The sequence below is a fragment of the Pseudomonas sp. PP3 genome, from assembly GCF_905336995.1.
Lineage (GTDB): Bacteria > Pseudomonadota > Gammaproteobacteria > Pseudomonadales > Pseudomonadaceae > Aquipseudomonas > Aquipseudomonas reinekei.
The window spans coordinates 1,140,288-1,253,593 of record NZ_HG995459.1 but is presented as its reverse complement, the minus strand read 5'-3'; the positions used below and the strand labels follow the sequence as shown (position 1 = coordinate 1,253,593).

The window sequence follows — 113,306 nt, the reverse complement described above, 5'->3', positions numbered from 1 at the left end:
GCCACGCTCGGCACCGGTGGTTTTCGACCAGTCGGCGAAAGCCTGGGTCGCCGCACTGACGGCGTGATCGACGGCACGTTCGTCACCACCATTTACGGTGGTCAGCAGTGCTTCGGTCGCCGGGTTGATCACCCGCAGGTGTTCGTGACCGGCCGACCATTGGCCATCGATGTACAGGCCATCCAGGGTCGTCGGAAACGTCATTTCGACACCGCCTTCATCCACTCGGCCTGATCGATTTCAATCAGGGTCGGGCCTTGGCGATCGGTCGCGGTACGCAGCGCAGCACGCAGTTGTTCAACACCGCTGACGGCCTGCGCCGCGCACCCCAGGGCCTTGGCCACGCCGATGAAATCCGGGGTATAGATGTCGACGCCAACCGGCTCGATGGCGCGATTGACCATGTATTTCTTGATCTCTTCGTAGCCCTGGTTATTCCACAGCAGGACGATCACCGGCGTGCGCGCTTCCACGGCACTGGCCAGTTCCGGCAGGGTGAATTGCAGGCCGCCGTCACCGATCAGGCACACCACCGGAGGACGCGTGCCGCTTTCAACGCTGCCACCGAGCCAGGCGCCAATCGCTGCCGGCAAGGCATAGCCGAGGGTGCCGTAGCCGGTGGACGAGTTGAACCAGCGACGCGGGCGTTCCGGGTTGAATGTCAGGTTGCCGGTGTACACCGGTTGGGTCGAATCGCCGACGAATACCGCGTTCGGCAATTCATGCAAAACGGTTTCGAGGAAGCGGGTCTGGGCCAGGGTCGGTGCATCCCAGGACGCGGCCAGCTCTTCACGCAAACGGGCGGCGCGTACCTGACCCCAATCGTTGCGGCGCTCGGCCAGGGACTTGTGGGACAACGCGCTGAGCAACGCCTGGGCGGCGTTGCGCGAGTCGGACACCAGCGCCACGTGCGGCGGATAATTGCGCACGGTCTGGTCCGGGTCGATGTCGATACGCAGCAGCTTGCCGGGAATCTCGAACCCACCGGCGAAGGTCACGTCGTAGTCGGTTTCGGCCAGTTCAGTGCCGATGGCCAACACCACGTCAGCCTCGGCAACCAGCGCGCGAGTGGCGACCAGGCTCTGGGTCGAACCGATCAGCAGCGGGTGAGCGGACTCGAGCATGCCTTTGGCGTTGATGGTCAGGGCCACCGGTGCATCCAGCAACTCGGCCAGCTCAGTCAGCTCGGCAGCGGCATCGATGGCACCGCCACCGGCCAGGATCAGCGGACGCTGGGCGCCGGCCAGCAGGTCGGTCATGCGCGACACGGCGCTCGGCGAAGCACCGGCGCGGTCGATATTGACCGGCAGGCTGCTGAGCAAGTCGTCGGCCTCTTCAACCAATACATCCAACGGAATTTCAATGTGCACCGGGCGCGGACGACCCGCCTGGAACAGCGAGAACGCACGAGCCAAAACGCCCGGCAACTCCGACGCCGACATCAGGGTGTGGGAGAACGCCGCGACGCCGGCGCACAACGCGCCCTGGTTCGGCAGTTCGTGCAGCTTGCCGCGACCGCCGCCCAACTGGCTGCGGGACTGCACGCTGGAAATCACCAGCATCGGGATCGAGTCGGCATACGCCTGGCCCATCGCCGTGGTGATGTTGGTCATGCCGGGGCCGGTGATGATGAAGCACACACCCGGTTTGCCGCTGGTGCGCGCGTAGCCGTCGGCCATGAAACCGGCGCCCTGTTCGTGACGTGGCGTGACGTGGTTGATGCTCGAACGGGCCAGCCCGCGATACAGCTCCACGGTATGAACGCCGGGAATGCCGAACACCTGCTCAACACCATAATTCTCGAGTAACTTGACCAATACTTCGCCGCACGTCGCCATGTGAATTGCCCTTCTTGTTCGATTTGAGACGCCGGGCCTGCGCAGTGTTTATGATGGATTCGCAGGTCCAGGGATGGCCTCATTGGAACGGGCGACACGTAGCCGCAACAATGGATAAAAAGTCATACTAGCCATGTCCTCACGTCATACCTTGGATCCCAATGAAACGACTGCCTCCCCTGCCGGCGCTGCACACTTTTCTGATTACCGCGCAGTGCTGCAACTTCACCCGGGCCGCCGAGCAACTGCACATCACCCAGGGCGCAGTGAGCCGACAAATCGCCGGGCTGGAAGATCATCTGGGTTATGAACTGTTCATTCGTCAGGCCCGGGGTCTCGATCTGACGGCCGAGGGACGGGAATGGCTGCCACGGGTGCAGCAGATTTTCGGCTTGATCGACGAGGCCGTTGAACAGATCGGCGAGAAGCGCGAAACCCTTCAACTCAAAGCGCCGACCTGTGTCATGCGCTGGCTGTTGCCGCGCCTGTTGCAATGGCAAAAGGAGCGCCCGGACGTGCCGGTGGAACTGACCACCACGGTCAAGCACGGGGTGGATTTTCATCGCGAGCAATTCGATGCGGCGGTGATGTATGGCGCACCGCCGGACACTGCACTGGTGTCACAAAAACTGTTCGACGAGCAGCTGACACCGGTCTGTTCCCGGCCGATGCTCGAAGGGCCGATCACCCTGCAAACACCGACCGATCTGCAACAGCATCTACTCCTGCACCCCACCCGCGATGAGCGCGACTGGAAGGCCTGGTTGAAAGCGGCGGATGTGCAGTTGAGCAATGTCAGCAAGGGTCAGCATTTCGAAACGCTCGATCTGGCAATGTCGATGGCATCGCAAGGCACGGGGGTGGCGATTGGTGACTGGTCGTTGATCGGCGATGACCTGGATGCCGGGCGGCTGGTCATGCCATTCGAATTGAAAGTGAAAACCGGGCTGGCGTACTACCTGGTATCCCCGGAAAAACCCGGGGCTTCACCGAAGTTGCGCGAGTTGATGGGGTGGTTGGTGGAGCAGGCGCAGAGTCGCTGAAACCTGGGGGACATTACTCCCCCAAATCCATTACCACTTCATCTCACCCTTGGCGACCTTGGCGCTCAACTCCAGGGAGCTTTCTTCACCCAGTGCCGGGTAGCGTTTTTTCATCGCTGCAATCAGGGCCGCCGAATCCTTGGCCTTGGCGGTTTCCTCGTCGAAGGCCTTGATGTAATCGGCAGTGAACTGCACGGCGGCCAATGACCGGGCAGTGTCGCCGAGGTAATGCCCCGGAATCACGGTTTTCGGTTTCAGGGTTTCAATGGCATGCAGCGTAGCCAGCCAATCGGCATGGGACTGTGGCGTCTGGGTATCGGCCATCCACACATGGATGTTCTCTGCCACGACCACCCCACCGACCACGGCCTTGATCGACGGAATCCACACGAAGCTGCGATCCGGTTGTTTGCCATCCAGGCCCACCACCTGCAGTTTCTGCCCTTCGAGCATCAGGCTGTCGCCCTTGAGTACGTCCGGCACGATGGTTTTGGCCGGTACGTCGGCGCCCATTTTCGGCCCCCAGAATGCCAGTTTGCCGTCCACGGTTTGCTTGATGTGCTCGACCGTCGGCTGCGAAGCAAGCACCTTGGCGTTGGGGAATGCAGCGGTCAGCGTATCGAGGCCGAAGTAGTAATCCGGGTCACCGTGACTGATATAAATGGTGGTCAAGCGCTTGCCGCTGGTGCGAATTTTTTCCACCACCTGTTCGGCCTGGGACTTGCCGAATTGCGCGTCTACCAGGATCGCGTCTCTCTCACCGCTGACCAGCACCGAGGTCACCGGGAAAATCGCTTTTTCGCCGGGGTTGTAGACATCCAGGGTCAGAGTCGATGCGCTGGCCTGGGCGGCGAAGCCGAGGGTAGTGGCCAGCAAAACCCGCTTAATTGAGGTGAAACCGATCATCTGTTGCTCCTTGGTTGAAATACGCTTTTGTAGGAGCCGGCTTGCTGGCGATGATCTTTAACGAACACCCATGCTTACCGGTGAAAACTCGGCGCCTGTGTCACCATCGCCAGCAAGCCGGCTCCTACACAGAAGATCGACAGAGCTTAGTTGTCTCGATCAGTGCAAAAAATGCGATGCTTGAACATAGTTTGTTTCTGAAATCGGGCAAATCATGGATCGTCTACAAGCAATGCGGGTGTTCGTCACGGTGGTTGACCTCGGTAGCCAGTCGGCGGCCGCCGATCATCTGGAGCTATCAAGGCCAGTGGTTTCGCGCTATCTGGCGGAGCTGGAAGACTGGGTCGGCGCGCGCCTGATGCATCGCACCACGCGCAAGTTGAGCCTGACCGCTGCCGGCAGCGAAGTGCTGCCCCGCTGTCGGCAGATGCTCGACTTGTCTTGCGACATGCAAGCCGCTGTCAGCGTCCCGGAGGATGCCCCGCGCGGCCTTCTGCGAATCAGCGTCAGCACCTCGTTCGGCCAGGCACAACTGGCCGATGCCATGGCGGCCTACGTCAAACGCTATCCCGGCGTCAGCATCGACCTGCAGATGCTCGACCGCACGGTGAACCTGGTGGATGAGCGCATCGACCTGGCGATCCGCACCAGCAACGACCTGGACCCGAACCTGATCGCCCGTCGGCTGACGGTCTGCCGTTCGGTGATCTGCGCCTCCCCCGCCTACCTGCGCGAGCATCCGACACCGCAGCGGGTCGAGGATTTGAGCCAGCACAATTGCCTGACCCATTCCTACTTCGGCAAGAGCCTGTGGCATTTCGAGCAGGAGGGTGAGCAGGTATCGGTGCCGGTGCAGGGCAACATCAGCGCCAATGAGACCAGCACTCTGCTACGCGCGGCGATGGCCGGTGCCGGGGTGGCGATGCTGCCTACTTATCAGGCCGGCGTGCATATCCACAGCGGTGAACTGGTGCGCCTTTTACCCACAGCCGAGCCACGGCAAATGAGCGTGTACGCGGTGTATGCCTCACGCAAACACATGCCGGCTGCGCTGCGCAGCGTGCTGGATTTTCTGGTACTGAGGTTTCCGGAGGAACCGGCGTGGGATATCGGCCTGTAACCCGATTAAAACAATGGCTTATCAGTGTTTTGAATACCGCGTTATTGCTGGCAACTCACCCGCGCTGACCTATGCTCAAATTAATACCGAAGGGTATTCGTTCAGAGGTCAACACCATGAACATCAAAACAAGAAGGTACCTCGCCATTTTCGTCACCTGTGCGGTCACGCTCGGGTTGTATGGCGCAGCAGCCTGGCGGGTGGAACAGCTGCGCAATCTGCCCCGTGATTACGCCAGCTGCAATTTCGAGCGTTGCATTCCCCACAACGCGACCCTCAACGCCCTGCGCTAGCGAAGGTGTCAGGCCTCGTTGTCCTGATCGGCCTTCAAGCGGTCGCGGAAAGCTTTTGGCGAGATGCCCACCCGGCGTCGGAACAGGCGCGTAAAGTTGGTCGGATCCGAGAACCCCAACACGTCGGACATTTCATAGATGGTCATGCTGGTGTAGGTCAGCAAGCGCTTGGCCTCCAGCAATTGCCGCTCGTGCATGATCTGCAGTGCCGGCTGCCCCGCCAACTCACGGCAGGTGCCGTTGAGGTGGGAAACGGAAATCCCCAGGCGATGGGCCAAATCCTCGACCTTGACGTGCTGACGATAGGTCTCTTCCACCAGCTGAATGTAACCGTTGAGGTATTCCCGGGCACGCTGCGGTCGTTGGTTGGCCGAGTGGCGCTGGATCACCTGCCGGCTGACCCACACCATGATCACACTGACCAGCGAATGCATGAGCATTTCCCGCGCCGGTTGATGGCTGGTGTATTCATTCTGCAACGCGCTGAACAGGCTGTTGAGGTACTCGCCGTCCTCACCCGCCGGGTAGCTTTCGGCTTGGGCCAGGGCATTCACCGAATGCCCCAGTTGCTGCTGCAAATGGGCGATCAATGGCGCGGCGAGGGTCACGACAAACCCTTGGACATCCTCGGAAAAACGAAACCCGTGCACCGACAGCGGCGGCAGGACCTGGATCGCCGGTTGCGTCAGTTGCGTACGTTTGCCTTCGATTTCAAGCTCTGCCTGACCTTTGAATACGAAGAGCAACTGGCATAAATCGGCATGGCGATGCGGTTTGATTTCCCATTGGTGTTCGCGGCTGCGTTTGGAAATGGTTTCACAGTGCAGCAAGTCCGGGGTCGGCCAATCCAGGCTTTCACCATAGAGCTTGAACACCGGAATCGACGGCAGGTCAGGCTTGTTCATCACTTCAATCCAGGCCTCGGAATAGATGACGGGCGATAATCGCACCGATTGGCAAAATGTACAGGTATCGGCTCAGTTTTCACCTTCAATTGACAGACTCGCGGGGGAAAAATGCAAGCACTCGATCCATAAAAATCATTCACCGGCTCTGGTCGCGTGAAGCTTGCGAGTTATAAAAACAATGAAAACGCTGAAAACCCAAGTTGCCATTATCGGTGCTGGCCCTTCCGGCCTGCTGCTCGGCCAGTTGCTGCACAACGCCGGGATCGACACCCTTATCCTCGAACGCCAGACCCCGGATTATGTACTCAGTCGCATCCGCGCCGGTGTCCTCGAACAAGGCATGGTAGAGCTGTTGCGCCAGGCCGGCGTAAGCCAGCGCATGGATGCCGAAGGGTTGATCCATGGCGGCTTCGAACTGGCCCTCGACGGGCGTCAGGTACACATTGACCTGCAAGGCCTTACTGGCGGGAACACCGTGATGATCTACGGTCAGACCGAGGTCACCCGCGACCTGATGGCCGCTCGTCAGGTCGCCGGTGCGCAGACAATCTACGAGGCGAGTCACGTCGTTCCCTACGGCATGAAAACCGATGAACCGTTCGTGACCTTCGAAAAGGATGGCGAGCAGTATCGTCTCGATTGCGATTACATCGCCGGGTGCGATGGTTTCCATGGCGTCGCCCGACAATCGATTCCCGCCGATTGCCTGAAAATCTTCGAACGGGTTTATCCGTTTGGCTGGTTGGGAATACTGGCTGACACCCCACCCGTCCACGAAGAATTGGTCTATGCCCGCCATGAACGGGGTTTTGCCCTGTGCAGCATGCGTTCAGAAACCCGCACCCGCTATTACGTGCAGGTGCCGGCTGACGAAAAGGTCGAAAACTGGTCCGATCAACGCTTCTGGGATGAACTCAAATCCCGACTGCCAGAGGCGCTGGCGCAGAAGCTGGTAACCGGACCGTCCATCGAAAAAAGCATCGCGCCGCTGCGCAGCTTTGTGGTCGAACCGATGCAGTACGGCCGGATGTTTCTGGTCGGCGATGCCGCACACATCGTCCCGCCCACCGGCGCCAAGGGGCTGAACCTGGCGGCCAGCGACGTCAGTACGCTGTTCAACATCCTGCTCAAGGTGTACCGCGAAGACCGCCTCGATTTGCTGGAAAAATACTCGGAGATCTGCCTGCGCAGGGTGTGGAAAGCCGAACGGTTTTCCTGGTGGATGACCTCGATGCTGCACCGTTTCGACGATCACGATGCCTTTAGCCAGCGCATCGCCGAGTCGGAGCTGGACTACTTTGTCGATTCAGAGGCCGGTCGCAAAACCATCGCAGAAAACTATGTCGGTCTTCCGTACGAGGCTATCGAATAGCCTGCTACCGTTTTACACTGGCGAGCACTTACCCGCTCGCCATGCCTCTGCGGGTCAAACACTGCCCGCAGGTTTTCCCGTGACCAATCTTCACCAGCCTGAAACGCCCAAACCGGCCATCCGCAGCGTGCTGATCGCGCTGATGCTGGCGATTTTCCTCGGTGCGCTGGACCAGACCATCGTTGCCGTGTCGATGCCGGCCATTTCCGCGCAATTCAAGGATGTCAGCCTGCTGGCCTGGGTGATTTCCGGCTACATGGTGGCGATGACCGTGGCGGTGCCGATCTACGGCAAACTCGGAGATCTATACGGGCGGCGCAAACTGATGCTGTTCGGCATGGGCCTGTTCACCCTGGCATCGTTGTTCTGCGGCATGGCCCAGAGCATGGAGCAACTGGTGCTGGCGCGAATTGTCCAGGGCATCGGCGCCGGCGGCATGATCTCGGTAAGCCAGGCGATCATCGGCGACATCGTGCCGCCGCGCGAACGCGGTCGCTACCAGGGTTACTTCAGCAGCATGTACGCGGTGGCCAGCGTCGCCGGCCCCGTGCTCGGCGGTTACATGACCGAATACCTGTCCTGGCGCTGGGTGTTCCTGATCAATCTGCCTTTGGGCCTCGGCGCCTGGCTGGTGGCCAATCGCACACTGGTCGGCCTGCCTATTCCGCAACGCAAACCCATCATCGACTACCTCGGCACCCTGTTGATGATCATCGGTCTGACGGCGTTGTTGCTGGGCATCACCCAGGTCGGCCAGGGTCATTCGTGGCGTAGCGCTGAAGTCTTGGCGTTGCTTGCTTGCGCGGTGGCAGTACTGGGGTTGTTTGTGATGCATGAGCGACGGACGCGAGAGCCGTTGCTGCCCATGCACCTGTTCGTCAATCGCAATGCGCTCCTGTGCTGGTGCACGATTTTCTTCACCAGTTTCCAGGCAATCTCGTTGATCGTGCTGATGCCGCTGCGCTTTCAGAGCGTCACTGGCGCAGGGGCCGACAGTGCCGCGCTGCACTTGCTGCCACTGGCCATGGGCTTGCCGATTGGTGCGTATTTCGCCGGGCGCCTGACGTCGGTGACCGGGCGCTACAAACCGATGATTCTCACCGGTGCCGTGTTGATGCCGATCTCGATCCTGGGCATGGCATTCAGTCCGCCCCAGGCGTTTGTCCTGAGCAGCCTGTTCATGCTGCTGAGCGGGATCGCCTCGGGCATGCAGTTCCCGACCTCGCTGGTGGGCACGCAAAACTCGGTGGAACAACGGGACATCGGCGTGGCGACCAGCACCACTAACCTGTTTCGCTCGTTGGGGGGGGCCGTGGGCGTGGCATTGATGTCAGCACTGCTGCTGGCGTTGCTGCAGGATTCAAGCTTCGCGCACCTGGCTGGCTCGACGCTGATTGCCGAAGGTCATTCCGGCAACGTACTGCTGGATGGGTTGAACGCTGCACCGGGAGATGCAAAGGACGCCTTGCGCGCAGAACTGCTGCTGACCTTCCGCCATTTGCTGATGGTCAGCGCGGCGGTGTCGCTGCTGGGGCTGGCGGCGGCGATTGCCATGCCGAACATGTTGTTGCGTGGGCGGGAAGACAAGGTTCGTTAAGGAGGCCGGGGCGCCTTCAATCGCGAGCAGGCTCGCTCTCACAATGATCTCTGGTGTACACAAAATCTTCACCCGTTGGAGATCCAGTGCAGGAGCGAGCTTGCTCGCGATAGCGGTTCAACAGTCAAAAAGATTCAGGGGCTGTAATACCCCACCGCCACCAGAAAATGCCCAACCTTTTTCAGATAGGCATGCTTGTCCTCAATTTTGCTGGTCACCGGATTCTTCCAGCGATACTCGTATTCGCCATAATCCTGTTTAGCGATCAGCGCCAGGATCGGCTCGCCCACCGGTTTGCCTTCCGGGTCGTTGACCTTGCTGAAATCGGTGTTGATCAAGCGCAGGTTAGTGCCGTGGGCGACATACCGCTTGGTATCCAGATCGACGACAAACACATACAGGTCATCCTGCAGATAACCGCCCTTGAGGGAATTGATCGCCGTCAGCGTGCCCTTCTCGTCCTTGGTCAGGTCGGTCGCCGCTTTGTTCAGCAAGGCCATGGCCTGCTCGGCTGACGCCCGTGGCAAGTAGTAACCCACCGCGAGAATCCGCTCGCCGACACGCTGGTAGTACACGTGCTTGCGCTCGACCTTGCCGTCGGACCAGTTCTGCCAGCGATATTCCGCCTGTTGAATGCCATTGCCTTCCGGCACCTTGAGCGCGTCCTTGAACGCTTTCTGCAATTGCGGCCCGAGGGTTTCCGAAACATCACGGCCAATCAAGGCCGAAGACGGCCCACCGCTGGCGAGCATCACGCCCTTGGTGTCGACGACGAAGACATAGCGGTCTTTATCAACGAATTCGCCCTGACGGCTGAAGGCCGCAAAGGCCTTGTCACCATTGTCGTGGTAATAGGCCAAGGCTTTTTCCAGCAAGGCGATGGCGGCCTTGCTGTCGTCCTTTTCCGTTCCGGCCGCTTGCGCCTGGGTGAGGCCCAGCACAAGCATGAAGCAGAGCACAGCGAACCTTTGCACAAACCCCATTGCGCGTCCCTCGTTCTTGTTGATGTTTCAAGAGCGTAGACGGCAATGGGGCATGTACGAATATTCAGCGGATCGCAGTGTGTAAGGAAATCATTCCCCGCCGGTCAGGGAATGAATCAGCGCTTACTGCCGCGCGCGCAATTGCTGTTGCAGGTTCTGGATCTGCGCTTGCAGGGTGTTGATGTTGCGGGTGACCTGACTGCGGAAAGCATCGAACTCTGCGGTATTGGTCGAGCCTTGAGCCGCCGCGGGGCGATTATCCTGCTCGCTTTTGAGCACGACGATATCCTGCTCCAGGCGCTCGATGGCGGCGCTGGGGTTGCCTTGTTTCTTCAACGCCACGATGTCGGCGCCAAGGCTTTTCAGCTGGGCGTCGAATTTTTCCGTGTCTGGCGGAGCACTCTTCAGCGCGGCCACGTCGCCAATCAAGACTTTGACCTGAGCCTGCAACTGCGTGTTGACGGTTTGATGCTCAGTGCTTTGAGTGGTGACCTGCGCCAGGCGCTTGTCCAGATCCGTGGTTTGCGCGGTCATCTGCGCCAGACGTTTATCCAGTTCAGATGTCTGGCCGACCACGCCTTGTTGCTGTTTGCTCTGATCCTGCAGCTTGCTTTCCAGCTGTTTGATTTGCAGCTTCAAGGCTTCGCTGTCGCTGGTGACGTTGGTCTGGCTGGCGACCACCTTGCCGGAAATGTCCTGCAGGCGCCCCGCCGCTTCCTCACTGATTCGCGCGAAACTTTCCTGGGTCGCCACCAATTGCTGTTCCATCAGCGAAATCTGCTGAAAGCTCCACCAGGCCAGGCCCGCGAAGGCAAAGAACAAGGCGCCCACCAGTGCCCACAACGGGCCGGTGCTCGCCGACTTGACCTTGACCACCGGCGGCGTGCGCGAATGCACGGCGGTGCGAGTGGTCGGCGGAAAATCGTCGTCGAGGACGTCAGCACGCAGGCTCGGTACATCATCGAAGTCGTCGTTGGCATCGTTACGCATGGACATTGAGTCAACCTTTGTGAAACGCGGTGATGGCTTGATGCGGCGAGTATAACCCCCGTCGCCGCACCGATTGACCCTCAACCCGGGACCGGGTTCAGTGCGCAGCTTTTCAGCGAATGTCCTGGGCCTTCCACCAGCCGCAGAACTCATCGAGGGCCGTCCACAGACTGACCTTCGGGTCGTAATCCAGATAATGCCGTGCGCGACTGATGTCCAGGGTGAAATTTTTCTTCATCACTTGCATGCCCAGGCGCGACAGGGTCGGCTCGGGACGGCCGGGCCACAACTTGCACACGCCTTCGTTCAGGGCCGCCACGCTGTAGGCCAAGCCGTAGGAACGGTAGCGCGTAACCTGTGGGACTTCCATTTTGCGCATGACGTAATTGACCACGTCCCACAATGGTACCGGCGCACCATTACTGATGTTATAGACCTTGCCCAAGGCCGAGCCCCCGGCCAGCAAACTGCTGAGCAACGCTTCGTTGAGGTTCTGCACGCTGGTGAAGTCGGCCACGTTGAGACCATTGCCAATAATCGCCAGACGTCCCTTGCGTTGCATTTTCAGCAGGCGCGGGAAGATGCTCATGTCCCCGGCACCGGTCACGAAACGCGGGCGCAGGGCCACGGTTTCGAGGCCGAATTCCTGAGCGCCGAAAACCTTTTGTTCAGCCAGGTATTTGGTGGCGGCATAAGGATGCTTGAAGCGCTTGGGCACCTGTTCTTCGGTCAGGCCCAGGTGATCACGGCCATCAAAGTAGATCGACGGTGACGACAAATGCACCAGACGTCGCACTCGTTGTTTCAGGCAGGCTTCGACCACATTCTCGGTGACCTGGACATTGCCTTGGTGAAAGTCCTGATAGCGTCCCCATACACCGACGGCGCCGGCGCAATGGACCACGGCTTCAACGTCGGAGCACAACTCCCGGGTCAGTTCCGGGTCGCTCAAATCACCCTGGATGAACTCGGCGCCACGGCGCACCAGATGCTCCACACCTTCGGCCCGGCGACCGTTGACCCGCACGTCCAGGCCCTGCTCCAGAGCGAAACGCGCAAAGCGCCCGCCAATGAAGCCGCTTGCGCCGGTAACCAGAATCTTCATGTATTGCTCCAGCAAATGCAGTTGCGAGCTTCAAGCTGCGAGCTGCAAGTTAAAAACGGTCCGCAAGCCTTTTACTGGCGGCTTGCAGCTTGACGCTTACGGCTGCTCCAAGGGCACCAACCATCGCTTCGATGCCAGCACCAACTGATCAGTCAGCAATCCCAACAACTGACCGCCATTACGCCAATGATGCCAGTACAGCGGCACATCGATCGGCTTATCTGGCAACAGCTCGAGCAAAATGCCACGCGCGAGCTGTTCGCGGACCTGCAGTTCCGGCACCAGCCCCCAACCGAGCCCGGCTTCGGTCAGGCGGAGAAAACCTTCAGACGACGGGCATAAATGGTGTTCGAATCCGCCATCGACGCCGAGGGACGCCAGATACCGGTGCTGCAGGAAGTCATCAGGACCAAATACCAGGGCCGGGGTGCGAGCCAACTGATCGGCACGTACCCCCTGCGGGAAATGCCGGGCAATGAACGCAGGGCTGGCCAGGGCGCGGTAACGCATCGCCCCCAGCAAAACACTGCGCGCGCCGGCCACCGGCCGCTCGCTGGCACACAGACAACCCGCCACTTCACCGGCACGCATGCGCTTGAGGCCGACGGTCTGGTCTTCGACGATCAGGTCCAGCAACACGTGTTGTTGCGCGCAAAAATCCCCCACTGCCTGCGCCCACCAGGTGGCCAGACTGTCGGCATTGAGGGCAATGCGCAAACGCTCCGGCAAACCTTCTTCGTCCAGCGCCGGCACCAGGCTTTGCAAATCCCGCTCAAGCAGACGCACCTGTTGCACATGGTTGAGCAAGCGCCGACCGATCTCGGTCGGGGACGGCGGCGTGGCCCGAACCAGCACCGGTTGGCCGACTCGAGCCTCGAGCAGTTTGATGCGCTGGGAAATGGCCGATTGCGACAAACCCAGGACCTGCGCAGCCCGTTCAAAACCGGCCTGCTCGACCACCGCTGCCAAAGCGGAAAGCAATTTGTAGTCGAACATCAGTTCTCCTAATGAGCAATCAGCAATATTGGTTTTTCTTATACAGCGTCAAGCCCGAGAATGACCAGCAAGAACTCTCTAACAGGAACCCTCACATGGCTGGCGAAACTTCATTGGCAACCCTGCTGCGCAGCATGAGCCCGCAACTCAACGCCGGCGACTACGTGTTCTGCACCTTGCGCCACGGGCAATTGCCTACAGGACTGGAGATCATCGGCAGCTTCCGTGAACAGGAAGGTCTGACCGTCATTCTCGAACGTTCCCACGCCGAGCAGGCCGGTTTCAGCTTCGACTATGTCGCGGCCTGGATCACCCTGAACGTGCACTCGGCCCTCGAAGCCGTCGGCCTGACGGCCGCGTTTGCCACCGCGTTGGGCAAGGCCGGCATCAGTTGCAACGTCATCGCCGGTTATTACCACGACCACTTGTTCGTCGGCCAGGCCGACGCCGACCGCGCCATGCAAGTGCTGCGGGATCTGGCTGCCAGCGGGGAGTAATCGATATGTGGCAAAGCTATATGAATGGTTTGTTGGTGGCCTTCGGGCTGATCATGGCGATCGGTACGCAGAATGCGTTTGTCCTGGCGCAAAGCCTGCGCCGGGAACATCACTTGCCGGTCGCTGCACTCTGTGTGGCCTGCGACGCGTTACTGGTCGCGGCCGGGGTTTTCGGACTGGCGACGGTACTGGCGCAGAACCCGACACTGCTGGCGATAGCCCGTTGGGGCGGCGCGGCGTTTTTGTTGTGGTACGGCAGTCAGGCGCTGCGTCGGGCCTTTTCGAAGCAGAGCCTGCAACAAGGCGAAAACCAGACCGTGCGCTCGCTGCGCGCGGTAATGCTCAGCGCCCTGGCGGTCACGTTGCTCAACCCGCACGTTTATCTGGACACCGTCTTGCTGATCGGCTCCCTTGGCGCGCAACAGACCGAGCCCGGCGCCTATGTGGTGGGCGCGGCGAATGCTTCATTGCTGTGGTTTTTCACATTGGCACTGGGTGCCGCGTGGCTCGCTCCGTGGCTGGCAAGACCGAGCACCTGGCGAATCCTGGATCTGTTGGTGGCGGTGATGATGTTCGCGGTAGCGCTGCAACTGATCATGGCCGGCTGATTTATTCCAAACTGCTCTGGAACCTCTATTCCACACAGTTGTTGCGTGGTTATGCCGCACCCCCGGTGCTATGATCCGACACCTGCGCCGCAAAGAGTACAAACTCCCCGGCGCTTGTCTGGCCGCCCGTGATCGGCCTTGCGCTCACCGCACCTGACCTGATTAGGAGATTCACCATGGCTTTCGAATTGCCGCCACTGCCGTACGCACACGATGCCCTGCAGCCGCACATTTCCAAGGAAACTCTGGAATATCACCACGACAAGCACCACAACACCTACGTCGTGAACCTGAACAACCTGGTGCCAGGCACCGAGTTCGAAGGCAAGACTCTGGAAGAAATCGTCAAGACTTCTTCGGGCGGTATCTTCAACAACGCCGCTCAAGTGTGGAACCACACGTTCTACTGGAACTGCCTGGCGCCAAACGCCGGCGGCCAACCAACCGGCGCCCTGGCTGAAGCCATCAACGCAGCGTTCGGTTCGTTCGACAAGTTCAAGGAAGAGTTCAGCAAGACGTCCATCGGCACCTTCGGTTCCGGTTGGGGCTGGCTGGTGAAAAAAGCTGACGGCTCCCTGGCCCTGGCCAGCACCATCGGCGCCGGCAACCCGCTGACCAGCGGCGACACCCCGCTGCTGACCTGCGACGTTTGGGAACACGCTTACTACATCGACTACCGCAACGTTCGTCCTAAGTATGTCGAAGCGTTCTGGAACCTGGTCAACTGGAAATTCGTGGCTGAGCAGTTCGAAGGCAAAACCTTCACCGCTTAAGCTCGATGCCAGACAAAAAAACCCGGCTTATGCCGGGTTTTTTTATGGGTGAGTCGGTGGTCGGGCGAGGTGTCGGCCAAAAATGGGCAGGCACACTGACAACATCAGCTAATGCCCCAGATGAAACCAGCCCCAACGCCTTGCCCCAGAGCTACAGCCGTCTAACATCAAACAAAAGGAAAAAATCCCCATATCCCCTCAAGTTGAAGGACCCGACAACCGACACAGTACCCATCGGATAAATAATCCAGGCACAGCATATCGGCCAAGCTGCAGGCAAAATCCCACACGGATGATTGTCCCTTTGACTGCCATCACGGGATTGCCAATACTCATGGCAACTTGATGCTACCCGCACGGAACAAGGAATAACCCTTTGAAGCTGGAACTCAAGAACAGCTTGTCGGTGAAGTTGCTCCGGGTCGTGCTCCTGTCGGCATTGATCGTCGGTGTGGTCTTGAGCTGCGCGCAGATCGTGTTCGATGCCTATAAGACCCGCCAGGCCGTTGCCAGTGATGCCGAACGCATCCTCGACATGTTCCGCGACCCTTCGACCCAGGCCGTCTACAGCCTGGACCGGGAGATGGGCATGCAGGTCATCGAAGGCCTGTTTCAGGACGATGCTGTACGCCAGGCGTCCATCGGTCATCCCAACGAAGCCATGCTCGCGCAAAAATCCCGCGAACTGCAGCATTCCAACAGCCGCTGGCTGACCGACCTGATCCTCGGCAAGGAACGCACCTTCACCACCCAACTGGTCGGTCGTGGTCCTTATAGCGAGTACTACGGTGACCTGAGCATCACCCTCGACACGGCCACTTATGGCCAGGGCTTTATCGTCAGCTCGGTGATCATTTTCATTTCCGGCGTATTGCGCGCCCTGGCGCTGGGGCTGGTGCTGTACCTGGTTTATCACTGGCTGCTGACCAAACCTCTGTCGCGGATCATCGAGCACCTGACCGAAATCAATCCCGATCGCCCCAGCGAACACAAGATTCCGCAGCTCAAGGGCCACGAGAAAAACGAATTGGGGATGTGGATCAACACCGCCAATCAGTTGCTGGAGTCCATCGAGCGCAACACCCACCTGCGCCATGAAGCGGAAAACAGCTTGCTGCGCATGGCCCAATACGACTTCCTCACCGGCCTGCCGAACCGCCAGCAGTTGCAAACGCAACTGGACAAGATCCTCGTCGACGCGGGCAAGCTGCAGCGACGGGTCGCAGTGCTGTGTGTCGGGCTGGATGACTTCAAAGGCATCAACGAACAATTCAGCTACCAGACCGGCGACCAGTTGTTGCTGGCCCTGGCCGACCGCCTGCGGGCGCACAGCGGACGCCTCGGCGCCCTCGCTCGCCTTGGTGGCGACCAGTTCGCCCTGGTGCAGGCCGATATCGAACAACCCTACGAAGCTGCCGAGCTGGCGCAAAGCATTCTCGATGACCTGGAGGCGGCGTTTGCCCTCGATCATCAGGAGATTCGCCTACGCGCCACCATCGGCATCACGCTGTTCCCCGAGGACGGCGACAGCACCGAGAAGCTGCTGCAAAAAGCCGAGCAGACCATGACCCTGGCCAAGACCCGCTCGCGCAATCGCTATCAGTTCTATATCGCCAGCGTCGACACCGAGATGCGTCGCCGTCGCGAGCTGGAAAAAGACCTGCGCGATGCCTTGGCCCGCGAACAGTTCTACCTGGTCTACCAACCGCAAATCAGCTACCGGGATCATCGCGTGGTGGGCGTCGAAGCGCTGATTCGCTGGCAGCACCCGGAACACGGGCTGGTTCCACCCGACCTGTTCATTCCGCTAGCCGAGCAAAACGGCACCATCATCGCTATCGGCGAATGGGTGCTGGACCAGGCCTGCAAGCAGCTGCGTGACTGGCACGATCAGGGTTTCAGCGACCTGCGCATGGCCGTCAACCTGTCCACCGTGCAGTTGCACCACGCCGAGTTGCCAAGGGTGGTGAACAATTTGCTGCAAATGTATCGCCTGCCACCGCGCAGCCTGGAGCTGGAAGTCACCGAAACCGGCCTGATGGAAGACATCAGCACCGCCGCCCAGCATTTGCTCAGCCTGCGCCGCTCCGGTGCACTGATCGCCATCGACGACTTCGGTACCGGCTACTCATCGCTGAGCTATCTGAAAAGCCTGCCGCTGGACAAGATCAAGATCGACAAGAGCTTCGTCCAGGACCTGCTCGATGACGATGACGACGCGACCATCGTTCGCGCCATCATCCAGCTCGGCAAAAGCCTGGGCATGCAGGTGATTGCCGAAGGCGTGGAAACCGCCGAGCAAGAGGCTTACATCATTTCCGAAGGCTGCCATGAAGGTCAGGGTTACCACTACAGCAAACCGCTGCCGGCACGGGAACTGGGTGCCTACCTGAAGCAGGCCCAGCGCAGTAACGCCGCCATTATGTAATCCCTGCAGGAGCAGGCTCGCTCCTGCAGGGTGAAGCGCCCCCCCTCAGTGAATAAGAAATATTTCCAAGCGCAACCCTTTACAGATAATGCGAAAGATTTGCATTATGTGGCAGTTTTGCGCGCTGGACGCGTTATACCACCCCCTCTCGAAGCAGGATGTTCGCCATGATTCGTATGCCTCTGGCTACCGCCAGTTTGTTGGCCATCGCAATTTCCCTCGCCGGTTGCGGTGAAGGCAAAGACAAAGAGAAAGCTGCCGCTCCTGCGCCGGCTGCCAGCACCGCTGCTGCCCCGGCTGCCCCGGCTGCTCCAGCCGCTGCACCTGCTGCTGCCGGTAAAGTCGACGAAGCTGCCGCCAAAGCCGTTGTCGCGCATTACGCCGACATCGTTTTCGCCGTTTACAGCGATGCCGAATCCACCGCGAAGACCCTGCAAACCGCCATCGACGCCTTCCTCGCCAAGCCGAACGCCGACACCCTGAAAGCCGCCAAGGCTGCCTGGGTCGCTGCTCGTGTTCCTTACCTGCAGAGCGAAGTGTTCCGTTTCGGCAACACCATCATCGACGACTGGGAAGGACAGGTGAACGCCTGGCCACTGGACGAAGGCCTGATCGACTACGTCGACAAATCCTACGAACACGCGCTGGGTAACCCGGGTGCCACGGCCAACATCATCGCCAACACTCAGGTTCAGGTCGGCGAAGACAAGATCGACGTGAAGGACATCACTGCGGAAAAACTGGCCAGCCTGAACGAGCTGGGCGGTTCCGAGGCCAACGTCGCCACCGGCTACCACGCCATCGAATTCCTGCTCTGGGGCCAGGACCTGAACGGCACCGGCCCTGGCGCCGGCAACCGTCCGGCTTCGGACTACCTGGAAGGTACCGGCGCGACTGGCGGTCACAACGATCGTCGCCGCGCTTACCTGAAAGCCGTGACCCAACTGCTGGTCAGCGACCTCGAGGAAATGGTCGGCAACTGGAAGCCGAACGTGGCTGACAACTACCGCGCCACCCTGGAAGCGGAACCTGCTGAAAGCGGCCTGCGCAAAATGCTGTTCGGCATGGGCAGCCTGTCCCTTGGCGAACTGGCGGGCGAGCGCATGAAGGTGTCCCTGGAAGCCAACTCTCCGGAAGACGAACACGACTGCTTCAGCGACAACACCCACAATTCGCAGTTCTACGATGCCAAAGGCATTCGCAACGTGTACCTGGGCGAATACACCCGCGTCGATGGCACCAAAATGACCGGCGCCAGCCTGTCGTCGCTGGTCGCCAAAGCTGACCCGGCTGCCGACACCGCGCTGAAAGCCGACCTCGCTGCCACCGAAGCCAAGATGCAGGTCATCGTTGACCACGCCAACAAGGGTGAGCACTACGACCAGTTGATCGCCGCCGGCAACGCCGCTGGCAACCAGATCGTCCGCGACGCCATCGCTTCGCTGGTCAAGCAGACCGGTTCGATCGAAGCGGCTGCCGGCAAACTGGGCATCAGCGACCTGAACCCGGACAACGCTGATCACGAATTCTGATCAACGCTGGCTGAGTGAACACAAGGCGACCTTCGGGTCGCCTTTTTTCATATCGGTCGTTTGCGGTGATGCTCATGGCCTCATCGCTGGCAAGCCAGCTCCCACAGGTTAGGTAATTCTTGTGCGAGCTGGCTTGCCAGCGATGGCGGCGCCGCGGTCTCAGTGAAAACCCTGCCCCGCATCAAAGTAAACGATAATTCCTCTTATTCAAAATCCCCTGCCCTGTTAGACTTTGCGCCTTTATTTTGCTCGTCTTGCAGGATGTCTGATGCCCTCGCTGCCTCTTCGCTTGTCCGCACTGTTTCTGGCCCTGGGCCTGAGTGCCTGCGATGACGCCCCGCGGTTTACCGAAGCCGAACCCGGTGAGGCCCGCTCCGGCGGTAGCACAACTGTGCGCAAGACCGATCAAAACGCATTTTCCCTGCCCTCCGCCAACCTGCCGCCTTCACGGCGCGTGGACTTCAGCGTTGGCAACAGTTTCTTCCGCAATCCCTGGGTGATCGCGCCGTCGACGACCACGGCCCGCGATGGCCTCGGCCCACTGTTCAACACCAATGCCTGCCAGGGCTGCCACATCAAGGACGGTCGCGGCCACCCGCCCGAGCCCGACGACGCCAATGCCGTATCGATGCTGGTGCGCCTGTCGATTCCCGATGCCCCGGCTTATGCCAAGGTCATCGAGCAACTGGGCGTCGTACCGGAACCCGTCTACGGCGGGCAGTTTCAGGACATGGCCGTGCCCGGCGTCGCCCCCGAGGGCAAGGTGCGGGTCGATTACACACCGGTGAAGGTGAGTTTCAAGGACGGCACCGAAGTCGAACTGCGCAAGCCGAGCCTGAACATCACCCAACTGAATTACGGCCCGATGCACCCCGACACCCGCTTCTCGGCACGGGTCGCGCCGCCGATGATCGGTTTGGGCCTGCTCGAAGCGATTCCCGAAGAGGCGATCCTGGCCAATGCCGAGGCCCAGGCCAAAGCAAAGGAGGGTATCGCCGGACGCCCGAACCGGGTCTGGGATGACGTTCAGCAAAAAACCGTTCTCGGGCGATTTGGCTGGAAGGCCGGGCAGCCGAATCTGAATCAACAAAATGTTCACGCGTTTTCCGGCGATATGGGCCTCACCACCCGCCTGAGACCGTTTGATGACTGCACAGACGCACAAACCGACTGCAAACAGGCGCCCAATGGCAACGGCCCCGACGGCGAACCGGAAGTCAGCGACAACATCCTGCGCCTGGTGCTGTTCTACTCACGCAACCTCGCCGTACCGGCGCGGCGCGACGTCAGCGCGCCTGAAGTGCTGGCCGGCAAGAATTTGTTCTATCAGGCGGGTTGTCAGTCCTGCCACACACCGAAGTACACCACCGCCGCCAACGCCGCTGAACCTGAACTGGCCAATCAAGTGATTCGCCCGTACAGCGATCTGCTGCTGCATGACATGGGCGACGGCTTGGCCGACAACCGCAGCGAATTCCAGGCCGGTGGCCGCGACTGGCGCACGCCGCCGTTGTGGGGCATCGGCTTGACTCAAGCGGTCAGTGGCCACACCCAGTTCCTGCACGACGGCCGCGCACGCAATCTGCTCGAAGCCGTGCTCTGGCACGGCGGCGAAGCGTCCGCCGCGCGGCAACAGGTTCTGTCTTTCAATGCCGAGCAGCGCGCTGCGTTGCTGGCGTTTTTGAATTCCCTTTAATACGCATTCCACCCGCGGGAGCCCGACATGTTTCGTCCCAAATTGTTGTTCACCAGCCTTGCCGCGCTAGCGTTGGGCGCCTGTTCGCCTCAAGACCCGCAAGCGGTCACGTCGGCAGCCATCGCCAAAACGGTGATCCTGCCGACCTACAGCCGCTGGGTAGAAGCCGACCGCCAACTGGCCGTCAGCGCGCTGGCCTACTGCGAAGGCAAGGAGACACTGGACACCGCCCGTGCCGACTTCCTGCACGCACAAAAGGCCTGGGCCGAGCTGCAACCCCTGCTGATCGGGCCGCTGGCCGAAGGCAATCGCGCATGGCAGGTGCAGTTCTGGCCGGACAAGAAAAACCTGGTCGGCCGCCAGGTCGAGCAACTGATCACCGCACAACCGCAAATCGATGCGGCGGCACTGGCCAAGTCCAGCGTCGTGGTGCAAGGCCTGTCGGCCTACGAATACATCCTGTTCGACAGCAAGCCTGACGTGGCCAACGCCGAACAGAAGGCCAAGTATTGCCCGCTGCTGATCGCCATCGGCGAGCGTCAGAAACAACTGGCCGAAGAGATTCTGAAAAGCTGGAACAACACCGACGGCATGCTCGCGCAAATGAGCAAGTTCCCGAACCAGCGTTACGCCGACTCCCACGAAGCCATTGCCGATCTGCTGCGCGTGCAAGTCACCGCGCTTGATAGCCTGAAGAAAAAGCTCGGCACGCCGATGGGCCGTCAGAGCAAGGGCGTTCCGCAGCCGTTCCAGGCCGATGCATGGCGCAGCCAGTCTTCCCTGGTCGGCCTTGAAGCAAGCCTCGCGGCGGCGAAAACGGTTTGGGAAGGTGTCGACAACAAAGGCCTGCGCAACCTGCTGCCAAGCGATCAGAAGCCATTGGCCGACAAGATCGACGCCGCCTATGCCGCTTCGTTGAAACTGTTCGCCAGCAACCAACGCTCGTTGACCGAAATGCTCAACGACGACGCCGGTCGCCAGCAACTCAACGATATCTACGACAGCCTCAACGTCGTCCATCGCCTGCACGAAGGCGAACTGGCCAAGGCGCTGGGCATCCAACTGGGCTTCAACGCCAACGACGGTGACTGATGAGGGCGAGTGCCATGCTGCGACGCCAGGCTCTGACATTAGGGAGTTTGCTGCTGGGTGCGGTGACGCTGGGCGGCTGGAAGCTGTTCAAGCAAAAGGACGCCAGCCCGCTGCTGCTCTCGGCGCGGGACGATACCGACGGCAAGCATTACGCCGTCGGTTATCGGCTGGACGGCACCCGGGTGTTTGCCACCCAGGTTGGCCAGCGCTGCCACGACATCATCAACCACCCGACGTTGGCGATCGCGCTGTTTGTCGCCCGTCGCCCGGGCACGGAGAGCTACCTGATCGATCTGCGCGACGGTACGTTGCTGCAAACGGTGACCTCGCAACCGAACCGGCATTTCTACGGTCACGCGGTGATTCACCAAAGCGGTGACTGGCTTTACGCCACCGAAAACGACACCACCGACCCGGGTCGCGGCCTGCTGGGTGTGTATAAGTTCGAAGGCGAGCGGCTGGTGCACAGCGGCGAGATCTCCACCCATGGCATCGGCCCGCATCAAGTGTCGTGGATGCCCGATGGCGAAACCCTGGTGGTGGCCAACGGCGGGATTCGCACCGAAGCGGAAAGCCGTGTCGAGATGAACCTCGACGCGATGGAGCCGAGCCTGGTCCTGATGCAACGCGACGGCACCCTGCTGAGCAAGGAAACGCTTCCCCAGCAAATGAACAGCGTGCGCCACCTCGGCATTGCCAGCGACGGCACCATCGTTGCCGGTCAGCAGTTCATGGGGGCTTCGCATGAAAAATCCGAACTGCTGGCGATCAAGCGTCCGGGCCAACCATTCGTGGCGTTCCCTGTGCCGGAACATCAGTTGCAGGCCATGGGGCATTACACCGCCAGTGTCGCCGTGCACAGTGACCTGCGCCTGGTGGCCTTGACCGCCCCACGGGGCAATCGCTTTTTCATCTGGGACCTGGACAGCGGCGAAGTGCGCCTGGATGCGCCACTTCCCGATTGTGCCGGCGTTGGCGCGGTCGCCGACGGGTTTGTCGTGACCTCGGGCCAAGGCCGCTGCCGCTACTACGATTGCCGCCAGACAAATCTGGTTGCCAAACCGTTGGAGCTGCCTGCGGGTCTCTGGGACAACCATCTGCATTTGATCTGAAAACGCTCGCCCTCTTGTAGGAGCGAGCTTGCTCGCGAAAAACCTGAGAGCACCGCGGGGTGTCAGACTCCCCGTGTCATCGTCGACCTCCATCGCGAGCAAGCTCGCACACAGTGGATCGGGCCCTGCCTGTAAACATTGCGAGTTGGATTCACCCTCCCACTCGCGGTAATGTGCCCCACTGTCTCACCTGATTTTCTCCAAGGAACTGGAATATGCTGCGTCGCCGCATGCTGATCATGTTGGGTGTTGTGTTGCTGATCGTGCTGGTCCTGGCCGGGTACAAAGCCTTCTCCGTCTACACGATGATTCAAGGTTTCTCCGCGCCGAAACCACCCATCAGCGTCGCCGTGGCCACGGCCACCGAACGGCCGTGGCAAGTTCGCCTGCCTACGGTTGGCACGCTCACGGCACTACAAGGCGTGGACCTGAGCCTTGAGAGCGACGGCACCGTCATCGATTTACAGTTCGAGTCAGGACAGAAGGTCAAGGCCGGCCAACCGCTCCTGCGCCTCGACAGCGCCGTGGAATCGGCTTTGCTCGAAACCGCCCTCGCCGACCTCGGGTTGGCCCAGCTGGATTATGGTCGTGGTAGCCAACTCGTCGGCAGCCAGGCCATTTCCAAAGGCGAGTTCGACCGACTGTCGGCGGTGCTGAAAAAGAGCAAGGCGACGGTCAATCAACTCAAGGCTGCACTGGGCAAAAAAAGCATTGTGGCGCCCTTCAGCGGCACCATCGGCATACGTCAGGTGGACATTGGCGACTATCTGGCCACCGGGACCATGATTGCCACGCTGCAGGACCTCAGCAGTCTGTACGTCGACTTTTTCGTACCCGAGCAATCGGTGCCGAAAATCGCCCTTGGTCAGCCGGTTGAAATCATTGTCGCCGCCTACCCGACCCTGACCTTTCCCGGCACCATCAGCGCAATCAATCCGAAACTCGAGAACAGCACGCGCAACATGCAGGTCCGTGCCACCCTGGCCAATCCCGATGGCAAGCTGCTGCCGGGGATGTTCGCCAGCCTGCAGGTCATGCTGCCGAACCCGCAGCCACGCATCGTCGTGCCGGAAAGCGCGATCACCTACACGCTCTATGGCAACTCGGTCTATGTCGCCACACAGAAAAAGGCCGAAGACGGCAGCGTGGAAAAGGACGACAAGGGCCAGCCGGTCCTGATCGCCGAGCGCCGTTTTGTCGAAACCGGCGAGCGGCGCGAAGGCATGGTGATCATCACCAAAGGCTTACAGAACGGTGAAACAGTTGTCACGGCTGGCCAGATCAAACTGGACAATGGCGCCCACATCGCCATCAGCGACGACAAGACCCTGGTCGAAAAGAACAGTCAGCCTCGCGCTGACTGATCAAGGAACCCCCAATGGCTTTTACTGATCCGTTCATCCGCCGCCCGGTGCTCGCCACCGTGGTCAGCCTGCTGATCGTGCTGCTGGGCTTCCAGGCCTGGAGCAAGTTGCCGCTGCGCCAGTACCCGCAAATGGAAAACGCCCTGATCACCGTCACCACGGCGTACCCCGGGGCCAACGCCGAAACCATCCAGGGCTATATCACGCAGCCGATGCAGCAAAGCCTGGCCAGCGCCGAGGGTATCGACTACATGACCTCGGTCAGTCGCCAGAACTTTTCGGTGATCTCGATCTATGCGCGTATTGGCGCCAACAGCGACCGGCTGTTCACCGAACTGCTGGCCAAGGCCAACGAGGTGAAGAACCAATTGCCCCAGGACGCCGAAGACCCGGTCCTGAGCAAGGAAGCCGCTGACGCCTCGGCGCTGATGTACATCAGTTTTTTCAGCAAGGAATTGAGCAACCCACAGATCACCGACTACCTGTCACGGGTGATCCAGCCGAAACTCGCGACCCTGCCCGGCATGGCCGAAGCCGAGATTCTCGGCAACCAGGTGTTCGCCATGCGCCTGTGGCTCGATCCGGTAAAACTCGCCGGTTTCGGTCTCACTGCCAGCGACGTGACCAACGCCGTGCGCCAGTACAACTTCCTCTCCGCCGCCGGCGAGGTGAAGGGCGAGTACGTGGTCACCAGCATCAACGCCAGCACCGAACTCAAGTCCGCCGAAGCCTTTGCCGCGATTCCGCTCAAGGTCGAGGGTGACAGTCGCGTTTTGCTAAGTGATGTCGCCCGGGTCGAGATGGGCGCAGAGAACTACGACACCATCAGCTCCTTCGGCGGTACGCCCTCGGTGTATATCGGCATCAAGGCCACGCCCGGAGCCAACCCGCTGGACGTGATCAAGGAAGTGCGCAAGATCATGCCGGACCTTGAGGCCCAACTGCCGCCGAACCTCAAGGGAGAAATCGCCTACGACGCCACCCTGTTCATCCAGGCCTCGATCGACGAAGTGGTGAAGACGCTGTTCGAAGCGGTGCTGATCGTGATCGTCGTGGTGTTCCTGTTTCTCGGTGCCTTGCGTTCGGTGGTGATCCCGGTGGTCACCATCCCACTGTCCATGATCGGCGTGATGTTCTTCATGCAAATGATGGGTTACTCGATCAACCTGCTGACCCTGTTGGCCATGGTGTTGGCCATCGGCCTGGTGGTGGATGACGCCATCGTCGTGGTGGAAAACATCCACCGCCACATCGAGGAAGGCAAGACACCGCTGGACGCCGCCATCGAGGGCGCCCGGGAAATCGCCATGCCGGTGGTCTCGATGACCATCACCCTGGCGGCAGTGTATGCGCCGATCGGCTTCCTGACGGGGCTTACGGGTGCACTGTTCAAGGAATTTGCCCTGACCCTGGCCGGTGCCGTGGTGATCTCCGGCGTCGTCGCCCTGACCCTGTCACCGATGATGTGTGCCTTTTTACTGCGTCACGATGAAAACCCCACCGGATTGGCCCACCGCCTCGACCGGATCTTCGAAAGCCTCAAGCGCCGGTACCAGCGCATGCTCCACGGCACGCTCAACACTCGGCCGGTGGTGCTGGTGTTTGCGGTCATTGTGTTATGCCTGATCCCGGTGCTGCTCAAGTTCACCAAGTCGGAACTGGCACCGGACGAGGACCAGGGCATCATTTTCATGATCGCCAACGCCCCGCAACCAACCAACCTCGATTACCTGAACACCTACACCGACGAATTCATCTCGATCTTCAAGGCGTTCCCCGAGTACTACTCGTCGTTCCAGATCAACGGTTTCAATGGCGTGCAATCGGGTATCGGCGGCTTCCTGCTCAAACCGTGGAACGAGCGTAGCCGGACCCAGATGCAGATCCTGCCCGACGTTCAGGCAAAACTCGAAAGCATCCCGGGACTGCAAATTTTTGGCTTCAACCTGCCCTCGCTGCCGGGCACTGGCGAGGGGCTGCCCTTCCAGTTCGTGATTAACACGGCCAACGACTACGAGTTGCTGCTGCAAGTGATGGACCGGGTGAAAAAGCGCGCCATGGAATCCGGCAAGTTCGCGTTCGTCGATGTCGACCTGGCCTTCGACAAACCGGAAGTCGTGGTAGATATCGATCGTGCAAAGGCGGCCCAGATGGGTGTGTCGATGCAGGATCTGGGCGGAACACTGGCGACCCTGCTCGGTGAAGCGGAGATCAACCGGTTCACCATCGAGGGACGCAGCTACAAAGTCATCGCTCAGGTTGAGCGACCGTTTCGGGACAACCCCGACTGGCTGAACAACTATTACGTGAGAAACACCCAGGGCGAGTTGCTGGCCCTGTCGACCCTGATCACCGTAACCGACCGCGCGCGACCGCGGCAGTTGAACCAGTTTCAGCAACTCAACTCGGCCATTCTGTCCGGGGTGCCGCTGGTCAGCATGGGCGAGGCTATCGAGGTCGTTCGGCAGATCGCCCGCGAAGAGGCGCCAGCGGGGTTCGCCATCGACTATGCCGGCGCATCGCGGCAATACGTGCAAGAAGGCAGTGCATTGTGGGTGACCTTTGCCCTGGCACTGGCGATCATTTTCCTGGTGCTGGCCGCACAATTCGAAAGCTTCCGCGACCCGCTGGTGATTCTGGTGACCGTGCCCCTGTCGATCTGCGGTGCGTTGATTCCGCTGTTCCTCGGCTGGTCGAGCATGAACATCTACACCCAGGTCGGACTGGTGACGCTGATCGGGCTGATCAGCAAGCACGGGATCCTGATCGTCGAATTCGCCAACCAGTTGCGCAAGGACAAAGGCCTGTCCGCGCGCGAGGCCGTGGAGGAAGCAGCGTCCATTCGCCTGCGCCCGGTGTTGATGACCACGGCCGCGATGGTGTTCGGCATGGTGCCGTTGATCATTGCCACCGGCGCGGGTGCGGTGAGCCGGTTCGACATCGGGACGGTGATTGCCACGGGCATGTCGATCGGGACGTTATTTACCCTGTTTGTGCTGCCGTGCGTCTACACACTGTTGGCCAAACCCGATGAACCAAACACCAACCCTGGGTAGGAGCCGGCTTGCTGGCGATCCAGGCAGCGCGGTTATCCCGACGAACCGCGTCGTATTCCATCGCCAGCAAGCCGGCTCCTACAAGGGGAAACGCGTACACCAGAAAGTAACGCAAGATCTAATTTGCAGGTGCGATATCGGGACAAGCGGGAATAAAAGGCCCCGCATCTGCGAGGCCTTTTATTTGGATTTCAGACTTTTCAACTTTGCGGCCTCAATCCTTGAGAAAGGCCGAACATGAACAGCAACAAATCATGGTCGGGCCGGGTGGCCACGGAGGTCTTGGCGACTCGTGGCAAGGGGCAATATTCGCCGTTCGCTGAGCTGAGAACTTGAGTACGTGGCTGCTCCCACGCAGCCACCGCGAGCGAAGCGACTGCCAAGGCTCCTATCAAAAACAAACCTCGCGCAACTTCGAGCTTCATTGCTATAAACCCTTGATAGCGCTGCCAAACGCCGTCTCATAAAAATAGACCAGTTTCTTCCAGTCCGTAGGGTTGAACGACGAGTGGCGGCGCAATTGCTTCATGTCGTGGGCAGCCGCCTGATGGGCAGTGAGGCGCTGTCGGCACTTCTCCAGATCAATCAACGCCACCTCGACCTTGGACGACTCGCCTTCGCCAGTCACTCGCACGAAAACGTGCTTGATATAGAGGCAACTGTGCTGCCAACGCCCCTTGTGCATGCGCGCGAGGTTTTCTGCCAAGGCCTGCAGCACGCGGTCATGCACGGCTTCACCATGACGCTCGCGGCCGCCCCCGGCGTACCAATGTTCTATTTCCTCGAACCCATCCAGTGACTTGGTCACCAGCAAGGCGCGCCATTTGTGCACGGGGTCGCGTTGTGCGCCGCAGAACACGATTTGCGGAACATGGACGCCGAGCTGGCTCACACCGATAAGTGCGTCACGCTCGCGCAGCACGGTCGGCCGTCCAAAGGGGTGCAGCAGGCTGCGATAGATATGCCCGGTCTGGCGTTTGAAGTAGAGCAGTTGATCATCACTGCCCATGACGCGCTGCACACCACTTTCTCCACCACGGCGAACATTGGGCTCTTCTACCCATTCACCGTGTTGGTTCCAGAAATAGTCGAAACGGTCTTGGGAGACAACATCCGATCCTGCTGCACACTGCACTGCCATCCTGTTACCTCTTGCGTAATACGTAAACTCGCCACATGGCATAGAGCGGTAAAAAGTCCAGACGTTCCTGAATTCTGAACCCCGCTTGTTCAAATTCTTTTTCTACCGTAGCCGCCGGTAACACAAATCGGTTCTGGTAACTTTCCTGCTCACGGGTCCGCTCCAGGCGCTTGCGTTTCCAGGCCTTGAAATTACCGTCCACCCACAGTGAGAGGATGACGCTGTCACGGGTGACGCGTTCGAATTCGCGCAAAATTGCCAGTCGATGCTCGGCCTCACCGATGTGATGGAGCAAACGCATGCAGAAAATGCTGTCGACGGCGTTATCAGGCAAGGCGATGTCGAACGCAGAAGTGTGCAAGGGTTGTACCCGTTTCACCACATCGGCCGGTTGCGCCTGTGTGGCGATCTTCAACATTGACTCAGAGTTGTCGGCGCCGATGATGACGCGGTTGGGCTTCTCCGCCAGCAATGGCCAGAAACGCCCCGCGCCACAAGGCAAATCGAGGACCAGGCCGGGTTCACCGACCGCAGCCAGGGCCTTGCGCGCCAATTGTTCATCCCGCCAGTGGGATAATTTACGACTCAGGCCGTCCTGATGTTTAAGCAGGTATTGTTGCGCGTGCTGGTCGTCGTATTTTTCGGAAAAATCCAGTTTGATCGGGCCGGCCATAATCGAGGTCTCCTGTACTTCTGATGGCTCCTACATTAGGTAGCGTCGTGTCAGCGTCAGGTCATACCTTTGTGAAAAAATTGTCATGTAAAACCCATAATCGTTTCCAGGTTTTACAAGACAATCAGGGCGCTCCCATTGCTCATGGCCGGTTCGATCAGCTTGCAGCCGAGGTCTGCAGTTCCACCTGAAAACGACAGCCATTGGGTTCCATGGTTGCCAGGCTGACGCTCCAGCCCTGGTTTTCACATATCCGCTGAACCAAAGACAACCCAAGGCCCAGGCCTTCCCCGCGTTTTTCGCTGCCGCGCACAAACGGTTCGAACATCGCTTCACGTTTTTCTTCGGGAATGCCCACGCCACTGTCCTCGACGACAAAACCGCTGGTCGTCAGGGTCAAACGGATAAACCCTTGTTCAGTGTAGTGCAGCGCGTTACGCAAGAGGTTGCCCATCACCGCATTAAGCAATATGGCGTTGTAGCGAGTGCTCTGTGGCTCACCCGGTTCAAAAATCAGCGTCAGGCCTTTGGCCTCGATGGGCGCGCGCCACTGGCCAATCAAGCCTTCGGCCACGCCAGTCAGGGTCTGCTGCGGTGACATGCTCGCGTCTTCGCGCTGGGCGCGGGCCAGCATCAGAAAGGTCTGCACCAGCTCACGCATTTCTTCACAGGCGCGGGAGATGCGCTCGACCTGAGCGCGACCGCGTTGATCAATGCCCGGGTTTTCCAGTAACAACTCGCAGGAACTGGCCAGAACCATCAACGGTGTACGCAACTCATGGCTGACGTCACTGGTGAACAGCCGCTCCCGTGTCAGTGCCTGGCGCAGGCGGCCGAGGGTCGCATCGAACGCCACGGCCAGCTCACCGACTTCATCGGCCGCGTAGTCCGGTGCCAGCGGCGGCGCCAGACCGAGTAGTTGGTCGCGGTGGCGGACTTGCCGGGCCAGGCGGACAACCGGAGCCATCACTTTGCGCGCCAGGACCCAGCCGAGGAAAACCGCCAGCGCCAGGCTGAGCACGAAGCCAACCAGTACGACGGCAAACAGCACCCGCTCGCGTTCTTCGAAATCACTTTGATCCTGCAGCAGCACGTAACGCCGTCCGTCGACGATTTCGACCATCGCGTGATAGGACAGCTGCTCGCGAAACACCTCATGAAAACCGGAATCCAGATGCCGCAGATCCTTGGGCAACTCGAAATCACCCGGCCCGCCACTGAAATAGAACAATTGGTCCGGTTCGGGCCGATGGCTCCAGTCCGAGACACTGTCCATGAGCAACAGGCGCTGTAAATCGCCGCCCAAACCGGCAGAAATCAACTTCTCTTCCACCAGATGCACGGTGGCGACGATGCCCATGGCGAAGGCACCCGCCACCAACGCACTCATCAGTGCAAAGGCGATGATGATCCGCTGGGCAAGGCTTTGCTTAAACTCCATCACGGCCCTCGGCCAGGCGATAACCCACACCGTGCACGGTATGCAGCAACGGTTTGGCGAACGGCTTGTCGATCACCTGACGCAATTGATGGACGTGGCTGCGCAGGCTGTCACTGTCCGGGCAGTCATCCCCCCACAACGCTTCTTCGAGAATTTCCCGGCGCAATACGTGCGGGCTTTTCTGCATCAAAACCGCGAGCAGCTTGAGGCCGACCGGGTTGAGCTTGAGCAGACGCCCTTCGCGGGTAACTTCCAGCGTGTCCAGGTCGTAGTTCAAGTCGCCGACTTGCAAGGTGCGACGTCCTCCGCCCTGGGTACGCCGCATCACCGCTTCGATCCGCGCTGCCAGCTCGGACAGGGCAAAGGGTTTGATCAGGTAATCGTCGGCACCGGACTTGAAGCCTTGCAGTCGGTCATCGAGTTGGTCGCGCGCAGTCAACATGATGACCGGGGTGTCGCGCCGGGCATCTTCGCGCAGGCGTTTGCACAGGGTGTAGCCGTCGATGCCAGGCAGCATGATGTCGAGCACGATCAGATCGTAATGCTCGGTGGCCGCCAGGTGCAGGCCCGACAAACCGTCCTGTGCACAATCCACGGTATAGCCTTTGAGCCCCAGATAATCGGCCAGATTGGCCAGGATATCGCGGTTGTCTTCAACCAATAAAATTCGCATGGGCACCTTCTCCGTACACAGTAACGGCCGTCGTGGCCCGCGCAGCTTAAGGCCAAGTGTGGCTCACGGCTAGGACTGTGTGCAGTTCTCTTCCGGGCAAAACCGCCGCTTCTGGCCCCAACGTTTTTTTCACTATCGGTTCACGGACTGACGACAGAATCGGGTTCAAACTCCGCGCGGCTGCGCACTCAAGAACATTTCACTGACCCGGGAATTTTCATGGTTTCGATCTCTGCACGCCCCGCTTCTCGCCCGCTCAACCTCTGGGTGTGCCTGGGCATTCCCGCTGTTGCGGCAATCACGTTGGTTTTACTCGAACTGACCGACCTGGACATGGACTTGGCCAAACTGTTTTACGATCCGGTCGCCGGGAATTTCATCGGCCGGCACAGTTACTTCCTCGAAACCGTACTGCATGACCGCGCCAAGCAAGTGGTCATCGCGTTTTCGGTACTGGCCATAGTTGGTTTCATTGGCTCGTTTTTCATCGACAGGCTTAAACCTTACAAACGGGAACTGGCCTGCCTGGTGCTGTCTCTGGGTTTGGCGACTTCGTTTGTCACGCCGATGAAAGCGGTGACGGCGGTGCAATGCCCGTGGAGCCTGGAGCAGTTTGGTGGGCACGAAACTTACAGCGAATTATTGAGCCCGCGTCCGGCTACCGAGAAACCGGGGCGTTGCTGGCCGGGCGGACATGCGGCCACGGGCTTTACGCTGTTTGCGCTGTTTTTCGTGTTGCGCGACCGTCGCCCACGCTTAGCGCGTACAGCGTTTGTGTTTGCCTTTGCGCTGGGCAGCGTGTTTTCCATCGGGCGGATGATGCAGGGCGCACACTTTTTCTCCCACAACGTGTGGACGGCGGTGTTCTGTTGGCTGATTTGCCTGGGGGCTTATTACTGGGTGCTTTATCAGCCTGCGGCGAAGGCTGGTCACATAAGCCAAGCCGTGCCCGCCGGCACCTGAACCGGTCTATCGCGGCCAACCTCGCTCCTCCAGTGGATTGATCTGCGCTCAAAGTCCGGTCAATAAAAAACCCCGCCTGCTTTCGCAGGCGGGGTTTTTAGTACAGGGGTAAGGCTGGCTTACATCATGCCGCCCATGCCGCCCATACCGCCCATGTCTGGCATACCGCCGCCAGCAGCGCCGTCTTTCTTCGGTGCATCAGCGATTGCTGCTTCGGTAGTCAGGATCAGGCTGCCGATGGAGGCCGCAGCTTGCAGAGCCGAACGGGTAACCTTGGTTGGGTCCAGGATGCCCATTTCGATCATGTCGCCGTATTCGCCAGTCGCAGCGTTGTAGCCGAAGCTGCCCGCGCCGTTCTTGACTTTGTCGACCACTACGCTTGGCTCGTCGCCGGAGTTGGCAACGATCTGACGCAGAGGTGCTTCGATAGCGCGACGCAGAACAGCGATGCCCACGTCCTGATCGGCGTTGTCGCCTTTCAGATCGGACAGTGCTTGCAGAGCACGGATCAGGGCTACGCCACCGCCAGGTACCACGCCTTCTTCAACGGCTGCACGGGTAGCGTGCAGGGCGTCTTCAACGCGGGCTTTCTTCTCTTTCATTTCTACTTCGGAACCAGCGCCAACCTTGATCACTGCAACGCCGCCGGACAGCTTGGCCAGACGCTCTTGCAGTTTTTCACGGTCGTAGTCCGAGGAAGTCTCGGCAACCTGGGCACGGATCTGGTTGATGCGTGCTTCGATGTCGCCTTGTACGCCAGCACCGTCAACGATGATGGTGTTTTCCTTGGACAGGGTCACGCGCTTGGCGTTACCCAGGTGCTCCAGGGTGGTGCTTTCCAGGCTCAGGCCGATCTCTTCGGAGATAACGGTACCGCCGGTCAGAACAGCGATGTCCTGCAGCATGGCCTTGCGACGGTCGCCGAAGCCTGGCGCCTTGACGGCTGCGACTTTGACGATGCCACGCATGTTGTTCACAACCAGAGTCGCCAGGGCTTCGCCTTCAACGTCTTCGGCCACGATCAGCAGCGGACGGCCGGCTTTGGCAACGGCTTCCAGCACTGGCAGCATTTCGCGGATGTTCGAGATCTTCTTGTCGACCAGCAGGATCAGCGGGCCATCCAGCTCAGCGACCATGGTCTCTGGCTTGTTGACGAAGTACGGGGACAGGTAACCACGGTCGAACTGCATGCCTTCAACAACCGACAGTTCGTTTTCCAGGCCCGAGCCTTCTTCAACGGTGATCACGCCTTCTTTACCGACTTTTTCCATGGCTTCGGCAATGATGTCGCCGATGGAGTTGTCGGAGTTGGCGGAGATGGTGCCTACCTGAGCGATAGCCTTGGTGTCAGCGCATGGCTTGGACAGGGCTTTGAGCTCTTTGACGATCGCGATGGTCGCTTTGTCGATACCGCGCTTGAGGTCCATCGGGTTCATGCCGGCAGCGACGGCTTTCAGGCCTTCGTTGACGATCGATTGAGCCAGAACGGTAGCGGTAGTGGTGCCGTCGCCTGCGTCATCGTTGGCACGGGAGGCAACGTCTTTGACCAGCTGCGCGCCCATGTTTTCGAAACGGTCTTCCAGTTCGATTTCTTTGGCTACGGAAACGCCGTCCTTGGTGATGGTCGGAGCGCCGAAGCTCTTCTCGATGATCACGTTACGGCCTTTCGGGCCCAGGGTCGCTTTTACTGCGTCAGCCAGGACGTTGACACCGGTGAGCATTTTCTTGCGGGCGGAATCGCCGAATTTAACTTCTTTAGCAGCCATGATCGATATTCCTTAAATACTTTGTAGTAACGGGAAAATGAGCGGGTAATCAGCCTTCGACAACAGCGAGGATTTCGTTCTCGCTCATTACCAGCAGGTCTTCGCCGTCGACTTTCACAGTGTTGCTGCCGGAGTAAGGACCGAACACAACCTTGTCGCCCACTTTCACGGACAGTGCACGCACTTCACCGTTGTCCAGTACGCGGCCGGTGCCGACAGCGAGGATCTCGCCGCTGTTGGCTTTTTCAGCAGCCGAACCTGGCAGGACGATACCGCCAGCGGTTTTCTTTTCTTCTTCGCTGCGACGGATGACGACGCGGTCATGCAGAGGACGAAGCTTCATTGTCGATCTCTCCTAATTGTGGTTTTCATCGGCCGGTGTAGTCCCGGCGGGTTTAACAAAATCCGGCGGTGCCGGGTGCGGTTCGTCGAGCGAACCGCGGAAGTCTGTCTGGCGTGTTCGCCAGAAACCTTGCGGTGACCGTTACATAAGGGCGCACAAGCTTATTACAAGGGTGGGGATCGAAAATTTTTCATGTTGATGCCGCATAAACGAACACGGCACCCGAAGGTGCCGTGTCGCTGAGCGTGTTACTTCGAATCGCGGTGTTCGAACTCGCCTTCGATCACGTTGGGCTCGCGGCCCAGCGGCTCGCGCGGTACCGGGCCGCCTCGTGCCTGCAGGTCATCGGCGAACGCACGTTGGCGCATCGCCTGCTCCTCGGCACGCTGGCGCATCTTATTGGCCAGCAGGCGACGGCTGATCGGCAGCAACATGATCAGGCCGATCACATCGCTGATGAAGCCGGGCAGGATCAACAGGCCACCGGCCAACGCCAGCATCAGGCCTTCAAGCATGGTCTGGGCCGGCAGTTCGCCGCGGTTCAGGCTTTCACGGGCACGCAGTGCCGTGGCCAGGCCAGCGATACGCAGCACGAACACGCCGAACATCGAGCCGAGAATGATCAGCAACAGCGCCGGGAAAAACCCGATCGACCCTGCCACCTTGACGAATACGAACAGCTCCAACACCGGGAACAGCAGAAAGAGCAACAAAAAAGGGCGCATCAAATGGTTCCTCAACGCAAGAATGCCTTGCCAGTTCACCTTAGATGACGTCGCCGTTTCGTGAATTCAAGCGTCGGCCACTTCATTTTTCGGCCAATGTTCAGCGTGAGCCAGGAAAACCAAGGCTTCGCGAACTTGTGTCGGCGTATTACATGGTGCTTGAAACGCCAGCCAGTAGAGGCTCTGGCCGATGCGCAAGTGCATGCCTTCGGTATCGATGCCGACCAATTGCGCTGGCGACGTTTTCGGCAAACCGGCCAGGTCCACGTAATGGGCAATGGCTTTAGCGTGATCGGCGTTCATGTGCTCGACCATGCTGATTTCAGCCTTGCCGGCGAACGGGTTGGCCAGCGTCAGCTCATTGACCCAGTGAATCGCGCCAAACCCGCCGATGTAGCGATGGCGAACCGGCGTCAGCACCCAGAAATCGAAGTCGTGGGCCTTGTGATAGCCCTGGGACTCCGGGAAGTAGCGGTAGTAACGCTCAGAGGCAGCTTCGATAGCCGCTTCGTCTTCGAGCTGCTGCGCCTCAGCCAGATAAGTCAGTCGACCAACAGCCTGAACATCCTCGGCCCCACGTTCGCCGACAAAGAGCGAACATTTCGGATCTTTTTGCAGATTGTGCGTGTGCTGGGCGATGCGACTGATCAGGATCAGCGGCCGGCCTTGCTCGTCCAGGCAGTACGGAACCACTGAGCCGAACGGGAAACCGGGCATCGCTTTGGAGTGCGTCGAGAGCACTCCACGGTATTCCTTGAGAAGCAATTCTCGTGCATGCTTAGCCGCTTCAACGCTCAATTTATGACTCCTTAAATAGAATCCGTCAGAAAAACGGACGGGCTGCTGGTGGATAGTCCCAGCACGCCATCGGGGCAATTCTCATGTGCAGCCAAGCCAGTTCAGGTGCAGATCGAGAGGCGCTCTAAAAGGTAAACCACTCAGACCTGCTACCGGGGCATGCGAATGCAACTCACTGACAAAGTAATCATTATCACTGGCGGTTGCCAGGGTTTAGGCCGCTCCATGGCCGAGTATTTCGCCGGCAAGGGCGCGAAGCTGGCGCTGGTGGACCTGAACCAGGAAAAACTCGATGACGCGGTCGCCGCCTGCAAAGCCAAAGGTGTCGAGGCTCGCGCTTATCTGTGCAACGTGGCCAACGAAGAACAGGTGACGCACATGGTCGCTCAGGTCGCTGAAGACTTTGGCGCGATCCATGGCCTGATCAACAACGCCGGGATCCTGCGCGACGGCCTGCTGCTCAAGGTCAAGGATGGCGAGATGACCAAGATGAGCCTGGCCCAATGGCAGGCTGTGATCGACGTCAACCTGACCGGCGTGTTCCTGTGCACCCGTGAAGTCGCGGCAAAAATGGTCGAGCTGAACAACAGCGGTGCGATTATCAATATCTCGTCGATTTCCCGCGCCGGCAACGTCGGTCAGACCAACTACTCCGCCGCCAAGGCCGGTGTCGCTGCAGCGACCGTGACCTGGGCCAAGGAACTGGCGCGCTACGGCATTCGCGTGGCCGGCATTGCACCGGGCTTCATCGAAACCGAGATGACCTTGGGCATGAAGCCTGAAGCGCTGGAAAAAATGACGGCGGGAATTCCGCTCAAACGCATGGGCAAGCCGGATGAGATCGCCCATTCGGCGGCTTACATCTTCGAGAACGACTATTACACCGGTCGGATTCTGGAGATGGATGGCGGGTTGCGGATCTAAATCCAACCCCAAAAACCAATGTGGGCGCTAGCCTGCTAGCGATTGCGGTGGTTCACCCAACATATTTGTTGAATGTGAATCCGCTATCGCTAGCAGGCTAGCGCCCACAGTTGATTGTGTTTCAGGCCATCAATCGTCGCTGATGCTGATGTTCGGCATCGCCGGCGTCAACGCTTCCTGCAATACGATCCGCGCACCGACGTGGCGGGCCAGTTCCTGGTAAACCAGGGCGATCGGGCTGTCCGGCTCGGCGATCACTGTTGGCTTGCCGCCATCGGCCTGTTCACGGATGGCCATCGCCAGCGGCAACGAGGCCAGCAGTTCGACGCCGTACTGATTAGCCAATTTCACGCCGCCGCCCTCACCGAACAGATGCTCGGCATGTCCGCAGTTCGAGCAGATGTGCACGGCCATGTTTTCCACCACGCCCAGTACTGGAATGTTGACCTTGCGGAACATTTCCACGCCCTTGCGCGCATCCAGCAAGGCCAGGTCCTGCGGGGTGGTGACGATGACTGCGCCGGCCACCGGGACTTTCTGTGCCAGGGTCAGCTGGATGTCGCCGGTGCCTGGCGGCATGTCGATGACCAGATAATCCAGGTCGCCCCAAGCGGTTTGCGTCACCAGTTGCAGCAAGGCGCCGGAAACCATCGGCCCGCGCCAGACCATCGGGGTGTTGTCGTCAGTCAGGAAGGCCATGGACATCACTTCGACGCCGTGGGACTTGAGCGGAACAAACCACTTCTGGTCCTTGATCTCGGGACGGGTGCGCTCGGGAATGCCGAACATGATGCCTTGGCTCGGACCGTAGATGTCAGCGTCGAGAATCCCCACCTTGGCACCTTCGCGGGCCAGGGCCAATGCGAGGTTGGCGGCGGTGGTGGATTTGCCCACGCCGCCCTTGCCGGACGCCACGGCCACGACATTTTTCACGTTGGCCAGCCCCGGGATCTGCCCCTGAGCCTTGTGTGCGGCAATCACGCTGGTGATATCGACTTTGGCGCTCGACACGCCATCCAGACCTTGAATAGCCATTTCCAGCATCTGCGCCCAGCCACTCTTGAACAGACCGGCGGCGTAACCCAATTCGAGCTGGACGCTGACGCGGTCGCCCTGGATCTCGATGGTGCGCACGCATCCGGCGCTGACCGGGTCCTGGTTCAAATAAGGGTCGGTGTATTGGCGAAGGACGGCTTCCACCGCTGCGCGATTGACGGCGCTCATGGGCAACTCCGAAAACGGGACTGGGAAATATGGCGGGTATCCTACCTCTTCTGTCTTCCGGACGGCATGTCCGGCAACGATTTGCAGGGGTGAAATATCTTTCCCGGCGCTTTATAGTGGCCGACCTCCGTTTCATCAAGTAGCCGAGCCCCATGTCCGAGCCACGCAAGATCCTCGTCACCAGCGCCCTGCCCTATGCCAATGGTTCGATCCACCTTGGCCATATGCTGGAATACATCCAGACCGATATGTGGGTGCGCTTCCAGAAGCACCGCGGCAACCAATGCATTTATGTCTGCGCTGACGACGCCCACGGTTCGGCGATCATGCTGCGCGCGGAAAAAGAAGGCATCACCCCGGAACAACTGATCGCCAACGTCCAGGCTGAACACAGCGCCGACTTTGCCGACTTCCTGGTGGACTTCGACAATTTCCACTCCACTCACGCCGAAGAAAACCGTGAGCTGTCGAGCCAGATCTACCTGAAACTGCGTGACGCCGGGCACATCGCCCAACGCTCGATCACTCAGTATTTCGACCCGGAAAAGAAAATGTTCCTGGCCGACCGCTTCATCAAGGGCACCTGCCCGAAATGCGGTACCGAAGACCAGTACGGCGACAACTGCGAAAAATGCGGTGCGACCTACGCACCGACCGACCTGAAAGATCCGAAGTCGGCGATTTCCGGCGCCACCCCGGTGCTCAAGGATTCCCAGCACTTCTTCTTCAAATTGCCGGACTTCCAGGAAATGCTGCAAACCTGGACCCGCAGCGGCACCCTGCAAGACGCCGTGGCTAACAAGATCGCCGAATGGCTGGACGCCGGCCTTCAACAGTGGGACATCTCCCGCGATGCGCCGTACTTCGGCTTTGAAATTCCGGGCGAGCCTGGCAAGTACTTCTATGTATGGCTGGACGCGCCAATCGGCTACATGGCGAGCTTCAAGAACCTGTGCAACCGCACGCCGGAGCTGGACTTCGACGCGTTCTGGGGCAAGGATTCCACCGCCGAGCTGTACCACTTCATCGGCAAGGACATCGTCAACTTCCACGCCCTGTTCTGGCCAGCGATGCTCGAAGGCGCGGGCTACCGCAAGCCGACCGGCATCAACGTGCACGGCTACCTGACCGTCAACGGCCAGAAAATGTCCAAGTCCCGTGGCACCTTCATCAAGGCCCGGACTTACCTTGATCACCTGTCGCCGGAATATCTGCGCTACTACTACGCGGCCAAACTGGGCCGTGGCGTCGACGACCTCGACCTGAACCTCGAAGACTTCGTGCAGAAGGTCAACTCTGACCTGGTCGGCAAAGTCGTCAACATCGCCAGTCGTTGCGCCGGTTTCATCAATAAAGGCAATGCTGGCGTGATGGTCGACACCAACGCCGCACCGGAGCTGACCGAAGCCTTCCTGGCCGCCGCGCCAAGCATCGCCGACGCCTATGAAGCCCGCGACTTCGCCCGCGCCATGCGCGAGATCATGGGCCTGGCCGACCGCGCCAACGCGTGGATCGCCGACAAGGCACCGTGGTCGCTGAACAAACAGGAAGGCAAGCAGGATGAAGTCCAGGCGATCTGCGCCACGGGCGTCAACCTGTTCCGTCAACTGGTGATCTTCCTCAAGCCGGTGCTGCCGCTTCTGGCTGCCGATGCCGAGGCGTTCCTCAACGTTGCGCCGCTGACCTGGAACGACCACGCGACCTTGCTCGCCAACCATCAGTTGAACGAGTTCAAGCCGCTGATGACCCGTATCGATCCGGTGAAAGTGCAAGCCATGACCGACGCTTCGAAAGAAGACCTGACCGCCAGCCAGACCGACACCAGCGCAGCCGCACCGGCCGGCAATGGCGAACTGGCCAAGGATCCGCTGTCGCCGGAAATCGACTTCGACACCTTTGCCGCCGTCGACCTGCGTGTCGCCCTGATCGTCAAGGCCGAACACGTGGAAGGCGCCGACAAGCTGCTGCGCCTGACCCTGGACATCGGTGACGAGCAACGCAACGTGTTCTCCGGGATCAAGAGCGCTTATCCGGACCCGTCCAGGCTCGATGGTCGCCTGACCATGATGATCGCCAACCTCAAGCCACGGAAAATGAAGTTCGGCATCTCCGAAGGCATGGTGATGGCGGCCGGTCCTGGCGGTGAAGAAATCTACCTGCTCAGCCCCGACAGCGGCGCCAAGCCAGGTCAGCGCATCAAGTAAATTCTCGTGCTGAACCGATCCCACAGTCGTGCCTGGCGCGGCTGTGGGATTTTCATGTCTGGCCCATACTATCCCTCAGATGTGGCGCCTACAGGGTTATCCGGCATCGGATATGGACGATCATGACCGAAATGCTTTTGACGCTTATCAGTGCAGCCCTGATCAACAACCTCGTGTTGCACTGGCCGCTGGGCGTCGATCCGCTGGTGGGCAGCGAGCGCCGACAGGTTCACGCACTGGGCATCGCGACGACCTGCCTGATGCTGATCGCAGGCGTGTCCGGCTATGCGCTGTTCCACTGGCTGCTGGTGCCGTTGGACCTGACGTCCCTGCGTCTGTTCGTGTTTCTGCCGCTGAGCGTGCTGTTGATCAGCCCCCTGCTCAAACTGCTCGCGCGGTTGCTGCCCAAGCTTTCCTTCGACGGCCTGTGGCTGCTGATGGCGGGCAATGCCGGCGTCCTGGGCGTGACGCTGTTCAACGCTCAGGACGACAACGGCTTCTTCCATGCCATGGCCCTGAGCCTGGGTGCGGGCCTGGGTTTCTGGCTGGTGTTGAGTCTTTTCAACGATCTGCGCCAGCGCACACTCGATAACGATGTTCCCCTGCCCTTTCGCGGCTTGCCGATCGATCTGATCGGCGCCGGACTGATCGCAGTGGCTTTTCTCGGATTCAGCGGACTGATCAAAACATGAGTCTGATTCAAAGCATCGACGCCCTCCTGCCGCAGACTCAATGCGGCAAGTGTGGCCATCCCGGATGCAAACCGTACGCCGAGGGCATCGCCAGCGGCGAGCCGATCAACAAGTGCCCACCGGGCGGCAGCGAAACCATCAACGCCCTGGCCCAACTGCTGGACGTGCCGGTGCTGGAACTGGACGTGAGCCGTGGTTCGGCTCCGGCGCAGATTGCCTATATTCGCGAAGCCGAATGCATTGGCTGCACCAAGTGCATCCAGGCGTGTCCCGTCGATGCAATCGTCGGCGCGGCGAAACTGATGCACACGGTGATCGTCGACGAATGCACCGGTTGCGATCTTTGCGTGGCGCCGTGCCCGGTCGATTGCATCGAAATGCGCCCGTTGCCCATGGCCACGGTCCTGCCGATTGTGGGGGGGCTGGCATTCAGCCTTGAGCAACAAAGCGCCCGGACCATCAAGCGCGATCATGCACGTCGCCGGTTCGAACAGCGCAACGCCCGTTTGCAACGTGAAGAAGAACAGAAAGCAGCCGACCGCCAGGCACGCTTGCAGCGAGCGCCGCACCCCATTGAACCGACACTCGACCCGGTGCAAGCGGCCCTTGAACGCGTCCGCGCCCAGAAAGCGGCGAATGCCGATGCGGCGCTGAAAAAAGCCAAGATCGATGTCGCGATGAGCCGGGCTCAATTGCACAAATCGCTGAAAGCCTTCGGCCATCCGCCAACCTTTGAACAGCAATCGCAACTCATCGTCCTGCAACAGCAGTTCGAGGCGGCGGAACGGACCCTGGCGCAGCTGGAGAGCGTCGCACCGCCGCCCCCTGTGCAGGTCCCGGCAACTCCGGCAGCTCCGACCAGGGACGCCGAGTTGAAACGGGCAAAAATCCAGCTGGCCATGCGCCGCGCGGAACTGAAAAAAGCTCAAAACAGCGAAGCATCCGCCGAACAGCTCGAAACCCTGCAACGTGCACTCAGCGAGGCCGAACGTCAGGTGGAAGCCTATGCCATCCCTTGAGTCAGTTGACGATCGCCTGCAGCAGGCGATGAAACTGGTACTGCTGGCCACCCTGCCGGGAACACTGATGATGTTCTGGCTGTATGGTTGGGGCGTGTTGATCAATCTGATCCTGGCCGGCGTCGCAGTACTGGCGGTCGAGGCGGCGGTGCTACGGTTGCGCCAGCGCCCCCTCAGGGCAAGCCTGAGTGACGGCAGCGCTTTAGTCAGCGCGACCCTGCTGGCCCTCGCTCTGCCTCCCTATTGTCCATGGTGGCTGCCCCTCAGTGCTGCCGCGTTCGCGATGGTGTTCGGCAAGCATTTGTATGGCGGTGTCGGATCAAATCCGTTCAATCCGGCGATGCTTGGTTTTGCGCTGGTGATGGTGACCTTTCCTCAACACATGACCCATTGGCCGTCATCCCACGGGATGGATCTAATGAGTGGTTTGCAACAGATCTTTGGCTTCGGACAGACACCCGACGCGTGGGTCCGCGCCACGGCGCTGGACAGCCTGCGGATCAATAAAAGCCTGACGATGGACGAACTGTTTTCGGCGAACCCGGCGTTTGGTCACTTTGGCGGTCGCGGTGTGGAATGGGTAAACCTGGCGTTTCTTGCCGGTGGTGCATTTCTACTGCAACGAAAAGTATTCAGCTGGCATGCACCGGTTGGCATGCTGGCGAGCCTGTTCATTATCAGCCTGCTGTGCTGGAACGGGACGGGCTCCGACTCCCACGGCTCACCGCTGTTTCACCTGCTCAGCGGTGCAACCATGCTGGGGGCATTTTTCATTGTGACGGAACCGGTATCCGGCGCGAAAAGCCCCGTAGCGCGCCTGTTGTTCGGCATCGGCGTCGGGCTGCTGACATACCTGATTCGCACATGGGGTGGCTATCCGGACGGCGTGGCCTTTGCCGTGTTGTTGATGAACCTCTGCGTCCCCGCGCTGGAGAGGTTTGCTGTCGCCAGACAGGAGCACAGCGCAGCATGAATCGTGCGTCGAGCATTGCGATCCTGATTTTGCTGGGCGTGTTTGGCGCAGGCCTGACCTATCTCGCACAACACAGCAGCGCGCCGCGTATCGCCGCCGAGCAGCGCTTGATCGACAGTCGCAACCTGCTTGACCTGCTCCCCCCCGACAGCTACGACAATCAGCCTCTGGATCAGCCGCTAACGCTCGAAAACACCGCGCTGGGCAACAGCACCCTGCTGGCTGGCTATCGAGCGACAAAGGCCGGCCAACCCTTTGCCGTATTGCTGCGCAGCCAGACTCCGGGCTACGCAGGAGCCATCGATCTGCTGATTGCCATCGACGCAAACGCCAGGTTGATCGGTGTCAAAACCCTCAAGCAAACGGAAACCCCAGGGCTCGGTGCGCGAATCGCCGACTGGCCCAACACCTGGCTGCAATCCTTTACCGGCAAATCTCGTTCCGATCCTGACGATAAAAGCTGGGCCTTGAAAAAGGATCGCGGACAATTCGATCAGATGGCGGGAGCGACCATCACCTCCAGAGCGGTGATCAACGCCACCCACGACGCACTGCGCTACTTTGATGATCATCGGCAACAACTGCTCGGGAGCGCGCCCCATGAGTAAATCATCATTACTGCCGTGCTCATTGATGCTGACGCCACTCATTGGCGCCACCGGTTCTCTGGTGAATGCACTGGGCCTGTGGCTGATGTTCGTTGGGGTGATTACCGCGTTCGGCCTGGTCATGAATGCCTTGCGCCCACGCTTGCTTGCGGCGACACGTTTGTGGGCAAGCGTTTTGCTCGCGGCGACGCTGACCAGTTGTGCAGAACTCGGCGCGCAAGCGTGGTCGCTGCAATGGCATCAGCAGACAGGCATCTATGCCGCGTTGCTCGCGTTGCAATGTGTGGTGCTGGAGCAAAACGAGTTCTTTCAGAACAGCTGGCGAGCCCGCCTGCGTTTGTATGGGCTGTTCGGTGGCTTGATGGTGGGCCTGGGCCTGCTGCGTGAGCTCATGGGATACGGGACACTTGGCAATCACCTGGCATGGTTGCTGGCTTCGACGCAAGCACAATGGCAGGGCTGGGTGCTGACCGCCGACGGCGCTTTACGTCTGGCTACACTGACCCCCGGCGGCTTTATTCTCCTGGGACTGCTGATTGCCGCATGGCAAGCCTGGCATCGCCCGACACCTTCACACTGACCGCCTTCGAGGAAACGCACTGCCCATGAATGCTGCAAAACGTCTGGAAATATTTCGCAGGCTGCATGAAGACAACCCGGAACCAAAGACCGAACTGGCTTACTCCTCACCGTTCGAATTGCTGATCGCGGTCATTCTTTCGGCGCAATCGACCGATGTCGGGGTTAACAAAGCCACGGCAAAACTGTTTCCGGTCGCCAACACCCCTGCCGCGATCCACGCGCTGGGCGTTGAAGGGTTGTCGGAGTACATCAAGACCATCGGCCTGTTCAACAGCAAGGCGAAAAACGTCATCGAGACCTGCCGTTTGCTGGTCGAACGCCATGCAGGTGAAGTGCCGCAAACCCGAGAGGAACTGGAAGCCTTGCCCGGCGTAGGCCGCAAGACTGCCAACGTTGTGCTCAATACTGCATTCCGGCAGCTGACCATGGCGGTGGACACCCATATTTTCCGGGTCAGCAACCGCACCGGCATTGCGCCTGGCAAGAATGTCGTTGAGGTCGAACACAAGCTGATGAAGTTCGTGCCCAAACAGTACCTGCTCGATTCCCATCACTGGCTGATCCTGCACGGGCGCTACGTCTGCCTGGCCCGCAAGCCTCGCTGCGGCAGCTGCCGTATCGAAGACTTGTGCGAATACAAGCACAAGACCTCGGACGATTGAGGTTCTATTAGGTTTATTGATTCATCGATTGAAAAAATCTTTTTTACCCGCCAGAGGATTGTCGATATAAGGAGCGCCAAAGGCCTTCTTAGCCTGGAGTAACTAAATGAGCACTGGCAAAGAGCAATTGGACATAGAAGACGACTTCACTCCCGTTGAGGCTGATGACGCCGAGCCGGTGGTCGAAGTAGCCAAAACCAACCTGAGCAAACGCCGCACCATCGACAATCTGCTGGAGGAGCGCCGACTGCAAAAGCAATTGGCCGATTACGATTTTGACTTATGACATCTAAAAGCCTCCCGAAACGGAGGCTTTTTACTTTGTGCTGAACCGTGATAAGTGCCCGCTTATCGTGCATCGTCAATACCGGGATCAGACAAGTCCATTGCGCTGAGCCAGCTCGATCAGGTCGACCAAAGAGCGTGCGTTCAGCTTTAACAAAAGCCGTGTCTTGTAAGTACTCACGGTTTTGTTGCTGAGGAACATTCCATCGGCAATCTCCTTGTTGGTCTTGCCTCTGGCCAACTGTTGCAGAACCATCATCTCCCGCCCCGACAGGCGATCGACCATGTCGGCTTCACTGGCGTTCCCCAGACTGGCTCGCACGGTGTGCAACGCTTGATTGGGAAAGTAACTGTAACCCGACAGCACTGCCTTTATTGCACTGAGCAACTCCGTCAGGTCCTGCTGTTTGCAAACATACCCTGCGGCGCCGGATTGCATGCATCGCATGGAGAAATGCCCAGGTGCCTGAGAGGTCAATATCAAGACTTTCATCGGCAGTGCGGCCGAACTCAATCGCGCGATAACTTCCAGGCCATCGAGTTTCGGTATTCCAATATCCAGAATGACAATATCCGGCATCTGTTCACGGGCAAGTTGTAATGCATCCACGCCATTGTCTGTTTCAGCAACGACTTCGTAGCCATGACGTTCCATCAGCATACGTACCGCAAGACGAATGACGGGGTGATCATCCACGATCAGCACTTTATTCATGGGCAAGTCCAATTTTCGCTGTTCGAATTTTTAGAGCCAGCACAATAGCCTAGTCGTTTCCCCCATGGCATGCCGCGCCCCCCGGACATCTACAGCGAAAGACATTCCCTACAAACATCGCGGATTAGTCCTACAAAAAACCCTCGAACTCTGCGGTTGGAAAACTGTATCAGCGCCGAGCACGCCCGTTTTCACGGTGTTTTTTTGTTTCAATTTACAACAAATAACAGCGACATCTCCCTCGTGTTACACCCGGCACACTACCTGAACTCCATTTCCCTCCCTGAAAGTAACAACCACTTTCAATACCCATCGCTGACAAGAGAAATATCACACAACAAGTTCAACTCACTCTTACAGAAAAAAACAGAACTTGAGCAATCATTAAAAACAGGACACCCAAAAAACACAAACAGGGTATATTTTGATAAATCCGGAAAACAAGGAGCAATGGACAAAACAGCAACCCAACTAAAAAAGCAACCACGCCTCAACAACAACAAACCACAAAAACCTTAACCATTAGAGAAAAGACAAATCAAAATGAGTAAAAAACATGAAAAAACCCAAAGAAAAAATTGTAAACCCCATCACCGTTATCGCGATATTCGCAACCTTGTCTGAAACTTCGGCAGCGATTACATTACCCTTCTTGGATAACAAGGAAAGGGAAGTCTACATATGGTTTTTAATTTCCTTCCCTTTTTATTTACTACTTCTTTTCTTTGCCACACTCAACTTCAACTACCGGTCGCTGTACGCACCTTCCGACTATGAAAAAGGCGAACACTTCATAGAGGTTCTGGGTGATATGGAACACCGGGAAAATGAATCAGCGGATGTTCGTGCGGCCTCCGGCCACCCTACCGCACAGGCTCCACCGGACGAGAACGCCACCCGGATGGATTTCCTTGGCGAACAAGGTGTTCAGTTGCCCGAATCAGCAAGCGATCTGCGCATCATTGATGCACGCCATATTCACAAAAGGTCCGAACTCAGCGCCTTGTGCCCGGAAATACAAAAAACGCGCGAAAAACAACTTCACGTAATCTTATTGATCGCAGACACAAAATCGGAAAAATGGCTCAAGGAAAGCGCATTCAACCTGTCCAGACAGGCAAGCAAACGCAGCAGCGCTACTTTTTTTGCTATTTACAATTTGAGTTCACAGAAAGTGACAGTCATCAAAAGTTGCCACTGACGTACACCACTCGACGGTGATGTCACGGAGGGAGGTAACCAGCAGGTAACGAAAAAATCGTGTTTTTGAACGATCAGTTGGAACAAGCCTTTTTTAAATTTGTGGCCTCCTCATTGAGGAGGCCACAAATCCATTACCGGCTCAAAGGTCTCAGAACAGCTTGCGACCCTTGTTCGCCGCAATGCGCATGCGCAGGGCGTTGAGCTTGATGAAGCCTGCCGCGTCGGCCTGGTTGTAGGCGCCGCCATCTTCTTCGAAGGTGGCAATGTTGGCGTCGAACAGCGACTCATCGGACTTGCGACCGGTGACGATCACGTTGCCCTTGTACAGCTTCAGGCGAACGACACCGTTCACGTGAGCCTGGGATGCATCGATCATCTGTTGCAGCATCAGACGCTCAGGGCTCCACCAGTAACCGGTGTAGATCAGGCTGGCGTACTTGGGCATCAGCTCGTCTTTGAGGTGAGCGACTTCGCGGTCCAGGGTGATCGACTCGATCGCACGGTGAGCGCGCAGCATGATGGTGCCGCCAGGGGTTTCGTAGCAACCACGGGATTTCATGCCCACGTAACGGTTCTCGACGATGTCGAGACGACCGATGCCGTGTTCGCCACCGATACGGTTCAGCGTCGCCAGCACGGTGGCCGGGGTCATTTCGACGCCGTCCAGTGCCACGATGTCGCCGTTGCGGTAGGTCAGTTCCAAGTACTGCGGCTTGTCAGGAGCGTTCTCCGGGGAGACGGTCCAGCGCCACATGTCTTCTTCGTGCTCGGTCCAGGTGTCTTCCAGCACGCCGCCTTCATAGGAGATGTGCAGCAGGTTGGCATCCATCGAGTACGGGGATTTTTTCTTGCCGTGGCGTTCGATAGGGATTGCATGCTTCTCGGCATAATCCATCAGCTTCTCGCGGGACAGCAGGTCCCACTCGCGCCATGGAGCAATCACTTTCACACCTGGCTTCAAGGCGTACGCGCCCAGTTCGAAACGAACCTGGTCGTTGCCTTTGCCGGTGGCGCCGTGGGAAATGGCGTCAGCGCCGGTTTCGTTGGCGATTTCAATCAGACGCTTGGCGATCAGCGGACGTGCGATGGAAGTACCCAGCAGGTACTCGCCTTCGTAAACGGTATTGGCGCGGAACATCGGGAATACGAAATCGCGTACGAACTCTTCGCGCAGGTCGTCGATGTAGATTTCTTTGACGCCCATGGCCTGAGCCTTGGCGCGTGCAGGTTCGACCTCTTCGCCCTGACCCAGGTCAGCGGTGAAGGTCACCACTTCACAGTTATAAGTATCCTGCAGCCACTTGAGGATCACCGAAGTGTCCAGGCCGCCGGAATACGCCAGAACGACCTTGTTTACGTCCGCCATGCCATCACTCCACGGGGTTCTACGGAAAGCCGAGAAGTCTACCGCTCATGCAGGATAATTTACAGTGGCGCGACAGCTTATGACGACGAAGCGACAGATTATGTCGAGAGCGCGACGATGACCGATAAGTCAGGAAGTTGCCGAAGTGGCCGGTTTTGCGGCTTGAGGCGCCACTTGCTCGGGAGGCGCGCCGCGCTCCAGGCGTATGGCCACACGACGGTTTTTCGATCGGTTGGCGTTGTTGATATTGGGCGCCAGCGGATATCGCTCGCCATGGAAGCGCATAGTGATCTGCGATTCCAGAATCCCGTTGGCCTTGAAAAACTCCATGACAGCCAGGGCGCGGCGCCGCGACAGGTCGCGATTGGTCAGGCGGTTACCGCTGTTGTCGGAATGGCCGTCGAGTTCAATATGGTTAACCGTCGGATCAGCCTTCATGTACTCCAGCATCACCTGCAGCTTGGCTTTTGCCGCCGCATCCAGATCTATACCGCCGCCAGGGAAGCCGATTTCCGATTGTTTCACCTGATCGAAATTCTGCGGCAACAACTTGGCCACACAGCCCTGATAATCGGCGAATGCCTTGTTGAACCTGACCGGCAACAAGCGCACTTCCGATACCCGGCCATCCCCCGAAGAATGCCGCACCACCGGGCTGCGACCGTCAATCAGGCCGCTGATCAGCCGTCCGGCCTGCGCTTGCGAACTGTTGAACAGCAAGTTGCCGCTGCCGATCCGCACGGAGCCGAGATTGATGTCACCACGCCCCGGCTGCCACGGCGCAGCCGCCGCCAACAACGTGGCCGAGCCACCACCCAGCATCGCGTTAGAGGCATTCAGACGAAACGTCGCCTGCTCGCCGGCGCGGCGCACGAATTGTCCCGAACCGAAATCGGTGATCGGCTGGGTCAACCGGCACTCGAACTTGTCACCTTCGACCGTCCACTCAATGCTCTCCAGACGTGTCTGGAAAGTGATGGCCATCGCAGGAAGGCTGGCAAACACACTGAGCAAGGCTAAATAACGCTGGCGCACGGGAGGCTCCACTGGCTTCGACAACTAAAAGACCGACACACAGATGTTTACGGCATACCTGTTGGATATCGGAAGCTTCCTGCAAAACTTGATAGCGAGTGCCTGCAAGAGTCTTTTCCGGTAGCATTCCCCTCAGTTTGACCCGCCTGGAATCCCCTCATGTCCGACCGCCTGACCCTGCTGCGTCCCGACGACTGGCACATTCATCTTCGCGATGGTGCCGTGTTGACCAATACCGTTGCGGATGTCGCGCGCACCTTTGGTCGCGCCATCATCATGCCTAACCTGGTCCCTCCGGTCCGCAATGCGGCTGAAGCCGACGGCTATCGCCAGCGGATTCTCGCTGCCCGCCCGGCTGGCAGCCCGTTCGAACCGCTGATGGTCCTGTACCTCACCGACCGCACCCTGCCTGAGGAAATTCGCGAGGCCAAGGCCAGCGGTTTCGTTCACGCCGCCAAGCTGTACCCGGCCGGCGCGACCACCAACTCGGACTCTGGCGTCACCAGCATCGACAAGATTTTCCCGGCAATCGAGGCCATGGCCGAAGTCGGGATGCCGTTGTTGATCCACGGTGAGGTCACCCGCGGCGATGTCGACGTCTTCGACCGCGAAAAAATCTTCATCGATGAGCACATGCGTCGCGTGGTCGAGCGTTTCCCGACGCTCAAAGTGGTGTTCGAGCACATCACCACCGCTGACGCCGTGCAGTTCGTCAACTCGGCCCCGGCCAACGTTGGCGCGACCATCACCGCGCATCACCTGCTGTACAACCGCAACCACATGCTGGTGGGCGGGATTCGGCCGCACTTCTATTGCCTGCCGATCCTCAAGCGCAACACGCACCAGGAAGCCCTGCTCGACGCCGCCACCAGCGGCAGCGAGAAGTTCTTCCTCGGTACCGATTCGGCGCCCCACGCCCAGCATGCAAAGGAAGCCGCCTGCGGTTGCGCCGGCTGCTACACCGCCTATGCGGCGATCGAGATGTACGCTGAAGCGTTCGAACAGCGCAATGCGCTGGACAAGCTCGAAGCCTTCGCCAGCCTCAACGGCCCACGTTTCTACGGCCTGCCGGCAAACACAGATCGCATCACCCTGGTCCGCGAAGAATGGACTGCCCCGACCAGCCTGCCGTTTGGCGAGCTGACCGTTATCCCGCTGCGCGCCGGTGAAAAACTGCGCTGGCGCCTGCTGGAGGAACACGCGTGAGTGAAGACCATTTCGACGACGAACAGGAAGGTCAAGGCGGTGGCGGCGGTTCCCGTCACCCAATGGCCGCACGGTTTCGTGGCTACCTGCCCGTTGTCGTCGACGTAGAAACCGGTGGCTTCAACTCGGCCACCGACGCCCTGCTGGAAATCGCCGCGACCACCATCGCCATGGATGAAAAGGGTTTTGTTTACCCGGATCACACCTACTTCTTCCGGGTCGAGCCTTTTGAAGGCGCGAACGTCGAGGCGGCGGCGCTGGAGTTCACCGGAATCAAGCTCGATCACCCACTGCGCATGGCGGTGAGTGAAGAAACAGCCCTGAACGACATCTTCCGTGGCGTGCGCAAGGCGCTCAAGGCCAACGGCTGCAAGCGGGCGATTCTGGTCGGGCACAACAGCAGCTTCGACCTGGGCTTCCTCAACGCCGCCGTCGCGCGTATGGACATGAAGCGCAATCCGTTTCACCCATTCTCCAGCTTCGACACGGCGACCCTCGCCGGTCTGGCCTACGGTCAAACCGTGCTGGCCAAGGCTTGCCAGGCAGCGGATATCGACTTCGACGGTCGCGAGGCTCACTCGGCTCGCTATGACACCGAGAAGACGGCCGAGCTGTTCTGCGGCATCGTCAATCGCTGGAAGCAAATGGGCGGCTGGGAAGATTTCGACGATTGATCCGGGTGCCACCCTGCTCCTACAGGGTTCCATCCAGATTCCACCCATAAAAAAACCGGCCCTGAGGCCGGTTTTTTTACCTGGAGCGTGCCTTACAGTGCGGCAGCGTGCTCGGTCAGGTAAGCAGCAACGCCTTCTGGCGAAGCGTTCATGCCTTTGTCGCCTTTTTTCCAGTTCGCAGGGCAAACTTCGCCGTGCTCTTCGTGGAATTGCAGAGCGTCGACCAGACGCAGCAGCTCTTCCATGTTACGGCCCAGCGGCAGGTCGTTGATGATCTGCGAACGGACAACGCCTTTGTCGTCGATCAGGAACGCGCCACGGAATGCAACGCCGTCAGCGGACTGAACGTCGTAAGCCTTCATGATTTCCTGCTTGATGTCGGCAGCCATGGTGTAACGGACTTCGCCGATACCGCCATTGTTGACCGGGGTGTTGCGCCAGGCGTTGTGGGTGAAGTGCGAGTCGATCGAAACCGCGACCACTTCAACGTTGCGTGCCTTGAACTCAGACATGCGGTTGTCCAGAGCGATCAGCTCCGACGGGCAAACGAAGGTGAAGTCCAGTGGGTAGAAGAACACCAGGCCGTATTTGCCTTTGATGGCCGACGACAGGGTGAAGCTGTCTACGATTTCGCCATTGCCGAGTACAGCCGGTACGGTGAAGTCAGGGGCTTGTTTGCCTACGAGTACGCTCATTGGATATCTCCTGGTGTAGAAACGTGAAAAACAAGGTTTGCGCCAGCCTGCCACCCTCAAGCGACAGCCCTGTGACACAAATCCGTTGCGCAAAGACCGGCCATCATACACTGCGTGTTTGGCCTGTCCTCAACGGTTTTTCCCGCAGAGGTAAAATCGCTGCAACAAAATCAGCTCCGGCGCGGGCAAGGAAAACCGTTCGTCAGGCTTGAGGAAATGCCCCCTCAAAGCACTTTGACAATCATTCTCGTTAACATTAAGATCCATCGCATTCGAGACATAAACAAGCGACGGTCTTCTCTTATGTATGTTTGCCTCTGCACTGGCGTCACCGACGGTAAAATCCGCGATGCGATCTATGAAGGATGCTGCAGTTACAAAGAAGTCCGTTTGGCCACCGGCGTTGCCAGTCAATGCGGCAAATGTGCCTGCCTTGCCAAGGAAGTGGTTCGTGAAACCTTGATGGAACTGCAAACCGCACAGGCTGCGATTCCTTTTCCTGCTGAATTTACAGCCGCCTGAATACCCTATTTCAAAGAACCGGACTCATGTCCGGTTTTTTTATACCTTGAAATCAACTAGTTAGACTCAAGACGCGGAACACAAACATTCTTATTCCGATTAATTTTCATATATTATTCAATAACTTAGGTTTGACACTCTTAGTTGTGCGGCTCAAACTCTGCCTTATAGACAGTTAATACAGGGCAGGACCCCATCATGAAAGGCGACATTACAGTCATCCAGCATCTCAACAAGATCCTTGCCAATGAGCTGGTCGCGATCAACCAGTACTTTCTGCACGCGCGGATGTATGAGGATTGGGGTCTGAACAAGCTCGGCAAACACGAGTACCACGAATCCATCGACGAGATGAAGCACGCGGACAAGCTGATCAAGCGCATCCTGTTCCTCGAAGGCCTGCCCAACGTGCAGGACCTGGGCAAGCTGCATATCGGCGAGCACACCAAGGAAATGCTTGAGTGCGACCTGCGTATCGAGAAAACCGGCCATGCCGATCTCAAGCTAGCCATCGCGCATTGCGAGAAAGTTGGCGACTTCGGTAGCCGTGAACTGCTCGAAGACATCCTTGAGTCCGAAGAAGAACATATCGACTGGCTGGAAACCCAACTGGGCCTGATCGACAAGATTGGTCTGGAAAACTATCTGCAATCGCAGATGGGCGAAGACGAGTAAGAGTCCAATAAAAAGCCCCGCCCCTCTTTCGAGTGGCGGGGCTTTTTAGTTGCTGAAGATCAAAAGATCGCAGCCTTCGGTAGCTCCCACAGGGGAGCTCGCGAATCAGGCTTCGCTTTTGTTGGCAGCAGCAGCTTCAACAGCAGCCTTGATGGTGGTTTGAAGCGAACCGTCTGCAGCCATCTCGGTCATGATGTCGCTGCCGCCGACCAACTCACCACCGACCCACAGTTGCGGGAAGGTTGGCCAGTTGGCGTATTTTGGCAGGTTGGCGCGGATTTCCGGGTTCTGCAGGATGTCCACGTACGCAAACTTTTCGCCACATGCCATCACGGCCTGCGCGGCTTTAGCGGAGAAGCCGCACTGCGGGGCATTCGGCGAGCCTTTCATGTAAAGCAGAATGGTGTTGTTGGCAATCTGCTCTTTAATCGTTTCGATGATATCCATGGAGCACCTCGGCTGAACTTTCCGACTCATGGGTCGGCACGGTGGCGCATTGTAACGGAAAGCCGAGCGCGCTGCTCGGTCTCTCCGTCAGATACGATCAGGCAGCCGCCACAGTCACCGGAACGCCATTGAGCGCTGCGTTGCCGGACAACTCATCGAGCTGACACTCGTCAGTCAGGTCGTTGGCACTGGACCCCGGCTGGCCACTGGCAATGGTCATTTGCACGCCCGGGCGCGCATGACCCCAACCGTGCGGAAGACTGACCACGCCTTTCATCATATCCAGGCTTCCGAGTACTTCCACCTCGATCACCCCGACCCGTGAACTGACCCGCACACGTTGCCCGTCACTCAAGCCCCGGCTGGCCAGGTCATCGGGGTGCATCAACAGCTGATGGCGCGGTTTGCCCTTCACCAGACGATGATAGTTGTGCATCCACGAATTGTTACTTCGCACATGGCGACGGCCGATCATCAGCAACTCATCAGCCGCCGGCGCCTGGAGTGCGGCAAAGCGCGTCAGATCGGCAAGAATCGCGGCAGGTGCAGCTTGAACCCGCTGATTGGCGGTTTTAAGACGTGGCGCCAGATTGGCTTTCAACGCGCCCAGATCAACGCCGTGAGGATGATCGAACAGCGTCGCCAGCGACAGTTTTTGCTCCGATGCGTCGCCGTACTGGCCCATGCGTAATCCACGATCGATCATCTGCGCCGGCGCGATCGTCGGTTTCAGCTCCTTGCCGGTCTTCGCGGCAAAGGCCTTGGCCAGCCCGACGAAAATCTCCCAGTCATGCAGCGCGCCTTCGGGTTTGGGCAGAATCGCCCGATTGAAGCGACTGACATTGCGCACGGCAAACATGTTGAAGGTCGTATCGTAGTGATCGTTTTCCAGTGCCGAAGTGGACGGCAGGATCAGGTCGGCGTAGCGCGTGGTTTCATTAATGTACAGGTCGACACTGACCATGAATTCCAGGCCATCCAGCGCCTGCTCCAGCTGTCGCCCATTGGGCGTCGACAACACGGGATTACCCGCCACGGTGATCAGTGCGCGAACCTGCCCTTCCCCTTCGGTAAGCATTTCTTCGGCCAACGCCGACACCGGCAGCTCGCCGGCGTACTCCGGACGACCGGAAACCCGGCTCTGCCACAGATTGAAATGCCCGCCCGAGGTCGAGGCCACCAGGTCCACCGCCGGCTCAGTGCACAACGCCCCCCCCACGCGATCGAGGTTACCGGAGACCAGGTTGATCAACTGCACCAGCCAGTGACAAAGCGTGCCGAACGCCTGGGTCGAAACGCCCATGCGACCGTAGCAAACCGCGCTTGGCGCAGCAGCGAAGTCCCGTGCCAGTTGGCGGATCTGTTCGGCCGGCACCGCGCACAACGGGCTCATGGACTCGGCGCTGAATGTCGCGATTGCCCCGCGCACCTCGTCCAGACCGTCCACAGGCAAGTGACTGTCGCGGGTCAGGCCTTCCGCGAACAACGTATTGAGCAGGCCAAACAACAACGCCGCATCGCCGCCAGGGCGCACAAACAGATGCTGATCGGCGATCGCCGCCGTTTCGCTGCGTCGCGGATCGACCACCACCACTTTGCCGCCCCTGGCCTGAATGGCTTTCAAGCGTTTTTCAACATCGGGCACGGTCATGATGCTGCCGTTGGAGGCCAGCGGATTACCGCCGAGGATCAACATGAAGTCGGTGTGATCGATGTCCGGAATCGGCAGCAACAAACCGTGGCCGTACATCAAATGGCTGGTCAGGTGATGAGGCAGTTGGTCAACCGACGTCGCGGAAAACCGGTTGCGGGTTTTCAGCAGGCCGAGAAAGTAGTTGCTGTGGGTCATCAGCCCGTAATTGTGCACGCTGGGGTTTCCCTGATAAACCGCCACCGCGTTTTGCCCATGTCGTTCCTGGATCGCTGCCAGCCGCTCGGCGACAAGATCGAAGGCGTCCTCCCACTCGATCGGCTGCCACTCACTGCCCACCCGCCGCATCGGTTGATGCAGGCGATCGGGATCATTCTGGATATCTTGCAGGGCGACTGCCTTGGGGCAGATGTGTCCGCGACTGAACGTATCCAGCGGATCCCCCTTGATCGAGGTGATCTGCAGGTTGCCGGCTTCGGCCTCGGTGGTTTCGATGGTCAAGCCGCAGATGGCTTCACACAGGTGGCACGCACGGTGATGGAGAGTCTTGGTCATGGCCAGTCTCTGTCTTGTTCTGGGCGGGCAATGTCGGCCGCGGGAACAAAACTATGGCGCCTGCCCAGCGACCACGCCAGCGACGTTCGTCTTGTGAATCGCTGACCATCAGGCCAGCCGATGGCCGTTGTCGATCAGCTCGACGGTAGCCTCGGAGGCACCTGCGACTGGATTTCCTGGAGGGTTTCAATCTGCTCGTGGGCGACATGCACCCCGGTCAACTCGCCAATCAGCCGCCAGTGCTCGTCCAGCCCGGTACTGATGGTGGCCATCCGGTCGATCATCCGCCGACCGGCGTCCCGGGTCACCGGGTCGCTGCTACGCAGCAATTCGAAAGACATCGAGGTCATCGACGCGGTCAGGTGTGTCAGGGAGCGGGCTGTGAGGCCGAGTAATTCCATTAGCTGCTGTTCTTTCGATTCCATTGCGGTGGCTTCCTGCGTCGCTCGTGATTTATTTATAACCCAGCACTTTGCATTAGCAAATATTTCAGATCAGACGCACCCCGCTGAAACGCCGCGAATATCGGGTCGTAAACCGACCACTGATACGCCATCCGCGCCCCGCTTGATTGCCAAGCTGCGCAGGCGCGGTGTACAAATGCCTCGCTGCTGTCAGGAAACAGGCTTCAAAAGCGCTACTGCGGTCACCCCGTAGCCCCTCTGAAATCCCCTAAAAACCGTAGCCCTATTGGTAAGACGCGACATTTAATTATAAGATCGCGCCTTCCCCTATTTCGTCGCCCCGTGCGGCTTACGCCGCAGGTCTCGCCCGTTGTTCCGTTAAACAAGGCTTTGAGCATCTGCGGTTTGTAGCAAAAAGGTAGTCAATGATGAGCGCAAGGCACTTTCTCTCCCTGATGGATTGCACGCCCGAAGAGCTGGTCAGCGTGATCCGTCGAGGCGTTGAGCTCAAAGACCTGCGTAACCGCGGTGTACTGTTCGAGCCTCTGAAAAACCGCGTGCTCGGGATGATTTTCGAGAAATCCTCGACCCGCACCCGCATTTCCTTTGAAGCCGGCATGATCCAGCTCGGCGGCCAGGCGATTTTCCTGTCGCCCCGCGACACCCAACTGGGCCGTGGCGAGCCGATCGGCGACTGCGCGATCGTCATGTCGAGCATGCTCGATGCGGTGATGATCCGCACCTTTGCCCACAGCAACCTGACCGAGTTTGCCGCCAACTCGCGCGTGCCGGTGATCAACGGCCTGTCCGACGACCTGCATCCGTGCCAACTGCTGGCCGACATGCAGACGTTCCTCGAACACCGCGGCTCCATCCAGGGCAAGACCGTGGCCTGGATCGGCGACGGCAACAACATGTGCAACAGCTATATAGAAGCGGCGATCCAGTTCGACTTCCAGCTGCGCGTTGCCTGCCCGGAAGGCTACGAGCCCAATCCCGAATTCGTGGCCAAGGCCGGGGACCGGGTCACCATCGTTCGCGATCCGCAGGATGCCGTGCGCGGCGCCCATCTGGTGAGCACTGATGTCTGGACCTCCATGGGCCAGGAAGAAGAAACCGCCAAGCGCCTTCAGCTGTTCGCCCCTTACCAGGTCAACCGCGCGCTGCTCGACCTGGCCGCGCCGGACGTGCTTTTCATGCATTGCCTGCCCGCTCACCGTGGCGAAGAAATCAGTGTCGACCTGCTCGACGACGCGCGTTCGGTCGCCTGGGATCAAGCAGAGAACCGCCTGCATGCACAAAAGGCCCTGCTCGAGTTTCTCGTCGAGCCGGCGTACCACCACGCATGAGCCAGCCATTACTGCTAAACCTGCGCAACCTCGCCTGCGGTTATCAAGACCAGCGGGTGGTGCAAAACCTCAACCTGCATTTGAACGCCGGTGACATCGGTTGCCTGCTCGGCTCTTCCGGTTGCGGCAAGACCACCACACTGCGCGCCATTGCCGGTTTCGAGCCGGTGCATGAAGGTGACATCCAGCTGGCGGGCGAGACGATCTCCAGTGCCGGCTTCACCCTTGCGCCGGAGAAACGCCGGATCGGCATGGTGTTCCAGGACTACGCTCTGTTTCCACACCTGAGCGTGGCCGACAACATCGCCTTCGGCATTCGCAAGCATCCGCAAAAGGATCGCGTCACCGAAGAGCTGCTGGAACTGGTCAACCTCAAAGGCCTCGGCAAGCGCTTCCCCCACGAGCTTTCCGGTGGTCAGCAGCAACGTGTCGCACTGGCCCGCGCCCTGGCGCCGGAGCCGCAATTGCTGTTGCTCGACGAACCGTTCTCCAACCTCGATGGCGAATTGCGCCGCAAGCTCAGCCACGAGGTGCGCGACATCCTCAAGGCCCGTGGCACCAGCGCGATTTTGGTGACCCACGATCAGGAAGAAGCCTTCGCCGTCAGCGATCACGTCGGCGTATTCAAGGAAGGTCGACTGGAGCAGTGGGATACGCCCTACAACCTCTATCACGAACCTCTGACGCCCTACGTGGCCAGCTTCATCGGCCAGGGTTACTTCATACGTGGTCAATTGAGCAGCCCGGAGTCGGTGCAAACCGAACTGGGCGAGTTGCGCGGTAACCGGGCCTACACCTGGCCGGTGGGTGGCGCAGTGGACGTGTTGCTGCGTCCGGACGACATCGTATATGCGCCCGACAGTGCATTAAAGGTGCGGATCGTGGGCAAGTCGTTCCAGGGCGCCTCAACGCTCTATCGCCTGCAACTGCCAACCGGCACGCAACTGGAATCGATCTTCCCGAGCCATGTCGATCATCTGATTGGCGCCGAGGTCGGCGTACGTGTCGCGGCGGAACACCTGGTGCTGTTCCAGGCGAGCGGAAGCATGGCGGCGCAGATTCCTGCCGTAGAAGCTGGCGTTCGGCGCTACAGCACCGCTCACTGATCAACATTCTCCCTGTGGGAGCGAGCCTGCTCGCTCCCACAGGAAACTCGTCGTTAGCCGAGCATCAGCGTTCCACTGGCGACAAGCGTCGCATTCCCGCCAATTTTCACCCGCTCCCCTTCCAGCCGACAAAACAACTCCCCACCCCGCGCCGAACATTGATACGCCGTCAAACTCGACTTGCTCAACCGCGCAGCCCAGTACGGAATCAGGCTGCAATGGGTCGATCCCGTCACCGGGTCTTCGTTGATGCCAATCGCCGGTGCGAAGTAGCGCGAGACGAAATCGTGCTTGCTGCCCCGGGCGGTCACGATGGCGCCCAGCCATGGCAGTTTTGCCAATGCGGCCATGTCCGGTTTGCAATCGAGCACAGCCTGCTCGGATTCCAGCACCACGAACAGTTCATTCGAACCCCGCACATCGACCGCCTCCACGCCGAGGGCACGCTCGACATCGAGGGTCACGCCCACCTCTGACGGGGTGATCGCCGGGAAATCCAGCCACAAACGCCCACCCTCGCGGCTGACGCTCAGCGGGCCTGACTTGCAGGTGAAGTCCAGTCGCTCGACCGGCTCCTTGTAGATTTCGAACAAAACATAGGCACTGGCCAGGGTCGCGTGACCACACAGCGGGACTTCGGTGGTCGGGGTAAACCAGCGGATGTGCCAACCCTGGCCTTCACGTACCACGAAGGCGGTTTCGGCCAGATTGTGCTCGGCAGCGATTTTCTGCATCAACTCATCGGCGAGCCACGCATCCAACCGATAAACCATCGCCGGGTTGCCACCGAATGGCCGATCACTGAACGCGTCGACCTGATGAAACTCAAGCTGCATGAGACTTCTCCTTTGACGTTCAGGCGCGGCCGATATCGGCAAATTTCGCCTGGGTATGTTCGGCGAGCACGGCGGGAGACAATTCGACTTCCAGACCACGTCGGCCAGCGCTGACAAAAATGCTCGCGAAGGGTTGGGCCGAATTATCTATAAAGGTGCGCAAACGCTTTTTTTGCCCCAGCGGACTGATCCCGCCCAACAGATAACCCGTCGAACGTTGCGCTGCGGCGGGGTCTGCCATTTCGACTTTTTTCACCCCGGCGGCGTGAGCCAGACCTTTCAAGTCCAGACTGCCGACAACCGGTACCACCGCCACCAGCAGCTCGCCTTTCTCGCTGGCCGCGAGCAAGGTCTTGAACACCTGCGCCGGGTCCAGGCCGAGTTTTTCTGCAGCTTCAAGCCCATAGGACGCTGCCTTCGGGTCATGTTCGTAACTGTGCACTCGGTGTTCGGCCCGAACCTTTTTCAGCAAATCCAATGCGGGGGTCATGACAGCTCCAGACTGGGCGGCAGTAGAAAAATCCTGCGCCGGATTCTAGGACATTGATCCGTAAAAGGCTCTAACCCGGCACCATTGAACAGGTTTACGCCCTTGGTCAGCCGCAATCATTCACCGAACTAATAGTTTATTTGTGACCAATGGTTCACTTTCGACCTTTGACAGCGGCGTTTCTTGTCTATATTTTTTCGTTTATGAAACTGCTCGAAAAGTCTTACCGCATGGCCCAGCTGTAAACCGGGAACAGGATGGGGATTCTGCCTCGGGGAAAAACGCGCTCTGACCATGATGGGAGGAAAGCGCCAGACAAGAAAAAAAATGAGGTTTCAATGACAACTGCTTTACAACAACCGTCGCTCTCGAGCCAATGCATGGCCGAGTTTCTGGGCACCGCGCTTCTGATCTTTTTTGGTACCGGTTGCGTCGCCGCGCTCAAGGTCGCGGGCGCCAGCTTTGGCTTGTGGGAAATCAGCATCATCTGGGGCGTTGGCGTCAGCATGGCGATCTACCTGACTGCCGGGGTTTCCGGAGCTCACCTCAATCCAGCCGTCAGCATCGCACTGAGCATTTTTGCCGACTTCGAAAAGCGCAAACTGCCCTTCTATATTTTCGCCCAGGTCGCTGGCGCCTTCTGCGGCGCGCTGTTGGTGTACACGCTGTACAGCAACCTGTTCTTCGATTTCGAACAAACTCACCATATGGTTCGCGGTGCCGAAGCCAGCCTTGAGCTGGCATCGGTGTTTTCCACGTTCCCCAATCCGAGCCTGTCCACGGCGCAAGCATTTCTGGTCGAGGTGATCATCACCGCCATCCTGATGGGCGTGATCATGTCGCTGACCGACGATAACAACGGCCTGCCCAATGGCCCGCTGGCGCCGATCCTGATCGGGTTGCTGATTGCGGTGATCGGCAGTTCGATGGGGCCGTTGACCGGTTTCGCGATGAACCCTGCACGCGACTTCGGCCCGAAACTGATGACATTTTTCACCGGCTGGGGTGAGATTTCCCTTACCGGGGGACGCGACATCCCCTACTTCCTGATTCCGATATTTGCCCCGATCGTCGGCGCCTGCCTCGGTGCCGCGGCCTATCGCGGAATCATCGCTCGGCATCTGCCCGGCGCCGCACCTGCTACAAAGGACGCCACAACGGCCATTGACGGCAAACCAGGAATTTCTTGATACCGTTGGCGCATGATCCTGCCGAAAAGATCGCGCGCCAGACCTCACCCCCTTATTTCGTCCAAGGCAATCGACATGACCGACTCTCAGAATAAGAACTACATCATTGCCCTCGATCAGGGTACGACCAGCTCCCGCGCGATCATTTTCGACCGTGACGCCAACGTGGTCTGCACCGCTCAACGGGAGTTCGCGCAGCACTACCCGCAAGCCGGCTGGGTCGAGCATGACCCGATGGAAATCTTCGCCACCCAGAGCGCGGTGATGGTCGAGGCACTGGCGCAAGCCGGCCTGCATCACGATCAGGTCGCGGCCATCGGTATCACCAATCAGCGTGAAACCACCGTGGTCTGGGACAAGAACACCGGACGCCCGGTCTACAACGCCATCGTCTGGCAGTGCCGACGCAGCACCGAGATCTGCCAGCAGCTGAAACGCGATGGCCACGAACAATACATCAGCGATACCACGGGCCTGGTCACCGACCCGTACTTCTCCGGCACCAAGCTCAAGTGGATTCTCGACAATGTCGAAGGCAGCCGTGAGCGTGCACGCAACGGCGAGCTGTTGTTCGGCACCGTCGACAGCTGGCTGATCTGGAAATTTACCGGCGGCAAAGTGCACGTCACTGACTACACCAACGCCTCGCGCACCATGCTTTTCAACATCCACACCCTGGAGTGGGATGCGAAGATGCTGGAGGTGCTGGATATCCCGCGCGAAATGTTGCCGGAAGTGAAATCGTCGTCGGAAATCTACGGCCGCACCAAAAGCGGCATCGCCATCGGCGGTATCGCCGGCGACCAGCAAGCCGCATTGTTCGGCCAAATGTGTGTCGAAGCCGGTCAGGCCAAAAACACCTACGGCACCGGTTGCTTCCTGTTGATGAACACCGGCGACAAAGCCGTCAAATCCAACCACGGCATGCTCACCACCATTGCCTGCGGCCCGCGCGGCGAAGTGGCCTATGCGCTGGAAGGCGCGGTGTTCAACGGCGGTTCCACCGTGCAATGGCTGCGGGACGAGTTGAAGATCATCAACGACGCTCACGACACCGAATACTTCGCCAACAAGGTCAAGGACAGCAACGGCGTGTACCTGGTCCCGGCCTTCACCGGCCTGGGTGCTCCGTACTGGGACCCGTATGCCCGAGGCGCATTGTTCGGCCTGACCCGCGGTGTCCGCGTGGATCACATCATCCGCGCGGCGCTCGAGTCGATTGCCTACCAGACCCGCGACGTACTCGATGCCATGCAGCAGGACGCCGGCGAACGCCTCAAAGCCTTGCGCGTGGATGGTGGTGCGGTGGCGAACAACTTCCTCATGCAGTTCCAGGCCGACATCCTCGGCACGCAAGTCGAGCGTCCGCAAATGCGCGAAACCACGGCACTGGGTGCTGCCTACCTGGCGGGCCTGGCGTGTGGTTTCTGGGGCAGCCTGGACGAGTTGCGCGGCAAGGCCGTGATCGAGCGCAAATTCGAACCGACCCTGGACGAAGCGGCGAAGGAAAAGCTCTACGCCGGCTGGAAAAAAGCCGTCAGCCGCACCCGCGATTGGGAGCCACAGGAAGGGGCTGAATAAGCCAATACCCAGACGCGTATCTGGTTGTAACTGGCAGGGAGCGGATTCCTGCGGCATCATGGGCAAATTTTGCACGGCAGCCCAAAGGACGCCCCATGAATCTGCCTCCCCGTCAGCAGCAAATCCTCGAACTGGTTCGCGAACGCGGCTATGTGAGTATCGAGGAAATGGCCACGCTGTTCGTTGTTACTCCGCAAACCATCCGCCGCGATATCAACCAGCTCGCGGAAGCCAATTTGCTGCGTCGCTATCACGGCGGCGCGGCTTACGATTCCAGTGTTGAAAACACCGCCTACGCCATGCGCGCCGACCAGATGCGCGATGAGAAACAGCGTATTGGCGAAGCCATTGCCGCACAGATCCCGGATCACGCCTCGCTGTTCATCAACATCGGCACCACCACCGAATCCATCGCCCGCGCGCTGCTCAATCACAATCACCTGAAGATCATCACCAACAACCTGCATGTGGCCTCGATGCTCAGCGCCAAGGACGACTTTGACGTGCTGCTGACCGGCGGCAATGTGCGGCGTGACGGCGGAGTGGTGGGTCAGGCGAGTGTCGATTTCATCAACCAGTTCAAGGTCGACTTCGCCTTGGTCGGGATCAGCGGGATCGATGAAGACGGCAGTTTGCTGGATTTCGATTATCAGGAAGTACGGGTGTCCCAGGCGATCATCGCCAATGCCCGTCAGGTGATTCTCGCCGCCGACTCGAGCAAATTCGGGCGCAACGCCATGATTCGCCTGGGTCCGATCAGCCTGGTTGATTGCCTTGTAACCGATCAGCAGCCCTCCCCGGCGCTGGCGCAGTTGTTGAACCAGCACAAGGTTCGATTGGAGGTTGTTTAAGCAACCCCCTCCACTGTGGCGAGGGAGCTTGCTCCCGTTGGGCTGCGAAGCAGCCCTTCAACCATTCAATCGAGTTCACTCAGAATCATCGGATTAGCCGTCAATGCGACGGCTTCGCCGCCGAGCGGGAGCAAGCTCCCTCGTCACAAAAGCTCTCCGCTAACGCTTCAATGTTCGTAAATTTTCCTTTAGGGGCCCTTCGATGAGTATTTTCAATCGAAGCTGACTGGCTGTGCGCGTCTTAATGGGCTAGTATTTTCGCAAATGAACATTTATGTTCGATTTCAAATACAGAAAATCAAAAGCCCCGAGGCCTTAGCCGATGCCCACTTCTACCTTGCCTACGCCCCCTCTCGCCGAGGTCTACGATATCGCCGTCATCGGTGGCGGGATCAATGGCGTGGGGATCGCAGCGGATGCCGCCGGCCGCGGCCTCTCGGTGTTCCTTTGCGAAAAGGATGACTTGGCCAGCCACACATCGTCAGCCAGCAGCAAGCTGATCCACGGTGGCCTGCGCTATCTCGAACATTACGAATTCCGCCTGGTGCGCGAAGCCCTGGCCGAGCGCGAAGTATTGCTGGCCAAGGCGCCACACATCGTCAAGCAAATGCGCTTCGTGTTGCCGCACCGTCCGCATCTGCGTCCGGCCTGGATGATCCGCGCAGGGCTGTTTCTGTATGACAACCTCGGGAAACGCGAACAACTCCAAGGCTCGAAAAGCCTGAAGTTCGGTGCGGACAGCGCGCTGAAAAGCGAAATCACCAAAGGCTTTGAATATTCCGACTGCTGGGTCGACGATGCACGCCTCGTTGTACTGAACGCCATGGCCGCGCGGGAAAAAGGCGCCCACGTCCATACTCAGACCCGTTGTGTCAGCGCTCGCCGCACCAAAGGTTTGTGGCACCTGCACCTGGAACGCGCCGACGGCAGCCTGTTTTCGATTCGTGCCAAAGCATTGGTGAACGCGGCCGGACCTTGGGTCGCCAAGTTCATCCGTGATGACCTGAAGATGGAGTCGCCATACGGTATCCGCCTGATCCAGGGCAGCCACCTGATCGTGCCGAAGCTGTACGAAGGTGAACATGCGCACATTCTGCAAAACGAAGATCAGCGCATCGTCTTCACCATTCCATATTTGAACCACTTCACCCTGATCGGCACCACCGACCGCGAATACACCGGCGACCCGGCTGCGGTGGCGATTACCGAGGGTGAAACCGATTACTTGTTGAAAGTGGTCAACGCCCACTTCAAAAAACAGGTCAGTCGTGACGACATCCTGCACAGCTATTCCGGTGTGCGTCCGCTGTGCAACGACGAATCGGACAATCCGTCGGCCGTGACCCGCGATTACACCCTCGCCTTGTCGGGCGCTGGCGAAGATGCACCGTTGCTGTCCGTGTTCGGCGGCAAGCTGACCACGTACCGCAAACTGGCCGAGTCGGCGATGGCGCAACTGGCCCCTTATTTCTCGCACATTAAACCGAGCTGGACCGCCAATGCGCCCCTGCCGGGCGGCGAAGACATGACGACCCCGCAGGCGCTGAGCTCGAAAATCCGCGACAGGTTTGACTGGGTCCCGACTGAAATCTCGCGCCGCTGGGCCACCACCTACGGCAGCCGGACCTGGCGCATGCTCGAAGGCGTGCAGAATCTGAGCGATCTGGGCGAACACATCGGCGGCGGTCTCTATACCCGCGAAGTCGATTACCTGTGCAGCGATGAATGGGCCACCACCGCCCATGACATCCTGTGGCGCCGTAGCAAGCTCGGCTTGTTCACCACACCGGCAGAACAGGACAAGCTCAGGGATTACCTGAACCAGGTCGAGCAAAACCGCAGCAAGATCCAGGCGGCCTGATCGACCAGCCAAACTGAAAAGCCCCGCCTCTTGCAAGAGAGCGGGGCTTTTTATGGGTGCCTGGAAAGTCGTCCTGCAGGAGCCGGCTTGACGGCGCCTGCAAATTTAGTCACGCAGGTCCGATTCGTGGATGGGTTGATCACGATGGGTGGCGCGCTGGTACTGCGCCGGCCAGATGGCCTTGCGTCCCCCTAGATCGTCGTCGGCGTGCAGCGGCCAGTACGGATCGCGCAACAGTTCGCGAGCCAGGAAAATGATGTCCGCCTGACAGGTGCGCAGAATGTGCTCGGCCTGCGCCGGTTCGGTAATCATGCCGACGGTACCGGTGGCAATCTCGGCTTCTTTGCGGACACGTTCAGCGAAGCGCGTCTGGTAGCCAGGCCCGGTCGGAATTTCCGCGTTGACCGCCGTCCCTCCGGAAGAAACATCGATCAGGTCTACGCCAAGGGCTTTGAGACGTCGCGCCAGCTCGACGGTCTCATCCGGATTCCAGCCATCCTCTACCCAGTCCGTGGCCGAGACCCGGACAAACAGCGGCAATTCTTCAGGCCACACCGCACGCACTGCTTCAGTGACCTGCAACACCAGGCGTATGCGGTTTTCAAATGAACCGCCCCATTGGTCGCGCCGCTGATTACTCAGCGGCGAGAGAAATTGATGCAGCAGGTAACCATGGGCCGCATGCACTTCCACCACTTTGAAACCGGCGGTCAGCGCTCGCCTGGCTGCATCGACGAAGGCCTGAATCACATCAGCGATTTCACCATCGTCGAGCTGTTTGGGTTGAGTGTGCTGCGGATCGAAGGCAATCGGTGACGGGCCGACTGGCAACCAGCCACCGTCGTCAGGCTTTACGCTGCCATGCTTGCCGAGCCACGGCCGCCAAGTGCTGGCCTTGCGACCGGCATGGGCCAACTGGATGCCCGCGATGCCGCCCTGAGCGGCAATGAAGCGGGTGATGCGTTGCAGGGGTTCGATCTGTTCATCGTTCCACAGACCAAGGTCTTGCGCGGTGATCCGCCCGTCAGCCGTGACCGCCGTGGCTTCGGTAAACACCAGCCCCGCCCCGCCAATGGCACGGCTGCCGAGGTGGACCAGATGCCAATCATTGGCCAGGCCATCGACGCTCGAGTACTGGCACATTGGCGACACCGCAATGCGGTTGAGCAGGGTCAATTGGCGCAGGGTATAGGGTTCAAGCAGCAGACTCATGGGGCACCTCTCGAATCAGTGGTCAGGCTCCAGGGTTCTGTTTGAAAAGTCGACGAGTGACAGGAAAAAGGTACGGCACCCGCCCCCGCGGGCAAAAAAATCGACAAGACGTCACAAGGATAATCAAGCAGTGCTTAGAGCCTAGTCGACATCGGGGGATGAGGGAGGGTTCAAGAAACGAAAACGCAGACAACCGGCAAATGATACCGCCCTTGTGTGGCGAGAGAGCTTGCCCCCTCGCCACACAAGCTATCGCGGTTCGATATGAGCAATCATCAACTGAACGGTCTCATTGCCCCGGAACTCATTCACATCGAGCTTGTAGGCCAGCTCCACCCACTTGATGGTCGGATTCGGCCAGACGTCCCGGTCGATACCAAAAGCGATGCCATCCAGTTTCACCGAGCCACACTCGCTTCGCAGCACGACCTTAAGGTGCCGTTCACCGACGACACGCTGCTCGACCAACTGAAACACCCCGTGAAACAGCGGCTCCGGAAAGTGCTGTCCCCATGGGCCGGCATGGCGCAACGCACGGGCCAGTTCCAGGTGGAACTCTTCGACCGCCAGGGTGCCGTCCGACAGCAGGCGCCCGGTCAGATCCTCTTCGCGCAGTTGCCGACGAACCTCGGCATCAAACGCTTCGGCAAACAGCGGGAAATTCGCTTCGGGCAACGTCAGGCCAGCCGCCATCGCGTGACCGCCGTACTTGGTTATCAAGTTCGGATGCTGCGCCGCCACCACGCTCAGCGCGTCGCGGATATGAAAGCCCTGGACCGAACGTCCCGAGCCCTTGAGCAGGCCATCGCCGGCATCGGCAAAGGCGATGGTCGGACGGAAGTAACGCTCTTTCATACGCGACGCGAGAATGCCGATGACGCCTTGGTGCCATTCAGGATCGAACAGGCACAAACCGAACGGCATCGACTCCAACGGCAGGTCCTTGAGCTGAGCCAGCGCTTCACGCTGCATGCCCTGCTCGATGGATTTGCGGTCCTGGTTCATGCCGTCCAATTGCGCAGCCATTTCACGGGCGAGGCCGGCATCTTCGGTCAGCAGGCATTCGATGCCCAGGCTCATGTCGTCCAGACGCCCCGCCGCGTTCAGGCGCGGGCCGACAATAAAGCCAAGGTCGGTGGAGGTAATGCGCGCAGGGTCACGCTTGGCCACTTCCAGGATCGCCTTGACCCCCGGCCGGGCACGACCGGCACGAATACGCTCGAGGCCCTGATGCACCAGAATCCGGTTGTTGGCATCCAGCGGTACCACGTCAGCCACGCTGCCCAGCGCCACCAGATCGAGCAACTCACCGATGTTCGGTTGCGGCTTGTCCGCATACCAGCCGAGCTCGCGCAACCGCGCGCGCAAAGCCATCAGGACATAGAAAATCACCCCGACTCCGGCCAGGGCCTTGCTCGGAAATTCGCAACCGGGCTGGTTCGGATTGACGATGGCGTCGGCCAACGGCAGCTCATCGCCGGGCAAGTGGTGATCAGTGACCAGCACGTTCAGCCCAGCCTTCTTCGCCGCCGCCACACCTTCGACGCTGGAGATGCCGTTGTCCACGGTGATCAGCAAGTGTGGCTGGCGCTCCAGCGCCACCGCGACGATTTCCGGCGTCAGGCCGTAGCCGTAGTCGAATCGATTGGGCACCAGGTAATCGACATGTGCCGCCCCCAGCAAGCGCAGCCCCAACGTGCCGACGGTACTGGCCGTTGCGCCATCGGCGTCAAAGTCGCCGACGATCAGGATCCGCTGACGCTGCTCGAGGGCGACCACCAGCAAATCCACGGCCGCCTCGATGCCCTTGAGCTTCTGGAACGGAATCAACCGCGCCAGGCTCTTGTCCAGTTCGGTTTCGGATTGCACCCCCCGCGCCGCATACAGGCGGGTCAGCAAAGGTGGAATGTCACCGAGGAAGGGCAAGGTGTCGGGCAGCAGGCGAGGTTCAATGCGCATGGGGTGACGGCAGCTTCTCTAGAATACGTAGGATAAATCGGGGAATGGCGCAGCCTCAGCCGCGCTCGCCCAGCAGCCAGGTCAGTTGGACTTCGTGTTGACCGCGATCATCGGTCACGAAAATCGTCCCTTCGCTGATCATCACGTCCCACTTGATGACGCGGGGCATGTCTTTGGCCAGGGTTTCCAGCACTTCCTGAGGCACGGCGGCGATGTTCACGTTCTTCAGGTTTTTCACTGCCGGCACCACTTTACCTTCCCAGACGCGCAGGCTGCCGTAAGCCAGCAGGCTGGTGCGCTCGGTGCGACGCGAGCACCAGGTGAGGCGCTCGGCATCCGGCTGGCCGACTTCGATCCAGTGCAGGACGCGGTCATCCAGGCTTTTTTCCCACAAGGCTGGTTCGTCCACTTCTGACAGACCACGGCCAAAAGACAGTTGTTCGTTGTACCAGAGGGCGTAGGCCAGCAGGCGCACGGTCATGCGTTCTTCGGTTTCCGAAGGGTGACGGGCGATGGTCTGCTTGACGCTCTCGTAGACACTGCGGTCGAGGTCGGTGAGGTTCAGTTCAAACTTGTAGGTCGTGGACGGCTGGGCCATGAACGGGCTTCTTGATACGGGGAAAGGCGGCAAGTCTAACCGATGCAGCCACCAATCAACGAATAGAAGGCGATCTACCTCGGGCGCCTGACGGTCGGCTATGTTAAAACTCTGTATCCGCTCAACCCTTGCCCTACAGGATCCCGTATGTCGTTGACCGCCAAACCGCTTTCAGGCCTGAAAGTCATTGAATTGGGCACATTGATTGCCGGTCCCTTTGCTTCGCGCATTTGCGCCGAATTCGGCGCCGATGTGGTCAAGGTCGAATCCCCGGACGGCGGCGATCCGCTGCGCAAATGGCGCAAGTTGTATGAGGGCACGTCGCTGTGGTGGTTTGTGCAGGCGCGCAATAAAAAGTCCCTGACCCTGAACCTCAAGCATCCCGACGGCCTGGAGATTCTGAAAAAGCTGCTGAGCGAAGCAGACATCCTGATCGAGAACTTCCGCCCCGGCGTCCTGGAAAAACTCGGCCTGGGCTGGGAGGTCTTGCACGCGTTGAATCCGAAGCTGGTGATGGTGCGCCTCTCGGGCTTCGGCCAGACGGGCCCGATGAAAGATCAGCCGGGGTTTGGCGCGGTCGGTGAGTCCATGGGCGGCTTACGCTACATCACCGGCTTCGAGGATCGCCCACCGGTGCGCACGGGCATCTCCATCGGCGACTCGATTGCCGCACTGTGGGGCGTGATCGGTGCGCTGATGGCTTTGCGGCACCGCGAGGTCAACGGCGGTCAGGGCCAGGTGGTGGATGTCGCGCTGTACGAAGCGATCTTCGCCATGATGGAAAGCATGGTCCCGGAGTTCGACGTCTTCGGTTTCATTCGCGAACGTACCGGCAACATCATGCCCGGCATCACGCCCTCCTCGATCCATACCAGCGCCGATGGCAAGCATGTGCAGATCGGCGCCAACGGCGATGCGATCTTTAAGCGCTTCATGCTGGTCATTGGTCGCGAAGACCTGGCCAACGATCCAGTGCTGGCCAGCAACGATGGTCGTGACAGCCGTCGTGACGAGCTTTACGGCGTCATCGATCGCTGGGTCAATTCGTTGCCGCTGGACAGGGTCATTGAACTGCTGAATCAGGCCGACGTGCCGGCCAGCCGGATCTTCAGTGCCGAAGACATGTTCAGCGATCCACAGTACCTCGCCCGGGAAATGTTCCTGCAGGCCAAACTGCCGGATGGCAAAGATTTCAAGATGCCGGGAATTGTGCCGAAACTCTCTGAGACACCCGGTGATTGTGAATGGGTCGGGCCGCAACTGGGCGAACATAACGCGCAGGTACTCCAGGAACTTGGCTATGACGCGTCGCAGATCACACAACTGCGCAAAGACGGAGCCATCTGAGCTGAAGCGTCTGGTTGCGCAATTCATCGAGCACGGCCAGTGGCGTAACGGACGAGCGTTGCGCGCTATGGCGGGCGTGCTCCTGATAACCGCCCTGGCGCCTTCGGCGTGGGCGCAGCCCAAAGAGTCGCTGGTCTGGCTCAAGCGCGATCTGCCACCGCTGTTCATTTTCGACGGACCGAAAAAGGGTCTGGGGATCATCGATCAACTGTTAACCAAACTGATCGCCGGCATGCCGCAGTACCAACACAGCGTGATGCTGGTCAATCGCGCGCGCGGCTTGCAGATGCTTCATGAGCCCTCTCTGACCTGTGATGCCGCCTTGAACTGGAGCAAGGACCGGGAAAGCTGGATCGCGTTTTCCATTCCCGTGTTCCGCGCCATGAGCAATGGCCTGGTCGTGCGCCGGGTGGATCGCGAAGTGCTGGCGCCGTTCCTCAAGGAGGGCGAAGTGGATCTGGCCGCCCTGCTGGCTACTGGCAGTGTAACGCTGGGGATTGTCGCCGAACGCAACTACGGCGAGTACCTGGACGCCATGCTCAAGCAGGCCCCGCCCGAATCTCTGACGCTGCATTACGGCAATGACGCACTGGGCAGTCTCCTGCAAATGCAACGCCTCGGACGCCTGCGGTTGCTGCTGGGTTATCGCCCGGAAATCCGCTATCAGGCGCAGCAGCAAGGGATCGGGGAGGATGAATTGCAGTTCTACCCGATTCGCGGCACTGGCAAGTACTTGTCCGGCTACATCGGTTGCTCCGATACGCCCCAGGGTCGACAGGTCATCACCGAGATCAACCAACTGTTGCGCACGCTGCCTCGTGACTACCTGAGCGAGGCCTACGCGGCCTGGCTCGACCCGGAAAGTCGCAGCGAATATCTGCAAGCCGCCCGAAAATTCTTCGAGCAACAGGCCGGGCACTGACAAAATCCGGACAAAAGAAACCCCGAGAAGTGGGGAGACGACTCGGGGTTAAACGCAGTCTACATAAAGACCGGTAGCAGCAAGCTACAAGCACCGGAGCACAATGCTTGATCCTGCTGTTAATGGGTCTGACTGACCTTGGTGCAGGAAGGTTCCCACAAAAGACAATTCAATTTCGGCTGGCCAACAACTTGTCCTGAGCGGCATTGCGTAACGCCGCGATCACACAAGGCTCCAGGCGCCCTTCCGCAATCAGTACATCGCGATGCAAACCGTCGACCACATCAGTCAACAATCGCTTGTCACTCAACTGCGCCTGATTGAATTTGCGATCGACCACCACTTCGCCGGTCGCGTTCTTCAATGTCACACGGCATTCGCCATGAATGCCTGCCGGAGTCAATGTCACCTGATACGGGCTCAGAGCCTCACCGAGCAAGAGACTGATACTTTCCATCTCGATCACCACTCAATAGTCCGAAAACAAAGTGCCTGGGGCGTGTCTACAGTAAATGACCGCCGGCCCGAGAAGAAAGTTCTGAATATCGATTACGCGTAAATATTCGTCTCTGGTCGATAGAGCATGCATGGCAAAGATGACAGAGAAAAAACTGTCCTGTCACGTCTGTCGGGGTCGGCGTTCGATTTCAGTCCACCCTCCCTGCAAACCCCGCAATTGCCCATCCGCACTGTAAAACGGCACGGTCCACTGGTAGATACCACTGAGGCCATGTTTGAACATCAATTGCCGCTCGCTGAAGCGTGGTTTGCGCGTCTGCAGTTGAGCCATGAACTCGGCATGCAAAAGCTCGGCGGTCTCTCGGGGCAAAACTTCCAGCTCGATCAACCGCTGTCCGCGCATCTGATCAAAACGGACCGACAGGCTTTCCTCGTAGCTTTTGTTGCACATGATCAAACGCCCCTGCGGATCGCAAACAAACACCGGGTCGGGCATGGCGTCCATCAATGCGTGCTGGAATGCCAGCTGATCGCGAAGCCCCTTCTCTGCGCTCAAGCGCTGCTCGATCACAATGGCCAATCGACGATTCCAGATCAGCGATAGCAGTGCAAACACGCTGACGATCAACAGCCCCACGCAAACCTGCCTGGTGACCCCCTCCCAGATTGAGGATGTGCTTGCCGGCGCAACGGCATAGAACCATTTGTGGCGCAACGCGCGCAGTTCAACGGGCGGAAACGCCTCCAGTGCTTTGCTGAGGATGCTCAACAGCTGTGGCTGCCCTTTGTGCACAGCCAGGTAATCCGCGTCCCATTTGCCTTCAAGCGCCTCACCCACCTTGAGCCGCCCCGACGGATAGAGCCGCGCTCCGATTTCATTGTCGATGGTCGCATACGCTTCACCGCTCTCAACCAGTGCCCGGGCTTCAGCGTGGGTTTTTACCGAACGCACTTCGATAGAAGGGTAATCACGACGAATCACGGCTTCCAGCGCATGTCGCGTCGGCAACACCAGCACCTTTTTCGCCAGTTGCTCCAGCGATTGCAGCTCAGGAGCCTCTGCGTGCCCGACAAACACCCAGCCCGCGCCACCAAAGGCATGACTGAAATCCAGAAAGGCCCTGCGCTCGTCGTTCATGGACAGCATCGTGCTCATGTCGGCAGCGCCACTTTCCAGACGATCGAGCAACTGCTCGGTGGAGAATGTCTCGTCGTAGACGAACCGCAACCCGGTCATGGCGCTGATGCGTTCCAGCACATCGTTATGGAAACCGCTCCAGCGACCGTGCTCGTCCTTGAACAGATACAAGGGGTACTGTGTCGACGCGACAACCACTTGTGAATGCCCGACCAGCCATTCGCGCTCCTGCGCATCAAGCTCGATCAGCGGCCCCGGCCCCGGCACCGCCGCCACCTCAGCCGCATAAGCGACCAGTTGCGCCGCCACAGCGCCTTGGGCCAGCCCCAGAAGGGCAAGCCAAAATATCCAGCCAACCGCTGGCTTCATCACTGCTAAATACTGCATTGCCACATCCTTGTGCTCGGCTCGCTAGTCCTCAATAAAGGCGATTTACCGGCCAGTTTGGCATGCAAAAACAAGAAAACCCGTCAGGAGACGGGCTTTCTTGTGTGACAGGTTTTGCCAGTTACAAAGGCTTACCACGATTGCCATGCTGGCTGACAAAGGCCTGCACGGCTTTCAGGTCATTCGGCAACACGGTGCAACGCTCGTCTCTCTCAAACAAATCAGAAAGATGTACAGGCAGTTCCAGCGCTTTTCCTACACCGGCTTTCTCCACCGCGTCCGGGAATTTGACCGGGTGCGCTGTGCCGAGGATCACCATCGGGATATCCAGGCTGCGCCGGCATTCGCGCGCGGCCTTGACGCCGATCGCGGTATGCGGATCCAGCACCTCGCCGGTCTGCTCGTAGACTTCGGCGATGGTTTCGCAGGTTTGTGCGTCATCCACGGCCAGCGAGTCGAACAGTTTACGGGCTTCGGTCCAGCGCTCTTGCTCGACGCTGAAACCACCACCTTGCTTGAAGCTGTCCATCAGCCCGGCAATCGCTGCGCCGTTGCGACCGTGCAGGTCGAACAGCAGGCGTTCGAAGTTCGACGAGACCATGATGTCCATCGACGGCGACAGCGTCGCGTGCAGGGTTTCCTTGACGTACTGGTTGCCGCTCATGAAGCGGTGCAGGATGTCGTTGCGGTTGGTGGCGACGATCAACTGATTGATCGGCAGGCCCATGTTGCGTGCCAGGTAACCGGCGAAGATGTCGCCGAAGTTGCCGGTCGGCACCGAGAATGACACCGAACGCGCCGGGCCGCCCAACTGCAGGGCTGCATGGAAGTAGTAAACGATCTGGGCCATGATCCGCGCCCAGTTGATCGAGTTCACCGCCACCAGGCGCGTGCCCTTGAGGAAGCCCTGGTCGGCGAAGCTCGCCTTGACCATTTCCTGGCAGTCATCGAAGTTGCCTTCGATGGCGATGTTGTGGATGTTCTCACCGAAGATTGTGGTCATCTGCCGACGCTGCACTTCAGACACACGGTTGTGCGGGTGCAGGATGAAGATGTCGACGTTTTCGCAGTGCTTGCAACCTTCGATGGCGGCCGACCCGGTATCACCGGAGGTGGCACCGACGATCACCACACGCTCGCCGCGCTTCTCCAGCACGTAATCGAGCAGGCGACCCAGCAGTTGCAGGGCGAAGTCCTTGAACGCCAGGGTCGGGCCGTGGAACAGCTCCAGCACCCATTCGTTGCCGTTCAACTGACGCAACGGCGCGACGGCGCTGTGGGCGAATACGCCGTAGGTTTCTTCAAGGATCTTTTTGAAATCGGCATCGGGAATGCTGCCGGTCACGAACGGGCGCATGACGCGGAAGGCCAGCTCGTGATACGGCAGGCCGGCCCAGGAAGCGATTTCTTCCTGGGTGAAACGTGGCAGGTTTTCCGGGACGTACAGACCGCCGTCGGTGGCAAGACCTGCCAGCAGGACGTCTTCGAAATTCAGGGCCGGTGCCTGGCCGCGGGTACTGATGTAACGCATGACTGACTCCAATGGACAGTGTTCGTAGTGCCGGGCCCGCAAGCGAACCCGGTCAACGATAACGGCTTAGTTCAGGTGCTCGACACGGATCCGTACAACCGGACCGACCACACCTGCCAAGGCTTCCAAAGCTGCGATGGCGTCGTTGATGCGCTGCTCCACCACGCGGTGGGTCAGCAGGATCATCGGCACCAGGCCGTCGTGTTCTTCGACTTCCTTTTGCATGATCGACTCGATGTTGATACCGCGCTCCGACAGGATGCTCGCCACCTGGGCCAATACGCCCGGATGATCCTTGGCCTGGATGCGCAAGTAGTAAGAGCTTTCGCAGGCTTCGATCGGCAGGATCGGGTGTGCGGACAACGAATCCGGCTGGAAGGCCAGGTGCGGTACGCGGTTTTCCGGGTCGGAGGTCATGGCGCGAACCACGTCCACCAGGTCTGCGATCACCGACGAAGCGGTCGGCTCCATGCCGGCACCGGCGCCGTAGAACAGGGTCGAACCGGCAGCATCGCCGTTGACCATGACCGCGTTCATCACGCCGTTGACGTTGGCGATCAGGCGATCGGCCGGGATCAGCGTCGGGTGCACGCGCAACTCGATACCGGAAGCAGTGCTGCGCGCCACGCCCAGGTGCTTGATGCGGTAACCCAGCGCTTCGGCGTAGTTGACGTCGGCGGTGGTCAGTTTGGTGATGCCTTCGGTGTAAGCCTTGTCGAATTGCAGCGGGATACCGAATGCAATCGACGCCAGGATCGTCAGCTTGTGCGCCGCGTCGATGCCTTCAACGTCAAAGGTCGGGTCGGCTTCGGCATAGCCCAGGGCTTGCGCTTCAGCCAACACGTCTTCGAAGGTCCGGCCTTTCTCACGCATTTCAGTGAGGATGAAGTTACCGGTACCGTTGATAATGCCGGCCACCCAGTTGATGCGGTTGGCGGACAAACCTTCACGGATTGCCTTGATGACTGGAATGCCCCCCGCCACAGCCGCTTCGAACGCAACAATCACACCCTTCTCGCGAGCCTTGGCGAAAATTTCATTACCGTGAACGGCGATGAGCGCCTTGTTCGCGGTGACCACATGCTTGCCATTCTCGATGGCCTTGAGTACCAGCTCGCGGGCAACGGTGTAGCCGCCTACCAGCTCTATTACGATGTCGATCTCAGGGTTCGTGGCCACTTCGAAGACATCGTTGGTAATCGCAATACCGGTCGTTTGGAACTGAGGCTTTGGCGTGCGCATGGCAATTTGTGCCACTTCGATCCCACGCCCGGCACGACGAGCAATTTCCTCGGCGTTACGCTGAAGTACGTTGAAGGTACCGCCACCGACGGTCCCTAACCCACAGATGCCTACTTTGACCGGTTTCACTGTGAACTCCCCATAAAACGGCCGACTCAAGGCCGGCCGTGAAAACAGCCGCATGCTCGCGGCTCTCTATTAATGGCCCGGCGATGCTGCTGCCGGACCATGCTCGTCAAAGGCTGGCCGTGACGATGTGAAATTTACTTCGCACTCAGCGCCAGTTTGGCGACTTGTGGCGCAGGCTGGTAGCCCGGAATGAGCTGACCGTCAGCCAAAACGATGGCCGGTGTACCGTTCACGCCAATCGACTGGCCGAGGGCGAACTGCTTGGAAACCGGGTTATCGCACTTGGCGGCCTTGATTTCCTTGCCATCGACCATTTTGTCCATGGCCGCTTTCTTGTCTTTGGAGCACCACACCGCCTGCAATTGCTCGTCACCCGGCGAGCCCAGGCCCTGGCGCGGGAACGCCACGTAACGCACTTCGATACCGCGCTTGTTCAGCTCCGGAATTTCGGCGTGCAGCTTGTGGCAGTACGGGCACGTGGTGTCGGTGAACACGGTGATGTGCGACTTGGTTTCACCGATGGCCGGGTAAACCACGGTTTCAGCGACTGGAATGTCATTGACCAGTTTGGAGATGCCCAGGCGTTCGGTCTTCTCGGTCAGGTTGACCGGTTTGCCGTCCTTGAGCTGGAACATGTAGCCCTGAACGACATACTGGCCGTCGGCGCTGGCATACAGCACGCGGCTGCCCTTGAGTTTGACTTCATACAGGCCCGGCAGCGGGCTGGCGGTAATGGTTTCTACCGGCACTTCGAGCTGGAGGTTTTCCAGGCTTTTACGAATGGCTTTATCGGCCGCGTCATCGGCGACGGCAAAGGTGCTGACCAACGCAATGGCTGCGGCGGCGAAAATCTGGGTCAGACGCATGAGAACTCCTGAAGGCGGACAAATGGGACGATCAGAACGCCCGTGCCGAAACACCGGGTCATAACCGCCCATCGTGCAAACCGGCAAAGCCTACCACATAAGGTTCACGTGGCCGAATGCGCCTGTCGCAAGACTTTCAGGACAAGATAATTTCCTGTGGTGTTTTTGTTTAGCCGCGGGGGTGGTGTTTGGCGTGCAATTCCTGCAAGCGTGCGCGGGCGACGTGGGTATAGATCTGGGTCGTCGATAAGTCGCTATGACCCAGCAGCATCTGCACCACCCGCAGATCCGCCCCGTGGTTGAGCAGGTGCGTGGCAAATGCGTGGCGCAACGTGTGCGGCGACAGCGACTTGCCGATCCCCGCGACTTTGGCCTGATGCTTGATCCGGTGCCAGAACGTCTGACGGGTCATCTGCTCGCCGCGCTGGCTGGGAAACAACACATCACTGGGACGCCCACCGAGCAGTTCGCCACGGCCATCGCGCAGGTAGCGCTCGACCCAGACAATCGCCTCCTCGCCCATCGGCACCAGCCGCTCCTTGCTGCCCTTGCCCATCACTCGCAACACGCCCTGGCGCAGGTTGACCTGCTCCAGCGTCAGGCTGATCAGCTCCGTCACCCGCAAGCCGCAGGCGTAGAGCACTTCGAGCATGGCGCGATCGCGCTGACCGATGGCTTCGCTCAGGTCCGGCGCCTTCAACAGCGCCTCCACGTCGGCTTCCGATAAGGATTTGGGCAATGGCCTACCGAGTTGCGGCATGTCGATGCGAAGGGTCGGATCGACAGCAATCAGTTTTTCCCGCAGCAAATAACGATAGAACCCACGCACACCGGAGAGAAATCGTGCGGTGGATCGAGGCTTGTAGTTTTGCTCCAGGCGCCAGGCGAGGTGATCGAGGATCAGTTCGCGGCCGGCGTTGATCAGTTCCAGTCCCTTTTCCTGTAACCAGCCATTGAACAGCGCGAGGTCACTGCGATAGGCCCCACGGGTGTTATCGGAAAGGCCTTTCTCCAGCCACAGAGCATCAAGGAATTGGTCTATCAATGGGTGATCGATGGCAGGCATGGGCACTCAAGTCACGCCGCCCTGGGGCGGCGCACAAAATTAAAAAATGGACAGGAAAACGGCCGCTAGTCTTTCATAGGCCGCCATGACAAGGAACAGGGAGCAGCAATGAGCGAACAGCAGATCTTATTGGCGTTTGGCGGAATCGGTGCAGCGGCGCTGCTCTGTCAATGGCTGGCCTGGCGCTTGAAACTGCCGGCGATCCTCTTTCTGCTGCTCACTGGGATCCTGGTCGGCCCGGTGCTGCATCTGCTCGACCCGCAGGAGATGTTCGGGCCGTTGCTGATGCCATTGGTGTCCCTGGCCGTCGCGCTGATCCTGTTCGAAGGCAGCCTGACCCTGCACCTGTCGGAGTGGCGAGAAATAGGCAGTGTCGTCCACCGTATGGTGACCGTCGGCGCCCTTTCCACATGGGTAGTCATTGCCGTTGCCACTCACTGGCTGCTGGATTTCGACTGGATGCTGGCCATCCTGTTCGGCAGCCTGACCCTGGTCACCGGGCCTACGGTGATCGTACCGATGCTGCGCGTCGTGCGCCCGAAAGCCTCGATCGCCAACATCCTGCGCTGGGAAGGGATTGTCATCGACCCGATCGGCGCCCTGCTGGCGGTGGTCGTCTACAGCTTCATCATTGCCAGTGCTGAAGGCCACGGTGTCAAACAAAGCCTGCTGACTTTCGGTGGCGTAATCCTGTGCGGCAGTCTGTTCGGCATTTTTGGTGGTTGGCTGCTGGGCACCCTGATTCGTCGCCAGTGGCTACCCGAATACCTGCATAACCTGGCAGCGCTCGCCGCCGTGCTGGGGATTTTCATCGCCTCGAACGAGGTGACGCATGAATCCGGATTGCTGGCCGTGACCCTGATGGGCATGTGGCTGGCCAATATGAAAGGTGTGGATGTGCGCCACATCCTGCACTTCAAGGAAAACCTCAGCGTCCTGCTGATTTCCGGGCTGTTCATTCTACTGGCAGCGCGCCTTGACCTGAATGCCATGCTCGGTCTCGGGCCATTGGTACTGATTCTGCTGCTGATCATTCAATTCATCGCGCGACCGCTGAACGTGATGCTCAGCACCCTGGGCTCAAGCCTGAACTGGCGCGAACGGGCATTGCTGGCCTGGATTGCACCTCGCGGGATCGTTGCGGCGGCCGTCTCGGCGATCTTCGCCATTCGCTTGCATGAGGCCGGTCACGAAGGCGCACTGTTGCTGGTGCCGCTGACTTTTGCCGTGATTATCGGCACCGTGGTACTGCAGAGTGCGACGGCCCGACCATTGGCGCGCCTGTTAAAAGTGGCGGAACCGGCGCCTAGCGGCTTTCTCATCATCGGCGCCAACGGCCCGGCGCGCACGCTGGGCAAAGCGCTGCAACAACTGGGCAGCCGCGTGCTGCTGACCGATTCGAGCTGGGAAAACATCCGGGCGGCGCGCATGGAAGGTTTACCCACCTATTTCGGCAACCCGGCCTCTCAACATGCCGATGCGCACCTGGACCTGGTGGGGCTTGGGCATTTGCTGGCACTGTCGCCATCCGGCGAACTGAACACCCTGGCGTCGATGCGTTTTCGTCATGACTTTGGTCATCAACGCTTGTTCGGGCTGGCCAGTGGTCAAGAGAGTCGCCGCACCGACAAGCACCGCGCCAGCCATGAACACCGCGGGCGCTTGCTGGGCAATGAGGAGTTAACCTACGTCAAACTGGCCAATCTGCTGCATCAGGGGGCTGAGCTGTACAGCACGCACCTGACCGAGGGCTTCGGCTGGGAGGATTATCAGGCGTTGCATGGCGAGCGTGCGACGCTGCTGTTTGCTCGCGACGACAGTGGCTGGGTGCACGTGGTGACGCCGGAAAGCTCGCTGAAACCTTCGGCGGGGTGGACGTTGTTGGCGTTGATTCAGCCGCAGGCAAGCGCCGCTACATAAATCGCAGGCAACAAAAAAGCAGCCCGCAGGCTGCTTTTTTCTGCATCGGAAGCTGGACTTAAGCCAGTTTTTCCTTGATGCGAGCTGCTTTACCAGACAGGTCACGCAGGTAGTACAGCTTGGCTTTACGTACGTCACCGCGACGTTTAACGGCCATGCTGTCGATTTGCGGGCTGTAGGTCTGGAAAGTACGTTCTACGCCAACACCGTTGGAGATTTTACGAACGGTGAATGCACTGTTTACGCCGCGGTTACGCTTGGCGATAACAACACCTTCGAACGCTTGCAGACGCGAACGGTCGCCTTCCTTCACTTTCACCTGAACGACAATGGTGTCGCCCGGGGCAAAGGTAGGGATCTCTTTGGTCATCTGCTCTGCTTCGAGTGCAAGGATGATTTTGTTAGTCATGCTGTGCTCCTAAGGTAAATCGTCGGATCTACCATCGATACGTTGTTAACTATCGTCCCGCTCGCGGATGTATTCCTCGAGCAGCTTCTTCTCTTCTCCAGAAAGCGAGCGGCTTTCCAGAAGATCGGCGCGTCGTTCAAAGGTCCGACCAAGGGACTGCTGTAAACGCCAACGCCGGATGTGCGCGTGATTGCCACTTAGCAATACGTCGGGAACACGCTGATCCGCATACACCTCCGGTCGGGTGTAGTGCGGGCAATCCAGCAAACCATCCGTAAAGGAATCTTCCTCAGCGGAGTCCGCATGCCCTAAAGCTCCAGGCAGCAGTCGTGTAACCGCATCGATCAGGACCATCGCCGGCAGCTCGCCGCCAGACAGTACATAGTCGCCAATCGACCACTCTTCATCGACATGAGCATCAATAAAACGCTCGTCAATGCCTTCATAGCGGCCGGCAATCAGGATCAATGCATCCAGATTCGCCAACTCGCGCACCGCCGACTGAGTCAGTTGACGGCCTTGGGGCGACAGGTAAATCACCTTCGCGCCCTCCCCGGCGGCTGCCTTGGCCTGAACCAGAGCATCTTCCAGGGGCTTGATCTTCATCACCATGCCTGGACCACCGCCAAATGGGCGATCATCCACAGTGTGATGTCGATCCGTCGTGTAGTCTCGCGGGTTCCAACAGGTGAGCTGCAACAGCCCCTGTTTCACCGCCCGACTGGTGATGCCGTACTCGCTGATGGCGGAGAACATCTCGGGAAACAAACTGATCACTTCTACGCGCAAGTTAGCCACGCTTAGAAGTCCGCGTCCCAATCCACCTTCATCTCACCTGCTGCCAGGTCGATGGCCAACACGCATTGCTCGGTATAGGGCAACAGGCGTTCGCGATCATCCAGGCTGCCAGCGCAAGGCTTGACCACCATTACATCATTCGAGCCGGTCTCCAGCAGGTGATCGATCTTCCCGAACAGTTGCCCGAGGGTGTCGATGACCTTGAGACCTTCCAGCTGGTACCAGTAGTACTCGCCGTCGGTCAGTTCAGGGAACAGGTTGCGCGGCACGCAGATCTCATAACCGGCCAGAAGACGAGCTTCTTCACGATCATCGAGACCCTTGAGCTTTGCGACCAGGAACTTGTCGTTCCCGCGTCCGCTGACCAGCTCTACCTGCTTTACATTGCCGTCACGCTTGAGCGTCCAGGTTTTGTAATCCAGCAGGTTCTTAATCGGATCAGTAAAGGAATACACCTTCACTTCGCCGCGAACGCCGTGAACAGAATAAATCTTGCCGATAACGATCAAATCATCAGCAACAGCTGGCGTCGCGTTCATATTGCTCAGGCCGCAGCCTTAGCAGATTCCTTCAACAACTGAGCAACGCGCTCAGAAGGTTGTGCACCAACGCTCAGCCAGTAGGCTACGCGCTCTTGGTTCACGGACAGACGAACTTCTTGACCACGAGCAACCGGGTTGAAGAAACCAACCTGTTCCTTGTGCGAACCGTCGCGCGGGTTGCGGCTGTCGGTTACGGTCAAGTGGTAAAACGGGCGCTTTTTGGAGCCGCCAAGGGCAAGACGGATTGTTAGCATGTGAACATCGTTCCTGTAGTCGGTGCTGCAAATCTAAAGGCACAGCGGGCATGGGTGCCCGAAAGGCCGCATATTCTAAGGAATATCCGGACTTTTGCAAATGACTTTTTCCGGCGGCCTATCGGACGCCATCCAGATTTGCTATAGAGCCGTCGTTGAAAACGGCCGGTCAGCTCCCGCCAAGTGCGGGTTTGCTGTGAATCCCACGTCCGTGTGGGTTTGCGCCGACCTGATGGTCGGCGCGGATTCTTTACATCTTTGGCATGCCGCCGCCGGGCAACATACCGCCCATGCCGCGCATCATCTTGGCCATTCCGCCTTTCGCGGAGAATTTCTTCATCATTTTCTGCATCTGCTTGTGCTGCTTGATCAAGCGGCCGATGTCCTGCACCTGAGTGCCGGAGCCCATGGCGATACGGCGTTTGCGCGAACCGCTGATCAGCTCAGGGTCACGGCGCTCGGCCGGGGTCATGGAATTGATGATGGCTTCCATCTGCTTGAACTGCTTCTCTGCCGCATTCTGGGCGTTGCCCATCTGCGCCAGGTTCACACCGCCCATGTTAGGCAGCTTGTCCATGAGCCCGCCGAGGCCGCCCATGTTCTTCATCTGTTGCAGCTGATCGCGGAAGTCTTCGAGGTCGAAGCCCTTGCCCTTCTTCAGCTTTTTGGCCAGTTTGTCGGCCTTGTCCTTGTCGAGGGTCGCTTCCGCCTGCTCGATCAGGCTGAGCACGTCACCCATGCCGAGGATGCGCGAAGCAATACGCTCAGGATGGAACGGATCGAGCGCTTCGCTCTTCTCGCCCATACCGATGAACTTGATCGGCTTGCCGGTGATGGCACGAACCGACAGCGCGGCACCGCCACGGGCGTCGCCGTCGACCTTGGTCAGGATCACACCCGTCAGCGGCAGCGCATCACCAAAGGCCTTGGCCGTGTTGGCGGCGTCCTGGCCGGTCATGGCGTCGACCACGAACAAGGTTTCTACCGGATTGATCGCGGCATGCAGCGCCTTGATCTCGCCCATCATCTCTTCATCGATGTGCAGGCGACCCGCGGTATCGACGATGACCACGTCGATGAATTTGAGTTTTGCTTCTTTAATAGCCGCTTGCGCGATCTCGACCGGCTTCTGGCTCAGGTCGGAGGGGAAGAAGGTCACACCCACTTCACCGGCGAGCATTTCCAGCTGTTTGATCGCCGCTGGACGGTAAACGTCCGCGGACACGACCATCACCGACTTCTTCTTGCGTTCTTTAAGGAAGCGCGCAAGTTTGCCGGCAGTGGTGGTTTTACCCGCGCCCTGCAAACCCGCCATCAGGATGACCGCTGGCGGCACGGCGCTCAGGTTCAAATCTTCGTTGGCTGCGCCCATCAGGCTTTCGAGTTCGGCCTGGACGATTTTCACAAAGGCCTGGCCCGGCGTCAGGCTGCGCGACACCTCGGTGCCGACAGCGCGCTCCTTGACCGAATTGACGAAGTCCTTGACCACCGGCAGGGCGACGTCGGCTTCGAGCAGCGCCATGCGCACTTCGCGCAGGGTATCTTTGATGTTGTCTTCGGTCAGCTTGGCTTTGCCGGTGACATGGCGCAGCGTCTGTGAGAGACGGTCGGTTAAGTTTTCAAACATTGCGCGATCCTTTCAGGCCCTGTGTAGACCGGGATAATGGCGGCCCGGACCGGACTATAACTGTGCTCGGCGAGCCTGCGGCGTGGGCAGGTCGCGGATTATAGCGAAGACTGCGTCTGGCGGACACCTCGCCGTCAGCTTGTCTGGTCTTTCGTGCCGTGCCGGTTCTATGCCAAACTCAGCGCCTTTCGGGCTTGCCTAACAGGATTTATGCTCCCCTTGTCACCCAGTTTGCTTACCACCCTCGCCGCCGCTTGTTTATATGCCGCTGCGACTATCTATCAAGGCACTCGCCTGGCCAACTGCGCCAAGGCCAACAAGCGCCTGCTGGTCACGCTCGGCGTGCTTGCGGTGCTGGCCCATAGCGCCAGTCTGGTAACCCACCTGCTGACGCCGATCGGCCTGGGCCTGGACTTTTTCAGTGCCGCCAGCCTGATTGCCGCCGCGGTCATCGCCCTGACCCTGCTGGCCTGCTCGCGAATCCCGGTGGAGAACCTGCTGGTTCTACTGTTTCCCCTCGGTGCATTGACTGTGCTACTGGCGCAGTTCGCTCCCGCCGGCACGGTGCAAATCATTGACGAAGAGCCGGGCATTCTTGCCCATATCCTGCTGTCGATCCTCGCCTACGGGATGTTCACCATTGCGGTGTTCCAGTCACTGCTACTGCTGGTCCAGGACCATCAGCTCAAGCACAAGCATCCGTCCGGGCTGATCAAGAACTTCCCGCCGCTGCAAACCATGGAAAGCCTGCTCTTCGGTTTCCTCTGGGCCGGCTGGACCCTGCTGTCGATGTCACTGATTTCCGGGTGGCTGTTCGTCGAGAATCTGTTCGCACAGCATCTGGTGCACAAGACCTTGCTGGCCTGTCTGGCCTGGATCGTCTTCAGCGTACTGCTCTGGGGCCGCAACCGCCTCGGCTGGCGCGGACACAAGGCCATTCGCTGGACCCTCGCCGGATTCTGCCTGCTGATGCTGGCGTATTTCGGCAGCAAGCTGGTCCGTGAATACATCCTGCACATCTGACAGGCGGCATTAATGGACGACTTGCCCTTAGGGCCGATGCTCGCTGTAGTGGCCCTGCTGATTTTATGGTCGGGATTGTTTTCCGCCATTGAAGCCGCTCATCAACATTTACTGGCCAAGCGCATTGCTTCGCGCTCAAGCGACAAGCCGCTGGCCAGACTGAGCTTCCCGCTCGACAGCCTGATCTTCTGCAACACCCTGTGTCGCGCACTGGTGGTGGTGATTTGCACCTTGCTGGCGATTTTCACCTGGGCGGAAAACGGTCCGTGGGCCGCCTGCCTGGGCGCGGGCGCCATCCTGCTGGTGCTCACCGACTATTTGCCGCGCACCCTCGCCGTCCGCCATCCGGATGCAATCCTCGCCTTTGGCAACAGCTTGCTGCGCGTACCGCTGACTATCGTTTATCCGGCGGCCTGGCTGCTCAATGCCATCAGCCAACTGCTGATCCGCCCGTTCGCCCGCAAAGCCAATGTCGTACAACAGAGCGAAGACGAACCACAACAAACCCAGCACGACGATCGCGAGCCTGCCGTCCAGCGCACGCATCCGCTGCCCGGCATCCATGCGCTGGACAACATCACGGTCAACGACATTCTGGTACCACGCAGCGAAGTCGACGGGATCAACCTCGATGACCCGATCGAAGACATCATCGAACAACTGCGCAAAAACACCCGCACGCGCCTGCCGGTGTTTCACAGTGACATCAATCAGGTTGAAGCCGTTCTCAACACCCGGCAAATCGGCCATCTGCTGGATGACGGCAGCCTGACAGTGGAAGCGCTGATGGAGGCCAGCCGCGAACCGTACTTCGTACCGGAAAGCACCCCGTTGCAACTGCAACTGCTGAACTTCCACAAACAGCAGCGCCGCCTGGGCATGGTCGTCGACGAGTACGGTGAAGTGCTCGGCATCGTAACCCTGGAAGACATTCTCGAAGAAATCGTCGGCGAGTTCGAAAGCCAACAAAGCCTGAACAACCCGCACATCCACCCCCAGGCCGATGGCCGCCTGGTGGTGGATGGTGCGGCGTCGATTCGCGACCTCAACAAGAGCCTCGGCTGGCACCTGCCCAGCGATGGCCCGAAAACCCTCAACGGCCTGGTGACCGAGGCGCTGGAAACCATTCCAGACAGCGCGGTATGCCTGAAGATTGGTCGTTATCGCCTGGAAATTCTTGAGACCGAAGACAATCGCGTCACCCGGGTACTGATCTGGCACACCGGCCCAGCCCCGGTCGCGGCCACCGTCAATTAAGCGCGTTTTCGCCTCTTGTTGAATCGTTAGCCACCTTCCTATAATCCAGGCGCTTACCCAAGCCTCGCCGACCCGGTGCATACCCGCACCTCTCTGGTCCCGGCCTGACCATCAGCCGTATCCGTAACAGACCGACGACTGTTCCTACCTCGAACAGCGACCGTTCCTCCACCCACATCCCTGGGTTCTCGACCATAATAATTCGCTCCACTGGGGCACATGACTGTCAGGGATAACCGCATGACGACCAGCACGACTTACGACGACGCCACACCTGCGCAACCGACGAACTCTGCCACCCGCGTGGCTACCGCAAGCTTCATCGGCACTGCCATCGAGTTCTACGACTTCTACGTTTATGCCACCGCCGCCGCACTGGTGATCGGCCCGGTGTTCTTTCCGCAGACATCCGGCACGGCGCAAATGCTTTCGGCTTTTCTCACGTTCGGCATCGCGTTCCTGGCGCGACCGCTGGGCTCGGCGCTGTTCGGCCACTTTGGCGACCGTATCGGCCGCAAATCCACCCTGGTGGCCTCGCTACTGCTGATGGGCGTGTGCACCACGTTGATCGGCGTGCTGCCCGGTTACGACAGCATCGGCGCCTGGGCTCCGATCCTGCTCTGCGTACTGCGTTTCGGCCAAGGCCTGGGGCTGGGCGGCGAATGGGGTGGCGCGGCGCTGCTGGCCACGGAGAACGCGCCGAAGGGCAAGCGCGCCTGGTTCGGCATGTTCCCGCAACTGGGCCCGTCCATTGGCTTTCTCGCGGCGAACGGCCTGTTTCTCACGTTGGCCATGGCACTGGACGACGAACAGTTCCGTTCGTGGGGCTGGCGGATTCCGTTCCTGCTCAGTGCTGCGCTGGTGATGGTCGGCCTGTACGTGCGCCTCAAGCTTCACGAAACACCGGTTTTCGCCAACGCCGTCGCTCGCCAGGAACGGGTGAAGATTCCACTGGTCGAGCTGTTCAGCCAATACTGGATGCCAGTGCTGCTGGGGGCTGGTTCCATGGTGGTGTGCTACGCGCTGTTCTACATCTCGACTGTGTTCTCGCTGAGTTATGGCGTCGCGACACTGGGCTACAGCCGCGAAACCTTCCTCGGCCTGCTGTGCTTTGCCGTGTTGTTCATGGCTGCCGCCACCCCGCTGTCTGCCTGGGCCAGTGACCGCTACGGACGCAAACCGGTGCTGATCATCGGTGGCGTGCTGGCGATTCTGTCCGGCTTCCTGATGGAGCCATTGCTGACCCAGGGCTCGACCTGGGGCGTGGCGCTGTTCCTGTGCATCGAGCTTTTTTTGATGGGCGTGACGTTTGCGCCGATGGGCGCACTGCTGCCGGAACTGTTTCCAACCCATGTGCGGTATACCGGCGCCTCCGCCGCCTACAACCTGGGTGGGATTGTCGGGGCCTCCGCGGCGCCATTCTTCGCACAGAAACTGGTCGCAATGGGTGGTTTGAGTTATGTCGGCGGGTATGTGTCCGGGGCGGCGGTGCTGAGTTTGATTGCGGTGCTGTGCCTGAAGGAAACACGGCATAACGATTTGAATCGCATCGCCTGATAGATCGCTATCGCGAGCAGGCTCGCTCCCACAGGGATATGTATCCCTGTGGGTCAATTTGCCACAATTTTCCCCCGCCCATTGTCACCTCGCTCTACGCGCCTCCGCTTATCCCCGCTATACTTCCCGGCTTTTCCTGAATAAATGCCAATAGGGTCCCGCCGCGCATGGATAAGACCTACCAGCCGCACGCCATTGAAACTTCCTGGTACAACACCTGGGAGTCAGAGAATTACTTCGCCCCGCAAGGCGCGGGCGAGTCCTACACCATCATGATCCCGCCGCCGAACGTCACCGGCAGCCTGCACATGGGTCATGGCTTCAACAACGCGATCATGGACGCCCTGATCCGTTTCCGCCGCATGCAGGGTCGCAACACCTTGTGGCAGCCGGGCACCGACCACGCCGGTATCGCCACGCAAATGCTGGTGGAGCGTCAACTCGAAGCCCAGGGCCAGAATCGTCACGATCTGGGCCGAGAAAAATTCCTCGAGAAAGTCTGGGAGTGGAAGGATCAGTCCGGTGGCAACATCAGCCGTCAGATCCGTCGCCTCGGCTCCTCCGTCGACTGGAGCCGTGAGCGCTTCACCATGGACGACGGCCTCTCGGAAGCCGTGAAAGAAGCGTTTGTACGCCTGCACGAAGACGGCCTGATTTATCGCGGCAAGCGCCTGGTCAACTGGGACACCAAGTTGCACACGGCGATTTCCGACCTCGAAGTGGAAAACCACGACGAGAAAGGTTTCCTGTGGAACCTCAAGTACCCACTGGCTGACGGCGTCAAAACCGCTGAAGGTAACGATTACCTGATCGTCGCGACCACTCGCCCGGAAACCATGCTCGGCGACTCCGCCGTCGCGGTTAACCCGAACGATGAACGCTACAAAGCCCTGATCGGCAAATTCGTCGAGCTGCCGCTGGTTGGCCGCCGCATCCCGATCATCGCCGACGATTACTGCGACCCTGAATTCGGCACCGGCTGCGTAAAAATCACCCCGGCCCATGACTTCAACGACTACGAAGTCGGCAAGCGTCACAACCTGCCGCTGCTGAACATCTTCGACAAGAACGCCAACGTCCTGCCGGCCGCACAGGTGTTTAACCTCGACGGCACGCTGAACGAGAGCATCGACGGCAAGATCCCGGCCGAATACGCCGGTCTCGACCGCTTCGAAGCGCGTAAGCAAATCGTTGCGGCATTCGATGCAGCAGGCCTGTTGGTCAGCGTCAACGATCACGCCCTGAAAGTGCCGAAAGGCGACCGCTCCGGCACCATCATCGAACCGTGGCTGACCGACCAGTGGTACGTTTCCACCAAGCCATTGGCCGAGCCTGCGATTGCTGCCGTTGAAGACGGACGCATCCAGTTCGTGCCGAAACAGTACGAAAACATGTACTTTTCGTGGATGCGCGACATCCAGGACTGGTGCATCAGCCGTCAGCTGTGGTGGGGCCACCGGATTCCGGCCTGGTACGACGAGTCCGGCAAGGTCTACGTCGGTCGCGACGAAGCCGAAGTGCGTGCCAAGCACAACCTTGGCCCGGACGTTGCGCTGCAACAGGACAACGACGTTCTCGACACCTGGTTCAGTTCGGGCCTGTGGACATTCTCCACTCTCGGCTGGCCGGAACAGACCGAGTTCCTGAAGAAATTCCACTCCACCGACGTTCTGGTGACTGGCTTCGACATCATCTTCTTCTGGGTTGCCCGGATGATCATGCTCACCATGCATTTGGTGAAAAACGAAGACGGCACGCCGCAGGTTCCGTTCAAGACTGTTTATGTTCACGGTCTGGTGCGAGATGGCCAAGGCCAAAAAATGTCCAAGTCCAAGGGTAACGTCCTGGACCCGCTGGACATCATCGACGGCATCGAGCTGGAAGAACTGGTGCAGAAACGCACCTCCGGCATGATGCAGCCAAAACTGGCGAAGAAAATCGAGAAGCAGACCCGCGAAGAGTTTGCCGACGGCATCGCCAGCTACGGCACCGATGCCCTGCGCTTCACGTTCTGCTCGCTGGCGTCGACCGGCCGCGACATCAAGTTCGACATGGGTCGCGTTGAAGGCTATCGCAACTTCTGCAACAAGATCTGGAACGCCGCGCGCTACGTGCTGGACAAGGGCGAAGACTGCGGCCAGAACGGCGAGGCCTTTGAGCTGTCGCTGGCTGACCGCTGGATCATTTCGCAGCTGCAACGCACCGAAGCCGAAGTGACCCGTCAACTGGATCAGTTCCGTTTCGACCTGGCGGCACAAGCCCTGTACGAGTTCATCTGGAACCAGTACTGCGACTGGTACCTGGAACTGTCCAAACCTGTGCTGTGGGATGAAAACGCGCCGGTCGAGCGTCAGCGCGGCACCCGTCGCACGCTGGTTCGCGTACTGGAAGTGGCTCTGCGCCTGGCGCACCCGTTCATGCCATTCATCACCGAAGAAATCTGGCAGCGCATCGCGCCGCTGGCCGGTATCGAAGGCAAGACGATCATGCTGCAACCTTGGCCGGTGGCCAACGAAACACGCATCGATCAGGCAGCCGAAGACGACATCGAATGGCTCAAGGGGCTGATGCTCGGCACGCGGAACATTCGTGGCGAGATGAACATCGGGCCGGGCAAACCGCTGCCGCTGTTCCTGAAAAATGTCAGCGCTGAAGATCAGCGTCGCCTGACCGAGAACGAAGCCTTGCTGAAGAAGCTGGCGCGTCTGGAATCGATCACCGTACTGGCTGCGGGCGAAGAAGCACCGCTGTCCGCCACTGCACTGGTTGGCGAGATGGAAGTGCTGGTGCCAATGGCTGGCCTGATCGACAAAGGTGCCGAGCTGGCGCGCCTGGACAAGGAAATCCAGCGCCTGCAAGGCGAAGTACAACGCGTCGGCGGCAAGCTCTCCAACGCTGGTTTCGTTGACAAGGCGCCAGCCGAAGTCATCGAGAAAGAACGCGCCAAACTGGCCGAAGCCGAACAGGCTCTGGGCAAGTTGGCCGAGCAGCATGCGCGGATTGCCAGCCTGTAACGGCGAATCGCAATGAAAAAGGGAGGCCCCGGTGGCCTCCCTTTTTTATGCTTGCCACATTGACCAAACACCCCTGACCTCGCTCCCACAGGATGTGGGACAATGCCCGCCACTTTTAGCCATACCCGAATCGACCACCGCCATGACCGCCCCCCGTACACCGAAACCTGCGCGCAAAAAGCCTGAGTCCGCGACCCCGGCCAAAGCCGTGGAGCCGCGCGAGAAGGCCAGCCTGCATCCGCGCAATCGCCATCAAGGTCGCTACGACTTCCCGGCACTGATCAAGACCACGCCGGAACTGGCGAAATTCGTGATCATCAACCCGTATGGCAAGGAAAGCATCGACTTCGCCAGCCCGGACGCGGTACGCGTGTTCAACCGCGCGCTACTGAAGTCGTTCTATGGCATCGCCCATTGGGACATTCCGGCCGATTATCTATGCCCACCGGTACCGGGCCGTGCCGACTACGTGCACTTCCTGGCCGATCTGCTGGCCGCAGGCAATGACGGTGTGATCCCGCGTGGCGCGGCGGTAAAAGTGCTGGACGTGGGCATGGGCGCGAACTGCGTGTATCCGCTGATCGGACATAGCGACTATCGCTGGCAGTTTCTCGGCTCGGAAATCGACGCCACGGCCCTGGCCTCCGCCAAAGCCATCGTGCAATCCAATGGGCTGAACAAGGCCATCCAGTTGCGCCAGCAGAGCAACCCCAAGCACATCCTGCTGGGGCTGCTCGAACCCGGTGAACGTTTTGACCTGACCATGTGCAACCCGCCATTCCACGCCTCGCTGGAGGAAGCGACCAAGGGCAGCACGCGCAAATGGCGGGCACTGGGCAAGGCCGATCCGAAGCGCAAACTGCCGGTGCTGAACTTTGGTGGCCAGGCGGCGGAATTGTGGTGCGAGGGTGGCGAGGCGCGATTCGTCACACAACTGATCGCCGAGAGTGCGCAGGTCAGCCAACAGGCGTTGTGGTTCAGTACCCTGGTGTCGAAAGCCTCGAACCTGCCGGCCATCCAGACTGCGCTGAAAAAAGCAGGTGTGCTGCAAAGCCAAGTGGTGGAAATGTCCCAGGGGCAGAAGCAGAGCCGCTTCGTGGCCTGGACCTTCAAGACCCAATCCGAACAGCAGATCTGGCGTCGCGAGCGTTGGGCGCTGAAAAGCTGAAGTCATTAAGCCATGTGGGCGAGCCTGCTCGCTACCACAATGGTTTTAGGATGTTCGTGGCAAATCGCAGACATAAAAAAACCGTGCCCGGATTGCTCCAGCGCACGGTTTTTTTTAACAAGTCTTACTTGTTAACAGCGTCGGTCAGGCCTTTGGCCACAACCAGCTTGATCACTTTCTTGGCAGCGATTTCGATGGCTGCGCCAGTCGAAGGGTTGCGGCCGGTACGGGCAGGACGCTCAGTCACTTTCAGTTTGCCGATACCTGGCAAAGTGATTTCGCCGCCGTTTTCCAGCTGATCAGCAACGATCTGACCCAGTTGGTCCAGAGCGTTACGCGCGGTGGTTTTTGGCGCGTCGATAGCTTCAGCGATGTCGGCGATCAGTTGGTCTTTAGTAAGAGCCATGTAGTGTTCCTTCCCTATCAAATTCATATGGATTGCAGAGTGCAATGTCAGCCATCGAGCCCGATCTTCTGGATCTGGCACCCTCGGCGAATAACCTCGGGATCGGGGTTATAGATACCGAAATCAGGGTTTGGTTCGACCTGACAAAAGCTGACTGCAGGCTTAACGCAGTGACTTCGCGCAAGACCGGGCAAAACTAGCACAGAGACGGGGAAATATCCGCCTCTAGCTACCCATTTGGTCAGCTTTATTGCTCTAAACCGGGAAAAAACCGCATAAGCGCCACCGGCCGCCCCGGAATTGCCCTTCGCACCGCGCCAAAACCAGCGGTTGCGGTACACTGAGCGCTTTTTCGGGGGAGCTTGCCCTCCTCTCTTCAATCAGCCGAGAAGCCCATGCCGATCCGTCATTGCATCGTCCACCTGATCGACAAAAAACCCGACGGCACGCCTGCAGTTCTCCACGCTCGTGACTCTGAACTGGCCGAGTCCGCAGCCATCGAAAACATGCTTGCCGACCTCAATGAAAGCTACAACGCCAAGCAAGGCAAGGCCTGGGGTCTGTTTCATCCGGAGTCCGGTGCCTTTCCGTTCAGCGGCTGGTTGAAGGAATACCTCGACGGCGCTCAGGACTTCACCGCCTTCAGCCGCGTAGCAGTGGAACACCTGCAAAAGCTGATGGAAGAATCCAACCTCTCGGTCGGCGGACACGTGCTGTTCGCGCACTACCAACAAGGCATGACCGACTATCTCGCGATCGCCCTGCTGCACCACAGCGAAGGCGTGGCCGTGACCGACGAACTGGATGTGACCCCGTCCCGCCACCTCGACCTGGGCCAACTGCATCTGGCGGCGCGGATCAACGTGTCCGAGTGGCAGAACAACAAACAATCCAAGCAGTACATTTCCTTTATCAAGGGCAAGAATGGCAAGAAAGTCTCGGAATACTTCCGTGACTTCATCGGTTGTCAGGAAGGCGTCGACGGCCCGGGCGAGACCCGTACCTTGCTCAAGGCGTTCAGCGACTTCGTCGAAAGCGAAGATTTGCCGGAAGACGACGCTCGCGAGAAGACCAAGACCCTGGTCGACTACGCCAGCAGCCAGGCCAAAATGGGTGAGCCCATGGGCCTTGAAGAGCTCTCGGGGCTGATCGATGAAGATCGCCCCAAGGCTTTCTATGACCACATCCGCAACAAGGACTACGGGCTGTCGCCGGAGATCCCGGCCGATAAGCGCACCCTCAACCAGTTCCGTCGTTTCACCGGTCGCGCCGAAGGCCTGTCGATCAGCTTCGAGGCACACCTGCTGGGCTCGAAGATCGAGTACGACGAAGAAGCCGGTACGCTGATCATCAAAGGCTTGCCGACCTCGCTGACTGACCAGCTCAAGCGACGTAACTGATGCTCGGCAACGTCCTGAAGAAATGCCTGCTGATCCTGCTGGTGGTGGTGGTCTATCAGAACTGGGGCAAGATCGAGCGGGTGTTCAACCCCTCGCAAGTGGTGTCCGAGCAGACTCAGGCCAAGGCCAACGTCGTGCTCTACGCCACCGAGTGGTGTGGCTACTGCAAACTGACCCGGCGCTTTCTCGATCAGAAAGGCATTCCGTACAAGGAATTCGATATCGAAAAAGATGCCGTGGCGCGCAAGGATTACGAGGCGCTGGGTGGTGGCGGGATTCCGATCATTGATGTGAACGGGACGCTGATTCGCGGGTATGACCCGGATGCGATTCTGGCTGCATTGAAGTAATCCATCAGATACACAATGCTGTGGCGAGGGAGCTTGCTCCCGTTGGGTTGCGAAGCGGCGCCAAAACCGCGGACGGCTGCGCAGTCCAGGGGGAGCAAGCTCCCTCGCCACAGGTTGCTTTGGATCAGCAAGCTTCGATACGGAATCCGAAGCGTGGAAAGTGCACATGCACCACGCCGCCGCGCTCGTCCTCGCGACGCACAATCAATTCCTCACTCCCCGCAAACAACAACTCACCCGCCACCGGATCAACGCCATAGTCGGTCGCAGCAATGATCACCTTCTGGCCCGCCTTGAACCCATTCGGATCTTCAAACACTTCATCCGGCAATGCCGCCGGCGTAGCGTTGCGTGCAACCTCCAGCGCTTCTTCAGAAGTCATCTCGCTCGGCGCACCGTGGCCGAAACCCAGTACACGCGACAACCACGCCGAGACCGCCGGATAGTTATCCACAAGCGGCGAGGTCACGGGCGTTGCCTTGAGGAACCACATGGGGTGTGCGAGTGCGAAGTCGGCAATCGAAGGCTCGCCGAACAGATAATCGCCCTGCTCACGCTGCAACTGTTGCTCCAGGCGCGACATGATCGTCGGCCATTGATGCTTGGCCTGCTCGGCGGACAGTCTGGTCGCACTGCCACCGCTGAACAATCCGGCGCGGTCAGCGAGAAACGCCTTGATCGCTTCCGGCGGCAAATTGCCGAAGCGAACGGCGACCGATTCCGGTTGAAACACCAGGCTGACCGCGTGCTGGAACACCACCGAATCGGCCCACGTAGCGAACGAAGCGGCGATCATTTCCTGGCCTTCCGGGTAGAACGCCGGCAGGGCTTTTTCCTGTTCCAGTCGACGGGCAATCAGTGCCGTATCGCAATAGATGTCCGCGCCGACCTGCAACACCGGTGTCTTGCGGTAGCCACCGGTCAGGGCGGTGAGATCAGGTTTTGGCATCACCGGCGAGATCTTTACCGAACGCCAGGACAACCCTTTGAAACCCAGCAGCAGCCGCGCCTTTTCCGCAAAGGGCGACGTGGGGTAATGATGCAGAATCAACTCGGACATGCTCGGCTCCGCCGCAAAGATCAGGAGCCCGCAGCTTAGCGTGCAAAACGCTTAGCAGCCTACAGATCTGCCTGATGGGAACCCATCAGTCAGATTGATAAGGCGGCAGCGGCGCTCGCCACCAGGCACTCCTTGGCGCTTTTGCGAAGTTTTTTGATCAACCGTTCCTGACGCAACGCTTCGCTTTTGTCGCGGCAGGCTTCGGTGTAGACCAGCGCCATGGCCGGGCTGGACAGAAAAAACCGTGCGCCCTTGCCGCTTCGATGCTTGGCGAAGCGGCGCACCGGATCGTCGCTGATCCCGCAATAGAGCGAACCATTGGCCGCGCGCACGAGGTAAACGAACCAGGGTTTGCTGATGGAGGATTCGCTTGGGCTGTTCACGTAACGATCAGGGCTTGAAAGGAAACAAGCTGCGATCTTATCAGCGACTGGCCTGGAATGCCTTCAGCCCCTTCAACGCTTGTGCGCGGACGGCGTTGCGCACCACGGGTGTCCAGCCCAGCAGCAAGCCCTTGAAGCCCAGGGCCTGACGCGACCAATTCCACAAATCAAAACTGTCGTGGTGCTCGCAAATCTTGCCGTCACGGAAAACGAAACGCGCCTGGATGTCGTTGATCACCGTGTTGCCGGTCTGGCTGAACAGATAGGTCGCCACCCAATGAGCGCCACCGGTACGCTCGTCAGCGCGGACGTTATCGAAGGTCAGGGAAAAATCCTTGGCCCGGGTGGTGAGCATGCGCCACATGTCGCCAGCATCACGGCCACGGAGCTCGCCGAACGCAGGATCACTGAACACCACATCATCGGTGTAGCAGGCGCTCATGGCCTCGGCATCCAGCCGCTGGAAGGCTTGGTAGAACTGGGTGATCAATGCGCTGTGGGCATCACTCATGGACAGGCTCCCTGTTGTTGCAATTGGCTTCGAAAGATTGCCTGCACGATAGTCCGCAAAAGTGCCGAACACTATTAGCATTTGCCGCAAGAATACCGGGACCGATCATACGCCGTGGTTCAACGCTTTCAGATTTTTTCGCTGACCACCTGCACATACAGCGAACGCCCTGCACCCAGCCCGGCGATGATCGCACCGAGGCCGATCACCCCGAAGATCCAGCCCACCGCCGTCCAGCCGCCGGTCCAGTCATGCACGATACCCACCGCGAACGGCCCCATGGATGCCAGCGTGTACCCGAAGCCTTGGGCCATGCTCGACAGGTTCGCCGCCACATGGGCATCCCGCGAGCGTAATACGATCAAGGTCAACGCCAGGCTGAACGTTGCGCCCTGCCCCAGCCCCAGCACAATCGCCCAACCCCACAAGCCTTCGATCGGTGCATACAGGCAGCCGAACAAACCGCCAAGCGTCAGCGCCATGACGATCACGATGGCCAGGCGCTGATCCTTGCCCCGCGTGGCCAGCCACGGTGCGGCCAGGGAGCTGACCAGTTGCACAATCACTGAACCGGACAGCACGAGACCGGCCTGGGTCGGCGTCAGGCCGCGACCGATGAGGATCGACGGCAACCAGCCGAACACGATGTAAGCCAGCGACGATTGCAGGCCCATGTACAAGGTCACCTGCCAGGCTAGCGGGTCGCGCAGCAAACCTCGAACGCGGTAGGCGACATGGTGCGCGCCGTGCTTTTGCCCCACTTGCGGCATCCAGAACAGCGCAGCGACCAGCGCTGGAATCACCCAGAAGCCAAGACCCATGGCCCAGCTCTTGTCGAAATGCTCGCTCAACGGCACGGTCGCCCCCGCCGCCATCGCCGCCCCCAGACACAGGGCCATGGTGTAGACACCGGTCATGGTGCCAGCCTGTTTCGGGAAGTCACGCTTGACGATGCCCGGCAGCAAGACGCCGATCACGCCGATGCTGGCACCGGCCAACACGCTGCCGGCAAACAAACCGATTTCGCCAAAAGCGCTGCGCAGGATGATCCCGCCAGCAAGGGTCAGCAAAATCCCCAGCACCACCCGCTCGGCACCGAAGCGACGCGCCAGCAGCGGTGCCAACGGCGCGAACAGGCCGAGGCAAAGTACCGGCAGTGTTGTCAGCAAACCGGCCTGGGAGGCCGACAGACCGAGGGACTTCGACACGTCGCTGAGCATCGGCGCCATGCTCGACAACGCCGGTCGCAGGTTCAGCGCCACCAGAATCAAGCCCAACAGCAACAACCATGGCCGACGCAGGACCGGATGAGTTTGCTGGACCTGCTCGTCATCGGTCTCGGCATCGATCAGCAGCGCTTCGAGCTCCGCCGTGCGTCTGGTTTCAGCGATGTTGCTGTACTGGCTGGACATGGTGTTCTCGGTTTCAAGGTTCATTGATCAACTGCCTCGACAGGGCTTTGGCCCGCTCCGGGTCGCGTTGTTCGACGGCATCGAGCAGTGCGATGTGCAGGTCGAACACTTCCTGGCGTCGGGGCGTGATGTTAAGGCAGTGGCGCAACTGCGCGCCGACGACGCTGGAGAAGTAGCGATACAACTCGCTGAGCGTCGGGTTGTGCGCGGCGTCCACCAGGCGACGGTGGAACACCAGGTCACAGGCGATATAAGTGTCGAGGTCGCCGTGATAGTGGCTGCCGCTGACGCCCAGTGCTTCGCGCAGCGCTATCAAATCCTCGTCGGTACGGCGCAATGCGGCCAAGCCGATGGCCTCGACTTCGAGGATGTGCCGGGTTTCGCGCGCCTGCTCCCGCGAACAACTGGACAACGCCTTCAAGGTATCCAGCGGATCAACCACCGCGCGCAAATAACTGCCGTCACCCTGGCGGATTTCAATCAATCCGGAAAACGCCAACACGCGCATGGCTTCACGCACGGTGTTGCGGCTGATGCCCAGTTCAGCCGAAAGCTCGGGCTCGGTGGGCAAGCGCTGGCCGACCGTCCACACGCCTTGGGTGATGCGCTGGCGCAATTGGTCCAGGGCCTGATCGACCAGGGACCGTTTAACTAATGGAGAAATTTCTGACATAGGATTCGCCCTTTCATCCAATCATAGGATGAATTTTCTGACATGGTAGTCAGCTTCATGTAGGACGGCAACCACCTACCGTCATAAGGCAGGAAATGGAGCGGGATTTTCGATTAGTCAAAATTACCCTTTAAGGGTAATTTCAGGGACAGGGTTTTGGTTTCTTATGGAAAAGAACACACCCCATTACGAGCTGGCGGTGGTGAAGCAAGAGGTCATCAGGCTGGGCGCCAAAGCCTTTACCGGTAGCGCGATGAGCTCGGGCAAGGGCATGGGGTTAAACCTCAAACATATGCAGCAAGCCATCTGCTCGCTGGATCGCCGGATGTTCTACAAGTCCATGGCTTGCTACACCAGCCACCGAAACTGGCAGGACGTTTACCACATCGGATTACACGATTTGGAGTTGTACATAAAAATCACCTACTGCCCCAACGGCGGTCCTCCCGTGATCTCTTTCAAGGAGAAGAATCTATGAATACACGGCAATGCATGAGCTGTGGTACTCAAGAGGCGATGCAACATTTCGAACGTCGCAGTTTGACTGTCGACTACAAGAACGTTTCACGTTGGGTGCACGACATTGCAGGTTGGGAATGCAAAGCCTGTGGCGAGATCATTTTCGATAACGATACTGACAGCGCCGAACGATATTCCGACGCCGGCGATAAATTGCTCGAAGAGTGCTTCCAGGTGATGGGCGCCGAGATGAAACGCATCCGCCGCAAATTGCACCTCACGCAAAAAGAAGCAGTGAAATTGCTATCCGGTGGAGGTCACAACGCTTTTTCCCGCTACGAACGCGGCGAGCTTCCACCGCCTCAACCCTTGTTCAATCTTATGCGCCTGCTGGATCGTCACCCTCACCTGCTCGCCGAAATACACGCGATCAACGATGGCACTGACTTGCGGCGGTTGCTGGCCGCGCACTTCCCGGAACAGGAAACAGCACAGGTGTGATGACAAAAACCCAGGTAAAAATAAACCCGGAACTCAGTCCGGGTTTATTTCACTGCCAAGCGTCGATCAATGCAAAATCTGGCTCAAGAACAGCTTGGTCCGATCATTTTGCGGGTTGTCGAAGAAGTCGTTCGGCGCAGCCTGTTCAACGATTTCGCCCTTGTCCATGAAGATCACGCGGTTGGCCACGGTACGGGCGAAGCCCATTTCGTGGGTCACGCAGAGCATGGTCATGCCGTCTTCGGCCAGGCCGATCATGGTGTCCAATACCTCTTTCACCATTTCCGGATCGAGGGCGGACGTCGGTTCGTCGAACAGCATGATTTTCGGTTTCATGCACAGCGCGCGAGCGATCGCCACACGCTGTTGCTGACCGCCGGACAACTGCCCCGGGTACTTGTGCGCCTGCTCCGGAATGCGTACGCGTTCCAGGTAGTGCATGGCGATTTCCTCGGCCTTGCGCTTGGGCATCTTGCGTACCCACATCGGCGCCAGGGTGCAGTTCTGCAGGATGGTCAGGTGCGGGAACAGGTTGAAGTGCTGGAACACCATGCCGACTTCGCGACGGATCGCTTCGATCTGCTTGAGGTCGTTGGTCAGTTCCACGCCGTCGACCACGATACGACCCTGCTGGTGTTCTTCCAGACGGTTGAGGCAGCGGATGGTGGTGGACTTGCCGGAACCCGACGGCCCGCACAGTACGATACGCTCGCCCTGCTTGACGTTGAGGTTGATGTCCTTGAGTACGTGAAACTGGCCGTACCACTTGTTCACGCCCTGCATCTGAATAATGCCTTCAGGGCTTACAGGCTGTTTGATTGCTTCGCTCATCACAAAACTTCCTAAATTGGGTAGCGCCTTAGCGCTTGTGGCCAGTGTCGAGCTTGCGTTCCAGATGCATGGAATAGCGCGACATACCAAAACAGAAAATCCAGAACACCAGGGCCGCGAACACGTAGCCTTCGGTGGCCATGCCCAGCCACTTCGGATCGGCAGCCGCTTGCTTGACGCTGTTGAGCAGGTCGAACAAGCCGATGATGATCACCAGGCTGGTGTCCTTGAACAGTGCAATGAACGTGTTGACGATACCGGGGATCACCAGCTTCAGGGCTTGCGGCAGAATCACCAGGCCCATGCTGCGCCAGTAACCCAGGCCCATCGCCGCGGCCGCTTCGTACTGACCTTTAGGGATCGCTTGCAGACCGCCGCGCACCACTTCGGCCACATAGGCCGACTGGAACAGGATCACGCCGATCAACGCCCGCAGCAGTTTGTCGAAGTTCATGCCTTCAGGCAGGAACAACGGCAACATCACCGAGGACATGAACAGCACCGTGATCAGCGGCACGCCGCGCCAGAATTCGATGAAGGTCACGCAGACCACACGAATCGCCGGCATGTTCGAACGACGGCCGAGTGCCAGGACAATCCCCAGCGGTAACGCACCGGCGATACCGACGGTAGCGATCACCAGGGTCAGCATCAGGCCGCCCCACTGGCTGGTCGCCACTTGGGCCAGGCCGAAAACGCCACCGTGCAGCAGGCACCAGGAAATGATCGGGTACAGCACCAGGAAGCTCAGGCCGTACACCGCTTTACGCGGGAAGCGCGAGATGAACAACGGTGCCACGCCGATGACCGCCAGCCACACGGTCAGGTCAACGCGCCAGCGCATTTCCGGCGGATAGTAGCCGTACATGAACTGACCGAAACGCTGCTGGATGAACACCCAGCAGGCGCCCTCCTTGGTGCAGTCGGCCTGGCTGGTGCCGACCCAGTTGGCGTCGATGATCGCCCACTGCAGGATCGGCGGAACCACCAGGTAGATCAGGTAGAACGCGAACAGGGTCAGCAGGGTGTTGAGCCAGCTGGAGAACATGTTCGCGCGCATCCACGCCACCACACCGATGCTGCTGCTCGGTGGAGGCATGTCAGGTTTGAAAGTATGAGTACTCATGCGCTTTTCCTTACCGCTCGATCAGCGCAATGCGCTTGTTGTACCAGTTCATCAGCAGGGAAATGCTGATACTGATCGCCAGGTACACGCTCATGGTGATGGCAATCACCTCGATCGCCTGACCGGTCTGGTTCAGTACCGTGCCGGCAAACAGCGACACCATCTCCGGATAACCGATACCGGCCGCCAGCGAGGAGTTCTTCGCCAGGTTCAGGTATTGGCTGGTCAGCGGTGGAATGATCACGCGCAGGGCTTGCGGGATGATCACCTTGCGCAGGGTCGGACCGTTACGCAGGCCGAGGGAATGCGCCGCTTCGGTCTGGCCGTGGCTGACCGACTTGATGCCCGAGCGCACGATTTCGGCGATGAACGCCGCGGTGTAAACGGTCAGGGCCAGGGTCAAGGCCAGCAGTTCCGGGATCAACACCCAGCCACCGACAAAGTTGAAGCCCTTGAGCTCCGGCTTTTCCCAGTGCACCGGTGCACCGAAAATCAGCGCGCACAGCGTCGGGATCACCAGGAACAACGCCAGGCCGACCCAGAACTTGTGGAACGGCACGCCGGTGGCTTCGAAGCGCTTGTTGGCCCAGCGGCACATCAGCACGATGGCAACGATGGCCACCACGACGCTGACGGCAAACGCCCAGAAACCGTCGGCCATCAGCGCGGCCGGCATGTTCAGGCCACGGCTGCTGACGAAGAAGGTGTCGCCGAAGTTATGGCTGTTGCGCGGCCCTGGCATGGTCAGGAATACCGCGAAGTACCAGAACAGGATCTGCAGCAGCGGCGGAATGTTACGGAAGACTTCCACATACACTGTCGCCACTTTGGCGATGATCCAGTTCTTCGACAGCCGCGCCACACCGACGATGAAGCCAAGGATCGTCGCCAGGATCACGCCGATGAAGGTCACCAGCAGGGTATTGAGCAGGCCGATGACAAACACCCGGGCATAGCTGTCCGCTTCGGTGTAGTCGATCAGATGTTGAGCGATGCCGAAACCGGCACTGCGCTCCAGAAAGTCGAAACCGGAGGTAATGCCCCGGTGTTGCAAGTTGGTCTGGGTGTTATCGAACAGATACCAGCCCAGCGAGACCACCCCGATAATCGTGATGATCTGGAATACCCACGCACGCACTCGTGGATCGCTGAGGCTGAGCCTCTGCTTTGGTGCGCCGATTGAATTTTGCATGAAGTGCCCCGGAAATAATGGAACAGAACATCACCCGGTGGTTGGCCCACCGGGTGATAGAACCATCAGCGCACTGGTGGTGCGTATTGAATGCCGCCAGCGTTCCACAAGGCGTTCAGCCCGCGGTCGATTTCCAGCGGAGTGTTCTTGCCGAGGTTTTTCTCGAACACTTCACCGTAGTTGCCGACTTGCTTGACGATCTGTACGACCCAGTCTTTCTTCACTTTCAGGTCTTTGCCGTATTCACCGTCGGTACCCAGCAGACGAGCAACGTCCGGGTTCTTGGTGGCCTTGGCTTCAGCTTCGACGTTTTTCGAAGTGATACCGGCTTCTTCAGCGTTGAGCATGGCGTAGCCAGTCCAGCGCACGATCGCCAGCCACTCGTCGTCGCCATTACGTACGACCGGGCCCAGAGGTTCTTTGGAAATGGTTTCCGGCAGAACCACGTAGTCCTTCGGCGAGGCCAGCTTGCTGCGCTGGGCGAACAGCTGGGACTTGTCGGAGGTCAGCACGTCGCAACGACCGGATTCCAGCGACTTGGCGCTTTCGTCGGAGGTGTCGAAAGTGATCGGGGTGTATTTCAGACCGTTGCCGCGGAAGTAGTCGGAAACGTTCAGCTCGGTGGTGGTACCGGCCTGGATGCAGATGGTTGCACCGTCCAGTTCCTTGGCACTCTTCACGCCCAGCTTGTTGTTAACCAGGAAGCCGATGCCGTCGTAGTAGGTGATGAAACCCGGGAATTTCAGACCCATGCCCGCGTCACGGGAGCTGGTCATGGTGGTGTTGCGCGACAGAATGTCGATTTCGCCGGACTGCAGCGCGGTGAAGCGCTCCTTGGCGTTCAACTGGCTGAACTTGACCTTGGTCGCGTCGCCAAAAACGGCAGCGGCTACAGCGCGGCAGTAGTCAGCATCGATACCGACGATCTTGCCGGTGGCATCTGGAACCGAGAAACCAGGCAGGCCATCGCTGACGCCGCACTGTACGAAACCTTTTTTCTGCACTGCATCCAGGGTCGCGCCCGCCTGAGCGAACCCACTGACGCCGAGTACTGCGGCTGCAGTCACGACGGCCAGGGTGGATTTCAACATCTTCATTCAAACCTCCAGTTTTGCTCTTGTTGTGTCGGAGCGTGAGTCCAAGTCGCACCCTTTTGAGGCGTTGTTGACCCGTGTTGGCTTTTTTTGGGGTCAACCGACGTAAGGACCGTAGCCATGAGTCTAGTAGGAGAAAATCCACATAACGGACAACTCACTTCTCACCAATCGGCCGAACGGGCTGTAGCCCTTTCACGTTCGCGAAGCCCGTAGCGGCCACTGGCGAACATCCATCACCGGATTTTTGCTATCCCGCGGTCAGCAGTACACTGATAGTGTTACCGCCGGGCGCGAGATAGGTTGCACCGCTTCCCCATAGCAAAGCCCGTACCACACCGGTCGCTAAAGCGGTTAAGCGACAGGTCAATAGCAAAACTTGTACCCTTGCGACATCTTCGTAACTGATCAACCAGACGCGCACCCAGACCTCGCACTGAATAAGAGCGCACGCACAATATTGGAGCAGCCATGACCGAGCCCTTGATCCTTCAACCCGTCAAGCCCGCAGACGCCTGCGTGATCTGGCTGCACGGCCTGGGCGCCGATCGCTATGACTTCCTGCCGGTGGCCGAAGCCCTGCAGGAAACGTTGCTGAGCACGCGCTTCGTTCTGCCTCAGGCACCGACCTGCGCCGTCACTATTAATGGTGGCTACGAGATGCCGAGCTGGTACGACATATTGGCCATGAGCCCGGCCCGTGCGATCAACCGTGAACAGCTGGAAGCGTCGGCCCAAAGAATCATCAAGTTGATCGAGGACCAGCGAGCCACCGGAATAGACGCATCGCGCATTTTTCTGGCCGGTTTTTCCCAGGGCGGCGCCGTGGTGTTTCACACCGCCTTCCTGAAATGGCAGGGGCCATTGGGTGGCGTACTTGCCCTCTCCACCTATGCCCCGACATTCAGCGATGAGCTGGAATTGTCCGCCAGCCAGCAGCGCATTCCGGTGCTGTGCCTGCATGGCCAGTACGACGACGTGGTGCAGAATTCGATGGGCCGCAGTGCGTACGAGTATTTGAAGCACCATGGTGTCACCGTGACATGGCAGGAATACCCAATGGGCCACGAAGTGTTACCCGAAGAGATTCGCGACATCGGTGCCTGGCTTGTCGAGCGCTTGCGCTGAGTACTTTTTTTGCTTTTCTTGATTAAAAGAGCCCTTTGATCCATCCCACTACGCCGCGCCCGATTCTTGCATTACACTGGCCGGCGTACATTCCTTAACCAATTGATGAGATGACCGTGCTCAAAGCACTCAAAAAAATGTTCGGTAAAAGCGAGACTGAGCAACTCGCGCCAGTCCCCAGCGCTCCGTCTCACACCCCCAGCAACCGCACCGACGGTAATCAACCTGGCCGGACCGCCCCTGTAGCGGCACCGAAACACGAGCCCCGGAACCCAGCGGCTGCCCAGCCAGTCGCGCCAGCCGCCGCCGAGCAACCGCATAGCGAAACACCGAAACCTGCCAAACCGCGTCGTGAACCCAAGCCCAAGGCGCCGGTCATCCCCTGGAAACTCGAAGACTTTGTCGTCGAACCCCAGGAAGGCAAAACCCGCTTCCACGATTTCAAACTCGCCCCTGAACTGATGCACGCCATCCAGGACCTGGGCTTCCCGTACTGCACGCCGATCCAGGCGCAGGTGCTGGGCTTCACCCTCGCTGGCAAAGACGCCATCGGCCGCGCCCAGACCGGCACCGGCAAAACTGCCGCGTTCCTGATCTCGATCATCACCCAGTTGCTGCAAACCCCGCCGCCGAAAGAGCGTTACATGGGTGAGCCGCGGGCTTTGATCATCGCCCCGACCCGCGAACTGGTGGTACAGATCGCCAAAGACGCCGCCGACCTGACCAAATACACCGGCCTCAACGTCATGACGTTCGTGGGCGGCATGGACTTCGACAAGCAACTCAAGCACCTCGAAGCCCGCCACTGCGACATTCTCGTCGCCACCCCGGGCCGCCTGCTGGACTTCAACCAGCGCGGCGATGTGCACCTGGACATGGTCGAAGTGATGGTGCTCGACGAAGCCGACCGTATGCTCGACATGGGCTTCATCCCGCAAGTGCGTCAGATCATTCGTCAGACGCCGCCGAAGGCCGAGCGCCAAACGCTGCTGTTCTCCGCGACCTTCACCGAAGACGTGATGAACCTGGCCAAGCAATGGACCACCGATCCTGCGATCGTCGAAATCGAAGTCACCAACGTGGCCAGCGAAAACGTCGAGCAGCACATTTATGCGGTGGCCGGTGCCGACAAATACAAACTGCTCTACAACCTGGTTAACGACAACGGTTGGGAGCGGGTGATCGTCTTTGCCAACCGCAAGGATGAAGTGCGACGCATCGAAGAACGCCTGGTGCGCGACGGCATCAACGCCGCGCAGCTGTCCGGCGACGTGCCGCAACACAAGCGCATCAAGACCCTGGAAGGTTTCCGCGAAGGCAAGATCCGTGTACTGGTCGCCACCGACGTGGCCGGTCGCGGTATTCACATCGACGGCATCAGCCATGTGATCAACTTCACCCTGCCTGAAGTCCCGGACGATTACGTGCACCGCATCGGTCGTACCGGGCGCGCCGGTGCCGATGGCGTGTCCATCAGTTTTGCCGGTGAAGACGACTCCTACCAGCTGCCGTCCATCGAGGCGCTGCTGGGCAAGAAGATCAGCTGTGAAACTCCACCGACGCATCTGTTGCGGGCGGTTGAACGCAAACGTCCGTAACGGACCCTTTGCAAAAAGGCGCAGCCGGAAACGGACTGCGCTTTTTTTTCGTCCGGTTTTTTTCAACAGGAGCTTGCCGGCGATAACTAAAAGTCCATAATAGACAAATTAGTTTATATCCGCATCCGGAGCCGACCATGTCCAGTACGCCTCATGTGATTGACCAAGCCCAGGCCCGCGAACTGCTGGCGCAGGTTGATGTGCCGCAGATCCTGCGCAAACTGTTTCGCGACCTGGCTGCCGGACATGCCGTGCAACCGGCGCAGCAGTTGGTGGAATTCCCGCAGGGCGCGGGCGACTTCATCAACTATTTGGGCGTGCTGGCGCAGGACGGTGTCTATGGGGTCAAGACGTCGCCGTACATCGTGCGCGAACAGGGGCCGCTGGTGACTGCATGGACGCTGCTGATGTCGATGCAGACCGGCCAGCCATTGCTGCTGTGTGATGCCGGCGAACTGACCACGGCGCGCACCGCCGCGACGACCGTTGTGGCAGTCGATGCACTTGCGCCCCTGAACGCGACTCGCCTGACGATCATCGGCAGCGGCAAGGTTGCACAAGCGCACCTGCATTACGTGAAAAACCTGCGCAATTGGGAAAGTATCAGCCTGTATTCGCCAAGCTTGAGTGACGATGCGCAAACCGTGAGCCTGCTGAAAAGCATCGAGCCACGCCTGAACATCGTCGAGAGCCGCGAAGCCGCCGTTACAGACGCCGATGTGATCATGCTTTGCACCTCGTCCGCCGGCCCGGTGATCGATCCGGCCAACCTGAGCAAACCGGCGCTGATCACCTCGATCAGCACCAACGCGCCTCGCGCCCACGAAGTGCCGCCGCAGAGCCTCAATGACATGCAGGTGTTCTGCGACTATCGCCTGACCACCCCGGGTTCGGCCGGTGAAATGCTGATCGCCAGCGAGCAGCATGGCTGGGACAAGAGCACGATCGTGGGTGACCTGGCGGATCTGCTCAGCGACAAAGTCCAGCGCCCTGCGTACGACCGCCATGTGTTCTTCCGCTCGATCGGCCTGGGCCTGGAAGACATCGCACTGGCCAATGCCATCTTTCGCCTGCTGCCCTAACAATACGAAACCTGTAGGAGCTGGCTTGCCAGCGATCCAGACGCCGCGGTCCATCAGATGAACCGCAGCGATGCCATCGCCAGCGAGCCGGCTCCTACAGGGATAACCGATAACAGGAGATTCTCATGAGCCAGGCAGACTTCATCATCATCGGCGGCGGGATCGCCGGCGCTTCCACCGGTTTCTGGCTGTCGCAGCACGGGCGCGTGGTGGTACTCGAACGCGAATCCCATCCGGCCTACCACTCCACCGGACGCTCCGCCGCACTGTTTACCGCAGCCTACGGCACCCCGCAGGTTCGTGCCTTGACCCAGGCCAGCCGCGACTTTTTCGACGCCCCGCCCAGCGGTTTCTGCGAGCACCCGCTGCTGACTCCACGCGGCGAAATGACCGTGGACTTCACCGGTGATGCGGCCGAATTGAACAATCAATACCTGAGCGCCCAAGCGACGGTCCCGGAGATGCAATTGCTCAGCGCCGAAGAAGCCTGTGCGCGCCTGCCAATCCTGCGCCGGGAAAAAGTCCACGGCGCAATCTACGACCCGACCGCCAGCGACATCGACACCGACGCCCTGCATCAAGGCTATCTGCGCGGTATCCGTCGCAACAAAAGCGAAGTGCATACCGACTGCGAGGTACAGAGCCTCAGCCGTGACACCGAAGGTGTCTGGCAGGTACAGAGCAGCACCGGAACCTTCAGCGCGCCGATCATCATCAACGCGGCGGGCGCCTGGGCCGACAAGATCGGCGAAATGGCCGGAGCCCGGCCACTGGGACTGCAACCCAAGCGGCGCGCGGCGTTCATCTTCGCCGGCCCCGAAGGCGTGGACATTCATCATTGGCCAACGCTGGTCAGCCTCGACGAATCCTTCTACATGAAACCCGATGCAGGGATGTTCCTCGGCTCGCCGGCCAACGCCGACCCGGTGGAGCCCCACGACGTGCAGCCTGAAGAACTGGACATCGCCATGGGCATTTACCAGATCGAAGAGGCCACGACCCTGACCATCCGCCGCCCGACCCGCACCTGGGCCGGCCTGCGCAGCTTCGTCAGCGACGGCGACTTGCTGTCCGGTTTCGATCCACAGGTGCCAGGGCTGTTCTGGGTCGCGGCACAGGGTGGCTACGGCATCCAGACTTCACCGGCCATGGGTCAGGCCAGCGCGGCGCTGGTACGCGGTGAAGCGCTGCCCGAGCAACTCACCCGCTTCGGTCTGAGTGCCAAGATGCTCTCCCCTGCCCGCCTGGGCTGATCTTCGCCCTCAGGTGACGCGCCGCCACGATTGCGGCACACTTTCAGAGCCCCGTTTTTCGGGGCGCTGATGCTGCCCGGAGCCCCAACGCATGAACGCCCCCGAAATAGATCCGCCCCTGATCGATGCACCCCTGGATAACTTCCGGGCGATCGCCGATGCCATCGCCACGTTGTTTTTTCCTCACGCCGAGGTCGTGCTGCATGACTTGCGCACGCAGAAGGTCGACTACATCGCCAACAACCTGTCGAAACGGGAAATCGGTGACGACTCGGCGCTGGAAGACATGCTCAGCGACGACGTCAGCGAACGAAACATCGGGCCGTACGAAAAGTTGAATTGGGATGGTCAGAAGATTCGCAGCCTGAGCACGGTGCTACGCGACAGCGAAGGTCATCCGCTGGCCGTGCTGTGCATCAACCTGAACATTTCGCTGTTCGAAAATGCCAAGGCCGCGCTGGACCTGTTCCTGTCGCCGAGCAAACTGATTCCGCAACCGGACTCACTGTTTCGCGATGACTGGCAGGAGAGAATTAACACGTTCCTGCATGCCTGGCTGCGCGAGCGCCAGCTGAGCCTGAATCTGCTGACCCGCGATCACAAGCGTGAACTGGTGCTGGCGTTGCACGCCGAAGGCGCGTTCAAGGGCAAGAGCGCGTCGAACTACGTGGCCAATGTCCTGAACATGGGCCGGGCGACGGTGTACAAGCATTTGAAGGAGTTGAAGGGCTAGGCCCTGAGATTTGTATTGTTTGATCTGGCCTCATCGCGGGCAAGCCCGCTCCTACAATGGATCGGTGTAACCCGTACCCTGTAGGAGCGGGCCCGCGATTGCGGACGGTCAGTCGCCGTAGATGTCGGACTTGAAATACTTCTCGGAAATCTTCTGATACTCGCCATTCGCCCGAATGCTATCGATGGCCGTATTCAACTGGCTGACCAACTCCGCATTTCCCTTGCGCACCGCAATCCCGGCACCCTCGCCCACGTATTTAGGGTCCTTCAGCTCCGGCCCGACAAACGCATAGCCCTTGCCACGCGGCATCGACAGGAAGTCATTGAGCGGAATGGTGTCGGCAAAAATCGCATCGAGCCGACCGGCCGCCAGGTCCATGTAGATTTCTTCGTTGTTGCCGTAACGCTTGACGTTAATGCCCTTGGGCTCGAACACCTCGGTGGCATAACGGTCAGTGGTGGTGGCGCGCTGCACGCCAATCGTCTTGCCCTTGAGGCTGGCGTACTGGTCATCCACAACCGCGCCTTCCTTCATCACCAGTCGCGAGGAAGTGAAGTAGTACTTGTGGGTGAAATCCACCGACTTCTTGCGGTCTTCGTTGATGGTCATGGACGACAGCGCCATGTCGATTTTCTTCACCTTCAAGGAAGGAATCAGACCGTCGAACTCACCTTCTACCCACACACACTTGACCTGCATCTGCGCGCACAGGGCGTTGCCGATGTCGTAGTCGAAACCAACGATTTCACCTTTATCGGTTTTCGAGGCAAATGGTGGATACGCCGCTTCGATACCGATGCGCAGGGTTTTCTCGGCGGCAAAAACAGAGCTGCACGCCAACAGGCTCAAGGCCAGACCGGTGATGAGGGGAAACTTCTTCATGTTCGTTCTCTCGCGGGTTGTTGTTGGTTTGGCAAGACAGAAGAAAGAGCTGGAACGGGGGAAAGCCTTTATTGTACTTATAATTCCATACTGGACTTTTATGTATGGAACGTCAATCGGGCAAATGCTGCCCGTGCCGGCCGATGGTCGGGTGGGGAATCACCAAGATTTTTAGTGGTGCAGATGACGCCATCGCCAGCAGGCTGGCTCCCACAAGGAGTTGCGATGTACACAACACCTGTGGGAGCTAGCCTGCTAGCGATGGCTGACTAAAGAACGCCGCAGAAACTACTGCTTCCAGCGATCCGCCGCTGCATGATCGCTGTCACGCCCTTCCACCCAACGCGGGCCGTCGCTGGTGTTTTCTTTCTTCCAGAACGGAGCGCGGGTTTTCAGGTAGTCCATGACAAAGGCGCAGGCATCGAATGCTGCCTGGCGATGGGCACTGGCGGCGCCAACGAAGACGATCGGCTCACCCGGCTCCAGGGCGCCAATGCGGTGCAACACTTCCAGCTTGAGCAACGGCCAGCGTTGCTCAGCTTCGAGGGCGATCTTGCCGAGGGCTTTTTCGGTCATGCCCGGATAGTGCTCGAGAAACATCCCGGCGACATCGAGTCCGTCATTGAAGTCGCGCACGTAGCCAACAAAACTCACCACCGCGCCGACACCGACATTGGCGTCGTGCATGGCATTGACTTCGGCACCCGGATCGAACGCCGTGGATTGCACGCGAATGGCCATGGCTCAGCCCCCGGTCACGGTCGGAAAAAACGCCACTTCGTCGCCGTCGCTGACCGGTTCGTCGAGTTGGCACAGGTCTTCATTACGCGCGCACATCAGATTCTGCTCGCTCAACACCTCGGCGCCATCGCGCTGGGCCAACAACACCCGCACATCGTCCACCGTGGCGAAGTTGCCTTCGACCTTCACCGAATCCACGCCCAATGCTTCGCGATAACGGGCAAAAAATTTCACCGTGATGTTCATGACGGGTCCGCCTGGAAATGCCCGCTCTTGCCGCCGACTTTCTCCAGCAAGCGCACGCTTTCAATGGTCATACCGCGGTCCACGGCCTTGCACATGTCATAGATGGTCAGCGCCGCGACGCTGGCGGCAGTCAGGGCTTCCATCTCGACCCCGGTCTGCCCGGACAGTTTGCAGCGCGCCACAATGCGCACGCTGTCGTCGCCTTCGGCACTGAGTTCGACCTTCACACCCGTGAGCATCAACGGGTGGCACAGCGGAATCAAATCACTGGTTTTCTTTGCGGCCTGAATGCCGGCAATACGCGCCACGGCAAACACATCGCCCTTGGGGTGACTGCCACTGACGATCATCTGCAGGGTTTCGGGGAGCATGCGCACCAGCGCTTGGGCCGTCGCTTCGCGGAACGTCACGGCTTTTTCGGTGACGTCGACCATGTTGGCGCGACCTTGGGAATCGAGATGAGTCAGCACGGGATTACTCCTGATCAGGAGCATCGATTGTAAACCTGCGGGTCAATTTTCCGCACGTTTGATTATCGGGTCACCACAGGGTTATGTGTTGGGCATCAAAAAACCGGGCGGCCTTTTGGGCCGCCCGGTTTTGTCTGAAGCAATTACAGATGCGATTCGGCGTATTCGGCCAGGATCGAACGTGGCACCCCTTGCAGGGTGATGTGCACCCCGTTCGGGAAGTCCTTGAAGCGTTCAGTGAGGTAGGTCAGCCCGGAGCTGGTCGCGGACAGGTAAGGGGTGTCGATCTGTGCCAGGTTGCCCAGGCACACCACTTTGGAACCGGCGCCGGCACGGGTGATGATGGTTTTCATCTGGTGCGGCGTGAGGTTCTGGCATTCATCGATCAGGATCAGACTCTGCTGGAAGCTGCGGCCTCGAATGTAGTTGAGGGATTTGAACTGCAACGGCACTTTGCTGAGGATGTAGTCGACGCTGCCATGGGTGCTTTCGTCATCCATGTGCAGGGCTTCGAGGTTGTCGGTGATGGCGCCCAGCCAAGGCTCCATTTTTTCCGCTTCGGTGCCGGGCAGGAAACCGATCTCCTGGTCCAGGCCCTGCACGCTGCGGGTGGCGATGATCCGGCGATAGCGCTTGCTGACCATGGTCTGCTCAATCGCCGCGGCCAGGGCCAGAATGGTTTTACCGGAACCGGCGGCACCGGACAGGTTGACCAGGTGGATATCCGGATCAAGCAAGGCGTACAGCGCCAGGCTCTGATAGATGTCCCGCGGCTTGAGGCCCCAGGCTTCCTGGTGCAGCAATGGCTCCTGATGCAGATCCAGAATCAGCAGCTTGTCTTCCTCGATCTCCTTGATCCAGCCGACGAAACCTTGCTCGTCGATAATGAACTCGTTGATGTGCACGGCCGGCAGGTTGTCGATCAGTTGCACCTGATGCCAGGTGCGACCGTGATCCTGACGGGTTTCGACCTTGCTCACACGGTCCCAGAAGGAGCCGGTCATGTTGTGGTAACCGTTGGGCAGCAACGAAACGTCGTCAACCAGTTGGTCGGTGCTGTAGTCCTCGGCCGCGATCCCGCACGCCCGGGCCTTGAGGCGCATGTTGATGTCTTTGGTCACCAGCACCACGGGCAATTTTGGATCGCGCGCGTGCAGGTCGATCAACTGATTGATGATGATGTTGTCGTTCAGGTGCTCGGGCAGAATGATGTTCGGCTCGGCACGCTTGCTCATCAGAATTGACAGCAAACCTTTCGGCCCGCCCTTGCCCCGCTGGATCGGTACTCCCTGCTCAACGTCCTCGGGTGAGGCATCGCCCAGGGTCTTGTCGATCAGCCGGATGGCCTGACGGCATTCGGCGGCAACGCTGTGATGGCCACTTTTGAGCTTGTCCAGCTCTTCCAGCACGGTCATCGGGATGGCGACGTGGTGTTCTTCGAAGTTGAGCAGTGCGTTTGGATCGTGAATCAATACGTTGGTATCGAGTACATAAAGGATTGGCTGGTTGGAAGAAGAGCTACGTCCGTGATCATCCATACTCGGTCACCTTTGTGGGAGCCAGTCGACGCAATACCTTGGCGGTGCTGCGCCTCGAAGGGCCGCCGAATCTCACCTGCGGAGACTCAAGTGACTGCATACAAACGGAGTCTTGGGAGACGCCACCTGTGTTGCAGGTTTCGGCGGTCTGTCTTCGTAATACTCCAAAACACATGACAGAAAAAAGCACTTTGACGCTTTTTTGAAGTTTATTTTGCAGATTGACCAATAGCACTTGGCGGACTGCCATCACCCGTTTACAGTCGGAGATCAACCTGCAACGAATTCGCTCCCAAAATCGCCCTTTGCCCAATGTTTACGGGCTTTTGTGGTTTTCAGCGAAACCCGCTCTGACAGTCCTCCCAACCGATCCCGCTTTGCGACGTTTGCGT

111 protein-coding genes and 1 pseudogene (2 of these 112 cut by a window edge) are annotated in these 113,306 nt (G+C 59.2%); 54 read left to right on the top strand and 58 right to left on the bottom strand.

Annotation, left to right across the window (positions count from 1 at the left end):
* On the bottom strand, positions 1–204 hold the start of the coding sequence (locus KHO07_RS05800) for an aldehyde dehydrogenase family protein (RefSeq protein WP_212626680.1). 1,245 nt of this gene lie to the left of the window's left edge; only the first 204 of its 1,449 coding nucleotides appear in the window; its start codon is at positions 202–204; the stop codon falls past the left edge of the window.
* Entirely contained in the window at positions 201–1,838 is a 1,638-nt protein-coding gene (locus tag KHO07_RS05795; protein ID WP_212626679.1) for a 5-guanidino-2-oxopentanoate decarboxylase, read from the bottom strand. The genes KHO07_RS05800 and KHO07_RS05795 overlap by 4 nt, the downstream gene beginning before the upstream one ends.
* A gap of 161 nt (positions 1,839–1,999) precedes the next feature.
* On the opposite strand from KHO07_RS05795, the gene KHO07_RS05790 reads away from it, so the two are divergent.
* Positions 2,000–2,881: a LysR substrate-binding domain-containing protein gene (locus KHO07_RS05790; RefSeq protein ID WP_150733744.1), complete on the top strand. Its 882-nt coding sequence runs from the start codon at positions 2,000–2,002 to the stop codon at positions 2,879–2,881.
* Between the two features lie 30 nt (positions 2,882–2,911).
* Here KHO07_RS05790 and KHO07_RS05785 read toward each other — a convergent pair whose 3' ends face one another.
* Entirely contained in the window at positions 2,912–3,787 is an 876-nt protein-coding gene (locus tag KHO07_RS05785) for an MBL fold metallo-hydrolase (protein WP_212626678.1), read from the bottom strand.
* A 214-nt stretch (positions 3,788–4,001) separates the two neighbouring features.
* On the opposite strand from KHO07_RS05785, the gene KHO07_RS05780 reads away from it, so the two are divergent.
* Both KHO07_RS05780 and KHO07_RS05775 read left to right on the top strand, forming a co-directional pair.
* A complete protein-coding gene (locus KHO07_RS05780) occupies positions 4,002–4,907 on the top strand; it encodes a LysR family transcriptional regulator (RefSeq protein WP_212626677.1) in 906 nt (301 codons plus the stop codon).
* Between the two features lie 116 nt (positions 4,908–5,023).
* Positions 5,024–5,200: a hypothetical protein gene (locus KHO07_RS05775; protein ID WP_191635231.1), complete on the top strand. Its 177-nt coding sequence runs from the start codon at positions 5,024–5,026 to the stop codon at positions 5,198–5,200.
* A gap of 8 nt (positions 5,201–5,208) precedes the next feature.
* Here the strand turns inward: KHO07_RS05775 and KHO07_RS05770 are convergent, their stop codons facing one another.
* A complete protein-coding gene (locus tag KHO07_RS05770; RefSeq protein WP_150733746.1) occupies positions 5,209–6,105 on the bottom strand; it encodes a helix-turn-helix domain-containing protein in 897 nt (298 codons plus the stop codon).
* A gap of 181 nt (positions 6,106–6,286) precedes the next feature.
* On the opposite strand from KHO07_RS05770, the gene pobA reads away from it, so the two are divergent.
* Entirely contained in the window at positions 6,287–7,480 is a 1,194-nt protein-coding gene (gene pobA / locus KHO07_RS05765) for a 4-hydroxybenzoate 3-monooxygenase (protein WP_212626676.1), read from the top strand.
* 79 nt (positions 7,481–7,559) lie between these two features.
* Positions 7,560–9,077, top strand: coding sequence for an MDR family MFS transporter (locus tag KHO07_RS05760; RefSeq protein WP_212626675.1), 1,518 nt, complete (start codon positions 7,560–7,562; stop codon positions 9,075–9,077).
* 134 nt (positions 9,078–9,211) lie between these two features.
* Here KHO07_RS05760 and KHO07_RS05755 read toward each other — a convergent pair whose 3' ends face one another.
* The 4 genes from KHO07_RS05755 to KHO07_RS05740 all read right to left on the bottom strand — a co-directional run bounded on the left by KHO07_RS05755 (position 9,212) and on the right by KHO07_RS05740 (position 13,151).
* Positions 9,212–10,060, bottom strand: coding sequence for a cache domain-containing protein (locus KHO07_RS05755; RefSeq protein WP_150733749.1), 849 nt, complete (start codon positions 10,058–10,060; stop codon positions 9,212–9,214).
* A gap of 123 nt (positions 10,061–10,183) precedes the next feature.
* The gene (locus KHO07_RS05750) at positions 10,184–11,056 is read right to left on the bottom strand and encodes an ATPase (protein WP_150733750.1); all 873 of its coding nucleotides are present in this window, start codon (positions 11,054–11,056) and stop codon (positions 10,184–10,186) included.
* 106 nt (positions 11,057–11,162) lie between these two features.
* Positions 11,163–12,155, bottom strand: a complete 993-nt coding sequence (locus KHO07_RS05745) for an NAD(P)-dependent oxidoreductase (protein WP_212626674.1) — start codon at positions 12,153–12,155, stop codon at positions 11,163–11,165.
* A 96-nt stretch (positions 12,156–12,251) separates the two neighbouring features.
* Positions 12,252–13,151, bottom strand: coding sequence for a LysR family transcriptional regulator ArgP (locus KHO07_RS05740; RefSeq protein ID WP_212626673.1), 900 nt, complete (start codon positions 13,149–13,151; stop codon positions 12,252–12,254).
* A 95-nt stretch (positions 13,152–13,246) separates the two neighbouring features.
* Between KHO07_RS05740 and KHO07_RS05735 the strand changes: the two genes are divergently transcribed.
* The 8 genes from KHO07_RS05735 to KHO07_RS05700 all read left to right on the top strand — a co-directional run bounded on the left by KHO07_RS05735 (position 13,247) and on the right by KHO07_RS05700 (position 22,889).
* Entirely contained in the window at positions 13,247–13,648 is a 402-nt protein-coding gene (locus KHO07_RS05735; protein ID WP_150733753.1) for an ACT domain-containing protein, read from the top strand.
* Positions 13,649–13,653: 5 nt separating this feature from the next.
* Positions 13,654–14,256 (top strand): LysE/ArgO family amino acid transporter, encoded by a 603-nt coding sequence (locus tag KHO07_RS05730; RefSeq protein ID WP_212626672.1) that lies wholly within the window; start codon positions 13,654–13,656, stop codon positions 14,254–14,256.
* A 176-nt stretch (positions 14,257–14,432) separates the two neighbouring features.
* Positions 14,433–15,029 carry a Fe-Mn family superoxide dismutase gene (locus tag KHO07_RS05725; protein ID WP_007918933.1) on the top strand — a complete coding sequence of 199 codons (597 nt, stop codon included), beginning with the start codon at positions 14,433–14,435 and terminating at the stop codon, positions 15,027–15,029.
* Between the two features lie 376 nt (positions 15,030–15,405).
* The gene (locus KHO07_RS05720; protein WP_212626671.1) at positions 15,406–17,457 is read left to right on the top strand and encodes a GGDEF domain-containing phosphodiesterase; all 2,052 of its coding nucleotides are present in this window, start codon (positions 15,406–15,408) and stop codon (positions 17,455–17,457) included.
* A gap of 167 nt (positions 17,458–17,624) precedes the next feature.
* A complete protein-coding gene (locus tag KHO07_RS05715) occupies positions 17,625–18,989 on the top strand; it encodes an imelysin family protein (RefSeq protein WP_212626670.1) in 1,365 nt (454 codons plus the stop codon).
* A 268-nt stretch (positions 18,990–19,257) separates the two neighbouring features.
* Entirely contained in the window at positions 19,258–20,685 is a 1,428-nt protein-coding gene (locus KHO07_RS05710) for a di-heme oxidoredictase family protein (protein WP_212626669.1), read from the top strand.
* Between the two features lie 27 nt (positions 20,686–20,712).
* Complete coding sequence (locus tag KHO07_RS05705; RefSeq protein WP_212626668.1) at positions 20,713–21,777, top strand: imelysin family protein; 1,065 nt, start codon at positions 20,713–20,715, stop codon at positions 21,775–21,777.
* Positions 21,778–21,791: 14 nt separating this feature from the next.
* Positions 21,792–22,889 carry a DUF1513 domain-containing protein gene (locus KHO07_RS05700; protein ID WP_212626667.1) on the top strand — a complete coding sequence of 366 codons (1,098 nt, stop codon included), beginning with the start codon at positions 21,792–21,794 and terminating at the stop codon, positions 22,887–22,889.
* Positions 22,890–22,904: 15 nt separating this feature from the next.
* Here KHO07_RS05700 and KHO07_RS29085 read toward each other — a convergent pair.
* Positions 22,905–22,991: pseudogene (locus KHO07_RS29085) on the bottom strand (outer membrane lipoprotein carrier protein LolA); the annotation flags it as partial.
* A 113-nt stretch (positions 22,992–23,104) separates the two neighbouring features.
* Here KHO07_RS29085 and KHO07_RS05695 point away from each other — a divergent pair.
* Both KHO07_RS05695 and KHO07_RS05690 read left to right on the top strand, forming a co-directional pair.
* The gene (locus KHO07_RS05695) at positions 23,105–24,253 is read left to right on the top strand and encodes an efflux RND transporter periplasmic adaptor subunit (RefSeq protein WP_150733761.1); all 1,149 of its coding nucleotides are present in this window, start codon (positions 23,105–23,107) and stop codon (positions 24,251–24,253) included.
* Between the two features lie 14 nt (positions 24,254–24,267).
* Positions 24,268–27,309, top strand: coding sequence for a multidrug efflux RND transporter permease subunit (locus KHO07_RS05690; RefSeq protein ID WP_212626666.1), 3,042 nt, complete (start codon positions 24,268–24,270; stop codon positions 27,307–27,309).
* Positions 27,310–27,509: 200 nt separating this feature from the next.
* Here KHO07_RS05690 and KHO07_RS05685 read toward each other — a convergent pair whose 3' ends face one another.
* The 5 genes from KHO07_RS05685 to colR all read right to left on the bottom strand — a co-directional run bounded on the left by KHO07_RS05685 (position 27,510) and on the right by colR (position 31,237).
* A complete protein-coding gene (locus KHO07_RS05685) occupies positions 27,510–27,734 on the bottom strand; it encodes a hypothetical protein (RefSeq protein WP_150733764.1) in 225 nt (74 codons plus the stop codon).
* A 2-nt stretch (positions 27,735–27,736) separates the two neighbouring features.
* Positions 27,737–28,450, bottom strand: coding sequence for a lipopolysaccharide kinase InaA family protein (locus KHO07_RS05680; protein WP_212626665.1), 714 nt, complete (start codon positions 28,448–28,450; stop codon positions 27,737–27,739).
* Between the two features lie 4 nt (positions 28,451–28,454).
* Entirely contained in the window at positions 28,455–29,123 is a 669-nt protein-coding gene (locus KHO07_RS05675) for a class I SAM-dependent methyltransferase (RefSeq protein WP_150733766.1), read from the bottom strand.
* 157 nt (positions 29,124–29,280) lie between these two features.
* Complete coding sequence (locus KHO07_RS05670) at positions 29,281–30,564, bottom strand: HAMP domain-containing sensor histidine kinase (RefSeq protein ID WP_212626664.1); 1,284 nt, start codon at positions 30,562–30,564, stop codon at positions 29,281–29,283.
* Positions 30,554–31,237 (bottom strand): two-component system response regulator ColR, encoded by a 684-nt coding sequence (colR, locus tag KHO07_RS05665; protein WP_075945515.1) that lies wholly within the window; start codon positions 31,235–31,237, stop codon positions 30,554–30,556. The genes KHO07_RS05670 and colR overlap by 11 nt, the downstream gene beginning before the upstream one ends.
* 219 nt (positions 31,238–31,456) lie before the next feature.
* On the opposite strand from colR, the gene KHO07_RS05660 reads away from it, so the two are divergent.
* On the top strand, positions 31,457–32,200 hold the full coding sequence (locus KHO07_RS05660; protein ID WP_212626663.1) for a phosphatase PAP2 family protein: 744 nt from the start codon (positions 31,457–31,459) through the stop codon (positions 32,198–32,200).
* Between the two features lie 119 nt (positions 32,201–32,319).
* Here KHO07_RS05660 and groL read toward each other — a convergent pair whose 3' ends face one another.
* The 4 genes from groL to KHO07_RS05640 form a co-directional block, all read right to left on the bottom strand.
* Positions 32,320–33,966, bottom strand: a complete 1,647-nt coding sequence (groL, locus tag KHO07_RS05655; protein ID WP_150733769.1) for a chaperonin GroEL — start codon at positions 33,964–33,966, stop codon at positions 32,320–32,322.
* Positions 33,967–34,015: 49 nt separating this feature from the next.
* Complete coding sequence (locus tag KHO07_RS05650) at positions 34,016–34,309, bottom strand: co-chaperone GroES (protein ID WP_034149036.1); 294 nt, start codon at positions 34,307–34,309, stop codon at positions 34,016–34,018.
* A 248-nt stretch (positions 34,310–34,557) separates the two neighbouring features.
* Positions 34,558–35,034 (bottom strand): FxsA family protein, encoded by a 477-nt coding sequence (locus tag KHO07_RS05645; protein ID WP_212626662.1) that lies wholly within the window; start codon positions 35,032–35,034, stop codon positions 34,558–34,560.
* Between the two features lie 66 nt (positions 35,035–35,100).
* The gene (locus tag KHO07_RS05640; RefSeq protein ID WP_212626661.1) at positions 35,101–35,832 is read right to left on the bottom strand and encodes a HugZ family protein; all 732 of its coding nucleotides are present in this window, start codon (positions 35,830–35,832) and stop codon (positions 35,101–35,103) included.
* 165 nt (positions 35,833–35,997) lie between these two features.
* Here KHO07_RS05640 and KHO07_RS05635 point away from each other — a divergent pair, with 165 nt between their 5' ends.
* Complete coding sequence (locus KHO07_RS05635; protein ID WP_150704000.1) at positions 35,998–36,756, top strand: SDR family oxidoreductase; 759 nt, start codon at positions 35,998–36,000, stop codon at positions 36,754–36,756.
* A gap of 129 nt (positions 36,757–36,885) precedes the next feature.
* Here KHO07_RS05635 and apbC read toward each other — a convergent pair whose 3' ends face one another.
* Positions 36,886–37,980 (bottom strand): iron-sulfur cluster carrier protein ApbC, encoded by a 1,095-nt coding sequence (apbC, locus tag KHO07_RS05630; protein ID WP_212626660.1) that lies wholly within the window; start codon positions 37,978–37,980, stop codon positions 36,886–36,888.
* Between the two features lie 152 nt (positions 37,981–38,132).
* Between apbC and metG the strand changes: the two genes are divergently transcribed.
* The 8 genes from metG to KHO07_RS05590 all read left to right on the top strand — a co-directional run bounded on the left by metG (position 38,133) and on the right by KHO07_RS05590 (position 45,006).
* Positions 38,133–40,184, top strand: a complete 2,052-nt coding sequence (gene metG, locus KHO07_RS05625) for a methionine--tRNA ligase (RefSeq protein ID WP_212626659.1) — start codon at positions 38,133–38,135, stop codon at positions 40,182–40,184.
* Between the two features lie 122 nt (positions 40,185–40,306).
* Positions 40,307–40,876, top strand: a complete 570-nt coding sequence (locus KHO07_RS05620) for an Rnf-Nqr domain containing protein (protein WP_150733774.1) — start codon at positions 40,307–40,309, stop codon at positions 40,874–40,876.
* Positions 40,873–41,895, top strand: coding sequence for an electron transport complex subunit RsxB (gene rsxB, locus KHO07_RS05615; protein ID WP_212626658.1), 1,023 nt, complete (start codon positions 40,873–40,875; stop codon positions 41,893–41,895). Before KHO07_RS05620 ends, rsxB begins: the two co-directional genes overlap by 4 nt.
* Positions 41,882–42,868 (top strand): RnfABCDGE type electron transport complex subunit D, encoded by a 987-nt coding sequence (locus tag KHO07_RS05610; protein ID WP_212626657.1) that lies wholly within the window; start codon positions 41,882–41,884, stop codon positions 42,866–42,868. Before rsxB ends, KHO07_RS05610 begins: the two co-directional genes overlap by 14 nt.
* Positions 42,865–43,476: an RnfABCDGE type electron transport complex subunit G gene (locus KHO07_RS05605; RefSeq protein WP_212626656.1), complete on the top strand. Its 612-nt coding sequence runs from the start codon at positions 42,865–42,867 to the stop codon at positions 43,474–43,476. The genes KHO07_RS05610 and KHO07_RS05605 overlap by 4 nt, the downstream gene beginning before the upstream one ends.
* Positions 43,469–44,056, top strand: coding sequence for an Rnf-Nqr domain containing protein (locus tag KHO07_RS05600; RefSeq protein WP_212626655.1), 588 nt, complete (start codon positions 43,469–43,471; stop codon positions 44,054–44,056). The genes KHO07_RS05605 and KHO07_RS05600 overlap by 8 nt, the downstream gene beginning before the upstream one ends.
* 25 nt (positions 44,057–44,081) lie before the next feature.
* The gene (nth, locus tag KHO07_RS05595) at positions 44,082–44,720 is read left to right on the top strand and encodes an endonuclease III (RefSeq protein ID WP_056853596.1); all 639 of its coding nucleotides are present in this window, start codon (positions 44,082–44,084) and stop codon (positions 44,718–44,720) included.
* A gap of 106 nt (positions 44,721–44,826) precedes the next feature.
* Positions 44,827–45,006 (top strand): hypothetical protein, encoded by a 180-nt coding sequence (locus KHO07_RS05590; RefSeq protein WP_075945530.1) that lies wholly within the window; start codon positions 44,827–44,829, stop codon positions 45,004–45,006.
* Between the two features lie 87 nt (positions 45,007–45,093).
* Here the strand turns inward: KHO07_RS05590 and KHO07_RS05585 are convergent, their stop codons facing one another.
* Entirely contained in the window at positions 45,094–45,720 is a 627-nt protein-coding gene (locus KHO07_RS05585; protein ID WP_056853598.1) for a response regulator transcription factor, read from the bottom strand.
* 156 nt (positions 45,721–45,876) lie between these two features.
* Between KHO07_RS05585 and KHO07_RS05580 the strand changes: the two genes are divergently transcribed.
* Both KHO07_RS05580 and KHO07_RS05575 read left to right on the top strand, forming a co-directional pair.
* Entirely contained in the window at positions 45,877–46,239 is a 363-nt protein-coding gene (locus KHO07_RS05580; RefSeq protein WP_212626654.1) for a hypothetical protein, read from the top strand.
* Positions 46,240–46,276: 37 nt separating this feature from the next.
* Complete coding sequence (locus KHO07_RS05575) at positions 46,277–46,921, top strand: hypothetical protein (RefSeq protein ID WP_212626653.1); 645 nt, start codon at positions 46,277–46,279, stop codon at positions 46,919–46,921.
* A 150-nt stretch (positions 46,922–47,071) separates the two neighbouring features.
* Here the strand turns inward: KHO07_RS05575 and KHO07_RS05570 are convergent, their stop codons facing one another.
* Both KHO07_RS05570 and KHO07_RS05565 read right to left on the bottom strand, forming a co-directional pair.
* A complete protein-coding gene (locus KHO07_RS05570; RefSeq protein WP_007938916.1) occupies positions 47,072–48,289 on the bottom strand; it encodes an argininosuccinate synthase in 1,218 nt (405 codons plus the stop codon).
* Between the two features lie 129 nt (positions 48,290–48,418).
* The gene (locus tag KHO07_RS05565; RefSeq protein WP_212626652.1) at positions 48,419–49,324 is read right to left on the bottom strand and encodes an OmpA family protein; all 906 of its coding nucleotides are present in this window, start codon (positions 49,322–49,324) and stop codon (positions 48,419–48,421) included.
* Between the two features lie 159 nt (positions 49,325–49,483).
* Here KHO07_RS05565 and pyrC point away from each other — a divergent pair, with 159 nt between their 5' ends.
* Both pyrC and rnt read left to right on the top strand, forming a co-directional pair.
* Entirely contained in the window at positions 49,484–50,530 is a 1,047-nt protein-coding gene (gene pyrC / locus KHO07_RS05560) for a dihydroorotase (protein WP_150733782.1), read from the top strand.
* The gene (rnt, locus tag KHO07_RS05555; RefSeq protein WP_150733783.1) at positions 50,527–51,204 is read left to right on the top strand and encodes a ribonuclease T; all 678 of its coding nucleotides are present in this window, start codon (positions 50,527–50,529) and stop codon (positions 51,202–51,204) included. The genes pyrC and rnt overlap by 4 nt, the downstream gene beginning before the upstream one ends.
* A gap of 92 nt (positions 51,205–51,296) precedes the next feature.
* Here rnt and KHO07_RS05550 read toward each other — a convergent pair whose 3' ends face one another.
* Positions 51,297–51,899, bottom strand: a complete 603-nt coding sequence (locus tag KHO07_RS05550) for a peroxiredoxin C (protein WP_007971324.1) — start codon at positions 51,897–51,899, stop codon at positions 51,297–51,299.
* Between the two features lie 303 nt (positions 51,900–52,202).
* On the opposite strand from KHO07_RS05550, the gene KHO07_RS05545 reads away from it, so the two are divergent.
* Together KHO07_RS05545 and bfr are read left to right on the top strand one after the other, a co-directional pair.
* Positions 52,203–52,421 carry a bacterioferritin-associated ferredoxin gene (locus KHO07_RS05545; RefSeq protein WP_056853602.1) on the top strand — a complete coding sequence of 73 codons (219 nt, stop codon included), beginning with the start codon at positions 52,203–52,205 and terminating at the stop codon, positions 52,419–52,421.
* A 198-nt stretch (positions 52,422–52,619) separates the two neighbouring features.
* Positions 52,620–53,096: a bacterioferritin gene (gene bfr, locus KHO07_RS05540; RefSeq protein WP_075945536.1), complete on the top strand. Its 477-nt coding sequence runs from the start codon at positions 52,620–52,622 to the stop codon at positions 53,094–53,096.
* Between the two features lie 105 nt (positions 53,097–53,201).
* Here the strand turns inward: bfr and grxD are convergent, their stop codons facing one another.
* The 3 genes from grxD to KHO07_RS05525 form a co-directional block, all read right to left on the bottom strand.
* On the bottom strand, positions 53,202–53,543 hold the full coding sequence (gene grxD, locus KHO07_RS05535) for a Grx4 family monothiol glutaredoxin (RefSeq protein WP_034149018.1): 342 nt from the start codon (positions 53,541–53,543) through the stop codon (positions 53,202–53,204).
* A gap of 97 nt (positions 53,544–53,640) precedes the next feature.
* A complete protein-coding gene (locus tag KHO07_RS05530) occupies positions 53,641–55,749 on the bottom strand; it encodes a molybdopterin oxidoreductase family protein (protein ID WP_212626651.1) in 2,109 nt (702 codons plus the stop codon).
* 134 nt (positions 55,750–55,883) lie between these two features.
* Positions 55,884–56,174, bottom strand: coding sequence for a hypothetical protein (locus tag KHO07_RS05525; RefSeq protein WP_150733785.1), 291 nt, complete (start codon positions 56,172–56,174; stop codon positions 55,884–55,886).
* Between the two features lie 407 nt (positions 56,175–56,581).
* Here KHO07_RS05525 and argF point away from each other — a divergent pair, with 407 nt between their 5' ends.
* Positions 56,582–57,502 (top strand): ornithine carbamoyltransferase, encoded by a 921-nt coding sequence (argF, locus tag KHO07_RS05520; protein WP_056853607.1) that lies wholly within the window; start codon positions 56,582–56,584, stop codon positions 57,500–57,502.
* Positions 57,499–58,608, top strand: coding sequence for an ABC transporter ATP-binding protein (locus KHO07_RS05515; RefSeq protein ID WP_212626650.1), 1,110 nt, complete (start codon positions 57,499–57,501; stop codon positions 58,606–58,608). Before argF ends, KHO07_RS05515 begins: the two co-directional genes overlap by 4 nt.
* Before the next feature lie 53 nt (positions 58,609–58,661).
* Here KHO07_RS05515 and KHO07_RS05510 read toward each other — a convergent pair whose 3' ends face one another.
* Together KHO07_RS05510 and ybaK are read right to left on the bottom strand one after the other, a co-directional pair.
* Complete coding sequence (locus KHO07_RS05510) at positions 58,662–59,444, bottom strand: PhzF family phenazine biosynthesis protein (RefSeq protein ID WP_212626649.1); 783 nt, start codon at positions 59,442–59,444, stop codon at positions 58,662–58,664.
* Between the two features lie 19 nt (positions 59,445–59,463).
* Positions 59,464–59,934, bottom strand: coding sequence for a Cys-tRNA(Pro) deacylase (gene ybaK / locus KHO07_RS05505; protein WP_150733789.1), 471 nt, complete (start codon positions 59,932–59,934; stop codon positions 59,464–59,466).
* Between the two features lie 338 nt (positions 59,935–60,272).
* Here ybaK and KHO07_RS05500 point away from each other — a divergent pair, with 338 nt between their 5' ends.
* From KHO07_RS05500 to glpD, 4 genes are all read left to right on the top strand, one after another.
* The gene (locus tag KHO07_RS05500; RefSeq protein WP_212626648.1) at positions 60,273–61,124 is read left to right on the top strand and encodes an MIP/aquaporin family protein; all 852 of its coding nucleotides are present in this window, start codon (positions 60,273–60,275) and stop codon (positions 61,122–61,124) included.
* Between the two features lie 75 nt (positions 61,125–61,199).
* A complete protein-coding gene (glpK, locus tag KHO07_RS05495) occupies positions 61,200–62,705 on the top strand; it encodes a glycerol kinase GlpK (protein ID WP_212626647.1) in 1,506 nt (501 codons plus the stop codon).
* Between the two features lie 95 nt (positions 62,706–62,800).
* A complete protein-coding gene (locus tag KHO07_RS05490) occupies positions 62,801–63,556 on the top strand; it encodes a DeoR/GlpR family transcriptional regulator (protein WP_046042004.1) in 756 nt (251 codons plus the stop codon).
* A gap of 322 nt (positions 63,557–63,878) precedes the next feature.
* On the top strand, positions 63,879–65,417 hold the full coding sequence (glpD, locus tag KHO07_RS05485; protein ID WP_212626646.1) for a glycerol-3-phosphate dehydrogenase: 1,539 nt from the start codon (positions 63,879–63,881) through the stop codon (positions 65,415–65,417).
* A gap of 105 nt (positions 65,418–65,522) precedes the next feature.
* Here glpD and KHO07_RS05480 read toward each other — a convergent pair whose 3' ends face one another.
* From KHO07_RS05480 to KHO07_RS05470, 3 genes are all read right to left on the bottom strand, one after another.
* Positions 65,523–66,629 (bottom strand): NADH:flavin oxidoreductase/NADH oxidase, encoded by a 1,107-nt coding sequence (locus KHO07_RS05480; protein ID WP_150733792.1) that lies wholly within the window; start codon positions 66,627–66,629, stop codon positions 65,523–65,525.
* Positions 66,630–66,878: 249 nt separating this feature from the next.
* Positions 66,879–68,588: a single-stranded-DNA-specific exonuclease RecJ gene (recJ, locus tag KHO07_RS05475; protein ID WP_150733793.1), complete on the bottom strand. Its 1,710-nt coding sequence runs from the start codon at positions 68,586–68,588 to the stop codon at positions 66,879–66,881.
* A gap of 55 nt (positions 68,589–68,643) precedes the next feature.
* A complete protein-coding gene (locus KHO07_RS05470) occupies positions 68,644–69,186 on the bottom strand; it encodes a YaeQ family protein (RefSeq protein WP_056853617.1) in 543 nt (180 codons plus the stop codon).
* 147 nt (positions 69,187–69,333) lie between these two features.
* Between KHO07_RS05470 and KHO07_RS05465 the strand changes: the two genes are divergently transcribed.
* On the top strand, positions 69,334–70,533 hold the full coding sequence (locus KHO07_RS05465; protein ID WP_212626645.1) for a CaiB/BaiF CoA-transferase family protein: 1,200 nt from the start codon (positions 69,334–69,336) through the stop codon (positions 70,531–70,533).
* Positions 70,487–71,455: a TIGR02285 family protein gene (locus KHO07_RS05460; protein ID WP_212626644.1), complete on the top strand. Its 969-nt coding sequence runs from the start codon at positions 70,487–70,489 to the stop codon at positions 71,453–71,455. Before KHO07_RS05465 ends, KHO07_RS05460 begins: the two co-directional genes overlap by 47 nt.
* A 169-nt stretch (positions 71,456–71,624) precedes the next feature.
* Here KHO07_RS05460 and KHO07_RS05455 read toward each other — a convergent pair whose 3' ends face one another.
* The 6 genes from KHO07_RS05455 to xerD form a co-directional block, all read right to left on the bottom strand.
* Complete coding sequence (locus tag KHO07_RS05455) at positions 71,625–71,912, bottom strand: DUF3509 domain-containing protein (protein ID WP_150733796.1); 288 nt, start codon at positions 71,910–71,912, stop codon at positions 71,625–71,627.
* 162 nt (positions 71,913–72,074) lie between these two features.
* Positions 72,075–73,439, bottom strand: a complete 1,365-nt coding sequence (locus tag KHO07_RS05450) for a transporter substrate-binding domain-containing protein (RefSeq protein ID WP_212626643.1) — start codon at positions 73,437–73,439, stop codon at positions 72,075–72,077.
* Positions 73,440–73,560: 121 nt separating this feature from the next.
* Positions 73,561–74,970, bottom strand: a complete 1,410-nt coding sequence (gene thrC, locus KHO07_RS05445; protein WP_075945553.1) for a threonine synthase — start codon at positions 74,968–74,970, stop codon at positions 73,561–73,563.
* A gap of 66 nt (positions 74,971–75,036) precedes the next feature.
* The gene (locus KHO07_RS05440) at positions 75,037–76,341 is read right to left on the bottom strand and encodes a homoserine dehydrogenase (RefSeq protein ID WP_150733799.1); all 1,305 of its coding nucleotides are present in this window, start codon (positions 76,339–76,341) and stop codon (positions 75,037–75,039) included.
* A 134-nt stretch (positions 76,342–76,475) separates the two neighbouring features.
* A complete protein-coding gene (gene dsbC / locus KHO07_RS05435; RefSeq protein WP_150733800.1) occupies positions 76,476–77,207 on the bottom strand; it encodes a bifunctional protein-disulfide isomerase/oxidoreductase DsbC in 732 nt (243 codons plus the stop codon).
* Between the two features lie 169 nt (positions 77,208–77,376).
* A complete protein-coding gene (xerD, locus tag KHO07_RS05430) occupies positions 77,377–78,273 on the bottom strand; it encodes a site-specific tyrosine recombinase XerD (RefSeq protein WP_212626642.1) in 897 nt (298 codons plus the stop codon).
* Positions 78,274–78,381: 108 nt separating this feature from the next.
* Between xerD and KHO07_RS05425 the strand changes: the two genes are divergently transcribed.
* Positions 78,382–80,193, top strand: a complete 1,812-nt coding sequence (locus KHO07_RS05425) for a sodium:proton antiporter (protein WP_212626641.1) — start codon at positions 78,382–78,384, stop codon at positions 80,191–80,193.
* Between the two features lie 58 nt (positions 80,194–80,251).
* On the opposite strand, the gene rplS is transcribed toward KHO07_RS05425, so the two are convergent.
* The 5 genes from rplS to ffh all read right to left on the bottom strand — a co-directional run bounded on the left by rplS (position 80,252) and on the right by ffh (position 83,823).
* Positions 80,252–80,602: a 50S ribosomal protein L19 gene (gene rplS / locus KHO07_RS05420; RefSeq protein ID WP_003175895.1), complete on the bottom strand. Its 351-nt coding sequence runs from the start codon at positions 80,600–80,602 to the stop codon at positions 80,252–80,254.
* 45 nt (positions 80,603–80,647) lie between these two features.
* Entirely contained in the window at positions 80,648–81,358 is a 711-nt protein-coding gene (gene trmD / locus KHO07_RS05415; protein ID WP_244858302.1) for a tRNA (guanosine(37)-N1)-methyltransferase TrmD, read from the bottom strand.
* Positions 81,359–81,402: 44 nt separating this feature from the next.
* Positions 81,403–81,939 carry a ribosome maturation factor RimM gene (rimM, locus tag KHO07_RS05410; RefSeq protein WP_034149001.1) on the bottom strand — a complete coding sequence of 179 codons (537 nt, stop codon included), beginning with the start codon at positions 81,937–81,939 and terminating at the stop codon, positions 81,403–81,405.
* 5 nt (positions 81,940–81,944) lie between these two features.
* Positions 81,945–82,196, bottom strand: coding sequence for a 30S ribosomal protein S16 (gene rpsP / locus KHO07_RS05405; RefSeq protein ID WP_003198088.1), 252 nt, complete (start codon positions 82,194–82,196; stop codon positions 81,945–81,947).
* A 250-nt stretch (positions 82,197–82,446) separates the two neighbouring features.
* On the bottom strand, positions 82,447–83,823 hold the full coding sequence (gene ffh, locus KHO07_RS05400) for a signal recognition particle protein (RefSeq protein ID WP_075945558.1): 1,377 nt from the start codon (positions 83,821–83,823) through the stop codon (positions 82,447–82,449).
* A gap of 210 nt (positions 83,824–84,033) precedes the next feature.
* Between ffh and ccsA the strand changes: the two genes are divergently transcribed.
* The 5 genes from ccsA to rlmF all read left to right on the top strand — a co-directional run bounded on the left by ccsA (position 84,034) and on the right by rlmF (position 91,842).
* On the top strand, positions 84,034–84,846 hold the full coding sequence (ccsA, locus tag KHO07_RS05395) for a cytochrome c biogenesis protein CcsA (protein ID WP_212626640.1): 813 nt from the start codon (positions 84,034–84,036) through the stop codon (positions 84,844–84,846).
* 12 nt (positions 84,847–84,858) lie between these two features.
* Entirely contained in the window at positions 84,859–86,103 is a 1,245-nt protein-coding gene (locus tag KHO07_RS05390; protein WP_212626639.1) for a transporter associated domain-containing protein, read from the top strand.
* A gap of 240 nt (positions 86,104–86,343) precedes the next feature.
* Positions 86,344–87,660, top strand: a complete 1,317-nt coding sequence (locus KHO07_RS05385; protein WP_150733807.1) for an MFS transporter — start codon at positions 86,344–86,346, stop codon at positions 87,658–87,660.
* A gap of 167 nt (positions 87,661–87,827) precedes the next feature.
* Entirely contained in the window at positions 87,828–90,674 is a 2,847-nt protein-coding gene (locus KHO07_RS05380; RefSeq protein ID WP_150733808.1) for a valine--tRNA ligase, read from the top strand.
* 142 nt (positions 90,675–90,816) lie between these two features.
* Positions 90,817–91,842, top strand: coding sequence for a 23S rRNA (adenine(1618)-N(6))-methyltransferase RlmF (gene rlmF / locus KHO07_RS05375; protein WP_150733809.1), 1,026 nt, complete (start codon positions 90,817–90,819; stop codon positions 91,840–91,842).
* 124 nt (positions 91,843–91,966) lie between these two features.
* Here rlmF and KHO07_RS05370 read toward each other — a convergent pair whose 3' ends face one another.
* Positions 91,967–92,248, bottom strand: coding sequence for an HU family DNA-binding protein (locus KHO07_RS05370; RefSeq protein WP_007905514.1), 282 nt, complete (start codon positions 92,246–92,248; stop codon positions 91,967–91,969).
* Between the two features lie 395 nt (positions 92,249–92,643).
* Between KHO07_RS05370 and yejK the strand changes: the two genes are divergently transcribed.
* The gene (gene yejK, locus KHO07_RS05365) at positions 92,644–93,648 is read left to right on the top strand and encodes a nucleoid-associated protein YejK (protein WP_075945565.1); all 1,005 of its coding nucleotides are present in this window, start codon (positions 92,644–92,646) and stop codon (positions 93,646–93,648) included.
* On the top strand, positions 93,648–93,998 hold the full coding sequence (locus KHO07_RS05360; protein ID WP_212626638.1) for a glutaredoxin family protein: 351 nt from the start codon (positions 93,648–93,650) through the stop codon (positions 93,996–93,998). The genes yejK and KHO07_RS05360 overlap by 1 nt, the downstream gene beginning before the upstream one ends.
* A gap of 124 nt (positions 93,999–94,122) precedes the next feature.
* Here the strand turns inward: KHO07_RS05360 and KHO07_RS05355 are convergent, their stop codons facing one another.
* The 5 genes from KHO07_RS05355 to KHO07_RS05335 form a co-directional block, all read right to left on the bottom strand.
* The gene (locus KHO07_RS05355; RefSeq protein WP_150733811.1) at positions 94,123–95,058 is read right to left on the bottom strand and encodes a glutathione S-transferase family protein; all 936 of its coding nucleotides are present in this window, start codon (positions 95,056–95,058) and stop codon (positions 94,123–94,125) included.
* Positions 95,059–95,147: 89 nt separating this feature from the next.
* Entirely contained in the window at positions 95,148–95,441 is a 294-nt protein-coding gene (locus tag KHO07_RS05350) for a GIY-YIG nuclease family protein (protein ID WP_212626637.1), read from the bottom strand.
* A 40-nt stretch (positions 95,442–95,481) separates the two neighbouring features.
* Positions 95,482–95,952, bottom strand: a complete 471-nt coding sequence (locus KHO07_RS05345; protein WP_212626636.1) for a nuclear transport factor 2 family protein — start codon at positions 95,950–95,952, stop codon at positions 95,482–95,484.
* Between the two features lie 128 nt (positions 95,953–96,080).
* Positions 96,081–97,388, bottom strand: a complete 1,308-nt coding sequence (locus KHO07_RS05340) for a CynX/NimT family MFS transporter (protein WP_150733814.1) — start codon at positions 97,386–97,388, stop codon at positions 96,081–96,083.
* Positions 97,378–98,037: a FadR/GntR family transcriptional regulator gene (locus KHO07_RS05335; protein WP_212626635.1), complete on the bottom strand. Its 660-nt coding sequence runs from the start codon at positions 98,035–98,037 to the stop codon at positions 97,378–97,380. Before KHO07_RS05335 ends, KHO07_RS05340 begins: the two co-directional genes overlap by 11 nt.
* A 166-nt stretch (positions 98,038–98,203) precedes the next feature.
* Between KHO07_RS05335 and KHO07_RS05330 the strand changes: the two genes are divergently transcribed.
* Complete coding sequence (locus KHO07_RS05330) at positions 98,204–98,515, top strand: type II toxin-antitoxin system MqsR family toxin (protein WP_212626634.1); 312 nt, start codon at positions 98,204–98,206, stop codon at positions 98,513–98,515.
* Complete coding sequence (locus KHO07_RS05325) at positions 98,512–98,997, top strand: type II toxin-antitoxin system MqsA family antitoxin (RefSeq protein WP_212626633.1); 486 nt, start codon at positions 98,512–98,514, stop codon at positions 98,995–98,997. The genes KHO07_RS05330 and KHO07_RS05325 overlap by 4 nt, the downstream gene beginning before the upstream one ends.
* Before the next feature lie 66 nt (positions 98,998–99,063).
* On the opposite strand, the gene KHO07_RS05320 is transcribed toward KHO07_RS05325, so the two are convergent.
* The 4 genes from KHO07_RS05320 to KHO07_RS05305 form a co-directional block, all read right to left on the bottom strand.
* Positions 99,064–99,828, bottom strand: a complete 765-nt coding sequence (locus tag KHO07_RS05320; RefSeq protein WP_003178331.1) for an amino acid ABC transporter ATP-binding protein — start codon at positions 99,826–99,828, stop codon at positions 99,064–99,066.
* Positions 99,829–99,856: 28 nt separating this feature from the next.
* Positions 99,857–100,954, bottom strand: coding sequence for an amino acid ABC transporter permease (locus KHO07_RS05315; RefSeq protein ID WP_150733817.1), 1,098 nt, complete (start codon positions 100,952–100,954; stop codon positions 99,857–99,859).
* Between the two features lie 10 nt (positions 100,955–100,964).
* A complete protein-coding gene (locus KHO07_RS05310; RefSeq protein ID WP_212626632.1) occupies positions 100,965–102,146 on the bottom strand; it encodes an amino acid ABC transporter permease in 1,182 nt (393 codons plus the stop codon).
* A gap of 65 nt (positions 102,147–102,211) precedes the next feature.
* Positions 102,212–103,243, bottom strand: a complete 1,032-nt coding sequence (locus KHO07_RS05305; RefSeq protein WP_075945576.1) for an amino acid ABC transporter substrate-binding protein — start codon at positions 103,241–103,243, stop codon at positions 102,212–102,214.
* Between the two features lie 468 nt (positions 103,244–103,711).
* Here KHO07_RS05305 and KHO07_RS05300 point away from each other — a divergent pair, with 468 nt between their 5' ends.
* The 5 genes from KHO07_RS05300 to KHO07_RS05280 all read left to right on the top strand — a co-directional run bounded on the left by KHO07_RS05300 (position 103,712) and on the right by KHO07_RS05280 (position 109,034).
* On the top strand, positions 103,712–104,368 hold the full coding sequence (locus KHO07_RS05300; RefSeq protein WP_150733820.1) for an alpha/beta hydrolase: 657 nt from the start codon (positions 103,712–103,714) through the stop codon (positions 104,366–104,368).
* 110 nt (positions 104,369–104,478) lie between these two features.
* On the top strand, positions 104,479–105,966 hold the full coding sequence (gene rhlB / locus KHO07_RS05295; protein WP_212626631.1) for an ATP-dependent RNA helicase RhlB: 1,488 nt from the start codon (positions 104,479–104,481) through the stop codon (positions 105,964–105,966).
* A gap of 137 nt (positions 105,967–106,103) precedes the next feature.
* Positions 106,104–107,048, top strand: coding sequence for an ornithine cyclodeaminase family protein (locus tag KHO07_RS05290; RefSeq protein ID WP_212626630.1), 945 nt, complete (start codon positions 106,104–106,106; stop codon positions 107,046–107,048).
* 125 nt (positions 107,049–107,173) lie between these two features.
* The gene (locus KHO07_RS05285) at positions 107,174–108,301 is read left to right on the top strand and encodes an FAD-binding oxidoreductase (protein ID WP_212626629.1); all 1,128 of its coding nucleotides are present in this window, start codon (positions 107,174–107,176) and stop codon (positions 108,299–108,301) included.
* A 91-nt stretch (positions 108,302–108,392) separates the two neighbouring features.
* Complete coding sequence (locus KHO07_RS05280; RefSeq protein ID WP_212626628.1) at positions 108,393–109,034, top strand: transcriptional regulator; 642 nt, start codon at positions 108,393–108,395, stop codon at positions 109,032–109,034.
* A 108-nt stretch (positions 109,035–109,142) separates the two neighbouring features.
* On the opposite strand, the gene KHO07_RS05275 is transcribed toward KHO07_RS05280, so the two are convergent.
* From KHO07_RS05275 to KHO07_RS05250, 6 genes are all read right to left on the bottom strand, one after another.
* Entirely contained in the window at positions 109,143–109,919 is a 777-nt protein-coding gene (locus KHO07_RS05275; RefSeq protein WP_212626627.1) for an ABC transporter substrate-binding protein, read from the bottom strand.
* Between the two features lie 288 nt (positions 109,920–110,207).
* Positions 110,208–110,660, bottom strand: coding sequence for a molybdopterin synthase catalytic subunit MoaE (gene moaE / locus KHO07_RS05270; protein WP_150733826.1), 453 nt, complete (start codon positions 110,658–110,660; stop codon positions 110,208–110,210).
* Between the two features lie 3 nt (positions 110,661–110,663).
* Positions 110,664–110,906 carry a molybdopterin converting factor subunit 1 gene (gene moaD, locus KHO07_RS05265; protein WP_150702912.1) on the bottom strand — a complete coding sequence of 81 codons (243 nt, stop codon included), beginning with the start codon at positions 110,904–110,906 and terminating at the stop codon, positions 110,664–110,666.
* Positions 110,903–111,376 carry a cyclic pyranopterin monophosphate synthase MoaC gene (moaC, locus tag KHO07_RS05260; RefSeq protein WP_212626626.1) on the bottom strand — a complete coding sequence of 158 codons (474 nt, stop codon included), beginning with the start codon at positions 111,374–111,376 and terminating at the stop codon, positions 110,903–110,905. Before moaC ends, moaD begins: the two co-directional genes overlap by 4 nt.
* Positions 111,377–111,519: 143 nt before the next feature.
* Positions 111,520–112,914 carry a PhoH family protein gene (locus KHO07_RS05255; RefSeq protein WP_075945585.1) on the bottom strand — a complete coding sequence of 465 codons (1,395 nt, stop codon included), beginning with the start codon at positions 112,912–112,914 and terminating at the stop codon, positions 111,520–111,522.
* A 335-nt stretch (positions 112,915–113,249) separates the two neighbouring features.
* Positions 113,250–113,306 carry the end of a polysaccharide deacetylase family protein gene (locus KHO07_RS05250; RefSeq protein ID WP_212626625.1) on the bottom strand. Its footprint extends 1,068 nt past the window's final position, so only the last 57 of its 1,125 coding nucleotides appear in the window; the start codon falls outside the window, past its right edge — the gene reads right to left on this strand; its stop codon occupies positions 113,250–113,252.

Excerpts from the sequence above, each read along its gene's own strand:
- ybaK (WP_150733789.1), bottom strand. The coding sequence starts at position 59,934 with ATGACCCCCGCATTGGATTTGCTGAAAAAGGTTCGGGCCGAACACCGA.
- KHO07_RS05385 (WP_150733807.1), top strand. The coding sequence starts at position 86,344 with ATGACGACCAGCACGACTTACGACGACGCCACACCTGCGCAACCGACG.
- KHO07_RS05370 (WP_007905514.1), bottom strand. The coding sequence starts at position 92,248 with ATGGCTCTTACTAAAGACCAACTGATCGCCGACATCGCTGAAGCTATC.
- dsbC (WP_150733800.1), bottom strand. The coding sequence starts at position 77,207 with ATGCGTCTGACCCAGATTTTCGCCGCCGCAGCCATTGCGTTGGTCAGC.
- KHO07_RS05785 (WP_212626678.1), bottom strand. The coding sequence starts at position 3,787 with ATGATCGGTTTCACCTCAATTAAGCGGGTTTTGCTGGCCACTACCCTC.
- KHO07_RS05740 (WP_212626673.1), bottom strand. The coding sequence starts at position 13,151 with ATGTTCGACTACAAATTGCTTTCCGCTTTGGCAGCGGTGGTCGAGCAG.
- KHO07_RS05515 (WP_212626650.1), top strand. The coding sequence starts at position 57,499 with ATGAGCCAGCCATTACTGCTAAACCTGCGCAACCTCGCCTGCGGTTAT.
- bfr (WP_075945536.1), top strand. The coding sequence starts at position 52,620 with ATGAAAGGCGACATTACAGTCATCCAGCATCTCAACAAGATCCTTGCC.
- KHO07_RS05585 (WP_056853598.1), bottom strand. The coding sequence starts at position 45,720 with ATGAATAAAGTGCTGATCGTGGATGATCACCCCGTCATTCGTCTTGCG.
- KHO07_RS05575 (WP_212626653.1), top strand. The coding sequence starts at position 46,277 with ATGAAAAAACCCAAAGAAAAAATTGTAAACCCCATCACCGTTATCGCG.
- KHO07_RS05700 (WP_212626667.1), top strand. The coding sequence starts at position 21,792 with ATGCTGCGACGCCAGGCTCTGACATTAGGGAGTTTGCTGCTGGGTGCG.
- KHO07_RS05650 (WP_034149036.1), bottom strand. The coding sequence starts at position 34,309 with ATGAAGCTTCGTCCTCTGCATGACCGCGTCGTCATCCGTCGCAGCGAA.
- KHO07_RS05780 (WP_212626677.1), top strand. The coding sequence starts at position 4,002 with ATGGATCGTCTACAAGCAATGCGGGTGTTCGTCACGGTGGTTGACCTC.
- KHO07_RS05280 (WP_212626628.1), top strand. The coding sequence starts at position 108,393 with ATGAACGCCCCCGAAATAGATCCGCCCCTGATCGATGCACCCCTGGAT.
- KHO07_RS05790 (WP_150733744.1), top strand. The coding sequence starts at position 2,000 with ATGAAACGACTGCCTCCCCTGCCGGCGCTGCACACTTTTCTGATTACC.
- KHO07_RS05470 (WP_056853617.1), bottom strand. The coding sequence starts at position 69,186 with ATGGCCCAGCCGTCCACGACCTACAAGTTTGAACTGAACCTCACCGAC.
- rhlB (WP_212626631.1), top strand. The coding sequence starts at position 104,479 with ATGACCGTGCTCAAAGCACTCAAAAAAATGTTCGGTAAAAGCGAGACT.
- KHO07_RS05755 (WP_150733749.1), bottom strand. The coding sequence starts at position 10,060 with ATGGGGTTTGTGCAAAGGTTCGCTGTGCTCTGCTTCATGCTTGTGCTG.
- KHO07_RS05460 (WP_212626644.1), top strand. The coding sequence starts at position 70,487 with ATGACGCGTCGCAGATCACACAACTGCGCAAAGACGGAGCCATCTGAG.
- KHO07_RS05725 (WP_007918933.1), top strand. The coding sequence starts at position 14,433 with ATGGCTTTCGAATTGCCGCCACTGCCGTACGCACACGATGCCCTGCAG.
- KHO07_RS05705 (WP_212626668.1), top strand. The coding sequence starts at position 20,713 with ATGTTTCGTCCCAAATTGTTGTTCACCAGCCTTGCCGCGCTAGCGTTG.
- KHO07_RS05335 (WP_212626635.1), bottom strand. The coding sequence starts at position 98,037 with ATGTCAGAAATTTCTCCATTAGTTAAACGGTCCCTGGTCGATCAGGCC.
- ffh (WP_075945558.1), bottom strand. The coding sequence starts at position 83,823 with ATGTTTGAAAACTTAACCGACCGTCTCTCACAGACGCTGCGCCATGTC.
- KHO07_RS05465 (WP_212626645.1), top strand. The coding sequence starts at position 69,334 with ATGTCGTTGACCGCCAAACCGCTTTCAGGCCTGAAAGTCATTGAATTG.
- KHO07_RS05605 (WP_212626656.1), top strand. The coding sequence starts at position 42,865 with ATGAATCGTGCGTCGAGCATTGCGATCCTGATTTTGCTGGGCGTGTTT.
- KHO07_RS05695 (WP_150733761.1), top strand. The coding sequence starts at position 23,105 with ATGCTGCGTCGCCGCATGCTGATCATGTTGGGTGTTGTGTTGCTGATC.
- KHO07_RS05745 (WP_212626674.1), bottom strand. The coding sequence starts at position 12,155 with ATGAAGATTCTGGTTACCGGCGCAAGCGGCTTCATTGGCGGGCGCTTT.
- KHO07_RS05300 (WP_150733820.1), top strand. The coding sequence starts at position 103,712 with ATGACCGAGCCCTTGATCCTTCAACCCGTCAAGCCCGCAGACGCCTGC.
- recJ (WP_150733793.1), bottom strand. The coding sequence starts at position 68,588 with ATGCGCATTGAACCTCGCCTGCTGCCCGACACCTTGCCCTTCCTCGGT.
- KHO07_RS05390 (WP_212626639.1), top strand. The coding sequence starts at position 84,859 with ATGGACGACTTGCCCTTAGGGCCGATGCTCGCTGTAGTGGCCCTGCTG.
- xerD (WP_212626642.1), bottom strand. The coding sequence starts at position 78,273 with ATGCCTGCCATCGATCACCCATTGATAGACCAATTCCTTGATGCTCTG.
- rlmF (WP_150733809.1), top strand. The coding sequence starts at position 90,817 with ATGACCGCCCCCCGTACACCGAAACCTGCGCGCAAAAAGCCTGAGTCC.
- KHO07_RS05315 (WP_150733817.1), bottom strand. The coding sequence starts at position 100,954 with ATGAGTACTCATACTTTCAAACCTGACATGCCTCCACCGAGCAGCAGC.
- KHO07_RS05340 (WP_150733814.1), bottom strand. The coding sequence starts at position 97,388 with ATGAACCTTGAAACCGAGAACACCATGTCCAGCCAGTACAGCAACATC.
- KHO07_RS05750 (WP_150733750.1), bottom strand. The coding sequence starts at position 11,056 with ATGTCCATGCGTAACGATGCCAACGACGACTTCGATGATGTACCGAGC.
- KHO07_RS05490 (WP_046042004.1), top strand. The coding sequence starts at position 62,801 with ATGAATCTGCCTCCCCGTCAGCAGCAAATCCTCGAACTGGTTCGCGAA.
- KHO07_RS05455 (WP_150733796.1), bottom strand. The coding sequence starts at position 71,912 with ATGGAAAGTATCAGTCTCTTGCTCGGTGAGGCTCTGAGCCCGTATCAG.
- groL (WP_150733769.1), bottom strand. The coding sequence starts at position 33,966 with ATGGCTGCTAAAGAAGTTAAATTCGGCGATTCCGCCCGCAAGAAAATG.
- KHO07_RS05715 (WP_212626670.1), top strand. The coding sequence starts at position 17,625 with ATGATTCGTATGCCTCTGGCTACCGCCAGTTTGTTGGCCATCGCAATT.
- KHO07_RS05610 (WP_212626657.1), top strand. The coding sequence starts at position 41,882 with ATGCCATCCCTTGAGTCAGTTGACGATCGCCTGCAGCAGGCGATGAAA.
- KHO07_RS05685 (WP_150733764.1), bottom strand. The coding sequence starts at position 27,734 with ATGAAGCTCGAAGTTGCGCGAGGTTTGTTTTTGATAGGAGCCTTGGCA.
- KHO07_RS05545 (WP_056853602.1), top strand. The coding sequence starts at position 52,203 with ATGTATGTTTGCCTCTGCACTGGCGTCACCGACGGTAAAATCCGCGAT.
- KHO07_RS05450 (WP_212626643.1), bottom strand. The coding sequence starts at position 73,439 with ATGCAGTATTTAGCAGTGATGAAGCCAGCGGTTGGCTGGATATTTTGG.
- KHO07_RS05675 (WP_150733766.1), bottom strand. The coding sequence starts at position 29,123 with ATGGCCGGCCCGATCAAACTGGATTTTTCCGAAAAATACGACGACCAG.
- KHO07_RS05290 (WP_212626630.1), top strand. The coding sequence starts at position 106,104 with ATGTCCAGTACGCCTCATGTGATTGACCAAGCCCAGGCCCGCGAACTG.
- KHO07_RS05730 (WP_212626672.1), top strand. The coding sequence starts at position 13,654 with ATGTGGCAAAGCTATATGAATGGTTTGTTGGTGGCCTTCGGGCTGATC.
- colR (WP_075945515.1), bottom strand. The coding sequence starts at position 31,237 with ATGCGAATTTTATTGGTTGAAGACAACCGCGATATCCTGGCCAATCTG.
- KHO07_RS05325 (WP_212626633.1), top strand. The coding sequence starts at position 98,512 with ATGAATACACGGCAATGCATGAGCTGTGGTACTCAAGAGGCGATGCAA.
- KHO07_RS05735 (WP_150733753.1), top strand. The coding sequence starts at position 13,247 with ATGGCTGGCGAAACTTCATTGGCAACCCTGCTGCGCAGCATGAGCCCG.
- thrC (WP_075945553.1), bottom strand. The coding sequence starts at position 74,970 with ATGCGTTACATCAGTACCCGCGGCCAGGCACCGGCCCTGAATTTCGAA.
- pyrC (WP_150733782.1), top strand. The coding sequence starts at position 49,484 with ATGTCCGACCGCCTGACCCTGCTGCGTCCCGACGACTGGCACATTCAT.
- KHO07_RS05670 (WP_212626664.1), bottom strand. The coding sequence starts at position 30,564 with ATGGAGTTTAAGCAAAGCCTTGCCCAGCGGATCATCATCGCCTTTGCA.
- argF (WP_056853607.1), top strand. The coding sequence starts at position 56,582 with ATGAGCGCAAGGCACTTTCTCTCCCTGATGGATTGCACGCCCGAAGAG.
- KHO07_RS05500 (WP_212626648.1), top strand. The coding sequence starts at position 60,273 with ATGACAACTGCTTTACAACAACCGTCGCTCTCGAGCCAATGCATGGCC.
- glpD (WP_212626646.1), top strand. The coding sequence starts at position 63,879 with ATGCCCACTTCTACCTTGCCTACGCCCCCTCTCGCCGAGGTCTACGAT.
- glpK (WP_212626647.1), top strand. The coding sequence starts at position 61,200 with ATGACCGACTCTCAGAATAAGAACTACATCATTGCCCTCGATCAGGGT.
- apbC (WP_212626660.1), bottom strand. The coding sequence starts at position 37,980 with ATGAGCGCCGTCAATCGCGCAGCGGTGGAAGCCGTCCTTCGCCAATAC.
- KHO07_RS05310 (WP_212626632.1), bottom strand. The coding sequence starts at position 102,146 with ATGCAAAATTCAATCGGCGCACCAAAGCAGAGGCTCAGCCTCAGCGAT.
- nth (WP_056853596.1), top strand. The coding sequence starts at position 44,082 with ATGAATGCTGCAAAACGTCTGGAAATATTTCGCAGGCTGCATGAAGAC.
- KHO07_RS05510 (WP_212626649.1), bottom strand. The coding sequence starts at position 59,444 with ATGCAGCTTGAGTTTCATCAGGTCGACGCGTTCAGTGATCGGCCATTC.
- moaD (WP_150702912.1), bottom strand. The coding sequence starts at position 110,906 with ATGAACATCACGGTGAAATTTTTTGCCCGTTATCGCGAAGCATTGGGC.
- KHO07_RS05770 (WP_150733746.1), bottom strand. The coding sequence starts at position 6,105 with ATGAACAAGCCTGACCTGCCGTCGATTCCGGTGTTCAAGCTCTATGGT.
- grxD (WP_034149018.1), bottom strand. The coding sequence starts at position 53,543 with ATGGATATCATCGAAACGATTAAAGAGCAGATTGCCAACAACACCATT.
- KHO07_RS05480 (WP_150733792.1), bottom strand. The coding sequence starts at position 66,629 with ATGAGTCTGCTGCTTGAACCCTATACCCTGCGCCAATTGACCCTGCTC.
- KHO07_RS05620 (WP_150733774.1), top strand. The coding sequence starts at position 40,307 with ATGACCGAAATGCTTTTGACGCTTATCAGTGCAGCCCTGATCAACAAC.
- KHO07_RS05425 (WP_212626641.1), top strand. The coding sequence starts at position 78,382 with ATGAGCGAACAGCAGATCTTATTGGCGTTTGGCGGAATCGGTGCAGCG.
- KHO07_RS05590 (WP_075945530.1), top strand. The coding sequence starts at position 44,827 with ATGAGCACTGGCAAAGAGCAATTGGACATAGAAGACGACTTCACTCCC.
- KHO07_RS05355 (WP_150733811.1), bottom strand. The coding sequence starts at position 95,058 with ATGTCCGAGTTGATTCTGCATCATTACCCCACGTCGCCCTTTGCGGAA.
- rsxB (WP_212626658.1), top strand. The coding sequence starts at position 40,873 with ATGAGTCTGATTCAAAGCATCGACGCCCTCCTGCCGCAGACTCAATGC.
- ccsA (WP_212626640.1), top strand. The coding sequence starts at position 84,034 with ATGCTCCCCTTGTCACCCAGTTTGCTTACCACCCTCGCCGCCGCTTGT.
- KHO07_RS05380 (WP_150733808.1), top strand. The coding sequence starts at position 87,828 with ATGGATAAGACCTACCAGCCGCACGCCATTGAAACTTCCTGGTACAAC.
- KHO07_RS05550 (WP_007971324.1), bottom strand. The coding sequence starts at position 51,899 with ATGAGCGTACTCGTAGGCAAACAAGCCCCTGACTTCACCGTACCGGCT.
- moaE (WP_150733826.1), bottom strand. The coding sequence starts at position 110,660 with ATGGCCATTCGCGTGCAATCCACGGCGTTCGATCCGGGTGCCGAAGTC.
- KHO07_RS05320 (WP_003178331.1), bottom strand. The coding sequence starts at position 99,828 with ATGAGCGAAGCAATCAAACAGCCTGTAAGCCCTGAAGGCATTATTCAG.
- KHO07_RS05330 (WP_212626634.1), top strand. The coding sequence starts at position 98,204 with ATGGAAAAGAACACACCCCATTACGAGCTGGCGGTGGTGAAGCAAGAG.
- KHO07_RS05275 (WP_212626627.1), bottom strand. The coding sequence starts at position 109,919 with ATGAAGAAGTTTCCCCTCATCACCGGTCTGGCCTTGAGCCTGTTGGCG.
- KHO07_RS05680 (WP_212626665.1), bottom strand. The coding sequence starts at position 28,450 with ATGGCAGTGCAGTGTGCAGCAGGATCGGATGTTGTCTCCCAAGACCGT.
- yejK (WP_075945565.1), top strand. The coding sequence starts at position 92,644 with ATGCCGATCCGTCATTGCATCGTCCACCTGATCGACAAAAAACCCGAC.
- KHO07_RS05690 (WP_212626666.1), top strand. The coding sequence starts at position 24,268 with ATGGCTTTTACTGATCCGTTCATCCGCCGCCCGGTGCTCGCCACCGTG.
- KHO07_RS05775 (WP_191635231.1), top strand. The coding sequence starts at position 5,024 with ATGAACATCAAAACAAGAAGGTACCTCGCCATTTTCGTCACCTGTGCG.
- KHO07_RS05345 (WP_212626636.1), bottom strand. The coding sequence starts at position 95,952 with ATGAGTGATGCCCACAGCGCATTGATCACCCAGTTCTACCAAGCCTTC.
- KHO07_RS05360 (WP_212626638.1), top strand. The coding sequence starts at position 93,648 with ATGCTCGGCAACGTCCTGAAGAAATGCCTGCTGATCCTGCTGGTGGTG.
- KHO07_RS05645 (WP_212626662.1), bottom strand. The coding sequence starts at position 35,034 with ATGCGCCCTTTTTTGTTGCTCTTTCTGCTGTTCCCGGTGTTGGAGCTG.
- KHO07_RS05305 (WP_075945576.1), bottom strand. The coding sequence starts at position 103,243 with ATGAAGATGTTGAAATCCACCCTGGCCGTCGTGACTGCAGCCGCAGTA.
- KHO07_RS05795 (WP_212626679.1), bottom strand. The coding sequence starts at position 1,838 with ATGGCGACGTGCGGCGAAGTATTGGTCAAGTTACTCGAGAATTATGGT.
- KHO07_RS05600 (WP_212626655.1), top strand. The coding sequence starts at position 43,469 with ATGAGTAAATCATCATTACTGCCGTGCTCATTGATGCTGACGCCACTC.
- KHO07_RS05285 (WP_212626629.1), top strand. The coding sequence starts at position 107,174 with ATGAGCCAGGCAGACTTCATCATCATCGGCGGCGGGATCGCCGGCGCT.
- KHO07_RS05530 (WP_212626651.1), bottom strand. The coding sequence starts at position 55,749 with ATGACCAAGACTCTCCATCACCGTGCGTGCCACCTGTGTGAAGCCATC.
- KHO07_RS05710 (WP_212626669.1), top strand. The coding sequence starts at position 19,258 with ATGCCCTCGCTGCCTCTTCGCTTGTCCGCACTGTTTCTGGCCCTGGGC.
- KHO07_RS05570 (WP_007938916.1), bottom strand. The coding sequence starts at position 48,289 with ATGGCGGACGTAAACAAGGTCGTTCTGGCGTATTCCGGCGGCCTGGAC.
- rpsP (WP_003198088.1), bottom strand. The coding sequence starts at position 82,196 with ATGCTAACAATCCGTCTTGCCCTTGGCGGCTCCAAAAAGCGCCCGTTT.
- KHO07_RS05525 (WP_150733785.1), bottom strand. The coding sequence starts at position 56,174 with ATGGAATCGAAAGAACAGCAGCTAATGGAATTACTCGGCCTCACAGCC.
- KHO07_RS05660 (WP_212626663.1), top strand. The coding sequence starts at position 31,457 with ATGGTTTCGATCTCTGCACGCCCCGCTTCTCGCCCGCTCAACCTCTGG.
- metG (WP_212626659.1), top strand. The coding sequence starts at position 38,133 with ATGTCCGAGCCACGCAAGATCCTCGTCACCAGCGCCCTGCCCTATGCC.
- KHO07_RS05255 (WP_075945585.1), bottom strand. The coding sequence starts at position 112,914 with ATGGATGATCACGGACGTAGCTCTTCTTCCAACCAGCCAATCCTTTAT.
- pobA (WP_212626676.1), top strand. The coding sequence starts at position 6,287 with ATGAAAACGCTGAAAACCCAAGTTGCCATTATCGGTGCTGGCCCTTCC.
- trmD (WP_244858302.1), bottom strand. The coding sequence starts at position 81,358 with ATGTTCTCCGCCATCAGCGAGTACGGCATCACCAGTCGGGCGGTGAAA.
- rimM (WP_034149001.1), bottom strand. The coding sequence starts at position 81,939 with ATGAACGCGACGCCAGCTGTTGCTGATGATTTGATCGTTATCGGCAAG.
- KHO07_RS05635 (WP_150704000.1), top strand. The coding sequence starts at position 35,998 with ATGCAACTCACTGACAAAGTAATCATTATCACTGGCGGTTGCCAGGGT.
- rplS (WP_003175895.1), bottom strand. The coding sequence starts at position 80,602 with ATGACTAACAAAATCATCCTTGCACTCGAAGCAGAGCAGATGACCAAA.